Here is a 112,881-nt window from a genome sequence, read left to right on the forward strand (position 1 = left end):
TGCCGGTTGGCGTCTGCGTGGTGTGACCGGCGGGTTGATCGCAGGTGCCCTTTTCGTACTACCGGGTGCGTTTGTCATCGCCATTCTCGTGGGGCTTTATGCTGCGTTTGGCGACCTGCCAGTGGTGCAGGCTGGTTTTTTGGGTGTGAAAGCGACTGTGATTGTCATCGTTCTTCAGGCCCTTAGGAGCCTGTCGCGCAAAGCGCTGACCGATACGCAACACCGTGCGATCGCTGGGTTGGGTTTTCTTGCGATTTTCGCGCTGAACCTTCCCTTTCCGCTGATCATTCTGGCGGCAGCTATCTGGGGCTATGTCACGTTTAACGGCGAGGTCACCACCGCAGATGCACCCCCTGCCCCAAAGGTCAAAGGAATGCTCGGCACCGCCGCAATTTGGCTGGTTCTGTGGCTGGGGCCACTGTTGGCATTGACCTTGGCGGGACAAAAACTGTTGAGCGATCTGGGCTGGTTTTTTGCTCGCCTTGCCGTTGTCACGTTTGGCGGGGCCTATGCCGTTCTGGCCTATATGACCCAGACCGTGGTTGAAAAATATCAATGGGTCAGCACAGATCAGATGATCGACGCGCTGGGTCTGGCCGAAACGACTCCGGGGCCGTTGATTCTGGTGACACAGTTTGTCGCCATGTTGACCGGTCAAATCAACGGCGGGGCGCCGTTTGCGATTGCGGCTGGAGTGGTTGCCCTTTGGGCCACATTTGTACCGTGTTTTCTGTGGATTTTTTTGGCCGCCCCCTATCTGGACCAATTGGCGACCCGCCCAAGGTTGTCCGCCGCGCTGCATGGGATTACTGCCGCTGTGGTAGGTGTGATTCTTAACCTGTCAGTATGGTTCAGCCTGAACGTTCTGTTTCAGACTATTCCCCAACAGTCATGGGGTCCGGTGACCATCCCCAGGCCCGATCCAGCCAGCCTGGATCCTGCCGCTCTGATCCTGACACTATTGGCTGGGCTATTGATTTTTAAGTTTAAATTTGGGATGGCAACAACTCTGGCCATCATGGCCATGATTGGAACGGGAATTCACTTCCTTTGAACAATCCTCGCATACCCGGTCTTTCGTTTCCGTCGAAATCCCCTATGCTGAGAGTAACCACTTTTGAGGATGACACATGTCGCAAGACATCGATTATGGAAACTTGATGCACACCGCGATGCGCGGGCTCATCAAATCCGTTCTGAACAGCGTTGCTGATAATGGCCTGCCTGGGGCGCATCATTTCTTTATCACCTTCGATACGCGTCAGGATGGCGTGGAACTGGCGGATTGGCTGCGCGAGCGGTACCCCGAAGAAATGACAATTGTCATGCAGCACTGGTTCGAAAATCTAGAGGTCGGCGACGAAGGCTTTGCCATCACGCTGAACTTTGGAGACGCACCGGAACCGCTATACATCCCTTATGCGGCGATCAAAACCTTCGTCGACCCATCCGTCGAATTCGGCTTGCGGTTTGAAAGCCCCGATGATGAGGAAGAAGCCGACCCCATCGTCGAAGAATCAATCGAGGTTGAGGAAGGGGCAGATCAACAAGACGCCGAGGTCGTCTCGCTGGACAGTTTCCGCAAATAATTGCTCAATAGACTATTGTTTTTTAAGAAAAGTCTCGACCGAACGGGACTTTTCCCCATTGCGGAACCGCGAAAACGCCAGATCCAGACCGCCCTCAGCCAATGTACGGTCGTATTGCTGCAATTCGTAGTCGCCGGTTTCGCCGATAAACAGGGAAAATACGGTTAGAGTATCACCTTGGATCCGGCCCCAGACAAAGGGTTCGCCCTGCATCGGGTCAAGCGGTACTTCGTGTCCGAACACATTGCGTTTCATCGCAGCCGAAAAAACATCTGCCCGGTCGGACTGTTTGAAATCAATCGAGAATTTCTGTTCCTTGATGCGGCCATCCGCCTTGTAGGTCGTTGTCGTCCAACTGATGTTAAAACCGTTCTTCATCTCGTGAATCGACACGCTCATGTCGCGTGGCGTTTCGGTACCGTCATCATCGACAACACTTGCAGATCCAACATAGTCGCCGACAAAAGGCGAAATATCCGCCGCTTGGACAGGAACGCCAGATAATGCGATCAAAAACAGGAAGCCCAGCGAAAAGACTATATATTTCAAGAAATAAGTCTGAACCAATTTGCCCACCGGAGCCTCCAATTTGGTGATCCTATTATTGTAGCGGACACGTATGCACGCACAATGCGTTTCACAAGAAATTTCACCGTCCGTTCCACCTATACCTCTGGCACCCTTAAGTTTATGGTGCGCGCAACTGGCCGATTGCTCTGCAACTATGTTGCGGGTAAATGGCATACGAACGTATACACTACGGAGTGACAGATGTCTCAGACCCGCACCGAATCCGACAGCTTTGGCCCGTTGGAGGTTCCTTCTGACAAGTATTGGGGTGCCCAAACGCAGCGATCGATCATGAACTTCCCGATCGGTTGGGAAAAGCAACCCGTTGCCATCGTGCGCGCGCTGGGCGTGATCAAAAAAGCCTGTGCGATGGAAAACAAAGCCATAGGTAAGCTGGATGCAAAGATCGCGGATGCCATCATTCAGGCCGCTGGCGAAGTGATCGAAGGCAAGTTTGACGACAATTTTCCTCTGGTCGTCTGGCAGACCGGTTCGGGTACGCAGTCGAACATGAACTCGAACGAGGTGATCGCCAACCGCGCGATCGAAATCCTCGGCGGCGTTATTGGTTCGAAAGAGCCTGTTCACCCCAACGACCACTGCAACATGGGCCAATCGTCGAACGACACCTTCCCCACAGCCATGCATATCGCCACCGCGATGAGCGTGCGCGATGTGCTGTTGCCGGGTCTTGAAAAATTCGCTTCGGCGCTGGAAGCCAAAGCAAAAGAGTTTGCAGGCATCATCAAAATCGGCCGGACCCACACTCAGGACGCGACGCCACTGACGCTGGAACAGGAATTTGGCGGTTATGCGCACCAGATCCGTCAGGGTATCGCCCGTGTCCAAGCGTCGATGCCTGGAATTTATGAACTGGCGCAAGGTGGTACGGCTGTTGGTACTGGCCTGAACACCCATAACGGCTGGGATGAGGCCGTGGCCAAGAACATGGCAGACATCACCGGCCTGCCCTTCATCACCGCACCGAACAAGTTCGAGGCACTGGCCGCCCATGACGCCATGGTGTTCCTGTCGGGCGCTTTGGCGACCATCGCGGGCTCTTGCTACAAAATCGCCAACGACATCCGTCTGCTGGGTTCCGGCCCACGTTCTGGTCTGGGTGAGTTGATCTTGCCGGAAAACGAACCTGGCTCGTCAATCATGCCGGGTAAGGTGAACCCAACACAGGCCGAGGCGCTGACCCAAGTGGCCGCGCATGTCATGGGCAATGACGCAGCGATGAAGTTTGCCGGTTCGCAAGGTCACTTCCAGCTGAACGTCTATAACCCGATGATGTCCTACAACCTGCTGCAATCGATTCAACTGCTGGGCGACGCAACCGACAGCTTTACCGAGCGGATGCTGCTGGGCATCAAGGCTAACGAGCCGCGCATCGACAAGCTGATGAAGGAATCGCTGATGCTGGTGACCGCTCTAGCCCCGACGATTGGCTATGACAACGCCACAAAGGTTGCCAAAACCGCACACAAAAACGGCACCACCCTCAAGGAAGAGGCCATCGCGCTGGGCTTTGTGGATGAAGAGACCTTTGACGCCGTTGTCCGCCCCGAACATATGATCGGCCCGAAAGACTGATGGGTAAGCCGGTCAATCTGAACCGGTACAGAAAAGCAAAGGCTCGGGCCGAGAAAAAGGCCCGCGCCGACCAGAACGCTGTCAAATTCGGGCGCAGCAAGGTCGAAAAGGTCGAGGCCAAGTTCGAACAGGACAAACAGCGCCGCGACATGGACAATCACGAGTTGGATGAATGAGCGGTCGCCCGGTCAAACGCTCACTGACTTTAAAAGGTCATCGTACTTCGGTGTCCCTTGAGGATGAGTTCTGGCAAGCCTTTCGCGACATTTCGAAAGAAAAAGAAATGGCAATAAATGCGTTGGCGGCTGAGATTGACGTCGAACGTGACCCCGATATCGGTCTAGCTTCAGCCATTCGAGTTTATGTTCTGAATTGGTATCGCACCCGCGATTGATGCTTGTCAGCTTGTTTCCTTTGCATGTACCCTGATCCGGAACAAAAGGGGTACATCATATGAGCAAGACTGTAACCGGACCCGATGGACAACCGCGCTGCGCTTGGTGCCAAGCCGCCCCTGAGTTCTTTGAGTATCACGATCAAGAATGGGGCTATCCGGTCGCGGACGATCAGCGATTGTTCGAAAAGCTGTGCCTTGAAAGCTTTCAGTCCGGACTTAGTTGGCGAACAATACTGAACAAGCGCGAGAATTTTCGCAAAGCGTTTAATCAATTCGATTTTAACGCTGTAGCTGCATTTACTAATGCAGACATCGAGCGTCTCTTACAGAACGAAGGCATCATACGTCATCGCGGCAAGATCGAGGCCGTGATCAACAATGCCCGCTGCGCGCAGGACCTTATCGTGGCCGAGGGTTCTCTGGCCGCTTATGTGTGGCGATACGAGGCCGACAACCCGCCTGCGCCGCAAAATGCGTCAACCTCGGCCGAGTCCATTGCAATGTCGAAGGATTTGAAAAAACGCGGTTGGAAGTTTGTTGGTCCAACCACGGTATTTGCTTTCATGCAGGCCATGGGGTTGGTCAACGACCACGCAATCGGCTGTACCATGCGTGAAAAAGCGGCGCAGATGCGCCGCGAATTCATCAAGCCGGAATAGCGCCTCTTAGACCGAGGCGCGGAAGATCTTGTCAATATTGCCGCCCAGAGCCGTATTGAACTCAGCATCTGATTGCTGTTTGGACAGCCCTTCGGTCAACGCGCGCGAAAACGACGCAATCATCTTGCCGTTCTGGTTCAGCAGATCACAGGCTTGCTCGGTTGAATAACCACCAGACAAGGCCACTACGCGGACAACACGAGGGTGGTCGGCCAGTTCGTCGAACAGGTTGGCATTGGTGGGGATGGTCAGTTTCAGCATGATGTCCTGCCCCTCGTCCAGTTGATCGAGGTTCTTCAGGATTTCGGCCTTCAGAATATCCTCGGCCTCGGCCTTGGTGGCGGAATTGATGTTCACTTCGGGCTCGACAATCGGAACCATGCCTGCGGCAACAACCACGCGCGCGACGTCAAATTGCTGGGCAACTACGGCGGCAATTCCTTCGGCGTTGGCTTCATGGATCACCGAGCGTTCCTTGGTGCCGAACACGCCATCCACCTTGGCCAGTGTTTCCGCCAGGCCAGGAATCGGTTTCATCATCTGTACACCGTTGGCCTGATCTTCCAGACCCTTGTCGATCTTCAGGAACGGCACGATACCTTTCTGCGACCACAGGTAATCGGCGACTTTGCGGCCATCGATTTCCTCGCCCAGCGTGCGTTCGAACAGGATCGCGCCGATCACTTTGTCCTTGGTAAAGTCGTCAGCCAGAATAATGCGGGCGCGCATCTTCTGGATTTCACCGAACATTTCCTCGTCCGAGCTATAGTCCGAGGCCTCAACCCCATAAAGAGCCAGCGCCTTGGGCGTCGACCCGCCGCTTTGATCCAGGGCCGCAATGAAACCCGCGCCGTTGGACATCTGCTCGCGCTGTTCTGCTTTGGACATAAGACTTTCCCGTTTAACAATGATTCCGCATTTTGCACTCGCATACAGCAAGGCGGCGGGCGATGGTAGCGTGTTAGCGCTCAACCACGCGCAGCCAGATGCCATCTTTGGATCGCACCGTCAGATGCGCCACTGGCACTGGTGTGCAATCTTCAACTATTTCGAACCGAAAATTTTGCAACAACATCGACAACAGTAATGGCCCTTCGACCATAGCGAACCCGGCCCCGGTACACACGCGGGGACCGGCGGAAAACGGGATATATGCGTGGCGCTGGCAGGTTTTCCCGTTTTCGGTAGACCATCGAGTAGGATCGAAATCATCGGGTCGATCCCACAAACGCTCTTGCCGATGCAGGTGCCAGGGGCTGATGACGATCTGCGCGCCCTTGGGAATGTCCCGCCCCCGGAATTGTTCAGGGCACGTCGCCTCGCGCACCATCATCGGTACCGGAGGGTACAGGCGCAGCGCCTCGCGAAATACATCGCGGCTGAGCTTCAATCTGGACACTGCGCTAAAGCTGGGATCATTCAGAATATCCGCCTCAGCGCTTAGTTTTTCCTGCCATTCGGGGTAAAGCGCCATCAAATACAGCGTCCAGGCCAGCGCTGATGCACTGGTTTCATGCCCAGCCAGGAAAAAGATGGCGACCTGATCCACCATCTCCTGCGTGTCGAAACAATGACCGGTTTTCGGATCAGGTGTGGTCATGATCTTGGTTGCCAAGTCGTCCGGCGCTTGACCCGTGGCGATCAGATCGGCACGCTCTGCTATTAGACCCGAAATCAAAGCCCGGATATCCTGCGCGTTTCTGCGTGTATTGCGCGCATGCAACCGGGGCACCCACTTCGGTACCGGAATAAAGGCCGCCAGGTTCAACAAAGGCTGTTGCCGCTGATAGGCTCGGAACTTTTCGAACACCTGCGCGGCGACTTCATGTTCAATCGGAACTGAGAAGAGCGTTCGGAAAATCACGTCCGCCGCGGCGTGGCTGGTAACCTCCTCGCATTCAATCACCTGCCCCGCTTGCCCTTTCAACCGCGTGACACAGGCTTGCACGGCTTCCAGCATGGCTGGGAATGTGTCTTTCAACCGCCCGCCTTCAAAGGCCGGGTCGATGATGCGGCGCTGCCGTTTCCAGGTCTCACCATTGGTCAGAAAGACCGAGTCACCCAATAGCGGGCGCAACCCCTCGCTTATGCGACCAGATTTCGGGAAATCGTCGGGGCGCTGCTTAAGGACGGTTTCTACAAGCTCGGGCTGGTTGATCATGTAGGACCGAAAGAACGGCGTTTGGAACTCGGCCATCCAGGCCCGGTACAGGCGCTGTGGTTGGGCCGATAACAGGTCCTTGCGGAACAGTTTCAGATAGCGCCACAGAGAGACCTTATCCGGGCGGGATGTTGGTTTGGGCGGCTTCACGGAAGAACCGACCTGTATTTCGAAACCGGCTGGTCGATACGCGATTTTGACGGATCACGGCCTTGAAACCTTTGCGCCAGTGAAAGCGGCCCTGCGGTAACGCGGAAATAGTCATAATCGCCGGGGCGATCAAACGCGCAGAGATACTGAAAATGCAGCCGGAAAAACCGCCAGCGCAGCTCGTGCCAGCGTTCTGGCGACAGAGTTTGTGTAAAGGCCGCGGACAGCACCAGCGGCCAACGTTTTTGATCGGGGGCAACGCCACTGACGCCCACTGGGTCACATAGAGCAAAGGCACACCCATCCCCCGGGGCGGACACGTCAACCCAGGTGAGTTCACTTCGGGTCGACAGAAATTGCAGATCGGTGCGCAAATCCCTGGCGTCCGGCAGGAATGAGACCATAGGCACCACCTGCCCAAGGCTTAGAAAGGACAGGATCGGGCCGTCACTGGGAAGGTTTTGCGAACGGATCAGATCAGCCAGTACCATCACACCCAGATGCGCCCCCGATGAATGGCCAACGACCAGAACCTCATCCACATCCGTCTCAAGTGCGCGTTGAATATGTTTGGTAAATTCGGCCAGACGTGACCGTAACTCGGCTGGGGTGGTGCCATTCAACGCAGCCGAATAGGCATAGTCGTGCATCAGGTAATACGCAAACAAGCGATTATCGATCTTGCGAAACCAGAGCAGCAAAGCATAAGCGGTCGCTATTGCCGGCACCATGGCCACCCACCCAGCAACAGGCCATAGCAACGCCGCAAATATCCACAGCACGCCTAGCGACAGGGCCAATTGCGCAATCAGCATGCCGACAGGATACAACGCTGCAATCACTGGCCCTTTGCGCAAGCGCATAAGGCACCACATTGCCCCTGACCCAATGTAAATCCAGGCCGTGCGCACAAGCTGCAAGTAGGCCGCGGGGATCGAATTCGACATACTGTCGCGCACGATGTCCGACCAGACCAAGACCTCGATTTCTGCCTCGACGTCGACGCCATCCTGGCGCGAGCGGACATGCCAGCCGTACGGACCGTCACCTGATTTGGGCGCCAGTGAGATCTTGTAGCCTGAGATTTCCGCCTGCGCCCGACCTTCTTTTCGGTACAGCTCTCGGTATCGCCGAGGGTGAATCGGATCGTAGCCTGGTATGTAGAAAACCCGACGCCGTCTTACCTGAGACTGATTTGTGTGACTGCTCATGGCCTTACCTTCTGCGGCGCAGGTTAACGCAGCCTTGCCGCCAAGGTAAGTCAGATCATCCGAAATTGGCGAGTGCGGGGAAGGTTTCCAGCAGCCACCAGCTGAACTCGGTGAATAGGCCAGTGATCAGCATGATGCCGACGAACAGCAGCAGACCCCCCATGACCTTTTCAATCGTTCCCATGTAAGGCTTGATCCGGTTCATCACTGACATCGACCGGTTCAGGAACATCGCGGCCAGTAGGAACGGAATACCCAGACCTGCCGCATAAACACCCAGCAACAACGTACCCCGCGCCACCGAGGACTCGGACGCCGCCAGCGACAGGATCGCACCCAGTTGTGGTCCGATGCACGGAGTCCAGCCGAACGCAAAGGCCAGACCCAGGATATAGGCACCAAAGACCGAGCCGCCGGAATCTCCGGTTTCGATCCGCGCCTCACGATCAAGGAAAGGAATGCGGAAAACATTCAGGAAATGCAGACCAAAGACAATCACCACTGCACCGGAGAGTTTGGCGAAAAGCACCTGGTTCTGCAGCACGAATACCCCAAAGGCCGATGCTGTGAACCCCAATAGCAAGAACACCGTGGACAGACCCAGCACAAAGAACAGCGCCGACATCGTCGCCTTACGCCGGGCACGCGCCTCATCCTGCATCTCGTTGATGGTCACACCACTCATATACGCCAGATAAGGTGGCACGATGGGCAGAACGCAAGGCGACAAGAAGCTGATCAGCCCGCCCAGCATCGCGATGAACATGGCGGGTAGCAGGCCCGCGTCTATGATATCAATTCCGAACATAAATCAGCACATATGGTATCAACCCCGCCACGTCACGGGGCCATTCGGTCACATCCCCGTGCTTGGACGCTGGACACTGCGTCAACTTGGAAATATCTGCACATTATGTCTAGCCCCACTGAAACATTGGATGCGCTGGGTCTTTTGTGCCCTTTGCCCGTCCTGAAAGCCAGAAAACGCCTTAAATCTATGCCCTCGGGGGCAATTTTGCGCGTGTTGGCCGATGATCCTGCCGCCATCATCGATGTTCCGCATTTCTGCACCGAAAGTGGGCACCAGCTGGTGTCACAAGAGGATGCGGACGGACATCAGATCTACCTGATACAAAAATCAGGCTGAGGTGGAAACACGTCTGGTTCAAGAAAAAGGCGGGCTCAAAGCCCGCCTTTCTTATTTATTGCCCCAAGGACCACCACCCGCGCCGTTTCGGCTTGGGCGGTTCGCTGGGTTGCTCAGGCTCTTCGGCCACAACTTCCAGAACAGGCTCAGGCGTTTCTGCAACCGGCTCTTCCAGCGCTACTTCGACTTCAGCGGTCTGGACAGTCTCGGCAACCTCTTCCACAGCTTCTTCAGCTTCGACAGCTACTTCGGTAATCACTTCTGTCTCGGTTACCTCATTCGCTGTCGGCGCATCGGGTTCCGCTGAAACCGGTTCGGTCACCACCTCAGCAGCTTCGGGCTGTTCAACGGCTTGTTCCGGCGCAGGTTCTTCTGCAGTGGTTTCCTCGGCCTGCTTAGCGACTGCTTCCTCAGCTTTATCAGCGGGTGTTTCGTCGGTTGCTTCAACCGTTTCCGCGTCCTTCTTACGACGGCGCGGCGCACGGCGGCGCTTCGGTTTTTCAGCCTTTTCTTCCGCAGCAGGTTCTTCGGGTTGAGCCTCAGCAGATGCTTCATCCGTAGCTTCGGCTGCGGTCTCACCGTCCTCTGCACCAGTTTCAGGTGTATCCCCCGAGCCGTTGCTTTTCTTACGACGACGGCGGCGACGTTTGCGCTTGGGCTTAGTCTCTTCTTCGGCCTGAACCGCCGTTTCTTCTTCGACGGCTTCGTCCTCGTCCGCATCCACCAGATCCATCAGCGTTGCGTCCACGGATACAACCGGCGCTGTCGCCTCGGGCACGATACGGCTGGCGGTCTTAAACTTCTCCATCGAGAAATCGGGACTGACCAGATGCACGTCGCCTTCGATGCGAACTGACAAGCCATAACGTGCTTCGATCTGCGCAATATGTTCCCGCTTTTGGTTCATCAGGAAGTTAGAGATACTGACCGGGCAGCGCACCAGAACCTCGCGCGAGCGGCGGCGAGTGCCCTCCTCTTCGATCTGACGCAGGATGGTCAGCGCCATGTTGTCATCCGACCGGATCAACCCGGTGCCATGACAGGATGGGCACGGCTGTGTTGTCGCCTCCAGCATGCCAGGGCGCAGACGCTGTCGGCTCATCTCCATCAGGCCAAAGCCGGATATCCGACCCACCTGAATACGCGCGCGGTCTGTCTTGAGCTTGTCTTTCAGACGCTTTTCAACGGCCGAGTTGTTCTTACGCTCGTCCATGTCGATAAAGTCGATGACAATCAGACCAGCAAGATCGCGCAACCGAAGTTGCCGCGCCACTTCTTCAGCGGCCTCAAGATTGGTCTTAAGCGCGGTTTCCTCGATCGAGCCTTCCTTGGTTGCCCGGCCCGAGTTCACGTCAATCGCCACCAGCGCTTCGGTCACGCCGATCACGATATAACCGCCGGATTTCAACTGTACCGTCGGATTGAACATGCCGGTCAGATAGCTTTCGACCTGATAGCGTGCGAACAGCGGCAGGGCGTCTTCATACCGTTTCACGTTCTTCGCGTGGGACGGCATGATCATTTTCATGAAGTCCTTGGCGATGCGGTAACCGCCTTCACCCTCGACCAGAACCTCATCAATCTCACGATTATAGAGATCGCGGATCGACCGTTTGATCAGGTCGCCCTCTTCATAAATCTTGGCGGGCGCGATGGACTTCAGCGTCAGCTCGCGGATCTGCTCCCACATGCGCTGCAGATACTCATAGTCGCGTTTGATTTCGGACTTGGTGCGCTTGGCCCCCGCAGTCCGAATGATCAGGCCCGCACCAGTCGGCACGTCAATTTCAGCCGCGATTTCCTTTAGTTTCTTACGATCCGGGGCATTGGTGATCTTGCGGCTGATGCCACCGCCACGCGCGGTGTTGGGCATCAGAACGCAATAGCGACCCGCCAGCGACAGGTATGTGGTCAACGCGGCGCCCTTGTTGCCACGCTCTTCCTTGACGACTTGTACCAGCAGAACCTGGCGTACCTTGATCACTTCTTGAATCTTATAGCGACGCGGACGCGGCTTGCGCGGCGGACGGATGTCCTCGCTGTCGTCCTCATCAGCAACTGACTCAATGCTGTCATCTTTAGCCGATGCATCTGAACGAGGTTTTTCTTCGGCCTCGTCTTCGTCTTCGGCGTCGGTTTTGGTGGCTTCCGCAGCAGGCGCGTCGTCTGCGTTGTCGTCCGCAGCGCTTTCGGCTTCAGCTTCCCCTTCGGGAGAGGCATCTTTCGCCTTTACGTCTGCAGTTTCTTCTACAGGCTCCACAGATTCCTCTTCCGTGGCGGCTTCCTCAGCCTCGGCAGCAGGCTCCTCCGCGGTCGCAGGCTCTTCTGCCTCAGCGGCAGGTGCCTCAACTTCATCCGAGGCTTCTGCGTCATCGCTGGGTTCCTCAACCGGCGTCTCAGCGACATGATCCATTGGAGAGGTGCCTTCTGGAACAGACAGATCAGCCCCTTCTTCGCCCTCATCCAGATCAATCGTTTCCATGCCTGTTGGCTCAGACGAAACCTCGATGGATTCGACTGCGTCGTCAGATTTCACATCCGCCGCCTTGGTCCGCGACCGGGACCGGCGCTTTTTAGGCTTGGCTTCTTCCGCCTCGTCCCGCGCCTTCATCGCCTCGGCATAGGCGCGCTCTTCTTCCATCAGCGCTTCGCGGTCGGCGACCGGAATCTGATAGTAATCCGGGTGGATTTCCGAGAACGCGAGGAACCCATGCCGGTTCCCGCCGTAATCCACAAAGGCCGCCTGAAGGGACGGTTCTACTCGCGTAACTTTTGCTAGATAGATATTGCCAGCAAGCTGACGTTTGTTTTCGGACTCAAAATCGAACTCCTCGACCTTGTTTCCGTCGACCACCACAACGCGGGTTTCCTCCGCGTGGGTGGCATCGATAAGCATTTTCTTAGCCATTTGTCCTTGGTGCACCGCGCCAAACGCGTTGTCCTGGCCCGTCCGGGAGGACAGGCGCTTTTGGGGTGGTGTCTTGTCAGGGCGATATCGGACGGCGCGCGGCAGGGTCTGGCGCTGTGGCCCCCTGCCCGTACACTCGATCGTTGCGCGCGCGTCATCGCGGTTCTTCTCCGACAGGCGCGGAATGCCGCGTCCTGCCCATTTTTTCCTTTCGCCCGCTCAGGCGGGCTCAGGCGTTCAACTGCCCGGTTAAGGGCATAATCGGTCTGCTTTGCCTCGTGGGGATCATCACCATCCGCGGCAGAGCAGCGAAACTCAAAGCTTGGGGCTTAAGGGCGTAAATAGGCCCGGCCCGTCCCGCCACCATAAAGGCAGTCCTGTGGAAAAGACAATGGGCAAACTGCACGGTTCACTCCGAACACCGGACAGGATCGCTTCATCTGGCCAAAAATACTTGGGGGAGTGAATTGGCCCAAAGGGCCAAGAGAGGGGGCTGACCCCCTCTCTGGTGTTTACAGGTAATCCGAACGCTGCAGGCTGTATTTGGCCATTTTCTCGTTCAACGTCCGTCGCGGCAGGCATAGCTCTTCCATCACGGACGCAATCGAGCCCTTGTGACGGCGCATCGTGTTGTCGATCAGCATCCGTTCGAACGCCTCGACATATTCCTTTAGCGGCTTGCCCTCAGTCGTCATAACCGGCTGCATTTCTTCGTGATCCGACATCAGCAACGAGGCAATCGTCCCGGAACCCCGGCGAGATTGCAGCACGGCGCGTTCGGCGATGTTGATCAACTGGCGCACATTGCCTGGCCACGGGGCCTGCAGCAACTGCGCGGCCTCCTGCGCGCTGACCTGCGGTGCGTCACAGCCATATTCTTCAGCAAATTGCTCACTCAAGCGCGTGAACAGCGTCAGGATATCTTCTCCGCGCTGGCGCAAAGGCGGCATGGTGATCCGAAGCGCGGCCAGGCGATAAAACAGGTCCGGGCGCAGGACATCTTCGCTGGTCTTACCCGCCTCCTGCAGGTTCGAAATCGCAACGATCCGCGTCTCGGCCGGTGTACCCTGATCATTCATGACGCTCAGCAGTCGGGCCTGAAGCGTGTCACTGAGGGCTTCGACATCTTCCAGCACCAACGTCCCACCGCGCGCCTCTTCAATCGCGGGCAGTTGCGCGTCTTCGGGCATCATCGGACCAAATAGACGTTTCGACAGCGCCTCTTCTTCCAGCGCTGCGCACGAAACCAGAACGAATTTCTTGCCCGCCCGGCTGCCAACGGCATGCAGAGCATGCGCAACCAGGGTTTTACCCGTGCCGGTCTCACCGTCGATCAGAACATGGCCGTCCGCCTGCCCCAAATCCAGGATATCCTCTCGCAAGCGCTCCATCACCGGGCTGGCCCCGATCAGCTTGTTCATGATCTGAGTGCCGCCGGACAGCTCGCGCCGCAAGGCCCGGTTGTCCAATGTCAGACGGCGTGCATTGCTGGCGCGTTTTGCCAGTTCTGACATGCGGTCCGGGTTGAAAGGCTTTTCAAGAAAGTCGAACGCGCCCACGCGCATCGCCTCAACCGCCATCGGAACATCGCCGTGACCGGTGATCATGATGACCGGTAAGGTGCTATCAGCCCCCATCAGCTTTTTCAGCAATTGAATGCCATCCATTCCCGGCATCTTGATGTCCGAGATGACAATGCCCGGATAATCCGGTCCCAGTACCTTCAGCGCGTCCTCGGCGCTCGAGAACGTTTCAGTGTCATATCCCGACAGTGCCAGCCATTGGCTGATCGACTGGCGCATGTCCTGTTCGTCATCCACAATGGCGATTTTCATGGCCTGTGCCATAGTCATTCCTTTGTTATTCAGCGGCCTCCAGGCCGTCGCTTCCTAGTATCGGCAATTGCATCTCAAACACCGCGCCGCCGTGCTGGCCGTTGCGCGCAGTCAACCGTCCCCCATGGTCGTTCACGATACCCGACGAGATGGCAAGCCCCAACCCGACCCCATCGCCGGGCTGCTTGGTGGTGTAGAAGGGCTCGAACAGATTCTCGATATTCTCGATCCCGTGACCATTGTCGCGGACGGTCAGCACCGCCATGTCACCAGCTGCCAGGATGATTTCAACATCCGGCTCTGATACAGATTTGGTGGCGTCCAGCGCATTGCGCAAGAGGTTCACCATCACTTGTTCGATCCGCATCCGATCCCCCATCACTATAACGGGTTCTTCGGGCAGGATCTGCGTTATTTTAACGTGTCGCTGCCGCAGCTGAGGTTCCATCATTGACAGGCTGGAAGCCAGCGCTTCGCCAAGATTTACTGGTGAAAACGCATCCGCGCCCTTGCGCGCATAGGATTTAAGCTGTCGGGTGATCGCCCCCATCCGTTCGATCAAGCCGTCGATGCGACCAAAGCTGGCCAACGCCTCTTCGGGGCGGTTTCTGCGCAGCAACAGACGCGCGCCAGCCAGATAAGTTTTCATTGCAGCCAGCGGTTGATTCAGCTCGTGGCTGACAGCGGCCGACATCTCACCCAAGGCTGCAAGTTTCGAACTTTGCGCCAGCGTTTGCTCGGCAACTTCCAGTGTCTTTTCAACCCGTTCACGTTCAGCAATTTCCCGCTGTAGCCGCATGTTCAATGCGCGAAGCTCTGCCGACTCGCGCTGGAACAAGGCCATCCGCAACGTCGCTCGGCGGCTCAGCGCGTAAAAGGCCAGCGCCAGCAGAATCGCGAATCCCATAATCTCAAGCGCCAGAACGCTGTTCACCTTTTCCCGGATCGACGCATAGGTGGTGAATGACGTCATTTGCCAACCGCGGAATGGAATGCGCGTCTCCATGCGCATCACGGCCTCACCCTGCAGGTAGGCATCAGGCGGCAAGGCGGTCCAATCGGTCGTTGCCCGGATTGCGCGCTGGATTGCCCCTTCGGGCGGCTGACGCAGCATCGCCTCGCCTTCTTGCACGCCGCGCCACTGTGGTTCGGTCGACAAGATGATCGTGCCGGTACTATCTGCCACCATCACCGCGTCCGAAATCCCTGCCCAGGCCAGTTCGAATTTGTGCAAATCGACCTCAACCACGATGACGCCAAGGATTTCGGCGTTGGCTTCCATACGACGCGAATAGACAAAGCTATAGCCGCCGGATTCCTTCGGGATTACCGTAAAGATCGTGGCGTTCGAGCGTACAGCATCAATGAAATAAGGCAAACTCCTGTGTGCCTCACCCAAACGGTTGCGATCGGTGGAAGCGACCGAACGCCCATCCCCATCCAACAGCATCAGCGAGGCTGCTCCAATTTCTTCCACAAATGAGATCAGGCGCTGGGTCGACAGAGAATAATCGCTGGATTGAAGCGCCGAGATCAGCGTGGGATCCCGCGAAAGCAGCTGCGGCACAATCGCATTTCTGCGTAGTTCGCTTAGCAGGTTGCCGGAATACAGGGCTAGACGCAGCTCGGCGCGGTTGCGGGTGGACTCAGTAAATCTGTCCGTCAGTAGCCGGTTTGTGATCCAGATCGTCGCTACAGCGACCACCAGCAGGGTAATGACAGCCAATCGCAGGCGCCACCCAAGGGGCGCGCCGCGAAAAGGTTTTGTCAGAATGGACCAGCCAGAGCGAACATCAGAACTCATCCCGGGAAATTACGCGGGCTTGATCGCAACCTCAAGTCACGCAGGTGCGAGGACCCCCGACAATGCGCGGAACAATGCCGTTCCATCAGTGCCGCCGTGACCTTCATCCGCCGCCCGCTCGGGGTGCGGCATCATCCCCAACACCCGGCGGTTTTCCGACAGGATACCAGCAATATCGCTAACCGAGCCGTTTGGATTCTCGGTATAGGTGAACGCGATCCGATCCTGATCCCGCAACGCAGCCAGAGTGGTGTCATCCGCGAAATAATTGCCGTCGTGGTGTGCAATCGGAATACCGATCACGTCACCGGCGTTGTAACCTTGGGTAAAGGCGCTGTCGCTGGTTTCCACCTTCAGACCGACAGTTTTGCAGATGTATTTCAGACCCGCATTGCGCAGCAATGCACCCGGTAGAACGCCGGTTTCTGTCAGAATCTGGAAGCCATTACAGACACCCACGGCATAGCCACCGCGGTTGGTATGTTCGACAACCGCCTTGCAGATCGGCGATTGCGCGGCAATCGCGCCGCAACGCAGGTAGTCACCATAGGAAAACCCGCCGGGAACGCCCACGATGTCGATGCCCTCGGGCAGCGCGGCATCCTTGTGCCAGACCATGTCGACCTGAAACCCCACCTGTTCAAAAGCGACGGCAAGGTCCCGGTCACAATTGGACCCAGGGAATACGATAACAGCAGCGCGCATGGCGGGGCCTCCGGGGTAAAGGGTCAGACCAGTTCGATTTCGTAGCGTTCGATGACCGTGTTGGCCAACAGCTTTTCGCACATCTCGGTGATGTCGGCCTCGGTCGCACCTGCAGCCAGCTCAAGGTCGATCACCTTGCCTTGACGCACGCCTTCGACCTGATCGAAGCCCATAGCGCCCAATGCGTGCCGCACTGCTTCACCCTGCGGGTCAAGGACCCCATTCTTGAGCATCACATGCACCCGTGCTTTCATTCCTGCAACTCCAGCTAAGGGCCATGGTTCCGGGCCCGTTCCGTTGCGCGGGGGATAACGCGACAAACCGCGTTCGACAACCCTTGTCCGCACACAGTTTGCCGCAGGTGTGACGCTCAGCCACTGCCGGTTAATCCGGGGTAATGCGCATCAATGGCGTTAAACGTACCGGTCAGCACCATTTCGACGGCCACGGCCACAAGAATGATTGCCATAACGCGGGTGATCACGTTGATCATGGTTGGCCCAAAAAACCGCGAGATCGGGTCGGCGAACAGCAACCCCAGCCCGACGATGGCGCAGGCGATCAATACGGCTGAGCCTAATGTCACAATCTCGGCCCCATCCGACAGCGTATGAGCAAACACGATGGTCGTGGCAATCGTGCCGGGTCCGATGGTCAACGGTATTGCCAACGGCACGACGGCAATGTTGCTTTTCTTCTTTTCGCCCTCTGCAACCGCCCTTTGATCACCTTTTGGCGGGTCAGACGCGTTCAGCATCGACATGCCGACCCCCAGAATGATCAACCCGCCGGCAATGCGGAAGGACGGGATGTCGATGCCGAAGACCGCCAGAATCTCTTCGCCAACCAATACCGCGATCAAGGCCACGACAACCACTGTTCCGGTTACGACCAGTGCCACGCGCTTGCGTTCGGGACCCGAGTAGCCTTCGGTCATACTCAGAAAGATCGGGATACCGTAAAGCGGATTGAAGATCGCCAGTAACGCCGCGAGGAATTTCAGAAAAACCGCCTGATCGAACAATTCGGCCATTTCGTGACTATCCTTGATTGCACCTGCCCCGACAATGCGAAGGTGCGGACCGTCTGTCAAACCACCAGAGCAAAAGAAAAAAGCGCCGTCTTAGAAACGGCGCTTTTGACAGAATTTACATCCGAAAACCGGCTTAGTTTATCAGCGTGGGCTTGGTCACGTTGCTTTTAGGCAGAACGCCCAGACGTCGTGCGACCTCTGAATAGGCATCAGTCAGATTACCCAGATCGCGGCGGAACACGTCCTTGTCCAATTTCTGTCCGGTTTCGGTATCCCATAGGCGGCAGCTGTCCGGGCTGATCTCGTCCGCGATAATCAGACGCTGATAGTCGCCGTCATAAACGCGGCCAATCTCAATCTTGAAATCGACCAGACGGATGCCCACGGCCAGCATCACGCCGCTCAGGAAATCATTCACGCGCAGTGCAAGGCTCAGGATATCTTCCATGTCCTGCTGGCTGGCCCAGCCAAAGGCGGCAATGTGTTCCTCGGTTACCAGAGGATCACCCAGCGCATCATCCTTATAGCAGTATTCCACGATCGGGCGCGGTAACTGCGTTCCTTCGGCAATGCCAAGACGTTTCGACATCGTACCGGCGGCATAGTTGCGCACGATCACTTCCAGCGGCACGATCTCGCAGCTGCGCACTAACTGTTCGCGCATGTTGAGGCGGCGAATAAAGTGGGTCGGCACGCCGATCTGGGTCAGGCCGTTCATGAAGAACTCGCTCAGGCGGTTGTTCAGCACGCCCTTGCCGTCGATCACGTCCTTTTTCTCGGCGTTGAACGCGGTGGCATCATCCTTGAAATATTGCACGATGGTGCCCGGCTCTGGGCCTTCATACAGAATCTTAGCTTTACCTTCGTAGATTTTCTTGCGACGCGCCATAAGCGACCCTTCCAGTCTGGTAAGAGGGAATGAGTCCCCTCACGTTGGCGTCCTCATAGTGCAAGCCCCCCTTTCCCGCAAGTTCGCACACAAGAAAGACTTTGATACAACGCAAATCCCTTGCACGCGGCGTTCTGTATGGTCATATCAACATCAACGATATGTTACTCGAAGAGGTCCCCAACCTATGACGACGTTTGACGAACGCGAAAACGCATTTGAAGCCAAGTTTGCGCATGATGAAGAGATGCAGTTCAAGGCACAGGCCCGCTGCAACAAACTGCTTGGCCTATGGGCCGCGGAAAAGCTGGGCAAAACCGGTGACGAAGCGGAAGAATACGCCAAAGCCGTCGTGAAATCCGATTTTGAAGAAGCCGGTCACGAAGATGTTGTGCGCAAGGTTTCCGGCGATCTGGGTGCTTTGTCGTCTGACGATGAAATTCGCGCCAAGATGGCCGAGCTTCTGCCCGAAGCCAAGTCGCAGATTCTTAGCGAGACTGACTAAGGGCTTTTGCCCCACCTCATGATCTTCATGAGATTTATGAGTTTGCTTTGGCGTCCCGGTCATGAGACACGGGGCGCCTCTGTTATTATCAGGCCAATTGCGCCTTTTTCCGGATAACCCCAATGACAAATGCATTGACCGAACTTCTCAAGACCAAAGATGCCATTTTGGCAGACGGTGCAACTGGGACCAACCTGTTCAACATGGGTTTGCAATCGGGTGATGCGCCCGAATTGTGGAACGTGGACGCGCCGGGTAAGATCCGCGCGCTGTATCAAAGCTCGGTGGATGCGGGCAGTGATCTTTTCCTGACCAACACTTTCGGGGGCACGTCGGCCCGGCTAAAGCTGCATGATGCGCAAAACCGCGTGGCCGAGTTGAACCGGATCGGTGCCGAGTTGGGACGTGAGGTTGCTGACAAAGCCGGACGCCCGATCGTTGTGGCCGGATCGGTCGGCCCAACCGGCGAGATTCTGGTGCCCGTTGGCAGCCTGACCCATGCCGACGCCGTCGAAATGTTCCATGAACAGGCCGATGCGCTCAAGGCTGGTGGCGCCGATGTTGTGTGGCTGGAAACCATAAGCGCCCCTGAAGAATTCCGCGCCGCCGCTGAGGCGTTCGCCTTGGCCGATATGCCCTGGTGCGGCACCATGAGCTTTGACACCGCTGGGCGAACCATGATGGGTGTTACTTCGTCCGATCTGGCTCAACTGGTCGAAACCCTGCCCAACCCGCCGATTGCGTTTGGCGCCAACTGCGGCACCGGCGCGTCTGATATCCTGCGCACCGTTCTGGGCTTTGCCGCGCAAGGCACCGAGCGGCCCGTGATCTCGAAGGGCAATGCCGGTATTCCGAAATACGTGGATGGCCACATCCACTATGACGGGACGCCCGAGTTGATGGGTGAATACGCCGCCATGGCGCGCGATGCCGGAGCCACAATCATTGGCGGTTGCTGCGGCACCATGCCCGATCACCTGCGCAAGATGCGCGAAGCGTTGGACACAAAACCGCGCGGTTCGCGCCCGACACTGGATCAGATCACCGATGCCCTGGGGCCGTTTTCCTCGGCCTCGGATGGTACCGGCGACGAAGCCAACGCACCCGAGCGGCGCACGCGCCGTCGCCGCCGCGCCTGAACGGTTCAGCGCCCCTCGAATTTCGGGGGGCGTTTTTCCATGAAGGCGACGACACCTTCGGCAAAATCACGGCTGCGCCCGCATTCCCCTTGTAAATGTGCTTCGGCGGCCAATTGCTGTGGCAGCGTTTTCTCATACGTCCCGCGGATGGCCTGTTTGATCGCGCCAAAACCGGCTGTGGGACCATTCGCCAGATAGGCTGCACGTTTGCGCCAATGGGCATCGAATGTGTCGTCGGACACGGCTTCCCAGATCAGACCCCATTCATCAGCCTGCCGTGCGCTGATCTTGTCCGCGAATAAGGCGGCCCCCATCGCTTTGGCGAACCCCATCTGACGCGGCATGAACCACGTACCGCCCGCATCCGGCAACAACCCGATCCGGGCGAACGCCTGCAGGAAGTATGCGCTTTCAGTGGCGATCACCACATCAGCGCACAGCGCAAGGTTTGCCCCTGCCCCGGCTGCCGGTCCGTTCACAGCCGCAATGGTGGGCACCGGGCAATCATAGATCGTTTCCAGCATCGGTTCATATTCATCGCGCAGCGTGCGTTCTAAATCGACCTTGCCGGTGCTGGACGCATCACCCAGATCCTGTCCTGAACAAAAGGCGCTTCCCGCTCCGGTCAGAACGATCGCCCTTGCATGACGCGCCGCATGTTTCATTGCATGAGTGACTTCGGCCCGCATCTGCGCGGTCATCGCGTTCATCTTGTCGGGCCGGTTCAGGGTGACAACAGCCAAATCATCCGTGATGTCCAAAAGGATTGTTTCGTATTCCATGAACCTTCCCCCAATTCCAAACTTTTCGGAACCCTGACCGAAATGGAGGGGAAGGAAAAGATGAACGCGGGGTCAGTCTTCAAGAATCTGGCGCAAACGCTCTTTCTCAGCCTCGCTGAGCGTGTCCTTTTCACCCGTGACCTGAACCCGGGACCGTTTGCGCAGGAAACTCCAGCCCATGAGGGCTGCGATCAACAACATGATCGGGCCCGCAAGCCACAGCATCAGATTCGATCCCGAAGTGGTTGGCTTCAGCAAGACATATTCGCCGTAGCGATCGACAATGAAAGCGATTGCCTCGTCATCCGTGTCCCCGGCCACCAGTCGCTCACGCAACAACAGGCGCAAGTCACGGGCCAGTTCGGCGTTGCTTTCGTCGATGCTCTCGTTGCGGCAAACCAGACAGCGAAGGCCGGTGCTAAGGTCGCGCGCCCGCTGTTCCAGCGCTGGATCGTCCAGCACTTCGTCCGGCTGTACGGCAAACAGGGGCGACGCGATGAGGGACAGGATCAGGACCAGACGTTTCATTCCGCAGGTACTCCGCCCGATGGCGCCTTGCGCGCACCTGCCGCCACACGGAACCGGCGGTCCGACAGGCTGAGCAGCCCGCCCAGAGCCATCAGGATACACCCACCCCAGATCCAGTTGGCCAGCGGCTTGATATAGGTCCGCATGACCCAGCCACCATCCGCTTGCTGATCGCCGATTACCACGTAAAGATCCCCCAGGAACCGATAATCAATCGCAGCTTCGGTCGTGGGCATCCGTGCCACTGGGTAATCGCGCTTTTCAGGATGCAATGTTCCCATAGGCCGTCCATGCTTTTCGACCCGAACGTCAGCAGTGGTCGAGAAATAGTTTGGCCCTTCCACAAGCCGGACGTCTTCCAAAGTCAGAGTAAACTGCCCCACCTCGAACGGCTGACCTGGTTGTGCAACACGAATGTCTTCGACCTCCCACGCGGTCAACCCGGCGATGGCGAACATGGTCACGCCCATGCCTGTATGAGCAACGGCCTTGCCCCAATCCGCACCGGGCAAACGAAACAGACGTTTCAGATTGCCTTTGCGGCCCGTACGGCTCCACAAATCAACCGCCGCGCCAAAGGTGATCCACACGCCCAGGAACAGCCCAACCGGACCCAGCGCACTGCGCCCTGTTTGAATTGCCCAGACCAGCAATGCCAGCGCAACGGCCAGAACAAAGGCATAGCGCAGCGAATAGGCAGTTTTGCCAAGCTTGCCGCGCTTCCACGGCAACATCGCACCCACTGGCAATGCAATCCCTAACGCCACCATGAAGGGCGTAAATGCCGAATTGAAGAACGGCGCGCCGACCGAGAGTTTGCGGTCAAAGGCCATCTCAGCCACCATCGGCCACATTGTTCCGACGAATACGACGAAACAGCTGACGGCCAGCAGGATATTGTTCAACACCAGCGCGCTTTCTCGGCTAACCATACCAAAAACGCCTTTGGCCTCCATCGCCTGCGCCCGCGCGGCAAACAGGGTCAGCGCGCCGCCGATGAAGATCACGAGGATAATCAGGATGAACACGCCACGCTCGGGGTCATTGGCAAACGCATGGACCGAAGTCAGAAGGCCCGAACGCACAATGAAGGTACCAATCAGCGAAAAGCCAAAAGCAATGATTGCCAGCAGGATCGTCCAGCTTTTCAACGACTCGCGTTTTTCCACGACGATGGCCGAATGCAACAGCGCAGCGGCCAGCAGCCATGGCATAAACGACGCATTTTCGACCGGATCCCAGAACCAGAACCCGCCCCAGCCGAGCTCGTAATAGGCCCACCAGGACCCCAGCGCGATACCGATGGTCAGAAAAACCCAAGCCGCCAGCGTCCATGGGCGTACCCAGCGGCCCCACGCGGCGTCTACGCGCCCTTCGATCAGGGCGGCGACGGCAAAGCTGAACGCCATGCTCAGCCCCACATAGCCCAGATACAGAAACGGCGGATGAAAGGCCAAACCGGGGTCTTGCAGCAACGGGTTTAGATCGCGCCCGTCAAAGGGGGCCACGATCAGCCGGTCAAATGGGTTCGAGGTGAATAGGATAAACGCGAAAAACGCGACCCCAATTGCCCCTTGCACCGCCAATACCCGCGCCTTCAAAGTCGGCGGCAAACCGCCCCCAAAAAACGCGGCCATCGCGCCAAACAAGGACACGATAAGAACCCACAACAGCATCGAGCCTTCGTGGTTACCCCATGTTCCGCTGATCTTGTACAACATTGGTTTGGCCGAGTGACTGTTTTCAACCACGATCCTCAACGAGAAATCGGACGTCACAAAGGCCCAGACCAGCGCACCGAACGAAAAGGCAACCATCGTAAATTGAATGATTGCCGCCGGTTCAGCGAAATTCATCCAGCTAGGCCAGCGTTTCGCTGCGCCTATCAGTGGAACCACCGATTGCACGATGGCAACCAGAAAAGCGAGGATCAGGGCAAAGTGGCCAAGTTCGGTAATCATGGCCCGGGTATATTCCTGTTCCGGGGCAAGCACCAATCACTTTCGCCCCTTTGGGGCGAGCATAGTGTCGCGGTTTAGGCCACGCGATTGCGTCGCCAATCCTCAAGCGCCGGATTTGCATCAGGACGGCCTGCTTTTTCCGCCAACGCGGCGTCCGTTCCGGGATTTGCTGCGCCGACAGCGTCGCCGTGCATTACCTTCAGGGCTTGCAGGTTTTCTAAAACCTGAGGCGTGCGCTGCATCGTGGCAGTGATCTCTCGCTGCAGATCCTGCACCTTGGCCTGATGACGCGCGCCGAAATAGAAGGACACAATCACCCCCAGCAACCACCACAGGGGTTCCGGTACCAGGGCAATCCCCTGCATTCGGGCCGCAAACCACAGCGGATCAACCATCGCCGCGACAAACAAACCCAAAGTACCAAGTGCCATAGCCGGTCGCGGCAGACGGTTGAGCCCATCCATGAACCGGTCAAACGCGCCCTTATTCGGGCCCTCAAATTCATCTCCGAACTGAATCATCGCCTGCTGTCGCAAAGCCAGACCACGCTCTGCCCCGTTTTCAGCATTTTCCCAAAATATTTCAGCAGTTTCCCGCACGACATTACGGCCACCGCCAAACAAAAACGTCAACATGTCCGAGATCAAACCCATCCTGAAACCCTCGCTTGAAATTCCGCGTCACTCAGGTGGTAAATCGGCGAAACAAACTCCTCGGCCCGGCGAATCCACCCCCCCTTGCGACCCGCCCGTGTGCGGGCATATTTGCGTGACGCAGGCCGGTGATCTGCCAGACGGAAATAGTAGTTCCGCCGCGCCACACCGTACGCATCCCTGAGTGCGTCCGGATCGGGGTCAGCCGCATCCCGGCAGGCCTGCGCGGTTTTGGGACCAATTGCCCCATCAACCACGATTTCGAACCCCATATCGCGCAACAGACGTTGCAGGATTTTGACCGCGTGACTGCCAGCGTTGACATACATGTCAAAAACCGAAGCCCGCAATTCGTGCGGCAAGAGGTCCAACCGCGGTTGTTCAAAATAATGCTGCACGAAAATATCAATGGCCTGAGATTTGCTGAGCATCCGAACATCGGTGCGGTTGATTATCCCGTCACCTGAAAGATCAAGCCCGAGACGCCGCATCGTGTGAATGGTCACCCCGTATTTCGTCGCGCCACCGGGATCGTCCGAATCGTCCACAAAGCCACCTTCTCGCGCCACGATCTCAGTTGCAATCTGTCGCACCGTCTGCATCGCACCCTCCGCCTGCCGTTGACCAAACGCTGAGGCTAACCGGTTAATTTGGCGCAATGAAAAAGGGCGCTGCATGCGCAACGCCCATCAGTTCTTGCTTGTCAGCTAAGGTAAATCAACTTTCACCAGCCTCTTTGTAAACACCCTGTTCTTTCAGGGCGTCGACCACCTCTTTCGGCATGTACGTTTCGTCGTGTTTTGCAAGAATTTCTGTGGCTTCGAATACACCGTTCACGTAAGAACCCGTCCCTACCATGCCCTGGTTTTCCGCAAACAGATCCGGCAGAACCCCGGTAAACGCCACCGGCACACTTTCACCGCCATCGGTCACGACGAAACGCACCGTCTCGCCCTGCCCGCGAATGATCGAGCCTTCCTCGACCAGACCGCCGATACGAAACACTTCTGTCGGTTTCGGGGGTTCAGCAATCACCTGACTGGGAGAGCGGAAAAAGTTAATGCCATCGCGCATCGCAAACCCAATCAACCCCGTCGCCAAGACCAAAGCCACGACGGCCAGAAGAATGACTTGTACTCGACGACGTTTCTTGAGCGTTTTCATACCGTCCTCACGGGAATAGCGGGGCCATCATCAGCCCCCGGGTTTCATCTTCACCTAACATCAGGTTGGCGTTCTGCAAGGCTTGGCCGCTGCTACCTTTTGTCAGGTTATCCAATGCGCCGATCACGATGGCGCGGCGTTCGATCCGATCGCCGACAACACCGATATGGCAGAAATTCGAACCGCGCACATGGTGGGTCGAAGGTGTTTCGCCGAACGGCAACATCTGAATAAAGGGTTCATCTTCATAGGCTTTGGCAAGTGTCTCATAAACACTTGCCGAGTCCCCTTTGACGTAAGTCGTCGCAAGAATTCCCCGGTTAGCCGGGATCAGGTGCGGCGTGAACTGCACATGCACCGTACGCCCCGCCAGTGCCGAGAATTCCTGATCGAACTCACCCAGATGCCGGTGCGTACCGCCAACGGCATACGCATTGTAGCCTTCGCTGAGTTCCGCATGCAGCAGATTTTCCTTCAGCGACCGGCCTGCGCCGGAAACGGCGCATTTCAGATCCAGCACGATATCATCCAAATCGATAACACCTGCAGAAATCAACGGACGCAGCACATACTGACCCGTCGCTGCATTACACCCGGTTCCCGCGACCAACCGCGCATTACGGATGTCATCCCGGTAGAACTCGGTCAGGCCATAGACGGCCTCGTCCTGCTGTTGCAGCGCGGTGTGCGGGTTTCCGTACCATTTTTCGTATTCATTCGGGTCACGCAGACGGAAATCCGCGGACAGATCAACGATTTTGAGGTTTTGCGGCAGGTCACGAATGACCTCTTGGCTAGTTTTGTGTGGCAAGGCGCAGAAACACAGGTCGACCGTGGAAAAGTCGATCTCAGAGATTTTGCACAGGTCTGGCAAATCCATGTGACGCAGATGCGGAAAGACCTGTGCCATTGACATGCCGGCCTTCCGCTCGGCGGCCAAGGCAGTGATTTCCATATTCGGGTGCTCGGCGATCAGCCGCACCAGTTCGGCGCCGGTATAACCCGAAGCACCCAGAATTGCGATTTTATGGGTCATGTCAGACCTCTTGATCCAGTGTGTCACAAATCACGACCGCCGATGTGACGGTCTTCGAATAAAGGAGAGTGTGCAGCAGCGTCCTTGACCTAAGTCAGGCGGCCTCGAACGAAATTTGTCGTCGGAGGAACTGCGTCGCCCGGTCGCTGACAAAATCTGGCTTTCCTGTCGTCAAGAAGCCGCCCTTGCCTTCACCCTGCATGTTGGGGTGACGTTGAAGGTAATCCCTAAGGCTTTCAGCAACCAAGGCGCCCTGACTGTAAACCTGAACATCCGGGCCCAAGGCGGCCTGAAAGGTTTCCGCCATCAACGGGTAATGCGTGCAACCCAGAATGGCTGCTTGCGGTTCTGGCATTTTCCGTTTCAGCGCATCAACATGGCTGCGTACCAGTGCCTCGGCCAAGATCATGTCGCCGTCTTCGATGGCATCAACCACGCCGCCGCACGCTTGCGCCTCGACGTCTACGCCGATGGCTCGAAACGCCAGCTCTCGCTGGAAGGCTCGGCTAGACACCGTTGCGGGCGTGGCAAACAAAGCAACGTGCTTTACGGCAACCTCACGCGGAGGGCTGTTGTCGCCCCACTGCCGCTCAGTCAATGCCTCGATCAAGGGCACGAAGACGCCTAAGACACGCTTGCCAGCAGGCACACTCTCTTCCTGCATCCGACGCAGCGCGGCGGCGCTGGCGGTGTTACAGGCCAGAATCACCAGATCGCAGCCACGGTCCCACAAGTTGTAAACAGCGTGCCGTGTCAGATCATAGATATTCTCGGCGTCCCGCACGCCATAGGGCGCATGCGCGCTGTCCGCAAAGTACAGAAAATCCACGTCCGGCAGACGTTTCTGCGCGGCGTCAAGAACGGTTAAACCGCCCAAACCAGAATCAAAAATGCCTACTGCCATTAGCCTCTTTAGGCGCGATGCCGTTCCTCGAATTCATAGCCGTAATCATAAGATTTCAACGGCGTCGGGGACAGCTCATACGTGGCTTTGCGCAAGAAATCCATCATCTTGCGCGTATCCCTGGCCAATGGGTCCAGAACGTCGCGGCCGATGGGCTCTCCGATCACCACTTTGACAGGTGTATCCACGCGTTTTTTGAACTCTTTGATCAGCAGTCCCATGCGTAAAGTATTGTGCAAATGACTGGCGATCTGAAACAAGCGCGACGTGTGGCCGTCAAAGAAGACCGGCACTACAGTGGCGTTCGATTTGGCCACCATTCTTGCCGTGAACCCACGCCAGCCCGGATCCATCGGGTATGAAAAGGGTTTGAGCCCGGTGCTGACCGTACCACCCGGGAATATCCCGATGGCTCCGCCCTCGTCCAAATATTTCAACGCTGCTTTGCGCGTCTCAAGGTTCTGTCTCATCGCCTCTTTGGTTTCATCAAACGAAATCGGCAGGACGATCTTGTTCAGATCCTCGGCTTTGCGAAACACGTGATTGGCCAAAATTCGGAAATCGCCACGTGTCTGAGACAGGATGTGGCCCATCATCAACCCGTCCAGAATACCGTACGGATGATTGGCAATCAGAATCAGAGGCCCGGTCGTCGGAATATTCGTCAACGAACCGTCGACAATATCCAGCGACAGACCATAGCGACCCACCATGACCGACCAAAAGTCGCGCCCTTTGGCGACCTCTTTCTCATAACCGTCTGCGCGCTTGATCAGGCGCAAACGCCCAGTGGTGTTCTCCATCAGCTTGATCACCATCCGCCCCCCTTTGGTTGCGGCTGAATAGGCATAGGATATGTCACGAGCGATATGGCGGCGCGAGGGCATACGACTCTCCGAGAGTTTGCGGCCTGCAAGATAAGTATAAGCGGCAATTTTGCCTAGGTTTCGTGACAATCCCGTTACGGTTTATTCGGCGGCAGCGCGCAGCTCTGGCCCTCCGTTTCGTATGCTGGCCAGTAATTCCTCGCGCCGTTTGGCCGCCTTGGCCTCGTTGGCCTGCAACACCGGCCCGAACCCGCGAATGTCCAGCGGCAATTGCGCCAGCGCAATCACTGCGTCGCGGGTCTGAGGTGTAACAAGAGGTTTTATCTCATTGAGATCATTTTCATATTGCTTGATCAACGCGCGTTCCATCCGCCGTTCTGCACTGTAACCAAAAATATCCAGAGGTGTTCCCCGCAGTGACTTCAACCGCGTGAGCAGTTTCATCGGCTTCAAAATCCACTCACCGAAGGAACGTTTGCGCGGACGTCCGTCAGCACCAGTTCCGCCAAGGATGGGCGGGGCCAGGTGAAAGGTCATTTTGAAATCCCCGTCAAACTCGGCCACAGCTTTTTCGTGGCTGCCCAACATCAACCGGGCAACCTCGTATTCATCCTTGTATGACAACAACTTATGATAGCCTTTTGCCACGGCTTCGCGGATTGCTTCATCATCAAACATGTCCACCATTTTGCGATACCGTTTGGCCAACCGACCGCTTTGATACGCTGTCAGGTGCTGCGCACGATAGTCGATCTTTTGCTCCAAAGATCTTGGCATATCTGACACGTTAGGCTCTAAAATGCCTGCGACCTCTTGCGAGTGCAGAACCGCCCAACGCCCAATGTCAAAAGCACGCTTGTTGCGCTCGACGGCAGTTCCATTCAGTTCGATGGCCTGAATTACGGCATCATGGCTGATAGGCAACAAGCCCTTCTGCCAGGCCGCACCAAAAACCATCATGTTGGAATAGATCGAGTCGCCCATTACCGCGCGCGCCAGATCGGATGCGTCAAACAGTGAGACGTCATCCTTCAACCGCGCCTGCAAGGCCAGTTCGAGCCGGTCACCCGGAATACGGAAATCGGTATCGCGGGTGAAATCTCCGGTCACCGTCTCATGATTGTTGATCACGGCCCCGGTTTGACCCGCGCGCGTCAGACCCAGCGTCTTGGCCCCGGCAGAGACAACCAGATCGCCCCCGATCAGTGCATGTGCCTCACCTGTGGCAACACGAATGGCGCTGATATCCTCGGGCCGGTTTGCCAAGCGACAATGGATATGAACGGCACCACCTTTTTGAGCAAGGCCTGCCATCTCCATCATTCCGGCGCCTTTACCGTCGATCTGTGCCGCCTGTGCCAGGATCGCACCCAGTGTCACCACACCTGTGCCGCCAACACCAGTGATCACCACGTTATGTGTCCCTTTGATTTCAGGCAGCACTGGTTCAGGTAGATCCGGTAGATCGATATCGGTGGTTGCTTCCTTGCGGATTTTTGCGCCTTCCAAGGTTACGAACGACGGGCAAAACCCTTTGAGGCAAGAGAAATCCTTGTTGCAGCTTGATTGATCAATAGCCCGTTTACGACCGAACTCCGTCTCTTTCGGCACAATCGAGACGCAGTTCGATTGCACGCCGCAATCGCCGCATCCCTCGCAAATGTCGGTATTGATGAATACGCGCTTATCGGGGTCAGGAAACTCACCTCGTTTGCGCCGACGCCGTTTTTCGGCTGCGCAGGTTTGGATGTAGACGATGACCGAAACACCCTCGGTCTCGCGGAACTGTTCTTGTACCCGCATCAAATCCGCGCGCTCAAAGGTTTCCACACCAGCAGGCATCGCCTTGAAATTCACATCTTCCTTTTCATCATAGACTACGGCCACGTTCTGCACGCCCATAGCCTTGACCTCTGCAACAATCCGTTCCGCCGACAGTCCGCCCTCGTTTTCCTGGCCGCCGGTCATGGCAACCGCATCGTTGAACAGGATTTTGAAAGTGATGTTGGTGCCCGCAGCCAACGCCGCCCGGATCGCCTGCACACCGGAATGGTTATACGTCCCGTCACCAAGGTTCTGGAACACGTGCTTGGTGGTCGAAAATGGCGCTTCGCCGATCCAGTTTGCGCCCTCACCCCCCATCTGCGTGAACCCGGTGGTCTCGCGGTCCATCCATTGCACCATATAATGACAGCCAATACCCGCGTAGGCGCGACTGCCGTCGGGCAACCTGGTAGAACTGTTATGCGGACAGCCCGAACAGAAATACGGCAGACGAGTCGCGATTTCTTCGGCGTTGTCGGCTCGGCGGGCCTCGGACAGTTTGGCCAAACCGGCGCGGACGCCTTCTGTGTCGTGGCCCTCTTCGATCAGAATCTCACCCAGCTTCTCGGCGATCATATTCGGATCAAGCGCACCACGGGTCGGAAACAGTTCCTCGCGATGCAGAGTCCCGGCCCCACCCTTGTACCAGCCATAAACCCGGCGTCCGCGACGGTCGTCAAAGATGGCTTCTTTGACCTGAACCTCGATCAATTTTCGCTTTTCTTCAACGATAACAATCAGGTCCAGTCCCTCAGCCCAGTCGTGAAATCCAGTCATATCCAATGGGAAAGTCTGGCCGATTTTGTAGGTTGTGATCCCCAACCGTTCAGCCTCATCCGCGTCGATGTTCAGCAATGACATGGCATGGGACAGATCCAGCCAGTTCTTGCCGGCCGCGACAAACCCGATCTTGGCGCCGGGTTTGCCCCACACACGCTTGTCCATCTTGTTGGCGTGCGAGAACATCTCGGCCGCGAAACGTTTGTGGTCGATGATCCGCCCTTCTTGCAGGTGCGGCGTGTCGCCCAAACGTATGTTCAATCCGCCCTCGGGCATGTCGAACTCGGGCACGACAAGCTTCATCCGGTCAGCACTGCCATCAACGACCGACGTGACCTCAATCGTGTCCTTCATCGTCTTCAGGCCAACCCAAAGCCCCGAAAACCGGCTGAGCGCGAAACCGTAAACGCCATAGTCTAAAATCTCTTGCACACCCGCAGGGCTGACAATTGGCATGTACATATCAACCAAAGACCATTCCGACTGATGCAGAACGGTCGAGCTTTCGCCAGTATGGTCATCACCCATCGCCACCAGCACGCCGCCATGTTTGGCCGTACCCGCCATATTTGCGTGGCGCATCACGTCACCGGACCGGTCTACACCCGGCCCCTTGCCGTACCAGAGACCGAAAACACCATCGAACCGCCCATCCCCGCGCAGTCCAGCCTGCTGGCTGCCCCAAAGCGCTGTGGCGGCTAGGTCCTCGTTCAAACCGTACTGGAATGTGATGTCGCTTTCAGTCAGCTGTTTCTGTGCCCGCGTCATCTGTAGGTCCACCGCGCCCAGCGGTGAGCCGCGGTACCCGGTCACCAATCCAGCTGTATTCAGTCCTGCCTGCGTATCCCGGGACTTTTGCATCAGCATCAGGCGAACCAGCGCCTGCGTGCCGTTCAAAAGAATTGGATTCTTATCCAGATCGTAACGATCATTTAGCGATATTTGCGGCTGACTCATCAAACGCCTCCCCACGTCAGATCAGTGTGCTATATATTTCTACATTTTAGGTCATAAATTCTGACCTGCATAGGGTTTATCCCCTGAAACCTAAGGATTTCACCGTTTGAATGTAGAAGTTGCTACCTATTTCATATAGGCAGTTCGAAAGATAACGAAAGTTGCGGCGATGGATTGGGACAAGCTTAGAATATTTCACGCAGTTGCGGATGCAGGCAGCCTGACTCATGCGGGTGACAAGCTAAACTTGTCGCAATCGGCCGTCAGCCGACAGATCAGAGCGTTGGAAGAGTCGCTTGATTCGACGCTGTTCCACCGCCACGCGCGCGGGTTGATCCTGACAGAACAGGGCGAGTTGTTGTTTGACGCAACCTCGGCCATGACAAAACGTCTGGACGCTGCTGCTGCGCGCATTCGCGACAGCGAAGAAGAAGTGTTTGGCGTTCTGCGCGTCACAACTACGTACGGCTTTGGCACGCTTTGGCTGGCACCGCGCCTGCCGAAACTGTACGACCAGTTCCCCGATCTCAATATCGACCTGATGCTGGAAGAGCGCGTGCTAGACCTGCCCATGCGCGAGGCTGATGTCGCCATCCGCATGAAAGAGCCCAGCCAGGCCGATCTGGTCCGCAAACGCCTGATGACCGTGCAGATGCAGCTGTATGCGACGCAGGAATACATCGATACCCATGGCGGTATGCTGAAATCTTTGGACGAAATCAAAAATCACCGGCTGATCTGTCAGACACCTTCAGCACCGCAAGTTGGTGCGGGAGCTGCGATGGTGCGCCATCTGATGACGTACAATCCAGGATCCCTGCTGACCGTGAACAATTATTTTGGTGTGCTTCAGGGTGTGCTGCATAACTTGGGTATTGGCGTCCTGCCGGACTACGTTACCCAAGGGCTTCCCAATGTCGCGCCGATCCTGTCGGATATCGAAAGTGCGGATGTTCCCGTATACCTCGCCTATCCCGAGGAACTGCGCCATTCCAAGCGCGTCGCGGCCTTCCGTGACTTTGTTCAGGATGAGATCATAACGCAGCGCAAACAATTGAAGCAGATGGGAAAACTCTAGCTATGCACCACTGGCATAGCGGGGTTGATCAGCAATCATTCTGAAATCTCTTGATCGTTCACAAAGTGATCCCTAAATGAACTCTCGAAGGCGGTGATGCTGAAACGCTCATCATCTTCATACCTCCCTGTTGGACTACGGCCGAGCTTAGTGCTCGGCCTTTTTTTTGGCCATTCGGCAACGCGCGCTGTGTTCGGCTGGCAAAACATCTGGGAAACTCGGGCACTTAGACCTATGATCACGAAAAATTCACGAAGACTTGTGTTCGAGGACAGATTCGATGTTTCAGCCCCTTCGCCTTTTGTTGGCGATACTTTCCGTCATTTGCCTTTCAGGGCCGGTTCTTGCGCAGGATAGCGGATCGACCGGTTCCTCAACCACTATCAGCATTCCCGATGATCTGACGCCTGAACAGGTGGACGATCTGGTCGCGCGTATGTCTGACGATCAGGTCCGCGCTATTTTGCTTGAGCGTTTGGACGCGGTCGCTGAACAAAAGGCTGCCGAAGCAGAGGATCGCGAAGATCCCATCAAGGAAATCGGCGCAATTTGGGCGGCAATGGTGACGTCCTGGACGCAGGTCGTGGTCACGGTGCCGAATATATTCAGCGCTCAGGCCCATGCGGCCGAGAACTTTATAAGCACATTCGGATCAAGCGGCGCTCTTACGCTGATGGGTTTGATTCTGAGCGTTTTGATTGCAGGCTACATTGCGGAAAAGCTTTTCTACCTGCTCACCAACAGATGGCACAGTCAAGCAAGTGCGACCGAGGAAAGTGACCTTTGGGGTGCGGTAAGCTTCCTGTTTCGCCGCTTTTGCCGCGAGATTGCTGGGCTAGTTGTTTTTTATGTCGTGATCCGCGCCTTGGGACGCGGATTGTTGACGCCTGAACAACTGACCTACGCCGCACCTTTCGTCCTTTACCTGATCTGGGTTCCACGCCTTGGCGCGGCTGCCTCGCGGTTCATACTGGCCCCGAACCAACCCCAATATCGGCTGGTCAACATTGACGACCACTGGGCAAAATACCTGCACCGTAATCTGATCGGGCTGTTGATCCTGATCGGGTTGACGTTGTTCATTATCCATTTCAACGAATTAAACGGCATCACCGGGCGTGAAACCCGGATCGGGTTCTGGCTGAACGGTGCAATCCACATCTATATCGGAGTGATTGCCTGGAAAGCCCGTGAAGGCCTGTCCCAGATGATGCTGGGGACAGACCCGGACCACACCAAGTTCGACGAGGAAGTCGCTCATTATTACCCATATTTCGCCATCGGCGTATCTGCGGTGATCTGGCTACTTGTCGAGTTCCTGGCTGCCCAGCGCGACCCGATGTTGCGCGCCTTGTTGCTGCAGGGTGCACATTTCACCACCATGTTCTGGCTGCTGATTGCACCCGCGCTTGATACGCTGATACGTGGTTTGGTGCGCCATCTGCAGCCACCCATGCAGGGCGAAGGCCCGGTTGCCGAAAAGGCGTATAAATCGACCAAGCGCAGCTATATTCGCATTGGACGGGTATTGGCTGGCATTCTGGTCATCTTGATGATCGCCAACGCGTGGGACCTTGATCTTCGGGAAATCGCGGGCGGAGGTGATGAATCCGGCAGCAAGGTGATCCAGTTCTTTATCATTATCGCCGTTGGGTACATCCTTAATGAGCTTGTGTCGCTTTGGGTCAATCGCCGTCTGGCCAAAGAACAAGCAGCCGATCAAAGCCCGGATGAAGAGGCTGGCGAAGGTGGTGGCTCGGGCGGGTCACGATTGGCCACCGTCCTGCCCCTGCTGCGTGTGACCGCTCAGGTCGCTATCGCGGTCATCTTTGTGCTGCTGGCGCTTGGGGCGTTGGGGATCAACATCACCCCCCTGCTGGCCGGTGCTGGTGTCCTGGGTCTGGCCATTGGTTTTGGCGCACAAAAGCTGGTGGCCGATATCGTGGGCGGTATCTTCTTCCTGGTCGATGACGCCTTCCGTGTTGGAGAATACGTGGATGTCGGCGGCACCACCGGTACGGTCGAAAAAATCTCGATCCGTTCAATGCAACTGCGCCATCACCGCGGGCCGGTTCACACTATTCCCTACGGTGAGATTCAAAAGCTGACCAACTACAGCCGCGACTGGGTCATCATGAAGCTGAAATTCACCGTGCCCTTCGACACCGACCCCAACAAGGTCAAGAAGATCTTTAAGAAGATCGGTGCCGAGATGATGGAGGACGAAACCCATAAGGACGGCTTCCTGCAACCCTTCAAGTCGCAGGGCGTGTTTGATTTTGACGACGTTGGCATGATCATCCGCGGCAAATTCATGGCCAAGCCAGGCAAGCAGTTCACCCTGCGCAAGGAAATCTTCAACCGGGTGAAGGCCGCGTTCAAAGAAAATGGCATCGACTTTGCCCGCCGCGAGGTACGCGTTGCGATCCCCGGTCTGGATGACGCGGACAATCTGAGCGAAGAACAAAAGGCCGCTATTGGCGCAGCTGCCGGAGAGGCCGCCAACCAACAAGCGGAACAGCAAGGTCAGAAGCCGGGTTCCGAACACGGTGCTCCGAAATAGCACTTTGACACTGCAAACAGCACAAAGGCCGCCCTCGAGGCGGCCTTTTTTGATCGGATCGCCAAGCGAAACCCGCCAACCCCGGTCTTAACCCTTTCCACCGACGCGCCCTTGCCCTAAAAGGCGCGCAATCTCGGCCACCTTGAAAACAGGACAGACGATGCAAGAGCCCGCCATCACACCGGATCTGATTGCCGCCCACGGACTGAAGCCCGACGAATACGACATGATCCTTGAGATCATCGGTCGCGAGCCGACCTTTACCGAACTGGGCATCTTTTCCGCCATGTGGAATGAGCATTGCTCGTACAAATCCTCGAAAAAGTGGCTGCGCACCCTGCCTACTTCGGGCCCTCAGGTGATCTGTGGTCCGGGTGAAAATGCTGGGGTCGTTGATATCGGAGACGGACAAGCTGTTGTTTTCAAAATGGAAAGCCACAATCACCCGTCATACATCGAACCCTATCAGGGTGCTGCGACCGGTGTTGGCGGCATCCTGCGCGATGTTTTCACCATGGGCGCGCGGCCCATTGCGTCAATGAATGCCCTGTCCTTTGGCGAACCCGGCCATCACAAGACCCGTCAGCTGGTCAATGGCGTCGTCGAAGGCATTGGCGGTTACGGTAACTGCTTTGGTGTGCCCTGCGTCGGCGGCGAAGTGCGATTCCATCCCGCCTATAACGGCAACTGCCTTGTGAACGCCTTTGCCGCAGGTCTGGCCGACAGTGACAAGATTTTCTACTCGGCAGCGTCCGGTGTTGGCATGCCCGTCGTCTATCTGGGTGCCAAAACCGGTCGTGACGGCGTTGGCGGCGCAACCATGGCCTCGGCCGAGTTTGACGACACGATCGAAGAAAAACGCCCCACCGTTCAGGTTGGCGACCCCTTCACCGAAAAGCGCCTGATGGAGGCGACGCTGGAACTGATGCAGACCGGTGCCGTGATCTCAATCCAGGACATGGGTGCGGCGGGTCTGACCTGTTCCGCCGTTGAAATGGGCGACAAAGGTGGTCTGGGCGTGCGCCTCGATCTGGAGAACGTCCCTCAGCGCGAAGAGGATATGACAGCGTACGAGATGATGCTGTCTGAGTCTCAGGAACGCATGCTGATGGTCCTGAAGCCTGAGCTTGAGGCAGAAGCCCGCGCCGTGTTCGAGAAATGGGATCTGGATTTTGCCATTGTCGGCGAGACCATCGCCGAAGATCGCTTCCTGATTGTCCATAACGGCGAGGTTAAAGCCGATCTTGTGCTGTCGAAGCTGTCTTCCACCGCACCGGAATACGACCGCCCGTGGGAGCTTACGCCCGAAGCCGAAGAACTGGCCGAGGTCCCGCAGATCGACCCGATCGACGGCCTGCGCGCCCTCCTCGCTTCGCCGAACTATGCGGGCAAGCAATGGGTGTACGAACAATACGACACCATGGTCATGGCCGACACCGCGCGCACGCCGGGTCTGGGTGCGGGCATGGTTCGCGTGCATGGCACAGACAAGGCATTGGCCTTCACCAGCGATGTCACCCCCCGCTATGTGCGCGCCAACCCGGTTGAGGGTGGCAAGCAGGCCGTCGCCGAAGCGTACCGCAACCTGACTGCCGTTGGGGCAAAACCACTGGCCACCACCGACAACCTGAATTTCGGAAACCCCGAAAAGCCCGAGATCATGGGCCAGTTTGTTGGCGCAATTCAGGGTATCGGCGCTGCGGTCGCCGCGCTGGACATGCCCATCGTGTCGGGCAACGTGTCGCTGTATAATGAGACCGACGGTCAAGCGATCCTGCCTACCCCGACCATTGGCGCGGTTGGCCTGTTGGACCACACCGACGAAATCATCGGTAACGAGGTCCGCGAAGGCCACGTCGCGCTGGTCATCGGCGAAACAAATGGGCATCTGGGTCAGTCGGCTCTTCTGGCCGAAGTGTTCAACCGCGAAGACGGCGACGCGCCGCATGTCGATCTCGACGCCGAAAAGCGCAATGGTGAGTTTATCCGCGCCAATCGCGAGATGATCAAAGCCTGCACAGATCTGGGTGATGGTGGTCTGGCCCTTGCGGCTTTCGAACTGGCCGAAGCCGCAGGCGTTGGCGTTCACCTCGACGAAGCCTCGACCGAGTTTTTGTTTGGCGAAGATCAGGCCCGATATCTGGTTGCCTGCAACTTTGACCAGGCCGAGGCGTTGATGATCGCAGCAGGTCAGGCCGGTGTTCCACTGGTCTCGGTCGGTCGCTTTACTGGTGACGCCGTCAAGGTCGGCAATTCCGAGGCCCCTCTGGCCGAGTTGACGGACACGTTCCGCGACAGCTTTGCCGCCGCTGTGGCCTAATCATAGCTTGGAACTTATTCGCAAAACCTGTGCCCACACCGGCGCAGGTTTTGTCGTTTCAAGCCAACCATCACACCCTTGCACGCCCCGCCCCGGCGCTCTACATCTTGGGAAAGACCTTCAGGAGTTACCTACATGCCGATGAGCACCCACGAAATCGAACACTTGCTTCGCGAAGCCTTTCCGGATGCGGAAATTCAGGTCGGCGGGCATGACGGCGTGCATATGTCCGCCATGGTCGTGGACGAAAGCTTTCGCGGGAAAAACCGGGTGCAGCAACAACGCGCGGTCTATGCTGCGTTGAAAGGCAAAATGGACGGCCCGGATGGAGAATTACACGCGTTGGCGCTGACGACGAAAGTGCCTGAATGACGATCACGTTCTGGATTTACACGATTTGCGGTTTACTGGCATGTGCCGGTTTCGTGTTGATTCTGAAATCAACTTTCGGCAAATCCCGATACAAACAGAAACGCGGCGCAACACCCAGCCAGAACGCAAGCTTAGTTGCGTCTACAACAGACACGGGTAAAGGCGGTGGCGTTAGTGCAATGCCGATACCTCGAGATCCTCAGCAATATACTAAAGCAATGTCCCCGAAAAAATGAACGGTTGGCTATTCTGGATAGGTGTACTCGCAGCATTGATAGTTGCCGCCGCGCTGATCGAAGCCTATGTGAAACGCAATCGGAAACGTAAGCTCGCTGATATGCGTCCGGACCCGGACAAGATCAGCAAGGTTGGCGGCATAGAAAGATACGGGCTGGATCCGCTGGCCCTGGCGCAAGCCGAACACCGACGGTTGGAGGAAGAAGGATGGACCTCTGACCCGTCACAGAATGAAACGACCGCCCCGGATGCGGGTGAAAAGGACAAGCAAGATGAGCGACGTTAAGACCCAAATCGACGAAACCGTCAAAGCCAATGATGTTGTGCTGTACATGAAAGGCACGAAGGACATGCCGCAGTGCGGGTTTTCGTCCCGTGTGGCCGGTGTACTGAACTATATGGGTGTGGATTTCACTGACGTGAACGTTCTGGCCGATGAAGACGTGCGTCAGGGCATCAAGGATTATTCCGACTGGCCGACCGTGCCTCAGCTGTACGTCAAAGGCGAGTTCGTTGGTGGCTGCGATATCATCACCGAGATGACCCTTTCTGGCGAGTTGGACACGCTGTTTGACGACAACGGTGTCGGCTATAACAAAGAAGCAGCCGACAAGATCCGCGAAGCAAACGCTTGATCAGCGGCTGACGCAATTATCCAGAATGACCTGCTCACTGGCGGCATCCGATCCTGTCGCCAGAAAGCTCACCGTTGCGTCCCATCCTTTTGAGCGCAGGATGTACGTCCCTGTCCCTCCGTTGGATTCATAGCGTATGCCGGAACCGCTTTGGACCTGACGCAGAGTGACCAATTGGTTATCCACCATCATTGCTGCTGCACTCGACCCGTCCGGCGCGTTGAAATAGGCCACTTCCAATGGCACGCCGTTCTGGCATGTGAATGTCACTGGCAGAATGTCGATCTCAGCCCAAGCCAAGCCACCGGGCAAAGCAAATGCCACGGCGCAGGCGACCGTCTTTACAGAGTTCATCCCGCTGACTTCTCCTCGATCACGGATGCCAAGGCTTCGGCCCGCGCGGCTATTTCCGCCAGCGTGTCCGTCACTGACGGAGGTACCACGGCCACCTCGATACGCTCAGGCTCGGGCTGTGGCATGTTTCTGAGGGTTCGAAGCTCGGTCTCAACCTCGGCCAGCTTTGCCTTGAGCGCCTTGATCTTGTCATCGGTTCCGGCGGCCTTGTCGGCCAGCATCAGCCCGGCCATCAGCAGCATCCGTGATTCTGGCATGCGCCCGATCTGATCGGACAAAACTTGCGCCTCGTCATCCAGCAATTTGGCAGCCGAATGCAGGAACGCCTCTTCCCCCTCCTGGCACGAGACATCAAAGCCGCGGCCACCGATTTGAATAGTCAATTCGGGCATTATTCAACCTCTCCTTCTGCCAGTTTCGCCTTCGACAGCAACGGCTCTAACCGCGCCAGAACTGCGTGCGCTTCGGCAGCGTCGGTTGCTTGTGCGGCGCGCGTCGCCTCAAGTTCGGCCACTGTTGCGCGGTTAAGCAGATCAGCATCCGGCACGCCGTCTTCGGCGGCGGCGCGCAGTTCATCCACCGATTGCCGCAACTGTTCATTCGCCTTGCGCATGCGTTGCAGATCGTCATCCAGACGGGACATCGCCGCCCCGTGACTGGATCGCTCAGCGCGCAACATATCCAGCTCGGCGCTCAACTCGGCGACGCGTTCGCTGTCCGCCAGTTCAGACCGCAGGCGCGCGTTTTCGGCTTCGACACCCTGTGTCGCAGCCGCGGCGGCCTTGAGCTGAGCATTTTCGGCCTTTAGCGCCTCAACCTCATCCTGATTTTCCAGCGCGGCCTTAGCCGCGGCCAACTCGGCGCGGGCGGCCTCAACCGAGGCCAGTTTTGCCTGCGCCTCTGCCAATTGTTCGCGCAATGCTCCGTTTTCCGGGCTTTCAACGGGCGTGGTTCGCAGCCTTTCCATGTCCGATCGCATGGCGTCGACTTCTAGTTCGTGGCGCTCTTTCAGCGATTTCAGACGTTCTTCCAACTGCGCATTGGCGACACGTTCATCATCCAATGCCGTCCGCAGAGCGTCATCTGCACCACCGCTGACCGGAGACGTATCCCGCAGCGTATCGACGCCGGTCCCTATCCGATCCATTGCAGCAACAATACGGCGATGTAATTCTTCGATCTGGCTCATGCCCCTGCCACCTCTTAACCAAGGTTCCTTGTATCGCGGATAGTCCGAATCAATATCATCCACGTCTTGCCCTAGTCTAACCTAACGAGGCGGAAAATACCCACTGTTTGCTTTCAACAACTTGGGCAGCTTTCTTGAACCACTACCTCATCAGAAATCCCGGTTCTACTTGCACTTTGGAGGCTGGATGGTATTGAGCGCCACATCTGCCTGTAATCCAAAGGAACAACGCCCGTGGACCTGACTGCGCTGCGCAATGCAAACCCCGAACACTGGGACAAAGCTGCGGCCATCCGCACCCTGACCCTTGACGCCGTCGCCGCCGCCAATTCCGGCCATTCCGGTATGCCGATGGGCATGGCCGACGTTGCGACCGTGCTGTTCGAAAAGCACCTGAAATTCGACGCCTCGGCCCCGAATTGGCCTGACCGCGACCGGTTTATCCTGTCGGCGGGTCACGGTTCGATGCTGATCTATTCGCTGCTGTATTTGACCGGCCACGGCGACGTGACCCTTGAGGAAATCAAGAACTTCCGCCAGTTGGGTGCAAAGACAGCCGGTCACCCGGAGAACTTCCTGGTTGATGGCATCGAAACCACGACCGGCCCGCTGGGCCAAGGCATCTCGAACGCTGTGGGCTTTGCCATGGCCGAAGAAATCCAGCGCGCGCATTACGGCAAGAAGGTTGTGGATCACTATACCTATGTGATCGCCGGCGACGGCTGCCTGATGGAAGGCGTCAGCCAAGAGGCAATCACCTTGGCCGGTCGTCATGAGCTGAGCAAGCTGATCGTCTTCTGGGACAACAACAACATCACAATCGACGGCACCGTCGATATGGCTGATCGCACCGATCAGGTGCGCCGTTTCGCAGCCTCGGGCTGGCACGTGATCGAGATTGACGGGCATGATCCGCAAGCCATCGACACAGCCATCGTACAGGCGAAGAAGTCGAATAAACCGACCATGATTGCCTGCGAAAGCCACATCGCTTTGGGTCACGCAGCTCAGGATACCTCGAAAGGTCACGGTGCGCTGACCGATCAGGACCAACTGAAGGCTGCGAAAGAAGGCTATGGCTGGCCGCATGACGCGTTCCATGTACCCGCCGAAGTGAAATCCGCATGGGAGGCCATCGGTTCCCGCGGCGTCGCCGAGCGTACGGCTTGGGAAGAACGTTTCGCGCAGTTGTCCGAACGCAAGCAAGCCGAATTCAACCGCGCCTATGCGTTTGAAGCGCCCAAAAAACTGGCCGGTGCGATCCGCGCGTTCAAAAAGCAGATCTCGGAAGATCAGCCGAAACTGGCAACTCGGGCGTCGTCCGAAAAGGTTCTGAATGTCGTGAACCCGATCATGACCGAAACCGTGGGCGGTTCGGCTGACCTGACCGGGTCGAACAACACCAAATCAGCTGATATGGGTGTCTTCCTGCCGGAAAATCGTAAGGGTCGTTACATCCATTACGGAATCCGCGAACACGGTATGGCTGCAGCAATGAACGGTATGGCCCTGCACGGCGGCATTCGCCCTTATGGCGGCACGTTCATGGCATTCACCGACTATGCCCGCCCGTCCATGCGCCTGGCGGCGCTTATGAAAGTTCCCAGCGTCTTTGTAATGACCCACGACTCAATCGGTCTGGGCGAAGACGGCCCGACCCACCAGCCGGTCGAGCATCTGGCAATCTCGCGCGCGACCCCGAACACCTATGTGTTCCGCCCCGCAGATTCTGTGGAAACCGCCGAAGCGTGGGAACTAGCACTGACGTTCAAGGACAGCCCCTCCGTTCTGTCGCTGACCCGTCAGGGCGTTCCGACCGTACGCACGGAACACAAAGCCAAGAACCTGACCGCGCAAGGTGCATATGTGCTGGCTGATGCCGAAGGCAAACGTCAGGCCATCCTGATCGCAACGGGTTCCGAGGTTTCTTTGGCTATGGAAGCCAAAGCGATGCTTGAGGCTGAAGGCATTGGTACTCGCGTCGTGTCCATGCCCTGTATGGAGTTGTTCGCACAGCAGGACGAAGCCTATCGCAAGCGCGTTCTACCCGGTGGTCCGGTCCGCGTCGGTATCGAAGCCGCCGTTCGCGTCGGTGGCTGGGATCGCTGGCTATTGGGTGAGCGTGGCCGCGAAGCCAAGGCCGGCTTCATCGGTATGTCCAGCTTCGGCGCGTCCGCTCCAGCGAATGAGCTGTACAAGCATTTTGGCATCACTGCCGAGGCGACCGTTGCTAAGGTCAAGAAATTGCTGGGACTGTAATCCAGCACACGAAGAATAAGGCAAAGGGCGGCATCAACCGCCCTTTTTATTTTTATTTCAATGTGTTGCGGCCTTCTTTGATAGCAATGGCCCGATCACCTTGGTGGCTACAGGGATCAGAACAAAGCCCCACGCCAGACCAAACACACCATCCATTGTTGCTTTGGAAATCCATTCGACAGCCCCTACCCAGCCGTCTGACACGGAATGCCCAATCGCATATGCCCAGTCGTGGATGTGATGGCCCAGCCAGCCGAAGCCCAGAACTTCCATCCCATGAATGATGATCGACCCGCCGACCCACAGCATCGCCGCAGTCCCAACAATAGACAGGGTCTTCATCACACCGGGCATTGCCTTGACCAATCCACGCCCCAGCCCGCGCCCGACAGGTGTCGGGGCATTGTTTGCCAGAAACAATCCGACATCATCCATCTTCACGATCAACGCGACCGAGCCATAGACGGCCACCGTCACCCCGATGCCCACAACCGCCAGAGTCGCCGCCTGCATCCACAGATTCGGCGCCTCGATCGCGGCCAGTGCGATGGTCATGATTTCGGCGGACAGGATGAAATCCGTTTTGATCGCACCTTTGACTTTCTGCTCCTCTAGATGACCAGGGTCGCGCACGTTCATGTCTTCATCAATGGCATGGCTGCCATGTGGAAACAGAACATGAAATATCTTTTCAGCCCCCTCGAAGCATAAGTAAGACCCACCGATCATAAGCAGCGGCGTAATAAGCCAGGGCGCAAAATTGGCCAGCAAAAGGGCCACAGGCAGCAACAGCACGATCTTGTTGAATACCGATCCACGCGCAATCCGCCAGATGATTGGCAACTCGCGCGCAGGCGCAAAACCCTGAACGTATTTCGGAGTGACGGCTGCATCGTCAATAATCACCCCTGCCGTCTTGGCCCCGGCCTTTCCCGCCGCCGCCACCACGTCGTCCACCGACGCCGCTGCAACCTTGGCGATCCCCGCCACGTCATCCAAAAGAGCCAAAAGACCGCTCATCGCGCTACCTTTCCTGTCACCTGCCGCCTCAGGAACCTACCCAATCTTACAGCCAGTGCAAGCGTTAGCGCAATCGCACGAAGTTTGCGCTAACACATTAAAAATATGCCGCTTTTGCTCTTTTGAGATTCACCAATCGCGGCTATATGGCCTGCAAGGCAAGCGCATTTGGAGACGTCACATGACCATAAAGGTCGGCATCAATGGTTTTGGCCGCATCGGCCGCTGCACCCTGTCGCATATCGCTGCGTCAGGCCGGAACGATATCGAAGTCATCAAGGTCAACGCGACCGGGCCGCTGGAAACTTCGGCTCATCTGCTGAAATACGACAGCGTTCATGGACGGTTTCCGCGCGACATCGCCATCAATGGCAACACCATGGATCTGGGCCGCGGCCCGATGGAGATGTTCTCGACCTACGACATGAACGAGCTGGATTGGGAAGGCTGCGACGTCGTTCTGGAATGCACCGGCAAATTCAATGACGGCACCAAGGCGAAAACGCACCTCGAGCGTGGCGCCGGCAAGGTTCTGTTGTCCGCACCGGGCAAGAACGTCGACAAAACTATCGTGTTTGGTGTGAACCACAACACGCTGACCGCCAACGACAACATGGTCTCGAATGGGTCTTGCACCACGAACTGCCTTGCTCCGCTTGCCAAGGTTCTGGACGAAGGTGTCGGCATCGAAAACGGCATCATGACCACGATCCACGCCTATACTGGCGACCAGCCGACCCTGGATCGCCGTCACAGCGATCTGTATCGCGCCCGTGCCGCTGCCATGTCGATGATCCCGACATCGACCGGAGCTGCGAAAGCACTGGGTGAGGTTCTGCCGAACCTGAAAGGCCGTCTGGACGGTTCCGCCATCCGCGTACCTACCCCGAACGTGTCGGCGGTGGACCTGACTTTCCGCTCATCGCGCGAAGTGACTGTCGAAGAGGTCAATGAAATCGTTCGCGAAGCCGCGCTTGGCCCGATGCAGCGCGTTCTGGGTTATGAACCCGCGCCGCTGGTTTCGACCGATTTCAACCACACCGAAGAAAGCTCGATCTTTGCGCCGGAACAAACCCGCGTTGTAGACGGTCGCCTTGTCCGGGTTCTGGCCTGGTACGACAACGAATGGGGCTTCTCGGTTCGCATGGCCGATGTCGCCGTTGCCATGGGTCGGCTTAACTAAGACCGGTTTGAAATCTTGAACATTTTTGCCCGCTCAGGTTATCTGGGCGGGCATTTTCGTTCGGGGCCGCTATGACCAACCAAATCGCTATCTGGCTTGGCCTCTTGATCCTTGGAGGGTTGATTCTGGACTACGCCATCTTTGGACCCGAACATTTAGTTTTCCTCGGGAAAAAGCTTTACGCCTTTCTGGATTGGTTGGCTTTCTGGCGCTGACAGAGGTTTTGCTTGACTTTTCCGCTCATCTGGCTTTGTTAGCGCTAACTTTACTAAAGTCGAAATTCGGACGGAGCGGAACATGACACTCAAGCTGGCAATCAACGGATTTGGTCGGATCGGACGCGGAGTTCTGCGTGCAGTGATGGAATCGGGACGCACAGATGTAGAAATTGTTACCATCAACGATTTGGCCAAACCCGAGATGAACGCGCATCTGTTCGAGTTCGACAGCGTACATGGCCGTTATTCCAACAAGGTGACATTGACCGACGAAGGCCTGGACGTTGGCGCAGGCCCCATTCGTCTGTCCAGCGAGCGCGACCCCGAAGCGCTGGATTGGTCCGATATCGACGTAGTTCTGGAATGCACAGGCGTTTTCCGCACCCGCGAAGCGGCTGAACGTCACCTGAAAAACGGTGCCAAGAAAGTCCTGATCTCTGCACCTGCGCGGGGCGAAGGTGCCGTCAAAACAATCGTCTATGGTGTGAATGAGCATGAGCTGACAGCAGGGGATACCGTTGTTTCGAATGCTTCATGTACCACCAACTGCTTGTCGCCAGTTGCCGCCGCGCTGGATGCCGGGCTTGGCATCGTCCATGGCAACATGACCACGGTCCATGCGTATACCGCCAGCCAGCCAGTTCACGATGCCGCGGGTAAAGACCCCTATCTGTCGCGCGCTGCGGCTTTGTCGATGATCCCGACCACCACGGGTGCCGCAGCGGCTGTCGGTCTTGTCCTGCCGCAATTGGCAGGCAAGCTGACCGGTCAGGCCATCCGTGTTCCGACGCCCAACGTGTCTGTTGTCGATCTGGTGGCCGAAGTATCGCGCCCCACCAGCGAAGAAGAGGTCAACGCGCTGTTCGTCGAAGCCGCCGCCAAAATACCGGGCGTTCTGGCCGCCGAAAGCCGCCCATTGGTGTCGATGGATTTCAACCACGATTCCCATAGCTCGACCGTGTCATTGGCCGAGACCAAAGTCACCGACGGCACATTGGTGCGCGTTCTGGCCTGGTATGACAATGAGTGGGGCTTTTCGAACCGGATGCTGGACACAGCCGCCGCGATGGGCGCGTTAGCCTAACCTTTCGCGCAATGCAGTATGAACGCGGGGCGTCACGAATTTCGACACGTCCCCGTTCAGGCGCGCGATTTCCTTAACCAGTTTCGATGCGATAGCCTGATGCCGTGCTTCGGCCATTAGAAAGACGGTTTCGATTGAATCGTCCAAAGCACGGTTCATTCCGACCATCTGGAATTCATACTCGAAATCCGCAACGGCCCGCAGCCCGCGAACAATGATTTGTGCACCCACATCGCGGGCGCAATCGATCAGAAGGTTTTCGAACGGATGAGCGACAATTTCGGTTCCGGTTTGTTCAGACAAAAGTGCACATTCCGCCTCGATCATGGCCACGCGCTCTTCCAGAGAAAACAACGGTCCCTTATCGCGGTTGATCGCTACTCCAATCACTAGCTTGTCGACCAAAGCCGAGGCGCGCCGGATAATGTCAATATGGCCCAGAGTTATCGGGTCAAAGGTTCCGGGGTATAGACCAACCCGCATCACGCTCTCCTGCGTTCTGGAAATTCTGCGTCAGCAAACATAACTTTGCTGTCGGCGCAAGAGGTTGCTATCGCAACCAGCCCCGTCAGTGACCCATAATCATACCTTGAAGGGCATCCTTTTCCATCGCCAGCTCGGCCAATTGCGCCTTGACCACATCGCCCAGGGTCACAATGCCTATCAGCTTACCCTCTTCGACCACGGGCATGTGGCGAAAGCGGCCTTCAGTCATGCGGGCCATGATGTCTTGCACGGTGGCCTGTCGTGTGGTGGTGATCAGATCCTTTGTCATGTAAGAGCTGACCGGCTGCGTCAAACATCCGCTGCCACTGGCAGCCAATTCACGAACGATATCGCGTTCAGACAGAATGCCGGTTGCCGTCTGACCACCATCTTCGGAAACGATGACGGTACCAATGCGCTTTTCAGCAAGGATTTTCGCAGCCTCCGACACAGTCATCGAAGGCTCGACCGTCACGACGCTGTCTGTCGCCTTGGATTTTAGAATGCCCTGAACGAGCATGAAAGCACCTCCGGAATAATGAATTTATCCAAAGCGTTGCGCGATTGTGTCGACCTGTCAAGCGTTGGCATCGGCTTCAAGCCGCGCAACTTCGTCACGGATGCCTTGCGTTAAAGCCTCGGCAAAGCGGTTTAACCGTTCGTTGCGCTGATCGCCCTGATGCCGGACAAGATAGAAGCTTCGCGTCAAACCCACTTGATCCGTCAAGATTTTCCGCAGGTTTGGATGGAACGGCAAAGTAAAGTCATGGGCAACACAAACACCGGTACCCAACGAAACCTGTCGCAATTGAACCGAGACCGAATTCGATGCAAGTGCGACACGGTCAACGCCAATATCGTTGAGATAGTCCAGCTCTCGGTCAAAGATCATATCCGGGATGTAACCAATCAGGCGGTGCCCCTTAAGATCGTTGACTGAACCAATAGGCGCATGGCGATCCAGATAATCCTGCGTGGCCACCATATGCAGCTTATAATCGCTGATCTTCTTGACCAACAACCTTCCTGCTGTGGGCGCGCTGACAGTTACGGCCATGTCGGCCTCGCGCCGGGATAGGTTGATGATCCTTGGCAGCGCCAGGATCTGGATGTCCAGATCAGGGTTGGCATCACTGATTTTCGCACAAACCTGTGGCAACAGGTAATTGGCGCTGCCATCGGGCGCACCAATCCGTATCTGCCCACTAAGGGATTTGGTCGAGCCAGTGACCACACCAGCCGCCGCGCGCATCGCCTCTTCGGCCTGCAAACCGTGGTCCAACAGGCGTTCACCTGCGGCGGTCAGGATGTATCCCTGTTGCGACTTCGTAAACAACAGCGCATCCAATGTTGTCTCAAGCCGCGCAATGCGCCGCCCTACAGTTGCAGGATCAATCTTGAGGATACGGCCCGCCGATGACAGGCTTTCCTCGCGCGCGACGGCCAGGAAAACCCGCATATCATCCCAGTTCGGATTCATATTTTCCCTTTTGCATTTTTGCAAAGCAATTTTGAAACATTGCCTCTGTTCACCAAATTTTTGCAAGTCTATTTTGCCGACAGATCTACCCGGAAGGAATTTGTCATGCAGAACCTGACCCACTATATCAACGGCGAGAATGTAGAAGGTACATCTGGCCGTTTCGCCGACGTGTTCAACCCCGCCACCGGCGAGGTTCAGGCCCATTGCCCGATGGCCAGCGTTACCGAAACCGAAGCTGCGATTGCCGATGCCGCTGCTGCTCAGCCTAAATGGGGAGCAACGAACCCCCAGAAACGTGCTCGCGTGATGATGGCAATGGTTGGCTTGATGAACCGCGACATGGACAAACTTGCCGAAGCGCTGAGCCGCGAGCACGGCAAAACCATCCCCGATGCCAAGGGTGACATTCAGCGTGGCCTGGAAGTGATCGAGTACTGCATCGGCGCACCGCAGATGCTGAAGGGTGAGTTTACCGACAGCGCAGGTCCCGGCATTGACATGTATTCGATGCGCCAGCCTCTAGGTGTTGTCGCCTCGATCATGCCGTTCAACTTCCCAGCCATGATGCCTCTGTGGCATGTCGGCCCGGCTTTGGCCTGCGGCAACGCGGTGGTACTGAAACCGTCCGAGCGCGATCCTTCCGTGCCGCTGATGCTGGCAGAACTGTTCGTCGAAGCTGGCCTTCCCAAGGGCGTATTCCAAGTCGTGAACGGCGATAAGGAAGCGGTCGACACTCTGCTTGACAGCGAAATCATTCAAGGCGTCAGCTTTGTCGGTTCAACACCGATCGCGCAATATATCTATTCCCGCGCAACCGCAAACGGGAAGCGTGCACAATGCTTTGGCGGTGCGAAGAACCATATGATCATCATGCCGGATGCCGATCTGGATCAAGCCGCCGACGCTCTGGTCGGAGCTGGTTTCGGAGCAGCTGGCGAACGCTGCATGGCAATTTCGGTTGCTGTACCCGTAGGCGAAGAGACCGCCGACGCGTTGATCGAGAAACTGATTCCGCGTGTCGAGAAACTGAAGGTTGGCCCCTACACCGCCGGGGACGATGTTGATATGGGACCGGTTGTAACCGGTGCTGCCAAAGAGCGTATTCTTGGCCTGATTAACTCGGGTGTTGAACAAGGTGCAAAGCTGGTCGTCGACAACCGCGATTTCAGCTTGCAGGGATATGAAGACGGCTTCTTTGTTGGCCCGCACCTCTTCGACCATGTCACACCCGACATGGACATATACACCCAAGAAATCTTTGGCCCAGTTCTGTCCACCGTTCGCGCAGGTTCGTATGAAGAAGCGCTGAAGTTGGCGATGGACCATGAATATGGCAATGGTACCGCGATCTACACCCGCGATGGCGATACCGCGCGTGACTTTGCGAGCCGTGTCAACATCGGCATGGTCGGCGTCAACGTTCCGATCCCGGTTCCGCTGGCCTATCACACCTTTGGTGGTTGGAAAAAGTCCATGTTTGGTGACCTGAACCAGCACGGCCCAGACAGCTTCAAGTTCTACACCCGCACCAAAACCGTGACCTCGCGCTGGCCGTCGGGCATCAAAGAAGGTGGCGAGTTCAACTTCAAAGCGATGGACTGATCTGCATCCGCAAAAACGCCTATCACCAATACCGGCCCCCATCGGGCCGGTATTTTTTGGCGAAGTATTGCCACAGTGGATAAGAAAATCCCGGCTTCACGATAAATTCACAGCTCTGGCACTGGAAAAGCAACTAAAGCGACAATAGTTTGTTGCCAATTTCCTAGTTTCGAGCAGTACGAATACCGGAGGCCGCTTTGTCAAATCCGTACATGACCCGCCGCTCTGCCCTGTTGGGCGCAGCTTCTCTTTTGGCGACGCCCGCCTTGGTGCGCGCTCAAAGCTCTGATGCCTTCCCGGTGGATGAAGAGGCCATCAGCACGCAATTGCCAGTACGCCGCAATGTATCATCGTTCTCACAGCAGAACTGGCAGGATCACTTCGATGAGCTGGGCGTCGGCTGCCTGCTGGCCGATATCACTAGCCGAGCAGTGCATTACTGGGGACCGGACGGAACGTATAAGCTGTACCCCAGCTCAGTTCCGATGAGCGAAGAGCTTACCAAGCGCGGCTATACCGAGGTCAAGCGCAAGACTGAAAATCCAAGCTGGACTCCAACCGCGTCTATGCGTGAACGTGATCCATCCCTGCCCGTACGCATGGAAGGTGGCGATCCCGGCAACCCGTTGGGGACTCGCGCCATGTATCTGGGCTGGCCCGCTTATCTGGTGCATGGCACCCATGACACGCGCAAGATTGGCCGCCAAAGCTCGTCAGGGTGTATCGGCCTTTACAACCAGCACGTTGAGGAACTGTATCCTCTGGTCCAGGTTGGAACTCAGGTCAGACTGGTTTGACAAAAAAGCCCCGGCCACCAGGACCGGGGCTTTCTACTTAGCGGGGGTCGTTATTCCGGCAGGATCACCGCATCGATTACATGGATCACGCCATTGCTGGCTTCAATGTCGGCCTGCACAACTTTGGCATCATTGACCTTGACGCCTTTTTTGGCGTTCACGCTCAGCTGGTCGCCCTGCACCGTGCGAACCTTGGCGCGTTTGCCGGCAATATCACCTGACATCACCTTGGCCGGGACCACGTGATAGGTCAAGATCTCGACCAGTTGATCCTTATTTTCCGGCAATAGCAGCGTTTCAACCGTGCCTTCAGGCAACGCGGCAAAAGCTTCGTCTGTGGGTGCAAAAACGGTGAACGGTCCATCACCTTTTAACGTGTCAACCAGACCTGCGGCCTGCACAGCGGCGACCAGAGTGTTGAACGATCCGGCCGAAACGGCGGTGTCCACGATGTCGGCAGCTTGTGCCTTGACGGGCAGTGCAAGTGCAAGTGCGGCGGCGGCGCCCATGAATGTGCGGCGAAACATGGCTGTTATCTCCTCTCCAGCTTGTTATGAAAAGAGTTACGGAGGTTCAGCCAGCCCGGATCACTTTTCTTTGATTTGAACCCAGATACTCTGCGCGCGCCCGTCTTTGAGAAACGGCAATGCTTCAACCGCATCAGGACGATCCTGTTGCAGGAAGTACCCCGGCCAAAGCAATGAATACGCGCCAGATTGCAACAAAGCATGTAGGATGTACTGCTCTCCCCATCCGGGGCAATCATAGAAGAACCGCTTGGGGTACTCGAAGGGCAGAAAAACATCATGTACGTGAATCACCACACCCGGCTTTAGCGCGGGAATGATGCGGCAGAACAGATGTGCCACGTCGTTGCTCATCCGTACGACGTGGCTGGAATCGATGAACAGAACGTCACCTGCTTCAAGCTGATCGAACAGCGCCGGATCGACCTCTTCCAGCCGCTTCTGTTCAAAGTGATCGACGACATGCGCGATATCCGCCCGTGGATACGGATCAATCGCAATGATCTGCGTATCAAAACCGCCGTCGATGACGGCCTGCCGGGTGACGCGGGTTGAATTGCCGCAGCCGACCTCAATCACGCGTTTGGGTGCGAACCGCCGGACCATCAGGTACAAGGCGTCAGCATCCGGGCTGTCGTAATATCCATTGCCCTGGCGATAGCCGGTTTGATTGCGCGCAGGGTCTTTCAACGCCTCCAGTGCGGCAGCGTGCTGACCATATTCTGCAACCAGCTCGGTGATATCAAATCCCTCCATCCCCGGCGACAAGGCATAGGCCGGGCGGGTCAATCCGCCTGCCCTTTCAAACGCCTCAAGCCGCGCACGCTCGTCCAGTTCTGTGACCTTATCGACGAGCTTCACCCCCAACTCATCAAGGGCTGCATTGATCTGTGGGAATTTTCTGGGTTTCACGGACGGCTCCAATTTGCGGTTCGCGTGTTCCATACCCGTGCGGGCCGGGCTTGTGCAAGATGAGCCACCCCAAACGCTTGGCAAAACAGAAATTTCCGTATTCACTGGTCGGATTAGTAGTACGAGGGTCGCCATGCAGCAGGAATTCACGCTGGGCATAGAAGAAGAGTATCTGCTGGTCGATCGCGACAGCCTGCAACTTGCGCAAGCACCCACTGCCCTGATGGAGGCTTGCCAAGCGGATTTCGAAGGACAGGTCAGCCCCGAATTCCTGCAATGCCAGATCGAAGTCGGCACCCGGCCACATTCAACAGTCAAATCAGCCCGAGAAGACTTGAAACGCCTACGTTCATGCGTTGCGAGTCGGGCTGCAGAATACAACCTCGCGCCAATTGCCGTGTCCTGCCACCCGTTTGCCGACTGGAAGAAACAGCACCACACCCGCAAGGATCGCTATGACGCGCTGCAACATGCCCTTGGTGGCGTGGCCCGGCGCATGTTGATCTGCGGGATGCACGTTCATGTAGGTGTCGAAGACCCTGCCATGCGCGCTGACCTGATGCCTCAGCTGTCCTACTTCCTGCCGCATCTGTTGGCCCTGTCGACGTCGTCCCCCTACTGGAATGGAGAGGACACTGGCCTGTCATCTTATCGCCTGACCGTTTTTGACAACCTGCCGCGCACGGGTTTGCCGCCGGTTTTGGCCAGCTGGTCGGATTATGAACGCACTACCGGTATTCTGGTCGAACTTGGCGTGATCGAAGACACGACAAAAATCTGGTGGGATCTGCGCCCGTCACACCGATTTCCCACGCTGGAAACGCGCATCATGGATGTGCAGCCACGGTTAGAGCACACACTATCGTTGGCGGCCCTGGTCCAGGCGTTGACCCGCATGCTGTGCCGCCTGAAGGACCGCAATCTGCGCTGGCGGCATTACGATCAGTTCCTGATCAGCGAAAACCGTTGGCGCGCGCAGCGCTACGGCGTGGGCGAAGGTCTGATCGACTTTGGCGACCGTTCAATAAAACCCATGCCCGAGTTGATGGGTGAACTGATGGGAATGCTGGCTGAAGACGCCGAGGCACTAGGCACCATGACCGAGCTGGCGCGCCTGCAGCAAATCGCACAGACCGGCACGTCGGCCACCCGACAGCGCCGCGTCCATGCCGAAGCTGCAGCACGCGGCGATGATCCCGGCAAAGCCGTCGTGCAGCACCTGATCGAAGAATTTCATCACGATCTTTAATGCCGCTGCCGATTGCTGGCCGTGCAAAATTTCTGTAAGAATTCGGAAATAAACAGTCGTTCAATTCATTCGGCAGCGTGGGAGGCAAGCCTTGGATTTCGCACTGACAGAAGAGCAAACCGCAATCTTCGACATGGCGTATGATTTCGGGCAGGACAAGATCGCCCCGAACGCACGCCAGTGGGAGGCTGACGGAACCATACCCAAAGACCTTTGGCCGCAAATCGGCGAGTTGGGGTTCGGCGGGCTTTATGTCTCGGAAGACGGCGGCGGGTCCGGCCTTACCCGTCTGGACGCGACATTGGTGTTCGAAGCGCTGTCAATGGCTTGCCCTTCCGTCGCGGCCTTTCTGTCGATCCACAACATGTGCGCCAAAATGTTGGACAGTTTCGGAAGCGACGATCTGAAATCCCGCATCATGCCGGATGTGCTAAGCCTCAATACCATCCTCAGCTATTGCCTGACGGAACCCGGATCAGGCTCGGACGCAGCTGCACTGAAAACCCGCGCGGATCGCACGAATGAGGGCTATACGCTGAACGGCACCAAGGCCTTTATCTCGGGTGGTGGTTACTCTGATGCCTATGTCTGCATGGTGCGCACCGGCCAGGATGGGCCAAAGGGCATTTCAACGGTTTATGTCGAGGACGGCACGCCGGGCCTCAGCTTTGGCGCGCTGGAACAAAAGATGGGTTGGAAAAGCCAGCCGACAGCGCAGGTGCAATTCGATGACTGCCACATCCCGGCCGGAAATCTGGTGGGCACCGAAGGGGATGGGTTTAAATATGCGATGAAAGGTCTGGATGGCGGGCGGCTCAATATCGCCTCTTGTTCCCTGGGGGCTGCCCAGTCCGGGCTCAACATGACCTTGCAATACATGTCTGAACGCAAGGCATTCGGCCAATCGATCGACCAGTTTCAGGCGCTACAATTCCGGCTGGCGGATATGGAGATCGAACTGCAAGCCGCACGTACCTTCCTGCGGCAGGCCGCCTGGAAGCTGGATCAGGGCACGCCCGATGCCACCAAGTTTTGCGCCATGGCCAAGAAATTTGTGACCGAGACTGGATCGAAAGTTGTCGACCAATGCCTGCAATTGCACGGTGGCTATGGTTATCTGGCCGATTATGGCATCGAAAAACTGGTGCGTGATCTGCGGGTTCACCAGATTCTGGAAGGCACCAATGAAATCATGCGGGTCATCGTCGCCCGTCAAATGCTTGCCGAACACTGAGGAACTCATGCCAGACATCGACATCCGCATCACTGGTCGCGCCGGGCGCATCACCCTGACCCGACCAAAGGCCCTGAACGCGATGACCTATGATATGTGCATGGCCATCGACACGGCCCTGCGCAACTGGCGCGAAGATGATGCCGTGGATCTGGTCGTCATGGACGCCGAAGGCGACAAGGCCTTTTGTGCGGGCGGCGATATCGCCGACCTTTACGCGTCAGGCAGCAAGGGGGATTTCGATTTTGGACGTACCTTCTGGCGCGATGAATACCGGCTGAATGCGCTGATCTTCGAATACCCCAAACCGGTCATCAGCTTTCTTCAGGGTTTCACCATGGGCGGTGGCGTGGGCATTGGATGCCATGGCAGCCACCGGATCGTTGGGGAAAGCTCGAAGATTGCTCTGCCGGAATGTTCGATTGGGCTTTTGCCGGATGTGGGCAGCACATTGATGCTGGCGCTGGCCCCCGGTCGTCTAGGCGAATACCTAGGCACAACCGGTCATCGCATGGGCCCCGGAGACGCCGTCTTTGCCGGTTTTGCCGACCACTTCATCCCGATATCGGATTGGTCAGCCTTAATCGAGATGCTCGAGGCTTCGGGTGATGCCGAACTGATTGCAAAACATTCCACGCCGCCGCCCGAAAGCACGTTGGAACAACAGCACTCCGTTATCGAAGCCCTATTCGCCGGGGAAAGCCTGGGCGATGTCCTAAACGCATTGACCCATTCCAACGACGCAATGGCTGCGGACGCGCTGACGCTGATGGGCCGCAATTCGCCGCTGTCGATGGCTTGTACGATCGAAGCGTTGCATCGCCTACGGGGGCCCAGCCTGACGCTGCGCAAGGCGTTGGAACTGGAATACCGCTATACGTTCCGCGCGATGGAGCATGGCGACTTTCTGGAAGGAATTCGCGCCCAGATCATCGACAAGGACCGTAATCCACAATGGCGGTTTGCCGACCAATCCGTACCAGCGGTGGCGGTGTCGAAAATGCTGCAGCCACTGGGCAAAGACATGCTGACATTTGAGGAGGTTTGAGAGATGAAAATCGGGTTTATCGGTCTGGGCAACATGGGCAATCCAATGGCCGCCAATCTGGCAAAAGCCGGGCATGAGGTGACTGGTTTTGACATGGCCGAGGTCAGCGTCTCTGGTGTTGCCATGACCGGTTCGGGTGCCGAAGCTGCCGCAAACGCCGATATCGTCATCACCATGCTGCCAAACGGAAAAATCTTGCGCGCTGTCGGAGATGAGATCATCCCTGCAATGCAATCCGGGTCTGTGTGGATCGATTGTTCAACCGTCGATGTCGACAGCGCCCGCGCCGTCGCGGATCAGGCAAAACAGGCTGGAATTCTGGCGGTAGATGCCCCTGTTTCGGGTGGTATCGGCGGCGCAGCGGCTGGCACTTTGACTTTCATGGCAGGTGGCAGCGATGCCGCATTTGCGAAAGCCGCGCCGCTGTTCGATATCATGGGTCAAAAAGCCGTTCATTGCGGTGAATCCGGCGCCGGTCAGGCTGCCAAGATCTGCAATAACATGATCCTCGGTGTCACCATGATTGCCACGTGCGAAGCTTTTGCCCTGGCAGATAAACTGGGCCTGGACAGGCAAAAGATGTTTGATGTGGTCAGCACATCCTCGGGCTATAGCTGGACCATGAACGCCTATTGTCCCGCGCCCGGCGTGGGGCCGGAAAGCCCGGCAGACAACAATTACCAACCCGGTTTCGCCGCTGAATTGATGCTGAAAGACCTGCGTCTAAGCCAACAGGCCGCCGAAAGCTCGGATGCCGATACGCCGATGGGTCAGGCCGCAACCGCGCTTTATGAACAGTTCGTTGAGTCTGAGGGCGGATTGGGCATGGACTTCTCTGCCATGCTGCCGCGGTTCGAAAAGCGCGGTCGTAGTTAGGCGCGCTGCGTGGGCGGCTTCTTGCCCACGGGGTTGACCATACAGGAACCAACGGCCATTTGTCTTTAACTACGGCATGTTTGCAGAGGGAAGTTAGATGTCGCGAGTCTTAACTATTTCCACGTCAATCCTCGCGCTCGCGCTCGGCGCTGGGCTTGCCGACGCCGGGAACGGCAAAGGGAAAGCCGGGCATTGCCCTCCTGGACTGGCCAAGAAAGCCGTTCCGTGTATGCCGCCGGGTCAGGTTAAGAACCTCTATCGCACGGGCGACTACATCAACCGCGACTATCGCTGGATCAACGACCCGTATCGCTATGGGCTGAACCGTGGCAGCTACATCCGCGCAGGTGACTATGTCTATCGCGTCGATCCTGATACACGAAAAGTGCTGAACCTGATCGGTGCGGTGGCTGACATCCTCAACTGAGGATCAGCCCCCTATTCCGCAGCAACACGCGCGCCCTCAAGCATCTGCTTCAGATACCGCCCCGTATGGCTGCGTTCCACTGCAGCCACATCCTCGGGCGTGCCGGTCGCGACGATCTCACCACCACCATCGCCACCTTCGGGGCCGATATCAATGATGTGGTCGGCGGTTTTCACAACGTCCAGGTTGTGTTCGATCACCACAACCGTATTGCCTTGATCGACCAGTTCATGCAGCACTTCCAACAGCTTACGGACGTCTTCGAAATGAAGACCGGTGGTTGGCTCGTCCAGGATATACAAAGTCCGCCCGGTTGAACGCTTGGACAACTCCTTTGACAGCTTCACCCGCTGCGCCTCACCACCAGACAGCGTAGTCGCCTGCTGACCGACCTTGATATAGCCAAGCCCGACCCGTGCCAGCGCATCCATCTTGTCGCGGATCGAGGGCACGGCCTTAAAGAACTCCTGCGCATCTTCCACTGTCATATCAAGAACATCGGCGATGGACTTACCCTTGAACTTGATCTCGAGCGTTTCGCGGTTGTAGCGCGCGCCCTTGCAGGTTTCGCAGGTGACGTAAACATCGGGCAGAAAGTGCATCTCGATCTTAATGACGCCGTCACCTTGACAGGCCTCGCACCGGCCGCCCTTGACGTTAAAGCTGAACCGACCCGGCTTGTAACCACGCGCCTTGGCTTCGGGTAAACCGGCGAACCAATCACGGATCGGAGTGAAGGCCCCAGTGTAAGTTGCTGGATTCGAACGCGGAGTCCGCCCGATAGGCCGCTGGTCGATGTCGATGACTTTATCCAGATGTTCCAGTCCCTTGATCGTCTCACAGGGTGCCGGAGTTTGGCGCGCACCGTTCAGACGCATCGAAGCGGTTTTGAACAACGTCTCAATCGTCAATGTCGATTTGCCACCGCCCGACACTCCGGTCACGCAGACAAACTTACCCAGCGGGAAATCGGCGGTGACGTTCTTCAGGTTGTTGCCCGTTGCCTTAACCACCGAGACCTTTTTCTTATTCCCCTTGCGCCGTTCTGTTGGAACGGCAATTTCCCGTGTGCCTGCCAAATACTGACCGGTCATAGAGGCTGCATCTGAAGCGATCTGTTCAGGTGTTCCCTTACTGACCACCTGTCCGCCATGAACACCGGCTCCAGGTCCTATATCAAACACATAGTCGGCCTCACGGATTGCCTCTTCGTCATGTTCGACGACGATCACCGTGTTGCCCTGATCGCGCAGGTTCTTGAGCGTGCCCAGAAGGCGGTCGTTGTCCCGCTGGTGCAGCCCGATTGAGGGCTCGTCCAGCACGTACAGAACGCCGGTCAGGCCGGAACCGATCTGGCTGGCCAGACGAATCCGCTGGCTTTCGCCCCCGGACAGTGTTCCACTTGAACGGGACAACGTAAGGTATTCCAAACCCACGTTATTCAAGAAACCCAACCGCTCGCGAATCTCTTTCAGAATCGCCCGCGCGATTTCGTTCTTCTGAACGCTGAGATGGTTCGGAGCATCCTCGACCCAAGCCAGAGCCTCTTTGATCGACATCTGAACAACCTGCCCCACATGCAGACCTGCGATCTTGACGGCCAAAGCCTCGGGGCGCAGACGATAGCCGTGGCATGCGCCGCACGGCCGGTTGTTCTGGTAGCGTTCGAACTCTTCCCGAATCCAGGCGCTGTCGGTCTCGCGATAACGGCGCTCCATATTGGGAATCACGCCCTCGAAACTGCGAGTGACCTGATACACCCGACCGCCTTCGTCATAACGGAACTGGATTTCCTCATCGCCAGACCCGCGCAGAAACACCTGTTGTACCTTTGTGGGCAAATCTTTCCATGGGGTGTTCTTGTCGAATTCGTAATGGCGGGCAATCGCCTCGATCGTCTGCAGGAAATAGGGTGACTTGCCTTTGCGCCACGGGGCCAGTGCCCCGTCGTAAAGCTTCAGCGTCTGATCCGGCACCACAAGACGTTCGTCAAAAAACAGTTCGACCCCCAGGCCGTCACAATCCGGGCAGGCACCAAAAGGCGCATTGAATGAGAACAGGCGCGGTTCAATCTCGGGGATCGTGAAGCCGCTGACCGGGCAGGCAAAATTTTCACTGAAGGTAATCCGCTCAGGATCACCTTCGCGCGGCGCGGTTTCCAGAACCGCGATCCCGTCTGCCAGATCCAGAGCGGTCCGCAGGCTGTCGGCCAGACGCGTTTCCATCCCCTCGCGCACAACCAGTCGGTCGACCACGACATCGATATCGTGGCGGAACTTCTTGTCCAGCGTGGGCGGCTCATCGAGCTCATAGAACTCGCCATCAACTTTCACACGCTGAAAACCCTGTTTGCGCAGTTCGAGGAATTCCTTTTTGTACTCCCCCTTCCGGTCCCGCACAATGGGGGCCAGCAGATAGCCGCGCGTGCCCTCCTCCATCGTCATGATGCGGTCGACCATGTCCTGCACCTGCTGTGCCTCGATGGGCTGCCCAGTAGCCGGACTATAGGGTGTCCCCGCGCGCGCAAATAACAGACGCATATAGTCGTAAATCTCGGTCACCGTCCCAACGGTCGAACGCGGATTTTTCGACGTGGTCTTCTGTTCGATCGAAATTGCCGGGGAAAGGCCGCTGATATGATCCACATCGGGCTTTTCCATCATATCAAGGAACTGGCGCGCATAAGCCGACAGGCTTTCGACATAGCGACGCTGACCTTCGGCATAAATCGTATCAAAGGCCAAAGACGACTTGCCAGAACCCGACAACCCGGTGATCACCACCAGCTGATCGCGCGGAATATCCACGTCAATGCCCTTGAGGTTATGCTCGCGCGCGCCGCGCACCTCGATATTTTTCAGCTCAGCCATTTTGGCCCCCAACACACAAGTGTCCTAGAAATAGGCGAGCGGCTCCGAGTCTCCAATAGAAAAGTTAGAACAAAGTGTGAACAATCGGATTATTGCCGACATCTCCTGACAGTATGACCCCGATCCGATGCGTGCCCCGGAAGGGGTTGATTGAATATTCGGTATTTCAGGAAAATGGCGCGGTTGACGGGGCTCGAACCCGCGACCCCCGGCGTGACAGGCCGGTACTCTAACCAACTGAGCTACAACCGCGCATTTAGGGTCTATGTGCGATCCATTAACCCGGATCAAAGGCTGGCAGCGATGGCGCGGTTGACGGGGCTCGAACCCGCGACCCCCGGCGTGACAGGCCGGTACTCTAACCAACTGAGCTACAACCGCCCGCTGCCCGTTCGATGCTGAACGTTGGGGTGTATTATGGCCACGCCCCGGCATCGTCAAGCGGGGTTTTGAAGTTTTTTTAAAGAAGGCAGAAATTGTTTCCGGGCTTCGCGACGCACCTTCTTCGGAACCAGACCTTTCCGAAGCTACCGCAAGACCCCAAACACACTTTAACTAAAATGATTCTTAAATTTGTAAATGCCGAAATATCCAAGGATTTTTCTTTCAAACGATTCCAAAGAAACACACTCATAAGTTGTATGCTTTCTGAAAAACCCGAACATAATCCTCGATATATCTGTATCTAGCAAAACGACCTTTTGGGCGGCTTGAAACCCCCGCCATTATTCAGCCACATTGCGTGTGCAAGAGGCGACACTGCCCCCACAAAATCAAAAATACGTGTCGGCAAACTTGCGCAGGCAAGTCTCGAAGTGAAGTATCCCAGCGGATAACAAAATCTCGGCTTACGAGATCGGAAGGAAGCTTAACGCAATCAAAAGTCATGATTTGTGATGACCTATCGGTTGCGTTGTTAATGATGGAAATAGCGGAATGTCAGTTGCAAATCAGAATTACCCGGGCGCCAGCCCAACCGGTCATGAATATGTTGACGGATTGATTTGGGGGACCTCTTGGAACCTTGGCACAAATAACGGAGGACCGGCTGGCACGATTACCTATTCATTCGGGGACTCGTCGGTTCAGGGCTTCGTAGATTTTCTCCCCCATGAAAAACAGGCGTTCCGCCAAGCCCTGGCCGTGATCGAACAATACATCCCGATTGATTTTGTCGAGGTCAATTTCCTATCGCCTCAGGGGACGCCTTATTACGAAAACATCTCGTGGGGTCTAGTTACAACCCAATCCCTTGATGGCGGCCTCGGCGCACACCAAGTGCCCGGAAGCGATCCCATTCTGCAAGGGTTTGGTATCAACACCCTGTTTGGCTGGTTCGCATACGATACTCCTCTGTTCAGCCAATCCGCGCTGGCAAAGGGCGGCGAAGGATTTGCAACCATTGTGCATGAGATCATGCATGGCCTCGGCCTTGCACATCCGCATGACAATGGTGGACAATCAACCGTCTTCGATGGTGTGACACAGGCGTTCGATGACTATGGAACCGATGGTCAGAACCAAGCCGTCTACACGATCATGTCCTATAATTCTGGCTACCCGCAGGTTGTGCCACTGCCTTCGTTCAACTACGGCGGCGTAGCCTCGCCCATGGCACTGGACATCGCCGCTCTTCAAGCGATTTATGGAACCACGTCAAACAATACGGGCAACAACGTCTATTCTTTGAAAGGGTCCAATGCTCCCGGCACCTATTGGGAAGCGATCTGGGATACGGGTGGAACTGATACAATTTCAGCCAGTGGCCTTTGGAAAAGCGTGAGGATCAGCCTGAAGGCAGCTGATCTGGAAGGCCACGATGCTGGGGGAACGCCGTCGCACGCGGCCGGGGTCAGCGGTGGCTTCACGATCGCCAATGGTGTTGTCATTGAAAACGCTGCTGGTGGCCACGCCGGAGACTTCCTTTATGGCAACGACGTTGCAAACCTCATGGTCGGTAATGGTGGCAATGACCTGATTGCAGGCGGAAATGGCAACGACACCATTAAAGGCGGCCAAGGAAACGATTTCTTGATCGGTGGTCAAGGCAACGACACCCTGACCGGCGGCAACGGTTTGGACAATTTCATCATCAAAGACAGCGATGGCAACGACACCATCACAGGTGGCCTTGGGATTGATACCCTCTCGTTCAACGGCTCATCTGCTGCGACCGTGGATCTGTCGGTTACGACCGCTCAGGATACCGGATACGGCATGGATACGATCACCTTGGTCGAAAACGCCGTAGGAACTGCGCAGGACGATCAGCTTACTGGCGATGATCTGGCAAACACCTTTATTGGTAACGATGGAAACGACACGCTTGACGGCCAGAAAGGCGCGGATCTGCTTCAGGGTGGCGTTGGCAAAGATACGATTTCCGGTGGCAATGGTTGGGATACACTGCGTGGTGGCAACGGCTCTGATATCATTGACGGTGGTCTAGGCAATGATGCGATCTTCGGTGGCAAAGGGATCGACACGATCATCGGCGGCGCCGGCGTGGATACGATGACCGGCGGTATCGGAACGGATACGTTTGTTTTTAATGATATCACCGACAGCGGTACCAAAGGGTCTCTGGCCGACAAGATCACGGATTTCACCCAAGGCGAAGACAAGATCGATCTGAGCGGTATCGACGCCAGCACGGTTCTTGTTGGCGATGACGCTTTCGTCTTCAACGGCACGACCCCAATCGGATCGTCCGACGAAGGTGAGATCTATTTCGTCAAGCAGGACAACGCTGGCACGGCATTCGACCAGACCCTGGTTTACGTTGACACAGACAATGACAGTGATCCTGAGATGGTCATCAAGCTATCTGGTCTACACGACCTGACAGCGAACGACTTCATCCTGTAAGGCTGTATGCGAAATCAACAGGCAGCAGGTTTATGCTGCCTGTTTTTTTGTGTCCGCAGCATAGAAATTTTACCCTTTGGGTACCCTTGCAAGCCTGCGGAACACTCTGTATTAGGCGCGCTTATGGGTGATTAGCTCAGTGGTAGAGCGCTTCGTTCACATCGAAGATGTCAGGAGTTCAAATCTCTTATCACCCACCATTCCTCTCATTGGTAGGCACCATCCAAATTTCCTTGTCTTGACGGATACTTGCCAGATTTCTCCTGGGCTGCGTATCCTGTTTTGGACGGCCGCATAATTTTGTGGCGCCTTGGGATGGAGTAGGATCGTGGCCAGATTGAAGCGGGACATCGGCCTCGTTGGGCTAACCTTCATCTCGGTTGGTGGAATCATTGGCTCTGGGTGGCTATTTGGTCCGCTGCTGGCGGTGCAACATGCAGGGCCTGCTGCCATCTTTTCATGGATCATTGGCGCCGCGGCCATGTTCATTCTGGCAATCACCTTCGCCGAAATATCGGCCATGCTGCCGATCCCAGGGGGCATCGCGCGGGTGCCGCAGTTTTCACATGGCAATATCGTCTCGATGACGATGGGTTGGACCGCCTGGATCGGCTATAACACCACCGCCCCGATCGAGGTCGAGGCGATGCTGAAGTACCTGGCCCCCTACGCCCCTTGGCTCCACACAGCAGACACAGGTGACCTGTCTGGCGCGGGAATCACCGTGGCGCTGTTCTTCATGCTGCTGTTCGTCGCGGTTAACGCGTTAGGCGTCAAGTTCTTCACTCAGGTGAACGCGACGCTGACATGGGCCAAGATCGCAATTCCAATCGTATTGGCCGCCTTGTTGATCGGCAATCGGTTCGACACTCAGAACTTCACTCAACCAGATGGATTCGCACCCTATGGGCTGCAAGGCATCATGGCTGCTGTCTCGACCGGAGGCGTTATCTTCTCCTTCATCGGCTTTCGTCATGTGGTTGATATGGCCGGTGAGGTTCGAAACCCCAAATTCGCCATCCCTGCCGCACTGATTCTGTCCATCGTGCTTTGCGCGTTGATCTATGTGGGCTTGCAAATCGCCTTTATCGGTGCACTCGACTCGAAAATGCTGAGCAACGGTTGGGCCAGCTTGAGTTTCGGCGGTCAGGGCCCGTTGGACGGCGTCATCATATCGGTCGGGTTTGTCTGGTTCCTGAGCGTACTGAACATCGGGTCGGTCATCGGTCCGTTCGGCAATGGCCTTGTCTCAACCGGATCAAATGCGCGGATCGCTATGGCTTTGGCAAAAAACGGATTTTTACCGTCACGCCTGATGATGCTGTCGTCGTTCGGAGTGCCCCTTTGGGCACTGGCACTGAATTTCCTGATCGGTACCCTGTTCCTGCTGACGGTTCCCTTTACCACTGTCATCGCCTTGAACGGCGCCGCCATCGTGCTGTCTTTTGCGGTCGGCCCTATCGCCGTCGTGTGCCTGCGCCATCTGATGCCGGATCGCCCCAGATCCATCCGCATCCCCGCCGTGAAACTGGTTGCGGTCTCGGCCTTCGCCATCGCAACCCTTGTGGTTTATTGGAGCGGTTGGGACACGGTCTGGCGTCTGGGTGTCGCCCTTGCCATCGGGATGGCCCTGCTGCTGGTACGGTTCCGCAACAGGTTGGATGAGATGGACGTGACCGAAGCGCTATGGCTGCTCCCTTATCTGGTGGGTGTCGGCCTGATCTCATATCTCGGACAGTTCGGGGATGGCGCGCTGCAGCAAATCCCGTTTGGGTGGGATATTGCGCTGTGCGTGTTGTTTTCTGCTGTGATCTTTGGGTTGGCAGTACGTTCTGCCCTGCCCCAGGAAAAGTTCCAGGAATACATCGACGAAGAAGAGATTCTGGACCCGAAAAAACCCATCATTGGTTTGTAAAAAAGGCGGGGTCTCCCCCGCCTTTGATTTGCTCAATGCGCTGTTGCCGATGGGCTGGCACCTTCGGCCGCTTTGGCCGCTGCTGCGGCGGCCTCTTCTGCGGCTTCATCCCATTCGACAGGCTCAGGCTCGCGGATCAGCGCGTGTTTCAGAACTTCCGAGACATGTGTAACCGGGATGATTTCCAACCCTTCTTTCACGTTGTCCGGAATTTCCGCCAGATCCTTTTCGTTTTCTTCCGGGATCAGAACGGTCTTGATACCACCGCGCAGAGCCGCCAGCAGCTTTTCTTTCAAACCACCAATCGGCATCGCGTTACCACGCAGTGAAACCTCACCCGTCATCGCGATATCCTTGCGCACCGGAATACCGGTCAGCACAGACACGATCGAGGTCACCATCGCCAAACCGGCGCTTGGGCCATCCTTGGGCGTGGCACCATCCGGCACGTGGACGTGAATATCCAACGTGTCGAATTTCGGCGGCTTCACCCCGATCTGGGGCGAGATTGACCGCACATAGGACGAAGCCGCGTCAATGGATTCTTTCATCACATCGCCCAGCTTACCCGTGGTCTTCATCCGACCCTTACCCGGCAGTTTCAGCGCCTCGATATGCAGCAGGTCGCCACCTACGGATGTCCACGCCAGACCGGTGACCACACCGACCTGATCATCTTGTTCGGCCAGACCATAACGGAATTTCGGCACGCCCAGGAATTCATCCAGATTGTCAGGCGTAACAATGACTTCTTCCGCCTCATTCTTGATGATCTTGGTCAGCGATTTCCGCGCTACCTTGGCGATCTCACGCTCAAGGTTCCGCACGCCCGCTTCGCGAGTGTAAGTGCGGATCATCTTTTGCAGCGCCTCATCCGTCAGTTCAAACTCCTTGGCTTTCAGACCATGGTTTTTCACTTGTTTGCTGATCAGGTGCTGCTTGGCGATCTCGCTCTTTTCTTCTTCGGTGTAACCGGCCAGCGGGATAATCTCCATCCGGTCCAGCAGAGGCCCTGGCATGTTGTAACTGTTCGACGTGGTCAGGAACATCACATTGGACAGGTCATATTCGACCTCAAGGTAATGGTCCATGAACGTGCTGTTTTGCTCAGGATCCAACACCTCAAGCATGGCCGAGGCCGGATCGCCACGGAAGTCCTGACCCATCTTGTCGATCTCGTCGAGCAGGATGAGCGGGTTCGTAGTTTTTGCCTTTTTCAGCGCCTGGATGATCTTGCCGGGCATCGAGCCGATATAGGTCCGACGGTGGCCGCGAATCTCGGATTCGTCGCGCACGCCACCCAGCGAGATGCGAATGAACTCGCGCCCCGTTGCCCGTGCAACCGATTTACCCAAGCTGGTCTTACCAACACCCGGAGGACCGACAAGGCACAGGATCGGGCCCTTCAGCTTTTTCGAACGCTGTTGAACTGCCAGATATTCGACGATCCGTTCCTTGACCTTTTCCAGGCCATAGTGATCGGCATCCAGAATGTCCTGCGCCCGGCCCAAATCCTTTTTGACGCGGGATTTGGTGCCCCACGGCAGTGACAGAATCCAGTCCAGATAGTTACGAACAACGGTGGCCTCAGCCGACATTGGGCTCATGTTGCGCAGCTTTTTCAGCTCGCCTTCAGCCTTTTCACGCGCCTCTTGCGACAGCTTGGTCTCGTTGATCTTGGCTTCCAGCTCAGCGACTTCATTACTGCCGTCCTCGCCGTCGCCAAGCTCCTTCTGAATGGCCTTCATCTGTTCATTCAGATAATACTCGCGCTGCGTCTTCTCCATCTGGGATTTGACGCGCGTCTTGATCTTTTTCTCGACCTGCAGAACCGACATTTCGCCCTGCATCAGACCATAGACCTTCTCAAGCCGCTCGCTAACGCTGAGGGTTTCCAGCAGTTCCTGCTTTTGCTCGACCTCGATACCCAGATGACCTGACACAAGGTCGGCCAGCTTGGCAGGTTCGGCGGTTTCACCAACGGCGGTCAAGGCTTCTTCGGGGATGTTTTTGCGCACTTTTGAGTAGCGCTCGAACTCATCCGCAACGGTGCGCAGAAGCGCCTCGGTCGTGGTGACATCGCCCGGAATTTCGGTCAAATATTCGGCACGAGCCTCGAAAAACTCTTCATTTTCAAGGAACTCGGTGATCTGCACGCGTGCTTGACCTTCGACCAGCACCTTTACGGTACCATCGGGCAGCTTCAGCAACTGCAAAACATTGGCCAGAACACCCGAGCGGTAAATTCCGTCTTCTGCCGGGTCATCATCACCCGGATCAATCTGGCTAGACAGCAAAATCTGTTTGTCGTCCTGCATCACCTCTTCCAGTGCGCGGACGGATTTTTCCCGACCCACGAACAGCGGTACGATCATGTGCGGGAACACCACAATATCGCGCAGCGGAAGTACGGGGTATGAGGAATTAAGGGGCTCTTGCATGCTCAATCCTTATCGTTGGCAAGATGGCTCCGGTCCCTGTTCAGGCAACGCTCGGCCATCTCCTGTCTTGGACGTTAAAGGTGGGGCCTCATCGCCCTTTTTCAACCTTACCGCCATGTATCGCGATTCAGAATGGCCCGAGGTTTAGCGGACTGCAAGGCGTCCAACGAACATATCCACGGAATTTAACAAAACATGCCAACAAGGTTTAGAATGCGTGCGTTAGAACACCCTTTGAACTGCACGAGACAGAAAAAACCCGTGCCCGTCCTCATTTTTGCACTCCAAACCCGTCTTCGAGGAATGGCAAACAAATCCACCGAATTTACCAGTCACACCATATTCGGCCCGATCAAATCCGTCGCGATGACGGTTGAGAGGACGGCACAGCATTTCGACCGGCCCGGTATTTGCCATGAAGAAATCATGCCCCCAATCGGATTGGCAATTAGACGGGCGCGGCATGGCTGGATCACCCCGGCGCTCGATGATGGTGCAGTAGATATCTGCGGCGTTCAGCTCTTGCCCGACCGAGCATTGGATGTTTTCCGACGGAGTTTCAAAAGTCCAGACGTCGGCATAAGCCGACGTCACAATCGCAGATAGAACAAGTAAGAATCCAAATAGGCGAGGCATCGTAACCCCCAACGAAAAACAGAAAATTTCTTGGTTAATCAGTCTGTAGATTACCAAAAAATCAACGTTCTGTCATCAAGGGTTCAGCGCTACAGCGGTTCGATATCGCCTTGCGCGCTCTGTGCGTGAAACTCTGCCTGCCATGCCTCGAATGTTCCGGCTGCAATGGCATCTCGCATGCCCTGCATGATTTCCTGAAAGTAATGCAGGTTGTGCCAGGTCAACAGCATGCCCGAGATCATCTCCTTAGACCGGAACACGTGATGAAGGTAGGCCCGCGAATAGTTCGAACAGGCCGGGCAAGAGCATGCCTCATCCAGTGGTCGCGGATCATCGGCGTGACGGGCGTTCTTAATGTTCACAACGCCATAGCGAGTGAACACCTGGCCAGTGCGCCCCGAACGTGAAGGCAAGACGCAGTCCATCATGTCGATGCCACGCGCAACTGCGCCGACGATGTCGTCCGGCTTGCCGACCCCCATCAGATAACGCGGTTTATCGGTGGGCAAGAAGTCAGGCGCATAGTCGAGGCAATCGAACATCGCTTCCTGCCCCTCACCCACAGCCAGACCACCGACTGCGTAACCTTCGAAACCGATGGCTTTCAGGGCCTCAGCGCTTTCTTCGCGCAAGTCCTGTTCCAAACCGCCTTGCATAATGCCGAACAACGCGTGACCAGGGCGATCCCCGAAGGCTTCGCGTGAGCGTTCGGCCCAACGCATCGACAGGCGCATCGACTCGGCGATGCGGTTGCGGTCGGCAGGCAAGGCGGGGCATTCGTCGAAACACATGACAATGTCAGACCCCAGCAAGCGCTGAATCTCCATCGACCGTTCCGGCGTCAGCTCGTGTTTGGATCCATCGACATGGGATTTGAACGTCACGCCCTTTTCGGTCAGCATGCGCAGACCGGCCAGTGACATGACCTGAAACCCACCCGAGTCCGTCAGAATGGGTCGGTCCCAGTTCATGAATTTGTGCAACCCACCCAACCGGTCGATACGTTCCGCCGTGGGACGCAGCATCAGGTGATAGGTGTTGCCCAGCAGAATATCCGCCCCGGTCGCCCGCACACTTTCCGGCATCATCGCCTTGACCGTCGCTGCGGTGCCCACTGGCATAAAGGCCGGCGTGCGCACTTCACCCCGCGGCGTGTTAATCACACCGGTTCTGGCCTTGCCATCGGTGGCTTTCAGGTCAAATGAAAAACGCTCGGTCATGGGGGGGTGCCTCGGGGTCTCTGAACCGGGCAGCATTTGCCCGATCTGTCGGTCCAATGCAACCCGTCAGGGAAGCGAGGCGACGCGGTCTGTGAACAGATTCACCACCCCTGCCCCATCTACATCCCGACACACACGAACCGGAGGTCGCGAAGGATCGGGACGAGTCGCGCCAACTTCAGCCCCCTCGGTCGCCACGCGCAACCCTGTTTCGACCATATCGAACATTGGTTCATGGGTGCAGGCAATCACAGCCGTCGAGTCGTGTAACCCACATCCCTCTAGCCCGCCAACCTCTTTGTAGAACTTCAAATAGAACCGAGAGATATCGCGCAGGAACCCTCCCATATTCGGTGATCGGCCCGCCAACGCCTCGAAATCCGCGGTTTCATAAAGGGTTTTCAACGTCACATCCAAACCCACCAATACGGTCTGTGGTGGTGCGGCGAATACCTTATCTGCAGCCTGGGCGTCGTGATAGATGTTGGCTTCGGCGAATTGAGTGACGTTCCCGGGGCAGTAAACCGCGCCCCCCATGATCACCAACCGTTTGATATTTGTCGCAAACTGCGGATCCAAACGCATAGCAGCGGCGACATTCGTCAATGGACCAACTGCGCAAACGACTAACTCGTCCTTATGCTCACGCGCCATATCGACCAAAAACTCAGCTGCTGTCAGCGTATGATTGGCCCCAATCTCTGGAATCTCGGTCACATCGCCAAAACCTTCAGGCCCATGCACATGATCCGAGGGGTCATGACTACTTTGTCCCACTGCAAAGGCCGCACCTTCGGCCACTGGTACTTCCAACCCCAGTTTATCCAGCAAAAACCGCGCATTGCGGCTGGATTGGTGAATGTGTGTGTTACCGAAAACCGTCGTCAGACCGATCAGGTCAATCTCGGGCGCGGCGGCGGCATAAGCGATGGCCATGGCATCGTCGATGCCGGGGTCTGTATCAATGATCAGTTTCATAGCGCCCGATACCGCAAACAAGACGGGATGCAAAGCGGTCACATTCCTGAATTTCCACCCCGCATCCGCAGCTTCAAAGATTTGCATCTGCGACTGTTCACCCCATACCAGAGTTGAAATCGGGCGACTCAATCCCCACATGTATACCATAGTACACAATAAAAGAGGACAGATATGATCGAAGACCAGATTATTGGCTTGCTGACGTCCAATATCATTTACGTGCTGGCGGCGGTGCTGATCGTCGTTGTCATTTTCAAGGGCATTAAAATCGTCCCTCAATCGGAAAAATACGTGGTCGAACGGTTTGGCCGCCTGCATTCGGTGCTTGGCCCCGGCATCAATTTTATCGTTCCTTTTCTGGATGTTGCACGTCACAAGATATCTATTTTGGAACGCCAGCTGCCCAACGCGACCCAAGATGCGATTACCAAAGACAATGTTCTTGTGCAGATCGACACCTCGGTGTTTTATCGCATTCTCGAACCGGAAAAGACGGTGTATCGTATCCGTGATGTAGACGGTGCGATTGCGACAACTGTGGCCGGTATCGTACGGGCGGAAATCGGTAAAATGGACTTGGATGAGGTCCAATCGAACCGCGCACAACTGATCGAACGCATTCAGGAAAGCGTCGAAACCGCCGTGGACGACTGGGGTATCGAAGTGACCCGGGCCGAGATTCTGGACGTGAATTTGGATCAGGCCACCCGCGACGCGATGCTGCAGCAGCTGAACGCGGAACGCGCCCGCCGTGCGCAGGTAACCGAGGCCGAAGGTCAAAAGCGCTCGGTCGAGCTGCAGGCAGATGCCGAACTGTATGCCGCCGAGCAAACCGCCAAGGCGCGCCGCATTCAGGCCGAGGCTGAAGCTTATGCAACCGGCGTGGTCGCCAAGGCCATTCAGGATAACGGCATCGAAGCCGCGCAGTATCAGGTTGCCCTGAAACAGGTCGAGGCTCTGAACGCCCTGGGCAACGGCACCGGTTCGCAAACGATCGTTGTGCCCGCCAATGCGCTGGAGGCCTTTGGCGACGCCTTCAAGATGCTTAAAGGAGGAAAATAATGGCTGATCCCTTCTGGCTGACCTGGTGGCTATGGCTGGCCGGAGCGCTGGCCTTGGGTATCCTTGAGATCGTACTGCCCGGCTTTATCTTTCTGGGCTTTGCGATCGGGGCCGCTGTTACAGGGGTGTTGCTGGTTATCCCCGGTCTCACACCGTCTCTGCCAATCCTTCTGTTGATCTTTGCGGCACTGTCGCTGATCGCCTGGTTGGTGTTGCGCCGGGTGTATTCCCTGCCCCATGGTCAGGTGAAAACCTTCCGGCACGACATTAACGATTAAAAGTTTCTGGCGCCCCTTAGGGGGCGTCATTGCGCCTCTGGACGCTGCCGTTGGCTTTCCCTATATAATTGCTCAGGTAACAGACCCGAGGCACAAATGACTCATCCGAGTGAACACCTAGAAGGCACCCCACTGATTGCACCTTCGAGCGTTGAACACCCCCTATATGACAACGTGGTAGAAGCATGCCGCTCGGTCTTTGACCCTGAAATTCCAGTGAATATCTACGACCTTGGTCTGATCTACACGATTGACATCACTCAAGAAAACGCGGTGAAAATCATCATGACGCTAACCGCACCCGGCTGCCCGGTTGCCGGTGAAATGCCTGGTTGGATCGTCGAAGCGGTAGAGCCCGTCGCGGGCATCAAAGAGGTTGACGTCGAGCTAACATGGGAACCCCCCTGGGGCATGGAAATGATGTCCGACGAAGCGCGACTTGAGCTTGGCTTTATGTAAGCCGGGCAAATATCCCCCTGACATAAAAGCTTTATATTTCTGTCATCACCGCGTTGAAAAACCGTTACCAAAACCTGGTGATAGTTTCCACGTGTCCATGCTTGCACCCCACCAAGCGCTGGCCGGGCCTGTGCTTGCCCCCCCGTTAAAGACCCGGCTTAACGACCAGAACACTAGACCGCTCTTGCCCGAGAGCGGTCTTTTTCATGGCAAAGCACAACTTATTGCACGCCACATTTGGATTCAATTTCCGCCGCTCGTTCATCCAAGGCTTCTACATAATCGCCTGACAACATGGACAATCTCTTGTTTTCGGTTCCTGTTATTAGACCCAAAAGCGCCCCAGCGGGCAGAATTGATACCACACTTTCCACTTGCTGATCCTGCGCATGCTTTTTTTCGGCTGCAATAGCGCGCAAGTCGCCTTCGGCAGTTGCACAATTAACGGGATGCCTTTTTAACTTTGCCTCAGCCAAGGCCGCGCTTGAAAGTAACGGAGACATGGCAACAACTGACGCCAATGTAATGCTTTTGCAGGTAAATTTAATCTTGGTCATTTTGCTTCACCCTATATCTAACTGCCTGAAATTGCCCATGCTCAGCTAAGGTCAGCTTGTTTCAAAACGCAAGAACAATCCCCAAAGTCGCGAATTGTTAGGTAAGAATGGCTGCTATGCCTTGAGCCATTGCCTGGTCGGCACTAAATTGAAGGCTACGCGCGACAACGGAGATCACAATGTTCGGCATTCCCGGCAAACAGGCTGTGACCATGACGCCTAAGGCGGCAGAGCAGATTGCCCGCCTGATGGATACTGGCGGCCATGCGGGCCTGCGCATCGGCATCAAAAAAGGTGGCTGCGCTGGCATGGAATACACGATGGACTATGTCGATCAGCCAGAAACGAACGACGAAGTCGTAGAACAGGATGGCGCGCGGATCATGATTGCACCGATGGCGCAGATGTTCCTGTTTGGAACCGAGATCGACTATGAGGTCTCGCTGCTGGAATCCGGGTTCAAATTCCGCAATCCAAATGTCGTTGACGCTTGTGGGTGTGGCGAATCGATTAAGTTCGACGAAAAACTGTCTTCTCAAACTTAAGCCCCCCCGAAGTTAACGACCACCTACCTTCGACTGCGGTGAAGGCTGCCGTTTTGATGGCTGCGCTGGTACCGCAATTGTCAGCCCGAGCTGGCGATGCTATCCGGTTCCAGAATTTACGAATTTCAAGGAGATCGGGATATGCGGCGCAAGCTGGCGGCTGGGAATTGGAAGATGAACGGAACCACATCAGCGCTGAGCGAGTTGGACGCTCTGGCCCGCGCCTTTCCTTCGCCGACGATCGACATTCTGATCTGCCCGCCTGCAACGTTGCTGCACCGTGCCGCCGAAACTGTACGCGAGACCGGTATCGCCACTGGAGGACAGGACTGTCACGCTGCGCCCTCGGGCGCGCACACGGGTGATATCAGCGCGGATATGCTGGTCGATGCCGGAGCCAATGCCGTCATTCTGGGCCATTCCGAACGTCGCGAAGATCACGGTGAACAGAACGAAACCGTCCGCGCCAAGGCCCGCGCAGCCATGGATGCCGGGTTGAAGGCGATCATTTGCGTCGGCGAAAGTCTGGAACAGCGTGAGGCCGCCAATACACTGGATATCATCGGCGGCCAATTGTCGGGTTCGATCCCGGATCAGTCGACCGGTGAGAACCTGATCGTCGCTTATGAGCCGATCTGGGCCATCGGCACAGGTAAGGTGCCTACGCTGGAAGAAATCGGAGAGGTTCACGACTTTATCCGCAACCGTCTGGAGCGGCGCTTCGGCGAAGGAGTCGGGCGGTCCGTGCGCCTGTTGTATGGGGGTTCGGTCAAGCCCAACAATGCCGCCGATATCTTTGCCGTGTCGAATGTGGACGGCGCGCTTGTCGGTGGCGCCAGCCTGAAGGCGCAGGACTTCTCGGGCATTATTGTTGCGCTGCAAAAGGCCTGAGCGGTAGCTCAGGCCAGTTTCATTGTCACCAGACCTGTCACGATCAGAACCGCCGCGATGATACGCGCGACATTTACTGTTTCGCCCAACAGCATGATTCCGACAAGAAACGCCCCTACTGCGCCGATGCCGGTCCAGATAACATAGGCCGTGCCCAAGGGCAGTGTACGCATCGCCATGGCCAGCAAACCGAACGAGCCAACCATGGACACCCCCATGATGGCGGTCGGCCAAAGCCGCGTGAAACCCGCGGATTGCTTCATGGCGACGGCCCACACGATTTCAAGCAGGCCAGCGAACAACAGATAGATCCAGGACATAGGGACACCTCGAAACTCTTCGGGTCGTCCCGAATGATCACCCTAATGGGGAGGTCGTCCTCTGCCACCGATGTGGGAAGGTTGGCCACAACTTCAAGTGGCTGGCAAAGAAAAAGGCCGGGCAGATTGCGCTGCCCGGTCTGAACGAAGGGTTCTCTTCGCTAGTTCGTTATGATTTCCGGCCCCATGAAGGTATTGGGCAGGAAGGTCGATATCCACGGGATATACGTCACCATGATCAGGAAGACGAACAGGACGGCCAGGAACGGCAGCGCCGCCTTCACCACACCCATCATCGGCATGCCCGCCACGCCGGATGTCACGAACAGGTTCAAACCGACTGGGGGTGTGATCATCCCTATCTCCATGTTCACCACCATGATGATGCCCAGATGGATCGGGTCGATGCCCAGCTCAATCGCAATCGGAAAGACCAGTGGTGCAACGATGACCAGCAGGCCCGAAGGCTCCATGAACTGACCGCCAATCAGTAGGATCACGTTAACCACGATCAAGAAGGTTACCGGCCCCAGACCAGCCGAGAGCATGGCGCTGGCGATGTGCTGTGGCACCTGTTCGTCTGTCAGCACATGCTTCAGGATCAGCGCGTTGGCAATGACGAACAGCAGCGTGACGGTCAGCTTACCGGCCTCAAACAAGGTGTGTTTGGTGTCAGGGTGGAAGAAGGCCGTGATCAGTGCATAGGGTTTCTTGATCAGCGACAGGTTCGCCTGACCCTCTTCCGTGCTAAGTGGCCCCATATCCTTGTAGACAAAGCTAGCAATCAGGAACGCATAGACGGCAGCCACAGCCGCAGCTTCGGTTGGGGTAAAGATACCGCCATAGATCCCGCCAAGGATGATGACGATCAGGAACAGCCCCCAACCGGCTTCGCGTGCCGAGGTAAAGACCTCGCCCCACCCTTTCCATTCACCTTTCGGCAGGTTCTTGACCTTAGCCATGACATAGATGGTGATCATCAGCATCAGACCGGCCATCAGGCCCGGAATAACACCGGCAAGGAACATACGCCCAACCGAGACTTCAACGGCCGCGGCATACACAACCATCACGATTGACGGTGGGATCAGAATGCCCAGCGTACCCGCGTTACAGATCACACCGGCGGCAAATTCCTTGGAATAACCCACTTGGCGCATCCCTGCGATCACAATCGAGCCGATGGCCACAACAGTCGCCGGAGACGATCCGGACAGCGCCGCGAACAACATACAGGCAAACACGCCCGCGATTGCAAGACCGCCCGGCAAATGGCCCACACAGGCAATCGAAAACCGGATGATCCGCCGCGCTACACCGCCCGTCGTCATGAATGATGACGCGAGGATAAAGAACGGGATCGCCAGCAGTGTGAAATGCCCCTCAAACGCTTCGAACAACGTGCCAGCCACCGAAGCCAGCGAACTGTCGGAATACATAAGAAGGAACAGGGTCGAGCTTAGGCCCAGAGCCACCGCTATCGGAACCCCGATCAGCAGCAGGCCGATGACCATCGAGAAAAGGAATACAACGTCCATCAGTCATGCTCTCCTTGCTGAGCGCGCACTTCTTCGATCTCGTCCTCAACCTCATGGCTGGCGACAATGCGATCGGCCTCGCCCCGCCAAATCTGAATGGCGGCCTGCGTAAAGCGGATCACCAGCAGCAGCATCGACAACGGTAGGATGAAATACGGGACGACTTTAGGCAGTTTCTCGTAGGCCTCGTCGTAGTTGATCATCGCTTCCAGGAATCGCAGCGGCGCGACCATGGGGATATCGTCGACCTCGTAGAAACTCTGACTACGGGCGTCGAAATTGAAACCTGTCGGGAACCAACGGCCCGACGTGGGCGGCAGATCAGCGAATACAGCCCAATAGTCATACGCGCCTTTGAGCATCAGCAGCGAAAACACCAGACAGCACCCCACTGCAACTAACGCCAGAACGCGACGTGGCGCCGGGGCCAGCATATTCAGGATGGCATCCACACCAAGATGCGCGTGCTTTTTCACCGCATATGACGCCCCCAGCAGCACCAGCCAGCCAAAGGTGAACACCGTCAGCTCAAGCGCCCACAGAATGTTGGAATTGAACACGAACCGCGCGATCACATTGGCAAAGGTCACGGCCGTCATCAGGCCCAGCAACAACGCGATCAGGGTTTCTTCGATATGGTCGACCAGCCCGCCTTGGCCGGATTTCGCACCAGACATCTCTTTAGTCCCCGCAAATTTTTTGTGATGAGAGTAATAGCGGGCGGGCCTGTTATGTCGGCCCGCCCGGCCTGCGCGTCAGCAACTCCCCAGCCCCCTGACGCGCGGCCTCAACCAGGATCAGAACCCGGCGTTGATTGCCTGAGCAGCGTCGATCTTGTCCTGACCCACGTCGTCGGCGAACTTGTCCCAAACCGGTTTCATTGCATCGACCCAGGCCTGACGCTGTTCGGGGTTCAGATCACGAATGATTCCACCCGCGTCGGTGATCGAGGCTTTGGCCGCTTCGTTCACAGAAAAGGCTTCTTTGTTCCGGGTCTCGGTAACCTCTGCCAGAATGGTCAGAAACTGTTCACGCACTTCTGGATCAAGGCTGTCCAGCCAATCCACCGAGGTTACGACCAGATAGTCGATAATGCCGTGGTTGGTCTCGGTGATGCCGTCCTGTACCTCAAAGAACTTCTTGCCATAGATGTTCGACCAGGTGTTTTCCTGCCCGTCCACAACGCCCTGCTGCAGCGCGCCGTACACTTCCGAGAACGCCATTTTCTGCGGACTGCCGCCGATGGCCTCCATCTGTGCAACCAGCACGTCCGAGGACTGCACGCGGAACTTCAGGCCATCCGCATCTGACGGATCAACCAGCGGTTTGTTGGCCGACATCTGCTTCATGCCATTGTGCCAGAACGCCAGACCTTGCAGGCCACGGCGCTGCATGCTGTCTTTCATTGCCTGACCTTCCGCCGAGGCCTGGAATGCATCCACAGCGTCGATGTTTTTGAACATGAACGGCAGGTCAAACAGGCGGAACTGCTTAGTGAACTTCTCGAATTTCGACAGCGACGGTGCAGCCAATTGCACGTCGCCCTGCAGCATCGCCTCAAGCACCTTGTCGTCGTTATAAAGTGTTGAGTTCGGATAGACCTCAACGCACATCACGCCGTTCATCTCATCATTCACGCGCTGTTCCAGCAGCGATGCCGCGATGCCTTTGGGGTGCTTATCAGTGTTCGTCACATGCGCAAACTTCACAACGATTTCACCATCGTCGCAAGCCGCCATGCCAGTCGTCGCAATTGCGGACAGTGCAATCGCCGTTGCAGCGGTTGTCAGAAATTTCATCAGCCTTTTCCTCCCGGACTTCCTAGATACTCCAATTGGCGCTTGATCAGCGCCGGATGCCGGGAAGTGAACTGAATCAGCAGGTACGGCTCAACGATTTGTTACAACGCGCCACATTCGAATTTTTACCCTTTTAAATTAGTCTGTTAAATGGTGAGCTTTCGATTTACCTATAACGCAACATGACCCGCTGTGTGAAAATCCGCACACGCCTGACGATCGTTGTGCGGATTTTCGCACTTCTCTCGAATCACTTCGAAAGAATCAGGTCTCTCTTGGCTTGATCCAACCGCAGCCCGCGCCAGCGGGCTGCCCTGCCCAACGCCTTTAACCGCATGATAATGCGGTCAAAGGGGACGGGAGAACCTGCGACTACCTGCGGTAATCCTCTGGGCGAATCTGATATCTGGCCAGTTTGTCATAGAAGGTTTTACGCGGCAGCTTCAGCGCCTTTGCCGCCTCTGATGCCTTTCCGTTGTACCGCCCAAGCGCTGCAATCAGCAATGACCTCTCAACCCGCGCCATCTGTTCGCTCAGCCCCAAGTCGACGGCTTGTGAAACCTCTTCGGGCATCCCCAGAACAAACCGCATCGCCGCAGACATCAAGGATCGCGCGTTCCCTGGCCATTCTCTGACCATGAGCGTGGCGAGATGATCCGATGTTATCTCGGGTTCCGCAATGCCCGACTGTTCGGCGGCCTGAGCCACATAGTGGCGAAAGATCACCGGTATATCCTCAGGCCGTTCCGCCAAAGACGGAATGCGCACGCGCATCACATCCAAGCGATAGAACAGGTCCGCATGAAACCGCCCCTCAGCAGACAGTGCGGCCAAGTCCGCCGTTGTGCCCGCCAAAATACGCGCACCCACGCCCTGCTCGACCAACTCCAGCGCGGCATACTGAGTGGCCTCTGGCATAGCTGAAATCTCATCCAAAAACAGTGATCCCCCCGCGGCATCTTCGCAGACCTGGATCAGCGCCTCAGGCGTCAAACCCGATGACGGCTGTTTCACGAACGAGCCATGAACCTGCGGCGACATCAGATGAACGACCTCGGCCACTTTCGAAATCCCGCTGCCTGCGGGCCCGGTAACCAGCACCTCGGCCCCGGTGGGGGCGACAGTCCGAACACGCTCTCTCAACGCTTCGGCCTGTGCGGATAGACCGAACAGCAACCGCGCGGCCGGATCTCCGCGCATCAGTTCGTTCTTCAAGGCTCGCCGTTCCAAAACCTGAGCGCGAGCAGCAAAAGCCTTATTTAACACCTCAAGCAGGTCCGCAGCCGCACAGGGTTTTTCCAGAAAATCGAAAGCGCCCTGTCCCATGGCCCGCACTGCCATGGGAATATCCCCTTCGCCTGTCAACAGAACAACCGGCAGTTCCGGGTCGACCTCATTGGCGTAGTTCAAAAGGTGAAACCCGTCCCGCCCCGGCATGCGGATATCCGACACGATCACACCCGGAAAATCATCACGAATGTGGTCCTTGGCCGCAACAAACGACCCCGCCGTGACCGGATGGTATTCTGCTAATTCCAGCGTCTGCGCCAATGCCTCGCGAACGGCGGCGTCATCATCGACCAATAGAACCTTGCGCGTCATGCCACTTTATCTTCCCGGTAATATTCAAGCTCGACCGTAAACATCGCACCTGTTCCGGCGTTGGACCCCCGAATGTTACCGCCAAAACTCTGTACCAGACCATACGAGATCGAAAGGCCAAGACCCATCCCTTCGGACGAACCAACAGCCTTTGTCGTGTAGAACGGCTCGAACAGTTTTTCCGTGTTTTCAATGCCCGGCCCGATATCTCGCACAGTAACAGTCAGCTTCTTTCCGTTGTTGATTGCAACTCGAATAAGCCGATCATCCTGCTGGCTCATCGCGTCTGCGGCGTTGTTGATCAGGTTTACAAAGACCTGAACCAGCCGCACTTCCCCGCCCCACGCATATACCGGCGTTTCTGGGGGATGCCATTCCATCGTGACGCCCTCGGTACGCAGGCGCGCTTCGGTCAGCTCCACAGCCGTGTCAATCACCTGCACCAGATCGACCTTGCCCATTGGCTCACTTTCGTTGCGGGCAAAAGCGCGCAGGTTTTTGATGATCCGCGCCATCCGGGCGGCCATATCAGAAATGCGTGTCAGGTTTTCGCCAGCCTTTTCTGCGCGACCTCGCGACAGGAACGCAGCCCCATTGTCAGCAAATTGACGGATCGCCATCAGAGGTTGATTCAATTCATGACTGATGCCTGCCGACATCTGACCCAATGCGCTTAGTTTGCCGGCCTGAATAAGTTCCTCCTGTGCGTGTTTCAACGCGGCCTCAGCCTCTTGCCGCTCGTGAACCTCGCGGCGCAAAGCAGTGTTGACCGCCGTCAGAGCATGGGTGCGCTCGGCGACGCGAATCTCAAGTTCCGAATTGGCCTCGGCCAGGGTACGCCTGCGCTCGGTCGCCAGAAAAAGCAAGGCGCCAAAGGCCAGGCAGATCGCCGCAACTGTAGCCGCCTGCAATCCGGCCAGACGCCGTGCGGGCGCCACATCCATGACCACTTCGCCCGTCATACCGATCACCGGCAAATCCCGACTGAGATGTAAGGCGCGCTGCGGCAGGTATGGCCCCCACCCCAGCTGCCATAACTCGAACGAACCAAGGCGGGTTTCGGAAAACACCACCTTTTCGCCGCTCGGAGGGATCAATCCCAATTGCCCCTCGGTGCGTTGCCAAAATAACAGTTCGGATCGGTTGGAAATGAATACCAAGCCGGTGCGATCAACAAAATATACGGCTTCGGTGCTACCGCGCCAGGTCTGCTCGATACCCTCGACATCGGCGATGACGATCAAAGCGCCTAAGACTTTACCATTGGGTGCAAAGTCCGGCGCAGCGTAGGTGAAAATCCGGCTTCCCATCTTGGGCAGGACGCCGTGGGAACTACCTAATGCGCCTTGCATCGCACGTTCGAACGCAGGTTGACCCGAAACATTGCCGCCTACAACGTCATGCGCTGCCGCCAATACGCGCCCCGAAGCATCAGCATACAAAACATCGACAGCCGCAGTTTTGTCAGCAACCTCCAGCAACAAGGCACGGGCAACAGCCAAATCCACAGGATTGTTCAGGTTGCGCAATTCAGGGTGCCCTGACATTAGAACGGCGAGCTCCTGATACACCTGCAACTGAGTACTGAGCCGATCTGCAGCCAATTCCAGATCCGCTTCGGCCTTTTCACTCAGCTGCGACAGCGCCTGCCGATACCCATAAGACCACACCCCGGCGGACAACAGCCCGACGGCACACAGAAAACCCAAGATCAACCAAACCCTTTGCATGACTTAGGGTCTTGCATTCGACGGACCACATGGCAAGTCTGCCGAGCATGAAGACGGTGTTCCAATCCCCGGTCGAACCGGATTTTGTTCAAAATCCCTATCTGTTCTATGACGCCGTTTGTGCGCATGGGGACCTTGTATATTGGGAGGATTACCAGAAGGTCGCAGCAGTTTCGCACCGGGCTGTACAGGCCTTCCTGAAAGATCGCCGCTTTGGTCGGGAGGTTCCCACCGAACTGCAACGCCCTGGGCCCGACCACTTGGCGCCCTGGTTGATGGCCGAGGCGCATTCCCTGCTTGAGGCTGAGCCTCCCCGCCACACGCGGCTGCGCGCGCTGGTCATGCGCGCCTTTACGTCGCGTGCGATTGTCGCGTTGGAACCTTCCATCCAAGACCTCAGCCACAGCTTGATCGACCAATTCCCCGGCACGCCTTTCAACCTGCTGGACGCGTTTTGCACGCAGGTTCCCGTGATCACCATCTGCCGTCTTCTGGGTGTACCCGAAGAAATGTCGCCGGATCTGTTACGATGGTCGCATGCCATGGTGGCAATGTATCAGGCCAGCCGGACACGCCGGACCGAGGACAAAGCCGCAGACGCCGCGCGTGATTTTACACTTTTCCTCACTGACTATATCGAACAGCGCCGGACCGATCCCCAGGACGATCTGATCACCCGCTTGATCGCGGCCGAGGAAGAGGGTGAAAAGCTTTCGCACGATGAACTGGTCGCCACCTGCATATTGCTGCTGAATGCGGGGCATGAGGCGACGGTTCATTCATTGGGCAACGGTGTGAAAACGGTTCTGCAACTGGGATTTGATCCCCGAACTTGTGATCCGGACAGGTTGGTCGAGGAAATCCTGCGTTACGATCCGCCCCTTCATATGTTCACGCGCTATGCGTATGAAGATGTTGAGGTTTTCGGCCACGACTTCAAACGTGGAGAAGAGGTTGCCCTGCTACTGGGTGCCGCAAACCGTGACCCTTTGATCTGGAGCGATCCGGGGCGCTTTGACCCCTCGCGCCCGATTGTCACCAATACCAGTTTCGGTGGCGGTTTGCATTTCTGCGTCGGTGCCCCGCTGGCCCGGTTAGAGATGCGAATTGCGTTACAAGCGTTGTTCGACCGATGCCCAGAGCTGCGCTTGGTCGACGAACCGGAGTATTCGAACACCTATCATTTCCACGGGCTGACCCGGTTGATGGTTCAGCTCTAAGCGGCTTTAGCTTTCGATCAGCGCATTCAGCGGCAGCATTGTGGTGGATTTGATCTCTTCCATCGACAGCAAGGCGGTCACGTTATGCACGCGCACCTCGGAAATTAGGGTCTGATAGAAGACGTCATAGGCCCGCGCGTTTTTGACCCGCACCTTCAGGATATAATCAATGTCACCGGCCAGTCGGTGTGCCTCTTGCACTTCGGGCCGGTCACGCAGGGCCTTGAGGAACTTGCGCTGCCATTCTGCCTCATGTTCAGAGGTTCGGATCAGAACGAAGAATGTGGCCTCAAACCCCAGCGCTTCGGCGTCCAGCAAAACGGTCTGCTGACCGATGACTCCGGCCCCTTTCAGCTTGCGGATTCGATTCCAGACGGGGGTCTTGGAGCTGCCGACACGGGCGGCTATTTCATCCAGCGATTGGCTGGCATCGCGCTGTAGCTCGGCCAAAATTTTCCGATCCGTGTCATCTATCCGCACCGACATTCCAATTTTCCCTTTGTTTCGAAACCAGCGTCCCAATTGGCGATGCCATAAGAACATTTGTCCTTATTTGGTCGCCCATATGGCGCAATACCGGGAATATTTCCTATATTGCAGGTCAAGTCAAACCAAGCGGAACAGAACATGCAGTTTACGCATTCATATGATGGCACAGGGCACGTCGACTTTGTCGGCGCAGGTCCGGGCGATCCGGAATTGCTGACGCTCAAGGCGCTGAAAGCCTTCGCGCACGCTGACGTCGTACTGCATGACCGCCTGATAAGCGCCGAGGTTCTGGAACTGGCTGGCAAGACCGCCGTTCTGGTCGATGTTGGCAAGGCCGGGTTTGGTCCGTCATGGAAGCAGGAAGACATTGATGCCCTGCTTGTGGACTATGCACTGAAAGGTCAACGCGTGGTACGGTTGAAGTCCGGCGATCCGACCGTTTTCGGGCGCCTAGATGAAGAGATCGAAGCGGTTGAGGCCGCAGGTGTCACCTGGCAAATCGTGCCTGGCATCACTGCTGCGTCGGCAGCCGTCGCCGGGATTGGTCAAAGCCTGACCCGCCGTGGCCGCAACTCGTCCGTGCGCATCCTGACCGGCCATGACATGAAAGGATTTGCCGATCACGACTGGACCGCGCTGGCAAGTGCTGGTTCCGTTGCGGCGATCTATATGGGTAAGAAATCCGCCCGCTTCATTCAGGGCCGCCTGATCATGCACGGTGCCGACCGGGACACGCCGGTGACGCTGGTCGAAAATGCCTCGCGCCCCGATCAACGCATTCTGGCCACCAATCTGGACCAACTGCCCAATGACCTGGCCGCCGCTGAAATGGACGGCCCCGCCCTGACCTTTTATGGCCTCGCCCCGCGCCAAGCGGCCCAGGCCCTGACCGAATTCAAGAAGGAGCACGCCTGATGGCCCGCGCTTTTACCCCCAAAGTAGTGACCGCCAACGATCTGTTGGAAGGTGACGTCATTTACCTCACCGAGGACGACCGCTGGTCGCGTGATCTGCGCGAAGCGGAACTGATCACTGACGAAGCACATGCGCAGGTTCGCTTGCTGGATGCCCAACGCCAGGCCAACAAGATTGTCGGTGCCTATCTGGCGGATGCCGTCGCTGGCGCAACCGGCCCCGAACCCACCCATTTCCGCGAGGATTTCCGCCGTACCGGCCCGTCAAACTATGCCCACGGCAAGCAGGAAACAGCAACGCAGCCCCGGGCCTGACCTCTGGCCTAATCTCTCCCCTTCAAGGCCCCTTGGTATCGGGGCTGCAACTAAGGACAGCTAGACATGTATCGCTACTCCGAATTTGACCACGATTTTCTGGCAGAGCGTAACGCACAGTTCCGCGCCCAGGTCGAGCGCCGCATTGACGGTTCGCTGACCGAAGATGAATTCAAGCCCTTGCGCCTGATGAACGGCCTGTATCTGCAGTTGCACGCCTATATGCTGCGCGTCGCGATCCCTTACGGCACGCTGTCCAGTGCGCAAATGCGCCAACTGGCTCTGCTGGCCGAGAAATGGGACAAGGGCTATGGCCATTTCACCACCCGCCAGAACATTCAGTACAACTGGCCGAAACTGAACGACGTTCCGGATATGCTGGACGCGCTGGCCGAGGTTGGCATGCATGCCATCCAGACCTCGGGCAACACCATCCGCAACGTGACAGCCGACCATTTTGCCGGCGCCGCGGCTGATGAGGTCGCCGATCCACGCCCCTATGCCGAACTTCTGCGCCAGTGGTCCACCGACCACCCGGAATTCCAGTTCATGCCGCGTAAGTTCAAGATTGCCATCACCGGCTCGGAAGAGGACCGCGCCGTGATCAAGGCGCATGACATTGGCCTGCAACTGATCGAGCGTGACGGCGTTCTGGGTGCTCGCGTTATCGTGGGTGGTGGTCTGGGCCGCACGCCGATGATTGGCAAGGAACTATCCGAATTCGTCGCCTTTGACGACCTGTTGGCGTATCTCGAAGCCACCGTTTCTGTGTGGAACCAGATCGGTCGCCGCGACAACAAGTACAAGGCGCGCATCAAAATCACCGTGCATGAGCATGGTATCGACGCCATCCGCGCCAAGGTGAACGAACGCTTCCTGAAGGTTCGCCCGCAGTTCAAAGGCGCGGATATGAACCTGCTGGAAGAAATCAAAGGCCACTTTGCGCCTCCGGCCTTCCGTGAAGGTTCGGTTGCCTCGTTCGAGAGTGCCTACACCAATGATCCGGTTTTTCGGTCGTGGGTCGACACCAACATCGCGCCACACAAGAACGCAGACCATGCGATCGTCACGATCTCGATCAAAAAGCACGGCCAGACGCCGGGCGATGCAACTGCCGAGCAAATGCGCGTAATGGCCGATCTGGCCGAAGAGTTCGCCTATGACGAACTGCGCATCAGCCATGAGCAGAACGTGATCCTGCCGCACGTCCACAAGTCGGACCTGCCCGCGATCCACGCGAAGCTGAAAGAGTACGAGCTGGCGACCGCCAACATCGGCCTGATCAGCGACATCATCGCCTGCCCTGGCATGGACTACTGCGCCCTGGCGACAGCGCGCTCAATCCCTGTTGCCCAGGAAATCGCGACTCGCTTTGATGACCTCAAGCTTGAGCATGATATCGGCCACCTGAAGATCAAGATCTCGGGCTGCATCAACGCCTGTGGTCACCACCACGTTGGTCATATCGGTATTCTGGGTCTAGACCGTGCAGGCGTCGAAAACTACCAGATCACTCTGGGTGGTGACGGCACCGAGAACGCGGCCATCGGCGATCGCACGGGTCCCGGCTTTGCCTATGACGAAATCGTGCCTGCCGTGGAACGCATCGTTGACACGTATCTTGAGCAACGCGAAAGCGCAGAGGAAGAATTCCTGCAAACCTATCGCCGGGTAGGCATGGCACCATTCAAGGCTGCCCTCTACCCCGAGGCGCAGGCCAATGCCGCTTGACCTAATCCAGACGGAACTGGGTAAAGATCGTGCTGAACTGACCGAACAGGTCGAAGCACTGAACGCCCAGTTCCGCCATCACAGCGCTCATGATGTGATGCACGGCGCGATTGAAGAGATCGACGAGCTTGCTCTGGTCTCAAGCTTTGGGGCTGAATCGGTTGTGCTGCTGCATATGGCGGCTGTGGTGAACAAGGCCACACCGGTTTTGTTTGTGGATACGCAAATGCTGTTTACCGAAACGCTGGAATACCAGCAGGAGGTGAGCGAGCGTTTGGGCCTGTCGAATGTCCGCATCATTCGGGCCGAGGACGAAGACCTTGAGCGTGACGACCCATACGGTGCTTTGCGGCTGAACGACATGGATGCGTGCTGCAACCTGCGCAAGACATTCCCGCTGCAAAAGGCACTGGCGGGATTCGACGGCTGGATTACCGGGCGCAAACGGTTCCAGTCCGGCTCGCGGTCCGCCCTGGATTTCTTTGAGGTCGAGGACGGAACCGGTCGGATCAAGGTCAACCCGCTGGCCCATTGGGCGCCCGAAGATGTGCGCGCCTATATGGAAGAGAACAACCTGCCCCGGCATCCGCTGGTGGCCAAAGGATACCCTTCGATCGGTTGTGCGCCCTGCACCTCGCCGGTCAAAGAGGGCGAAGATCCCCGCGCCGGACGTTGGCGCGATCAGAACAAGGAAGAATGCGGCATCCATTTTGTCGATGGTAAGATGGTGCGCGCAGGAGAGAAAACATGAACGTAATCGTAACGGATACGGGGTTCGCCCCCGATGACTGGACCGATGGCTTTGTCACACTGGAAGATGCGGCCAATGACGTGGTCGCACTTGACGTGGCCTCGGATACGGACCCGGATGAGTTGTTTGACCGCCTAGGCAACGCCAAAATGGTGCGTGTGGATTTTCCATCCTCGGCCGATGGTCGCGGCTTCACCATTGCTCGCGTCCTGCGCCTGAAGGGCTACACCGGGCGCTTGCGTGCCAAGGGCCATGTGCTGGCCGACCAATATGCGATGGCCCGCCGCAGTGGCTTTGACGAGGTCGAGATTGATCACGCGCTTGCCAACCGCCAGACGGAAGATCAGTGGCTGGCCCGCGCTAACTGGAAAGATCACCACTATCAGGACCGCCTGCGCGGCTGAGATCGCAATCGCCAGCTTGTGACTAAAGGGGGCAAACTGTCCCCTTTTCCTGCCTTGAAACAACGTTTAAACGGAGATGCCGGTCACGCTGACCGACAGTGAAACCATGACAGAGATGAAGCCCGTGACCGAAGCAACCGCCGTGAAGGCCCCCGTTCTGCCGGACGCCCAGACCGTAACCGACGTCAAACACTGGACCGACAGCCTGTTCTCGTTCAAGGTGTCGCGCCCTGCCTCGCTGCGGTTCCGCTCGGGTGAGTTCGTTATGATCGGCCTGTTGGGCGACAACGGCAAGCCGCTGTTGCGCGCATATTCCATCGCCTCGCCATCTTGGGACGAAGAGTTGGAGTTCTACTCGATCAAGGTGCAGGACGGCCCGCTGACTTCGAAACTGCAGCACATCAAACCGGGTGACCAGATCATCCTGCGGCCCAAACCCGTTGGCACGCTGGTCCATGACGCCCTGCTGCCTGGCAAACGCCTGTGGTTCTTCGCCACTGGCACCGGCTTTGCGCCCTTCGCCTCGTTGCTGCGCGAGCCGCAGACCTATGAGGATTATGACGAGGTCATCATTACACACACTTGCCGCGAAGTGGCGGAACTGGAATACGGCCGTCAACTGATTGACAGCATCCGTCAGGACGAGATGCTGGCCGAATTGATGGGTGAAGGCTTTGCCGACAAGATTCGCTATTACCCCACCACGACCCGCGAAGAGAGCCCCAAGATGGGCCGCATCACCAACCTGCTGAAGGACGGGACCGTGTTTTCCGATCTGGGCATCGAAGGCGGCATCAACCCTGACACCGACCGTGCCATGGTCTGCGGTTCGCTGGCCTTCAACCTGGACATCAAGGCGATCCTGGAAGAGTTCGGCCTGCGCGAAGGCGCCAATTCCGAACCTAAGGAATTCGTGATCGAAAAGGCCTTTGTGGGCTGATCTTCTGTCGCGGGCCGCTGGAATTACCGTGGCTCGCGCATAAACCCGCTGCAAACCTGTGAATTTCAGCCATTTCCGCGCGGATGGCGCTTGAAACGGGCCGCGCAGCAGTCTAAATTTCGGGCTCGAAATTCTGCAATCATCAAAGGAATGAACCAATAGCTCGCAGACCTCACAACGCGCCGCCGCAGCGAGACACCGGCCCGCGCGTCAATGATAAGATCCGTGCCCCCGAAATTCGCCTGATTGGCGCCGAAGGTGAAAACGTCGGGGTGGTTCATCCCGCCAAAGCAATGCAAATGGCCGCCGATGTCGGACTTGATTTGGTTGAAATCTCGCCCAATGCGAACCCGCCTGTCTGCAAGATCATGGATTTCGGCAAGTTCAAGTACGAACAGCAGAAACGCGAAAGCGAAGCACGCAAAAAGCAAAAAATCATCGAGGTGAAAGAGGTCAAATTCCGACCCAACACCGACACGCATGATTATGATGTGAAAATGCGCAACGTGTTCAAGTTTCTTGAAAACGGCGACAAGGTCAAAGTCACCCTGCGTTTCCGTGGTCGTGAGATGGCGCACCAGAACCTGGGCCGTGAGTTGTTGGAACGCGTGGCCGAAGACGTCAAGGATCTGGGCAAGATCGAAAACATGCCCAAAATGGAGGGCCGTCAGATGATCATGATGATCGGGCCTCTGCCGCAGAAATAAAGTTCTGACAGAATGAATGATCAAAGCCCCCTTTTCATAAGGGGGCTTTTTTCATTTCAAGCGCGCTGTCCCATACCGCTAGATCACGGACGCAATAGCCTTGCTCAGCTTGCTGACCATCTCATCAATCTGCGCGTCTTCGATGATGAAGGGCGGTGCCAACAGGATGTGATCCCCCAGTTGCCCATCGCGTGTGCCAGACATGGGATAGCAGATCAGGCCTTCGGCCAGCGCGGCCTTTTTGATCTTGCCAGCCACCCCAAGCGCGGGGTCAAGCGGTGCCTTGGTGTCACGATCCGCCACCAGTTCAATGCCCCGGAACATTCCCCGACCCCGAATATCTCCGACATTCGGATGCTGGCCCAAAGCAGCCTCAAGTTTGGATTGGACCCTTTGACCCATGACCGCCACCCGAGCAGGCAGATCGCGTTGTGTCATTTCGCGGACAACTGCCAGGGCTGCCGCTGTCGCGACCGGATGGCCGATATAGGTGTGGCCGTGCTGAAAAAAACCAGACCCATTGCGGATCGCATCAAAAATCTGTGCGGTACACATCATCGCACCGATGGGTTGGTATCCAGCGCCCAACCCTTTGGCGATGCATAGAATATCCGGGGCAACCCCATCGTGATCACAGGCAAACAGATGCCCGGTCCGACCCATGCCGCACATCACCTCATCCAGGATCAACAACACACCATACTGGTCGCAGATTTCGCGGATGCGTTTGAAATACCCTTCAACCGCTGGCACCGCGCCCAAGGTTGCGCCAACAACCGGCTCGGCCATGAACGCCATCACGGTATCAGGACCCAGCCGCAGGATCTCGGCTTCAAGCTCATTGGCCACGCGCTGACCGTAGTCAAAGCTGCTCTCGCCGTCGGGTTTCTCCGCGTATTCATAGCAGGGCGCGATATGAGTCATCTCGATCAGCATCGGTGCGAACTGCGCCCGCCGCCACGCGTTGCCTCCGGCTGACAAAGCCCCCAGAGTGTTCCCGTGATAGCTCTGCCGCCTGGCAATTACATGTCGCCGCTCAGGCTGGCCAATTTCCAAATAGTACTGCCGCGCCAGCTTGATCGCAGCCTCGGTCGCCTCGGATCCACCCGACACGAAATACACCCGGTCCAAGTCACCCGGAGCATGCTCGACCAGCAAATCCGCCAACGTTTCGGCCGGTTCCGAGGTCATGAACCCGGTATGCGCAAAGGCGATCTGCTCGACCTGTTCCTGCACTGCCCCGATGACGGATGGGTTGGAATGCCCCAGACACGACACCGCAGCATCACCACAATCCAGATAGCGGCGGCCCTGCGCATCAATCAGGTAACACCCGTCCCCACCAGCCGCGATCGGCAGCTCTGATTTTGTATGGCGTGGAAATACGTGACTCATTTGACTGCCCTTTCCAGCTTGTCAACAAGCGCCGACACCGACGCGGCATTGTCTTGCCACAGGGTCCCGCTCTCATCCGTCAGGCTGTTTTCAAACCCGACGCGAACGTCCCCGCCCTGCCCAGCAGCGTATGCCAGACAGGCATGTTCATGCGCGCCAAAGGCACACACCATCCATGGCGACGACCCTTTGGGAAATCTGTCCAGGTCCTGCGGGGTAGATTGCTGGCCGGCCGTATAGCGCCCCAGAACAAAAATACACTCCGCCTGATTTTCACGCACAATTCCGGCCTTTTGCCATTGCGCCAGCAAATCGGCATCGTCAGCATCGTACAGAATATGCTGCACCCGCGTCCCCTGCGCGGCACACAGGCCGTAAACCCGATCGGCCAATTCAGGCGAGCGCGCAATCTCCCGTATGGAAATCGACGCCCAATCCGGGCACACCTGCTCCAGACACGCAAACTGGGCGACCACATCGAACACGCCTGCGGCCTCGGTCGTGATTTGCAGGTCCAGCCCGGGTACACTCTGACGCAGCGCGGCCATCGTTTCCCGGTATTGACCAGCGTCCAGAGAATGCTGCCCCTCCGCATCCCTGATATGCAGATGCAATCCGTTCGCGCCCGCCGCAAAACAGGCGCGTGCGGTCTGGATAATCTGATCAGTGGATACCGGCAATTCCGGGTGATCCGACGCCCCACGCCGCGCACCATTTGGGGCGACAAGAACATAGGGCCGACCAACAATTTGGATTTTTGATTGCGAGTCCGACATGCACATTCCTCGGCTAATACTTGCCCTATCTAATCTGCCAAAAATTGTTTTTTACTTGCTAATTGCATAACATTTGTTTTTTTACAGCTATGAACAGCACACCAACCCAGATTATCGACCATCTGCGTCAAGAGATTGAACAGATGCCAGCTGCCCTGCAAGCTGCTGCCAAATACATCATCGACTACCCCGGAGACTTCGGTCTTGATCCGATTCGTACCACAGCCACCCGGATCGGCGTCAGCTCGAATGTTCTGGTTCGATTGGCGCAACGCATGGGTTTCGATGGTTTCGAGGCCTTCCGCACCCCATTCCGCGATGCTCTGGTCACCGACAGGGAAAGCGATTTGGGACAAGATTGGTTGAGCGCCCTGCAGTCCGAGGATACCTTTGGCTCCTACCAAGCCAAACTGGCACAGAACGAACAGAACGTCGTCACACGGTCGCTGCGCCTCATGAAACCCGATAAAGTGCGCGAGGCCATCCAGTACATGACCAGGTCTCGCCGGTGTTTCGTGACGGCCACGCGTGCCAGCTATGCGCTGGCATATTATTTTTCCTATACAGGACGCATGGCGCATCCGGGCATTCAACTGGTGCCGCGCCATGTGGGATCCGCAACTGACGACCTATTGGATGCGGACCAACAGGATTGCCTGATCGCCATCACTGTTCATCCCTACTCGGCAGATACAATCCAATCGATGCGAATTGCGAAGCAACAGGGGCTGCGCCTGATCCTAATCTCGGACAGCGACGTGATTGCACCAGGTGTCGAGCCTGATGTTGCCTTCACCGTCAGCACCCGCGCCTTGCACCCGTTTTCCTGTTTCACAGGCGCAATGGCCGTTCTGGAATGCCTGCTGGGTCACCTGTTTGACGTCGGAGGTGACGCGGCCCACCGACGGCTGGAAGCCTATCAAAAAGCCCGCGAAGACACCGGCGCGTATTGGCAGCCCTCAAAACCTCCAAGACTACGCCGTACGTAAAAAGCCCCGACTTGCGGCCGGGGCTTCAAGGGTTTTCTACCATTCACATACAGGCTTCGACGGCCCGTTTTGTCATGACACCAACAAGATGCGCGCGGTATTCTTTGCTACCATGCAGATCACCGATCATGTTTGCCGGATTGATACGTAGATCCATCAGAGCATCGGCCCTGAACTCTTTGTTCAAAGCTTCCTCCGCTTCGGACCAACGGAAGACACCGTCTTCACTGGCGCCGGTCACAGCAACGCGCACCCCATCCGCAAAACGTGCAAGGTAGACACCTACCAGTGCAAACCGCGACGCAGGCTGCAGGAACTTCTGGTAGCTCGCCGCCTGTGGCACCGGGAACCGGACTGTGGTGATGATCTCACCTTCATCCAGTGCGGTCGAGAACATCCCTTCAAAGAAATCATCCGCCGCAATCTGGCGCGTATTGGTGATAATTGTCGCGCCCGACCCCAAAACGCCCGCCGGATAGCAAGCTGCTGGATCGTTATTGGCAACCGAACCGCCAATGGTGCCGCGATTGCGCACCGCGGGGTCACCAATCTGACCAGCCAACGCCGCCAGTGCAGGATAGCTGCCCGCCGCCTCTGCCGCGACGGTTGCATGTGTTGTCGCTCCCCCAATCGACACCGAGCCGTCGTCGTCAACACATACACCCTTCATCTCGGCTATCCCGCTCAGCGAGACCAGAGCGGAAGGTGCCGCCAGCCGTTGTTTTAGCGTCGGAATCAGTGTTTGCCCGCCTCCTAGGGCTTGGGCATCCTCAACCGCCAGAGCAGCAACCGCATCCGCAATGGTCGAGGGTTTCTCAAACTCGAAATTGTACATTTCGTCTTCCTTTCCGAAAGGCGCGGAACCGCCCTTCATCTGGCTGTAATTTTTTCGGAGAGCGCGAGGGGTGGCCCCTCGCACCCCAAACCACTCAGCTGTTCATCGCCGCCCAAACGCGCGATGGGCTCATTGGCATGTCGATGTGATCCACCGCCTTGCCACCCGAGTTCAGCGCATCCAGCACCGCGTTCACCACTGCGGGCGGCGAACCGATCGCGCCAGCCTCACCACAGCCTTTGACACCCAGCGGGTTGTGCGTGCAGGGCGTTTGGCTGGAGTGGTCGACCGCATAGAACGGAACATCATCGGCACGCGGCATGGCGTAATCCATGTAGGAGGCGCTCAGCAGCTGGCCGTTCTCGTCATATGCGCAGTTCTCTAACAGCGCTTGGCCAATGCCCTGACCGATACCACCGTGCACCTGGCCATCCACAATCATCGGGTTGACGATGTTGCCGAAATCGTCCGCGGCAGTGAACTTTTCGATGCTGACCTGTCCAGTTTCCGGGTCTACCTCAACCTCACAGGCATAGGCCCCTGCGGGGAAGGTAAAGTTGGCCGGATCATAGAACGCGGTTTCCTCCAATCCCGGTTCGACCTCCAACGGGTAATTGTGCGGAACATAAGCCGTGAGGGTCACATCTCCCCAAGCAACCGATTTATCAGTTCCCGCGACACTAAACTGACCGTCCTTCAGCTCGATATCGGCCTCGGACGCCTCAAGCAGGTGCGCCGCGATCCGCTTGGCTTTATCGATTACTTTCTCGGTTGCTTTGACCATGGCCGAGCCGCAAACCGCCAACGAACGAGAACCATAAGTGCCCATGCCGAATGGAATCTTGGAGGTATCGCCATGCACGATCTCAACCATCGACTCGTCAATGCCGATCATGTCAGCCACAACCTGCGGAAAGGCGGTTTCATGCCCTTGCCCATGGCTGTGCGCTCCTACCATTACGCTGATCGAGCCGGTGGCGTTCACCCGCACCGTCGCCGCATCATAAAGACCCGCACGAGCGCCAAGCATGCCAACGATGTTCGAAGGCGCGATACCGCAGGCTTCAATATAGCAGTTGATGCCCAAACCTCGCAGCTTGCCCTTCGCCTCACTTTCTGCTCGTCGCGCAGCAAACCCTGCCAGATCAGCTGCGGATTCAAGCTTGTCCATCGTCCCGTTATAGTCCCCGGTGTCATAGGTCAGCGCCACCGGCGTGTCATAGGGGAACTGGGTGACAAAGTTCTGACGGCGCAGGGCAATCGGATCGACGCCCAACTCGCGCGCGGCCTTGTCCACGACACGCTCCAGTTGGAATGTCGCCTCGGGCCGCCCTGCTCCTCGGTACGCATCCACCGGCACCGTATTGGTGAACATCGCCTTCACGTTCACCTGAATAACCGGCGTCTTGTAATTGCCCGCCATCAGCGTGCCGTGCAGCCATGTTGGAACCGAGCTTGAGAACGTCGACAGATAAGCGCCCAGATTGGCAAAGGTGTTGGTGCGCAGACCGACAAAGTTGTTATCTGCATCAAGCGCCAGCTCGATGGTGCTGACGTGATCGCGGCCATGGGCGTCCGACATAAAAGCCTCGGACCGGCTGGACGACCATTTGACCGCACGGTTGCAGGCCTTGGCGGCGAAGGTGCAGAACGCCTCTTCGGCATAATGGAAAATCTTGGTGCCAAAGCCGCCGCCGACATCCGGGGCCACAACGCGCACCTTATGTTCGGGCAAGCCCAGAACAAATGCACACATCAGCAATCGGATCACATGCGGGTTTTGTGACGTTGTGTACAGCGTGTATTCATCCGTGCCGCGCTTATATTCGGCTACGGCCACGCGCGGCTCCATCGGGTTCGCCACCAGACGGTTGTTCACAAGATCCAACGTGGTCACATGCGCCGCATTGGCGAAAACCTCGTTTACCTTGGCATCATCTGCCTCACCCAACTGCCAGTCATAGCAGATGTTGTTCTTCAGATCGTCATGAACCAGCGTCGCGCCATCCTGCGCGGCGGCTTTCATATCCATGACGGCAGGCAATTCCTCGATGTCGACGTCAATCGCCTCGGCGGCATCACGTGCCTGTTCAAGACTGTCAGCGACAACCGCCGCAATCGGGTCGCCCACATGGCGTACCTTGCCTTGCGCCAGAATGGGGTGCGGCGGCTCTTGCATAGGCGCGCCATGCTTGTCGGTGACTTCCCAGCCGCAGGGCATTCCCCCCACACCTTCGAAATCTTTACCGGTGAATACCTTGACCACGCCGGGCATACCCTCGGCGGCCGAGGTGTCGACGCTTTTGATCCGTCCATGCGCGATGTCGGAACGCAAAAAATGTACATAGGCCTGGCCGGCCACGTTAATATCGTCGGTATAATTGCCGTCTCCGGTCAGAAAGCGCACGTCTTCGCGGCGCTTGGAACTGGCTCCGATGCCACTGTCTTTGGGCATTGCTTGTTCTCCTCCCATTAACGGATGCTTATGCACCCTTTGTCATCCCACGGGCGTCTCGCTTACGCCCGCAGCGGCATCATTCGGCAGCGATGCTGCTGACGTCCTGGCCTGACGCGGCCATGATCGCCTTGACGATGTTGTGGTATCCGGTGCACCGGCACAGGTTGCCTTCCAGATACTTGCGGATTTCAGCTTCGGTCGGGCGCGGATTGTCTTTCAGCAACGCAGCCGTACTCATCACCATGCCTGGCGTACAGAAACCGCATTGCAACCCGTGATGATCCTGAAAGGCCTGTTGGATAGTGTTGAGCGAACCATCGTCGTTGGCCTGCCCTTCAATCGTGCCGACATCTGCGCCGTCAGCTTCTAGCGCCAGCATGTTGCAGGATTTGACCGCCTCGCCATTCACATGGACCACACACGCGCCGCATTGTGCAGTGTCGCATCCTACATGCGTTCCGGTCAGTGACAGATGATCGCGCAGAAAACTGGACAGCAATGTCCGGCCCTCGACATCACCGCTCACGGGTTTTCCGTTCACGGTCATTGAGACCTGTGTCATTCGCTCCTCCCAAAATGAAACTCCCTGGCCCGAGTTAAACACGGGAATTTTTGTTTGAGAACAAAAATATTTAGCGATTTGTCCAGGAGGTCATTTGGTTAGCCTTCATAAGTATTACGTTGTCTCAGAAAGGCAAATTATCGCCGCGATGCCCGCGGTTGCGGCCGCGTCGGAATCTCTTTAAGCAACCCACCCACGCCCATTGCGGCAATGTCTGTTCCGGTCGTGTTGATTCCGCAGGCGACACGGGACAGCACCCAATCGGCCCCGTTCAACGCTGGTGACCGCGCGCATCCCGGCAACCCGATCACCGGTCGCGATCCTAGCGAGCCAAGAAATAGCAGATTGCCCGGATCGACCGGCATGCCGAACCGATCCACTTGCCCACCTGCAGCCCGCACCGCCTGAGGGGCGACATCAGCCACATCCGAGGTGGCCGACCCGGTTAGGATCATCGCTACCTGGCCTTGTATCTCAGAGACAGCTTGCGCAATCGCATCCGTCTGGTGCGGGACGATGCGGACATCGGTCATCTCCATCCCCAGTGCCTCGACCCGGCCCCGGATTGCGGCAATGCCTTTTTCATTCGAAGGCCCGCCGGGAATGTCGGTCACCACCAGCCCGGCTTTTTTGTAAACTGGTGTGGCAAGGCGGATGGCACCCTTTGCCACTTGTGAGGCTTCAAGAACATCCGCTTTTGGAACGGCATAGGATATGACTTTGATCGTCGCGACCATACCTCCTGCGCCCATCTGCTGATGTTGCGGCACGGTGGCAACTGTGATCATTGGGTTGACCTGATTGAACGCCTCAAGCGCTTCGACTTTTAGAACCACAACACCCGGCCCGTCCGCTAACAGATTCACGCGCCCGGTGAACGGTTGGGTCACCCTTAGCGCGGCAGCTTTCGGATCGGGCGCCAGGGCATCGGCCAGCATCCCAGCGGCCTTGTCCTCATGACAATCTCCGGGCTCCAGCCGGGCGACCGTGACGGCCTCATACCCAGCGGCGGCCAGTTGTTCCTGATGCTCGGGCGTCAGAACGATCCCTTTGCGCAGCTTGGCGTTCTGGATCTGAACGGAATGCGCAAGGATGGCTCCGGCAGCTTGATCGACGGGAACGGGGCCGAACTTCACGCTTTGCCTCGCAGCACGGCTGTCATTTGCGCCAAAATGGCCACGGCGATTTCCGAAGGCCCCGCAGCCCCGATATCCAACCCGATGGGGCCATGAATGCGGGCGATCTGTGCGTCGGTAAAGCCGGCCTCTTTCATCCGTGCCACCCGCTTGGCATGAGTTCGGGTCGATCCCAGGGCGCCGATATAGAACACGCCCGCCTGCAAAGCTGATTCCAAGGCTGGATCGTCCAGCTTTGGGTCATGGGTCAACAGCACCACGGCCGTGCGCGCGTCCAAGCCCAGTTTGGCCACCGCCTCATCCGGCCAATCGGTCAAAATCTTCTCACCCGGAAATCGTGCGTCCGAGGCAAAGGCGTCGCGAGGATCGATGATAGCCGGGTCATACCCGGCGATCCGCGCCATCGGCACCAACGCCTGCGCGATATGTACTGCGCCAACAATGATAAGCCGCAGCGGGGGATTATGGACCGCGACGAATGTTTGGCCATCTTCCTCAAACCCCGAACGGTCCATACGCAACCGGTCTGCATAAGCGTTGCGGCGCAGGGCTCGATGACCGGTTTCGATGTTCACTTCGTATGCCACGGGGTCACGCCCGGCACGCGCCTTAACCAGCTCACGCAGCATAGGTTCGGGCAGCACGCTGCCCACCGGCTCGACCAGAACCCGGATAGTACCACCACAGGCCAGACCCACGGCAAAGGCGTCCTCGTCGCTGACGCCGAATTCCAACAGGCGCGCTTCGCCTTCGTCGATCGCCTCCAGCGCCTCGACCACAACTGCGCCTTCGACACAACCGCCCGAGACCGAGCCTTCGATCCGTCCATCCGCACCTATGACCAGTTGCGCACCCACGCGGCGCGGGGCACTGCCCCAGGTCTCCACCACTGTGGCCAGGGCTGTGGGCTGCCCTTCACTGAACCAGCGCAAGGCCGTTTCCGGGCTGTTGTCGAATCTGTCCATTAACACTCTCCGCCAGCGTTCTGACCCAACATAGGCAGGTTTCGCCATATGAAAAGGAAACCCGGTCATCAACTCTGTGCGTGAGTTCAAAGTTCGGAACCTTCGGCGCAATTTAGCCCGGATACCCGCCATAACCGCAAGGGATTGATTGTCACGGAGCCTGACTCTAGCTTACACGCGCGACTAGTGCATTCTAGTATGCGCATATTTTATTTTCGCAAGGGAGACAGAGACTTGAAACGCATTTTTACACTCGGAACAGCAATTGCCCTGTTGGCGTCAACCGCAGTTAGCGCGGACACATTCCTGCGTTATGGCGAAGTTGAAGGGTGGAAGGTCTTCATCGACCAGGAAAAGAAATCCTGCCTGATCGAGGCCGTAGATAGCGCTGAAAACGTGGTGCAGATGGGGCTGACCGAAGATCGTGGCGTAGGCTATGTGGGCGTATTCACCAAAGCCAAGACCGACATCAAGCGTGGCGAAAAAGAAGCCGTGGCGATTCTGCTGGGCGACAACGTTTATGTCGGCGAAGCCACCGGCATGAAGGGTAACATTACCAAGGGCTATTCTGGCGGCTATGTTCTGTCAGATGATCCCCAATTCGCTGAGGATATCGCAAAACAAAAGGTCATGGTCGTGTTCCCGGAAAAGGAATTCGCCTTCACCGTTGATTTGACCGGCACCTACAAGGCCATGGAAATGGCGCGTAAGTGCAACGAAGAACAGCTGGGCTAAGGGTCAGCCGGAAAGCGCGGTCATCAGCCGCGCTTTCTCACCCATATCATCAGGCTTTGAGATTGCGGCGGCTAGGTCTTCCAGTGACGCAATTGAATGACCGGCGCGGAAACTGTCCACATGCGGCAGCATGGCCACCACGCCCTGCGCCTTGGGCATGAACCCATCCCAACGCAACAGAGGATTAAGCCAGATCAGGCGGCGAGACGACAGATGAAGCCGTTCCACCTCTCGACCCAAGGCGTCGGGGTCACCGCGATCCAGCCCGTCTGAGATCAGCAAAACCACCGCCCCCTGCCCCATAACCCTGCGCGACCAATCGCGGTTGAACGCGTGCAGGCATTCTCCGATCCGGGTTCCGCCCTCCCAGTCTTGCGCTTCGGCACCAGCCGCAGCAAGTGCTGCATCCACATCGCGTTGTTGCAAATGACGGGTGATGTTGGTCAGGCGTGTGCCAAAGGTAAAGGCATGCACCTTGGCCCATCCCGCCCCCTTGGTGTTCGAAACAGAGTGCAGGAAGTGCAAGATAAGCCGGCTGTATTGGCTCATCGATCCCGAAATATCACACAGCACCACAAGGTTGGGCCAACGCGGCTTGGGCTTTAGGCGGGCGATATCGCGCAGTTCTCCGCCTTGACGCATGGCCGCTCGTAAGGTCCGCGCACGGTCAATCCGGTGCCCCAGATGGCTGGCTTGCCCACGGCGAGATTCGATCGGCTTTACGGGCAAAGCCAATCGCGCCAGCATGCGTTTGGCCTGCGCGATCTCGGCAGTACTCATCTGTTCGAAATCCAGGCTGCGCAACAATTCCTCGGTCGACGCGGTTTTTGAGGCGTCGATCTCCAGCTCTGTTTCGCCCTCGCCCTCATCAACGTCTGGCGGGTCACGTTCGACTCCGTCCAACAACGCCTCAGCCGCACGCTTTTCGGCGGCGTCGGCCTTGCGTTCCTCTTGCACGCCACGGATCGCGGGCAACATCAAGGACATCATATGTTCAAGATACCGCGGGTCGCGCCAATACAGACGAAAGACCTGCGCGAACACCATGCGATGTTCGGGGCGGTTCACGAAACAAGCGTGCAAAGTCCAGTAGAAATCCTGTTTCTCTGTAAATCCTGCTGCCTGAACGGCACGTATGGCATCAACCACCCGACCTGTCCCGATGGGCAAACCGGCCTTGCGTAAGGCTCGCGCAAAATGAGTGATGTTTTGCGCCAGCTTTGGATCGTCGGGGATATCAAGCGGCAGTTGTTCGGCCATCAGGCCAATTCCAAATCAGCTTTCGCCTGATCCAAAATCCGCTTAGCCTCGGACCCCTGCAGCTTTTGAATGTCGTCTTGGTATTTCAGGATCGCGCCCAGCGTGTCGCCGATCACTTCGGGGCTTAGGTTGATCACGTCCAGCGCCAGCAAGCATTTGGCCCAGTCTACCGTCTCGGCCACGCCGGGTTTCTTGAACAAATCCTCGGTGCGCAGACGTTGGACAAAAGCAACGACCTCACGGCTGAGCGCCTCGGCCGCTTCGGGGGCTCTGGTGTGAAGGATTTCGATCTCACGGTCGAAATCGGGATAGTCGACCCAGTGATATAAGCAACGCCGTTTCAGCGCGTCATGCACTTCGCGCGTGCGGTTTGAGGTCACGATCACGATCGGTGGCTCGGGCGCTTTGACAGTACCCAGTTCGGGAATGGTGACCTGAAAATCGCTGAGCGCTTCAAGCAAAAAGGCCTCAAAGGGTTCGTCGGTTCGGTCCAGTTCGTCAATCAGCAGGACCGGCGCACCATTTTCGTCCGGGCGCATGGCCTGCAGCAATGGGCGCTCGACAAGGTACTCATCCGAGAACAACTCAGACTGCAAGGTCCCGCGATCTGCCCCGCCCGCCGCCTCGGCCGTGCGGATTGCCACCATCTGTGCCGGGAAATTCCATTCGTACACAGCCGAGGACGCATCCAGCCCCTCATAACACTGCAGTCGGATCAGCCGCCGGTTCAGCCCGGCGGCCAGTGCCTTGGCAATCTCGGTTTTGCCAACTCCGGCTTCGCCCTCCAGAAACAAGGGGCGACCCAGTTTCAGCGAAAGGAACACAACCGTAGCCAACGCCCGCCCGCAGACATAGCCCTGCGCGCCCAGCATTTTTTGAACGGCGTCGATGGAATCCGGCTGTGTCATGTCAATCTTCTCCTTCGCCTCAACTGGTCATGGCTGTGTTCAAGCGTCAAGGCCATAACCTTTCCAGACATACGGTGATCTGAGTCGTTGACAAGGTCTTTTCCGGCGGCGGGCTCTGTGCTAGCCGGTGCGCCATGACCGATAGCATCACGATCCGCCGCCCCGACGACTGGCATCTGCACTTGCGCGACGGCGCTATGCTGCAGGCCGTCTTGCCCGAAACCGCGCGACATTTTGCCCGTGCCATCATCATGCCGAACTTGGTGCCGCCTGTCGTGCGCGGCGATCAGGCCGCCGCTTATCGCGACCGTATCCTGGCTGCCCTGCCCGATGGCATGAGCTTTGAGCCGCTGATGACGCTGTATCTGACCGAAGACACCGATGCCGACGATGTCGCCGCCGCGCATGCCAGCGGGTTGGTCAAAGCGGTCAAACTGTATCCGGCGGGCGCCACGACCAACTCAGCCTCGGGCGTGCAGGATTTCGACAATGTCCGCTCGGTGTTGGAAAAGATGGCCGAGATCGGACTGCCCTTGTGCGTCCATGGCGAGGTCACCGACCCTGAGGTCGACATCTTCGACCGTGAGGCCGTGTTCATCGACCGTATTCTGGATCCGATCCGCAAGGCGACACCCGGACTGCGCGTGGTGATGGAACACATCACCACCAAAGACGGTGTGGACTATGTGAAATCGAACAACGCTGATCTGGGCGCGACCATCACGGCGCACCACCTGATCATCAACCGCAACCACATTCTGGTCGGTGGGATCAAACCGCACTATTACTGCTTGCCTGTCGCCAAGCGAGAGGAACACCGACTGGCGCTGCTGGCCGCTGCAACCTCGGGCGATGCGCGGTATTTCCTGGGCACCGACAGCGCGCCGCATACGGATGCCAATAAGGAAATGGCCTGCGGTTGTGCCGGCTGTTTCACCGCGACAAACACAATGTCGCTGGTGGCCGAGATGTTCGAATCCCAAGGTGCGCTGGACAAGCTGGAAGGCTTCGTCTCGCTCAACGGGCCTGCGTTCTACCGCCTACCGGTGAACGAAGACACCATTACCCTGACCAAAGGCGCCCCCGTGGAATACCCGAACAAAATCGAGACCGAGGACGGCCCCGTGACGGTGTTTGAGCCGGGCTTCGCTTTGCACTGGCGCGTGGTTTAACCCGCCAGCATCCGTGCCAAATCGCGGGCGCGACCGCCGGTGCGCAGCATCGACCAGATCGCGTCCGCCTCTTCGCCACCGATCAGCTTGCCTGCCTTACCGCGCACGCGGTCTTCGCGATCAGACAGGGTCATCGGTGCCATCAGATCATGCGTTACCTCAAGCTGCGCACCGTCACGGCGCAGCAGGGTCAGATGCGCCTGCGTTTCCGTCAGGGTCTCATCCGCCTCAACCGCGATCCTGTCGCGTAAAGATATCAGTCGCGGGTCAGCACAGACCTTTTCCGAATAGCTGCCCGGCAAGGCCGTATCATGGCCAAGCGCCTGCATGGCGATCACGGTGCGATATGAAAACTTCGCCCCCAGCCCGGTCGTCGGAGACATCTGGTTACAAACGCTCATCCAGCGCGGGTGGGTCTTGATCTTGATCTCGGCCACTTCGGGTTCGGCGATATCCAGATCACGCGCGGCCTCAAGCGCGGCGTGTAGGCCGTGGCAACAGGCATGGAACTTATGGCTGACTGTTTCGAACAGCCATTCATCGCCCAACCCATCTAAAGCGGTTTGCGCATCCGCCTGGCCGCTATGGGTCGCACCAAACCCATACTGACCTTCCAAAGCGTTCATGTTCGGCGTGAAGCCTTTAGCGATCAGCAACGCTGCCTCGACCCCGGCCGAGGCCGCAAGCCCTGCATTATAGGGCTTTCCCATTGTTCCGAATTGCGTCTTGAGGCCAGCCGCGCGGGTGGCCGTCAACCCAAGCGTTTTTTGCATCTGATCCGCGTCGAAGCCAAGGATGCGCCCTGCCGCAACGGCCGCACCGAACGCGCCTGCCGTAGCGGTTTGGTGAAACCCCGCCTGATAGTGATCCCTTCCAAGCCACAGCCCTACACGGATCGAAACCTCCATCCCCACCAGCGCGGCTTCGAGGAAATCGACTAGGATGCGGTCATCCCATTCACTCAGCGCCAGCGCGGCGGGCAGAATCGCAACAGAAGGGTGACCGATATGGGCAAAGTGCGTGTCATCGTAATCCAACGCATGCGACACGGTGCCATTGACCAATGCCGCCCCACGCAACGGCGCCGCCTCACCGCCAAAAAGATGCGCCTGCGCGGCGCCCTCTTCGCCTAACACAAGGTCACGCACCGTTTTAGAGACACGCTCATAAACCCCGGCCCGACCTACAGCAATCCAGTCTAATACAGACAAAGACGTGACGACTCGCGTTTGCATTGTCGTCTCGACGGGTCCGGCAGCAAACCCTGCAAGTGATGTGGAAAAATCGCTCATGGGCGCAGTCTAGCGTGCGCCGTATGCGGGTAAAGACCTAGCCGTACAAATCCGCAGCACGGGTTTCGAACGCCTGCACGATCCGGTGCATGGCCTCGTTGAACACAACACCGATGATACCTTGCAGGATGGCGTTCTTGAATTCAAAATCCACATGGAAGGACACGTTGCAGCCCCCCTGAGGCGCGTCTGCGAACTGCCAATCGGATTTCATGTATTTGAACGGGCCGTCCAGATATTCCGTGTCGATCTTCATCTGATCAGGAAACAGCGTCACCCGGCTGCCAAACCTTTCACGGAAAACTTTGAACGAGATGATCAGGTCCGCCTCCATCACCTGCGCCTCACCCGCGGCATAGGTCCGGCGAATACGGGCCGCGGCACACCAGGGTAGAAATTCGGGATACTTCGCCACGTCCGCGATCAGGTCGTACATCTGCTGCGCCGTATACGGCAGGTGGCGGGTTTCCGAATGAGTAGGCATGGCGTCCAGTATTAACAGGTGACAATGGCGCGTGATTTCGTATGTTGCGCGCCAAAGATCAAGGGGGCAGCGATGAGCGACCGTGCATATGTGATAGATGAGATGATCTCGGCGAAGGCCATCGCCGCCCGGATCGAGGAGTTGTGTCGCGAAATCAGCACTGAATACAAAGACACCGACAAGCTGGTCGTGGTCGGCCTGTTGCGCGGTAGTTTCGTCTTTATTGCCGACCTAGTGCGCGAGCTGGACCTGCCGATCGAGGTGGATTTCCTTGAAGCTTCATCCTATGGCGATTCAATGGAAAGCAGCCGGGAAGTTCGCATTCTCAAGGACTTGCGCGGCGCTATCGAAGGGCGCGACGTTCTGGTCGTCGAGGATATCGTCGATACCGGTCACACACTGAACCACGTCACCCATTTGCTGCAAAGCCGTAAACCCGCGCGACTGAGATCTATCGCTCTGCTAGACAAACCCAGCCGGCGCGAGGTCGATTTCCGATCCGACTGGATCGGGTTCGAGATTCCGGATGAATTTGTTGTGGGTTATGGAATCGACTACGCGCAGCGCAATCGTAACCTGCCGTTCATCGGCAAGGTTCGCTTCACAGAGGATTGATCGGGCCCAGTACCTGTTGAATGGCGGCTACGAAAATCCCGGTACCGACCGGGATCAGCGCATCCGGGAAATCGTAGTCTGGGTTGTGCAGTTGTGGGTGGCCCACTCCTGAGCCCAGCCAGAACATAGCAGCTTTGGCGTCTTTGCCGAACTGCCCAAAATCTTCAGAGAACTTCTGCGGGTAAGCCGTCACTTCACAAGGTACATCCGCTTCAGAGCAAGATCGGCTTAGGATATCGACGGCGTCAGACGCGTTCACGCAGGCTTCGAAGACGTCTTCATAGGTGATCTCGTATCTAAGCCCTTGATCCAACGCCGCTTGCGCAACCAGCGCCTCGGCCTCTTCGATCAGACTTTGCATCCGCGCATCAGCGACGGTGCGCAATGTCACCCACAGCTCGGCCCGGCCCGGCGCCACGCCAAAGGTCGGTTCACCAAGATTGACATGCGTCACGGTCGTCAGCGCGAAATTGGCGTCCAGCGAACCGCCATTTCCCAGCCGTGCCATTTGCGGCATCAACGCGGCCAATGCCCCCGCGGGTGAGATCCCATCCTGCGGCGCCGCCGCGTGCGAGGTCTTACCCTTCAAAACAACCTTCATCCCGCGCGACGCACAGTTTGCCGGACCCTCACACAGCTGTACGTCCCCCAACGTCAGCCCTGGTAGATTGTGCAGGGAAAACAGGTAATCCGGCGCGATCTCCGAGAACTTAGGGTCGGCCCGGTAGGCGATAGCCCCTCGCCCGGTTTCCTCGGCAGGTTGGAAGATTAATACTACCCGTCCCTGCAGAGGACGGTTTTGATTTAAGTGATCTGCTACACCAAGAACCATCACCATATGGCCGTCATGCCCACACAGATGCCCCTTGCCCGAAATGCGTGAAGCATAGGCTGCTTCGGACTGCTCTTGAATGGGCAAACCATCAAGCTCGCATCGAATGGCAACTGTCGGTCCGGCCTGCCCGCTGTCGAACACACCCGCCACGCCGTGCCCACCGATTCCAGTCAAAACCTGATCTGCGCCACGGGCACGCAATTCGTCCGCGATCCGAGCGGCCGTCAACTCTTCCTGGCCCGAAAGTTCCGGGGATTGGTGCAGTTCGTGACGCAGGCGGGTAAGCTGCGCGCGTGTGTCAGGTGTCACCCTTGCTCCAACTTCTTCTGGCGTGCATCGCGCAGGCGGGCAAAATCGTCGCCCGCGTGGTAGGACGACCGAGTCAGAGGCGTTGCCGACACCATTAGGAAGCCCTTGCCAAAGGCTGCTTTCTCATAAGATGCGAACTCTTCCGGCGTGACAAAGCGGTCGACGCCATGGTGTTTCGGCGTGGGCTGCAGGTATTGGCCGATGGTCAGAAAATCGATGTCAGCGGCGCGCATGTCATCCATCACTTGCCGGACCTGCTGTTCGTCTTCCCCCAGACCGACCATGATGCCCGATTTAGTGAAAATCGAAGGGTCCATTTCTTTGACCCGCTGCAACAGGCGCAGCGAATGGAAATAGCGCGCACCGGGGCGCACTTCGGGATACAGCCCCGGGACGGTTTCAAGGTTGTGGTTGAACACGTCCGGCTTGGCTTCGACTACAACTTCCAGAACCGAGGGGTCACACTTCAGAAAATCTGGCGTAAGAATCTCGATCGTTGTCTTAGGCGAACGGTGCCGTACGGCGCGAATGGTCTGCGCGAAATGCTCCGCCCCACCGTCGGCCAGGTCATCGCGGTCCACAGACGTTATGACCACATGGTTCAGCCCCAGTTTCTGCACGGCGTGTGCCACGCGTCCGGGCTCAAACGCGTCCAGATCATCTGGGCGGCCGGTGGCAATGTTGCAGAATGTACAGCCGCGGGTACAGATCTCGCCCATGATCATCATGGTGGCGTGGCCCTGGCTCCAGCATTCGCCCACATTCGGACACCCGGCCTCTTCGCAGACCGTAACCAGATTGTTCTCGCGCATGATTTTGTGAGTTTCGGCATAGCCCTTACCACCGGGTGCCTTTACGCGAATCCACTTCGGCTTTTTCGGTTGCGCATTGTCCTGACGATGCGCCTTTTCGGGATGACGTTGTTCGGGGATCTTCAGATCACGCACGGTTTGCTTTCCTGACTTTGGGTCATTTTGCTTCGACATAATATAAACTGCAGCGGTTAGCTACGCCACCCATGCATAGCTGCCATAACAGCGCACTATGCAAATGCAGAAGATCACCCAGCAAATCCCGACAAAGTTTTATTGAAAACAGCACGCTTTGAGGACTTCACAAGAATTCGCGTTCGCAGCAACAATCACGTTGAAGCTAATTTAGAACTGTTTTAAATCTTCAGCAGTTCACAGATGAATCACAGGAAATTGAGCATGAAATCCGGTACTAAACTGCCTGACGTAACCTTTCACACCCGCGTCCGTGACGAGGCTGTCGAAGGCCCCAACCCGTTCCGTTGGGAAGACAAGACCACTGCAGATTACTTTGCCGGTAAACGGGTGATCCTGTTCTCGTTGCCCGGCGCATTCACCCCTACCTGTTCGACCTACCAACTGCCCGGTTTTGAAAACGGTTATGCCGAATTCAAGGAAAAAGGCATCGACGACATCTATTGCATGTCAGTGAATGACAGCTTTGTCATGAACAAATGGGCACAGGACCAAGGTCTGGAAAACGTCAAGGTCATTCCAGACGGATCTGGAGAGTTCACTCGCAAGATGGGCATGCTGGTCGACAAGGACAATCTGGGTTTTGGCATGCGCTCGTGGCGCTATGCCGCCATCGTCAATGACGGTGTGGTTGAGGCATGGTTCGAAGAGCCCGGCCTGATGGATAACTGCCCTGAAGACCCCTATGGCGTGTCGTCCCCGGACAACCTTAAAAAACACCTGAACGAAGCCAAAGAACCCGCACTGGCCTAAGCTTCGCGCTAAATCAAAGCAAAGGCCCGCCCATGGCGGGTCTTTTCATTTCAGGCGCGTGTTGCGGTGACGATGCCTTCTCCGACTTGGCGGATGACCTGAGCCAGACCGTCGAACCAATCCTCGCCCACAGTCGATGCACGCCGGACCAGACCAACCGTCCGCGCCGGTTGCGGCGTGCCAAAGCGCAGCAGTTTCAATCCGGGAACAGCGTCAGATTCCGCGCGCGCGGCCAGTTCGGGCATGAGAGTCAGACCAAACCCCTCAGCCACCAATCGTGACAACGTCGCAAGCGATGACGCACCCATATTGATCAGGCCGCTGCTTCGATCCCGACCGCAGACCTCAAGCGCCTGATCGGTCAGACAGTGACCGTCATCAAGCAACATCAGTTGCGCGGTCTGCAGGTCCAGCGGCCGTAATGCTTCGGGATTGGGGACCATGCCCTTCAAGCGCGCTGAACTGCCAGCCAACAGGAAGCGATCCTGAAACAGAGGCAGCTCAAACAACTCACTCCCACCGGCGGGCAAAGCCATGACGCCGGCGTCGATTTCCCCGGCGCGCAGCATGGTCAGCAAACGCTCTGTTCTGGCTTCGCGCACCTGCACGCGCAACGACACATCGGACGATCGCAACCCAGCCAGCACACCCGGCAGTAAATACGGCGCGATCGTTGGGATGATCCCGATCGCCAACGACCTGTGCCCCCCAGAGCGATCCTTGGCAAACTGATCTAACCTGTCCGCCGCTCCAAGAACCTGACGCGCATGATCCAGCACGTCGCGCCCTAGCGGGGTCAGCAGAATATCACGCGCCTGACGTTCGAAAAGCGGACCGCCCAAACTGTCCTCTAACGCCTTGATCTGCACGGACAAGGCGGGCTGAGACACGTGGCACACCTGGGCGGCCCGACCGAAATTGCGCTGTTCTGCGACTGCACTGAAGTATTTCAGCTGTCTAAGGGTAAAATTCATAACCTTTGATTATCACCCACCCACCCAAGTGCAACCAAAACATATCGCACCGTTATCCGATCATGCGATTGCGCTCGGACTGCCCTTCATAATGCCGCTTGAGCCGCTGCAACGCGATCCGCAACACGATCTTGCCCGAGCGCGCCGACCAGCCCATCCGCTTTTCCGCAAGCTCTAGCCCTTCGAGGTAGCAACAGCAGCGCAAAGCAACATCGCTGAGACCCGGACCCAGATCTGACAAAGCATGTTCAACCCGATCCCGTGCGTCCGACGCCCCGTGCCCAGCATGGGCTTCACTGTTGAAACCACCGCGCCCCCCTGCAGTCAGAAAATGGTCCCAATTCTGTGCGACCTGAGGACCAATCTGCGCCAGTTCGAAATCCTCACGCAGGCGTTCGCCCGCCGCCACAAGTGTTTCATCAAGAAAAGGCTTTCCGTCCCGATCTCGCCGACGTGCCAATGCGATCAGGGGGCTTTCCGCTGCACTATAACGAATCCGCCGAGGCCGGTCGGGTTTTGCAGTCACGCTCTGACAGGGCGCCATTTGCGCTTGGAACGGCGCTTGTGCATCTGCCATTCCAAATTCACTACGCTCACGCGCTTTGTTCTCGGCCTCGGCAATAAGGCGGCTCAGTGCCGAGCGGCCCGACGAAGAAATCCGATACCGCGAAATCCGTCCGGGATTGTCGCAGGAAATCCAGTCTTTCAGCGCCAGCGCCTGCGCAATCTTGCAATCCACAACCGCTGTTCGTGTGGCGCCGCTGTCTCCGGTGTCGCGGACCACCACGGCCTTGTCCATTTCCTCAGCCACCGCAAGCACTGACCCCGTTTCACACAAACGGCGCAAAATTCGCAGTGCCTCGCGGTAAAATTCTTCGTCCTTGGCGGCGGCGGTTTCCTCTTCGGTCACAGCCAAGGCCCCGAATTGGATCGGGCCCGTGCCATCGGCTGAATCCGAGAAATGCGTTTCCGCCAGAGATTGCAGCGCGGCATCCACCAAGGGATCGTCCCGTCGCATTTCGATGCGCCTGATTTGTCTGAGTATGGTCGAAGCATGGCACCCTGCGGATCGCGCAATATCGCGGATCGACTGTCCGGTCTCTGTGTGGGCAAGGTATCGTTGTGCCCCCTCAGGTACCCAGGCCGGGATGGTGAATGCCATGTTGTTTTCCATAGTTACTTGCCCTCGTCGACACAACAATCTGTTTTCAATCGCCCCCGATGAATTTGTTAACCAATTCTAACTAGAGTTGCTTTCGTTACTCGTTCGTTAACCCGCAGCGACAAGGACCAGATTTGATTCAAAAACATAAACACTCATGAAGTTAGAGTTCGGCGCGAACCCAATCAAGGCAACACCCGCTTGGGTTGTGTCACACATTCAGGGACATTCACTCACACAAGGGAACCCCGGAATGCAGGACCTGATGACCATGATTACCACGCTCCGCCGCCCTCGCCTGTTGGCACGGGCCGCGAAACACGGGGCGCAGGACTATGACCGGGATCGGCACCTGCAGCGCATCCTTGGCTATGGATCACTGCCCGGCACGGGCGCGGCACTGATGCGTCTGATGGAAATGGAGCGAGAGGTTAACACGCAGCGCGTAGATGAGGACGCAGCCTATTCGCTGGTCCGTCATTTGGACCTGCTGATCGCGTTGTTGGGCGAGGCGCAGCTGTTTCAGGCCAGCCGCGCCGCGCAATATCAGTGATCAGGTAAAGGCATCCGGCATGGATGCTTTTTTCTTGTCAATGTACTCGTTCAGAGCAGCATTGATTGCCGGGTCGAGTTGTGGCTGCTGGTAGTTGGCCAGCAGATGCTCGACCCGGGCAGAGGCCAGTTGACGCGTGTCACGCGCGCCTTCATCTTCCCAGGTTTCGAACGGTTTGTAGTCCAGCATTTCCGACTTCCAGAACGCGTCCTTGAAGTTCGCCTGCGTATGCGCACAACCCAGATAGTGGCCGCCCGGACCAACCTCGCGGATCGCATCCATCGCCTGCGCGTTCTCGTCGTAAGCCACGCCTTTGGCCAGACCGTGCAGCACGCCCAGCTGATCGGCATCCATGACGAACTTCTCGAAATCCGCAACCAGACCGCCTTCGAGCCAACCGCAGGAATGCAGCATGAAGTTCACGCCTGACATCAGGCCCATGTTCAGCGAGTTTGCTGTTTCGTAAGCAGCCTGCGCGTCGGGCAGTTTCGAGCCACAGAACGACCCGGCCGAGCGGAACGGCAGGTTCAGGCGACGCGCCAGCTGACCCGCACCATAGGTGACCATCGACGCCTCGGGCGTACCGAAGGTCGGCGCGCCCGAATTCATGTCAATCGATGACACGAAGGCCCCAAAGATCGCCGGGGCACCCGGACGGATGATCTGGCTATACGCGACACCGGCCAGAACTTCGGCCAGAACCTGCGTCAGCGTCCCTGCCACCGAAACCGGTGCCATCGCGCCACCCACGATAAAGGGAGAGATAATACAGGCCTGATTGTTAGCCGCGTAAACTTCAAGCGAACCCATCATCACGTCGTCGAAGGTCATCGGCGAGTTGATGTTGGTCAGCGAGGTCATCACTGTATTTTCCTGCACGAACTCTTTGCCGAACAGGATCTCGCACATCTCTACCGAATCCTGCGCCCGGCTGGGATCGGTGACCGAGCCCATGAACGGCTTGTCGGACAGGGTCATGTGCGCCATCAGCATGTCCAGGTGGCGTTTGTTCACCGGCACGTCGGTCGGTTCGCACACGGTTCCGCCCGAGTGGTGGAGCCACTTGGACATGTAGGCCAGTTTCACGAACTTGTTGAAATCGTCCATGGTCGCATAGCGACGGCCACCTTGCGCGTCGCGCACGAATGGAGGGCCGTAGACCGGCGCCAGCACCAGATTGCGCCCCCCGATGACAACCGATTTTTCGGGGTTGCGCGCGTGTTGTGTGAACTCGCTGGGGGCAGTTTTGATCAGCTCGCGCGCCAGACCGCGCGGGATGCGAACACGTTCCCCATCGACATCAGCCCCGGCATCTTTCCAGCGCTGCAACGCACCCGGATTGTCGACGAAATTGACGCCGACCTCAGCCAGAATGGTTTCCGCATTGGTTTCAATGATCTCCAACGCTTCTGCGTTGAGGACCTCGAAATTCGGAATGTTCCGTTCGATATATTTTGCAGTTTCGATTCGAACTGCGGTGCGCTCGGCCCTGCGGGCGGCACCACCACCGCCTCTGGCTCTGCGTCGGGTGTTTGCCTCTGCCATGAGATAATCCCGTTAGTCATGTTCACGTTGCAAATCGTGTTACCGGAACCGCAGATCACACCAGACGTGGATTACGGCGCTATAGGGGTAAAAGCGACATGATCGCCTATTCGATGTCGTTTGAACCCCTAATTCCTGACGCTCATGATAAAAGCATGGAACCGAAATCGCAAAATCCGTCTAACCGCTAGCTGAGTGAAAACTCCTTTACGCGACAGAATTTGGGTACGTCGCATTTCGCAAGATGGTTGTGAGAAATCTAAATTGACGGGCTGACAAACCTCAAAGGTTTTTACGCATCGCAACCGAAATCCCGGCCACTTCAGTTTCGATCCAGCCGAGATGCGCGTAAATCGCCCTCGTATCCTGCATCAAACGATGGGTGCGCAATTCCATATGGGTGCAGCCAGCCTCGCGCGCTTCGGCTTCGGCGCGTGACAGCAGTTTTCCAGCGACACCTTGCCCTTGGGCCGACGGTGACACGGCCAGATTGATAACCTTCATCACAGCACCCTGTTGCGCAAACACAATCACACCAGCCAACCCATCATCGCTGCGGGCCAGGACCACGTGACGTTCCGCAATATCTTGCGCCAAACCACTCGTCACATCAGGCAGATCATCAATAGAACTGCGCGCTTTGGCATAAGCCGCCCTGATGCAGTCTGTGACCGCCTCGACGTCATCCTGCGTTGCATCCGTGAAACGAATGACGGCCATTGATCCCATCTCCTTCCGCATCTGACTGAAATCGCCTTCATAACGCTTGCACATAACCGCCGCGCGACCTAAGAGCCAGTCATGAGCCAGACATCCCATGACCGCCTTCTGATCATCGACTTCGGCAGCCAGGTGACGCAGCTGATCGCACGCCGCCTGCGCGAGTTGAATGTCTATTGTGAAATCCACCCCTATCAAAACGTCACGATGGACTTTGTACGCGAAATGGCGCCAAAGGCCGTGATCTTCTCGGGCGGACCGGACAGCGTGACGCGCGAAGGGTCCCCCCGCGCCCCGCAAGAGATTTTTGACTATGGCGTGCCGATCCTTGGCATCTGCTATGGCCAGCAAGTCATGATGCATCAGCTTGGCGGCAAGGTCGAAAGCGGCCACGGCACTGCCGAGTTCGGTCGCGCCTTTGTCACTCCGAAAAACCAACTGGATATTCTGAACGGCTGGTTCGCGGATGGCGACGAACAAGTCTGGATGAGCCACGGAGACCACGTCAGCGACATCGCCCCCGGGTTCGAGGTCTTCGGCACCTCACCCAACGCGCCCTATGCGATCACGGCTGATACCGACCGGCACTTCTATGCCGTTCAGTTCCACCCCGAGGTTCACCACACGCCCAAAGGCGCGAAACTGTACGAAAACTTCGTAAAGCTGGCTGGCTTCAACGGCGATTGGACCATGGGTGCCTATCGCGAACAGATGATCGAAAAGATTCGCGAGCAAGTCGGCGACAAAAAAGTCATCTGCGGCCTGTCCGGCGGCGTCGACAGCTCGGTCGCGGCGATCCTGATCCATGAAGCGATTGGTGATCAGCTGACTTGCGTGTTTGTCGATCACGGCCTGTTGCGCAAGAACGAGGCCGAAGAAGTCGTCGGTATGTTCCGCGACAACTACAACATTCAGCTGATACACGCAGATGAAAGCGACCTGTTTTTGGGAGAGCTGGACGGCCAATCCGACCCGGAAACCAAACGCAAGATCATCGGAAAGCTGTTCATCGACGTGTTCCAGAAACACGCTGATACGATCGAAGGGGCCGAATTCCTGGCCCAGGGCACGCTCTATCCCGACGTGATCGAATCGGTTTCGTTCTCGGGCGGCCCCTCGGTCACGATCAAATCGCACCACAATGTCGGAGGCCTGCCTGAAAAGATGGGCCTGAAACTGGTCGAACCCCTGCGAGAGCTGTTCAAAGACGAGGTTCGCGCACTGGGCCGCGAACTTGGCTTGCCGCAGAGCTTCATCGGGCGCCACCCCTTCCCCGGGCCGGGTCTGGCGATTCGCTGCCCAGGCGAGATCACCCGTGAAAAACTGGAAATCCTGCGCGAGGCCGACGCCATCTATATCGACCAGATTCGCAAACACGGTCTGTATGATGA

109 protein-coding genes and 3 tRNA genes (2 of these 112 only partly in view) are annotated in these 112,881 nt (G+C 57.0%); 49 read left to right on the top strand and 63 right to left on the bottom strand.

The window, feature by feature from the left end; translation table 11 throughout:
• On the top strand, positions 1 to 1,054 hold the 3' portion of the coding sequence (gene chrA, locus ACR0LY_RS03720) for a chromate efflux transporter (RefSeq protein WP_170348628.1). 200 nt of this gene lie to the left of the window's left edge; 1,054 of the gene's 1,254 nt are visible here — the last part of the coding sequence; its start codon lies off the left edge, out of view; it ends in the stop codon at positions 1,052 to 1,054.
• Between the two features lie 76 nt (positions 1,055 to 1,130).
• The gene (locus ACR0LY_RS03725) at positions 1,131 to 1,589 is read left to right on the top strand and encodes an SspB family protein (RefSeq protein ID WP_170348627.1); all 459 of its coding nucleotides are present in this window, start codon (positions 1,131 to 1,133) and stop codon (positions 1,587 to 1,589) included.
• 12 nt (positions 1,590 to 1,601) lie between these two features.
• Here ACR0LY_RS03725 and ACR0LY_RS03730 read toward each other — a convergent pair whose 3' ends face one another.
• Entirely contained in the window at positions 1,602 to 2,129 is a 528-nt protein-coding gene (locus ACR0LY_RS03730; protein WP_438826480.1) for a PH domain-containing protein, read from the bottom strand.
• A 231-nt stretch (positions 2,130 to 2,360) separates the two neighbouring features.
• Between ACR0LY_RS03730 and fumC the strand changes: the two genes are divergently transcribed.
• The 4 genes from fumC to ACR0LY_RS03750 are packed head-to-tail and all read left to right on the top strand — an operon-like array spanning position 2,361 to position 4,811.
• Positions 2,361 to 3,755 carry a class II fumarate hydratase gene (fumC, locus tag ACR0LY_RS03735; protein ID WP_170348625.1) on the top strand — a complete coding sequence of 465 codons (1,395 nt, stop codon included), beginning with the start codon at positions 2,361 to 2,363 and terminating at the stop codon, positions 3,753 to 3,755.
• Positions 3,755 to 3,931, top strand: a complete 177-nt coding sequence (locus ACR0LY_RS03740) for a DUF4169 family protein (protein ID WP_170348624.1) — start codon at positions 3,755 to 3,757, stop codon at positions 3,929 to 3,931. The genes fumC and ACR0LY_RS03740 overlap by 1 nt, the downstream gene beginning before the upstream one ends.
• Entirely contained in the window at positions 3,928 to 4,149 is a 222-nt protein-coding gene (locus tag ACR0LY_RS03745) for a ribbon-helix-helix domain-containing protein (protein ID WP_170348623.1), read from the top strand. The genes ACR0LY_RS03740 and ACR0LY_RS03745 overlap by 4 nt, the downstream gene beginning before the upstream one ends.
• A 59-nt stretch (positions 4,150 to 4,208) precedes the next feature.
• Positions 4,209 to 4,811: a DNA-3-methyladenine glycosylase I gene (locus ACR0LY_RS03750; RefSeq protein WP_170348622.1), complete on the top strand. Its 603-nt coding sequence runs from the start codon at positions 4,209 to 4,211 to the stop codon at positions 4,809 to 4,811.
• Between the two features lie 6 nt (positions 4,812 to 4,817).
• On the opposite strand, the gene ACR0LY_RS03755 is transcribed toward ACR0LY_RS03750, so the two are convergent.
• The 4 genes from ACR0LY_RS03755 to ACR0LY_RS03770 form a co-directional block, all read right to left on the bottom strand.
• Complete coding sequence (locus ACR0LY_RS03755) at positions 4,818 to 5,699, bottom strand: fructose bisphosphate aldolase (protein WP_170348621.1); 882 nt, start codon at positions 5,697 to 5,699, stop codon at positions 4,818 to 4,820.
• A 73-nt stretch (positions 5,700 to 5,772) separates the two neighbouring features.
• Positions 5,773 to 7,122, bottom strand: a complete 1,350-nt coding sequence (locus ACR0LY_RS03760; RefSeq protein WP_170348620.1) for a cytochrome P450 — start codon at positions 7,120 to 7,122, stop codon at positions 5,773 to 5,775.
• Entirely contained in the window at positions 7,119 to 8,333 is a 1,215-nt protein-coding gene (locus ACR0LY_RS03765; protein ID WP_170348619.1) for a hypothetical protein, read from the bottom strand. The genes ACR0LY_RS03760 and ACR0LY_RS03765 overlap by 4 nt, the downstream gene beginning before the upstream one ends.
• A 55-nt stretch (positions 8,334 to 8,388) precedes the next feature.
• Positions 8,389 to 9,141: a cytochrome c biogenesis CcdA family protein gene (locus ACR0LY_RS03770; RefSeq protein WP_170348618.1), complete on the bottom strand. Its 753-nt coding sequence runs from the start codon at positions 9,139 to 9,141 to the stop codon at positions 8,389 to 8,391.
• Between the two features lie 105 nt (positions 9,142 to 9,246).
• On the opposite strand from ACR0LY_RS03770, the gene ACR0LY_RS03775 reads away from it, so the two are divergent.
• Positions 9,247 to 9,480: a sulfurtransferase TusA family protein gene (locus ACR0LY_RS03775; RefSeq protein WP_170348617.1), complete on the top strand. Its 234-nt coding sequence runs from the start codon at positions 9,247 to 9,249 to the stop codon at positions 9,478 to 9,480.
• 55 nt (positions 9,481 to 9,535) lie between these two features.
• On the opposite strand, the gene ACR0LY_RS03780 is transcribed toward ACR0LY_RS03775, so the two are convergent.
• The 7 genes from ACR0LY_RS03780 to purC all read right to left on the bottom strand — a co-directional run bounded on the left by ACR0LY_RS03780 (position 9,536) and on the right by purC (position 18,654).
• Positions 9,536 to 12,388 carry an Rne/Rng family ribonuclease gene (locus tag ACR0LY_RS03780; protein WP_170348616.1) on the bottom strand — a complete coding sequence of 951 codons (2,853 nt, stop codon included), beginning with the start codon at positions 12,386 to 12,388 and terminating at the stop codon, positions 9,536 to 9,538.
• A 512-nt stretch (positions 12,389 to 12,900) separates the two neighbouring features.
• Entirely contained in the window at positions 12,901 to 14,235 is a 1,335-nt protein-coding gene (locus ACR0LY_RS03785; protein ID WP_170348615.1) for a sigma-54-dependent transcriptional regulator, read from the bottom strand.
• 13 nt (positions 14,236 to 14,248) lie between these two features.
• Positions 14,249 to 16,027, bottom strand: a complete 1,779-nt coding sequence (locus ACR0LY_RS03790; protein WP_170348614.1) for a sensor histidine kinase — start codon at positions 16,025 to 16,027, stop codon at positions 14,249 to 14,251.
• A gap of 36 nt (positions 16,028 to 16,063) precedes the next feature.
• Positions 16,064 to 16,732 (bottom strand): phosphoribosylformylglycinamidine synthase subunit PurQ, encoded by a 669-nt coding sequence (purQ, locus tag ACR0LY_RS03795; protein WP_170348613.1) that lies wholly within the window; start codon positions 16,730 to 16,732, stop codon positions 16,064 to 16,066.
• Between the two features lie 23 nt (positions 16,733 to 16,755).
• Complete coding sequence (purS, locus tag ACR0LY_RS03800) at positions 16,756 to 16,986, bottom strand: phosphoribosylformylglycinamidine synthase subunit PurS (RefSeq protein ID WP_170348612.1); 231 nt, start codon at positions 16,984 to 16,986, stop codon at positions 16,756 to 16,758.
• A gap of 116 nt (positions 16,987 to 17,102) precedes the next feature.
• Positions 17,103 to 17,765: a MarC family protein gene (locus ACR0LY_RS03805; protein WP_170348611.1), complete on the bottom strand. Its 663-nt coding sequence runs from the start codon at positions 17,763 to 17,765 to the stop codon at positions 17,103 to 17,105.
• Positions 17,766 to 17,898: 133 nt separating this feature from the next.
• Complete coding sequence (gene purC / locus ACR0LY_RS03810) at positions 17,899 to 18,654, bottom strand: phosphoribosylaminoimidazolesuccinocarboxamide synthase (protein ID WP_170348610.1); 756 nt, start codon at positions 18,652 to 18,654, stop codon at positions 17,899 to 17,901.
• 187 nt (positions 18,655 to 18,841) lie between these two features.
• Here purC and ACR0LY_RS03815 point away from each other — a divergent pair, with 187 nt between their 5' ends.
• Both ACR0LY_RS03815 and bmt read left to right on the top strand, forming a co-directional pair.
• A complete protein-coding gene (locus tag ACR0LY_RS03815; RefSeq protein WP_170348609.1) occupies positions 18,842 to 19,159 on the top strand; it encodes a DUF1476 domain-containing protein in 318 nt (105 codons plus the stop codon).
• 122 nt (positions 19,160 to 19,281) lie between these two features.
• On the top strand, positions 19,282 to 20,298 hold the full coding sequence (gene bmt, locus ACR0LY_RS03820) for a betaine--homocysteine S-methyltransferase (protein WP_170348608.1): 1,017 nt from the start codon (positions 19,282 to 19,284) through the stop codon (positions 20,296 to 20,298).
• Between the two features lie 5 nt (positions 20,299 to 20,303).
• On the opposite strand, the gene ACR0LY_RS03825 is transcribed toward bmt, so the two are convergent.
• The 10 genes from ACR0LY_RS03825 to ACR0LY_RS03870 form a co-directional block, all read right to left on the bottom strand.
• Positions 20,304 to 21,080, bottom strand: a complete 777-nt coding sequence (locus ACR0LY_RS03825) for an enoyl-CoA hydratase-related protein (protein WP_170348607.1) — start codon at positions 21,078 to 21,080, stop codon at positions 20,304 to 20,306.
• A 72-nt stretch (positions 21,081 to 21,152) separates the two neighbouring features.
• Positions 21,153 to 21,608: a cytochrome c-type biogenesis protein gene (locus tag ACR0LY_RS03830; protein WP_170348606.1), complete on the bottom strand. Its 456-nt coding sequence runs from the start codon at positions 21,606 to 21,608 to the stop codon at positions 21,153 to 21,155.
• The gene (locus ACR0LY_RS03835; RefSeq protein ID WP_170348605.1) at positions 21,605 to 23,569 is read right to left on the bottom strand and encodes a heme lyase CcmF/NrfE family subunit; all 1,965 of its coding nucleotides are present in this window, start codon (positions 23,567 to 23,569) and stop codon (positions 21,605 to 21,607) included. The genes ACR0LY_RS03830 and ACR0LY_RS03835 overlap by 4 nt, the downstream gene beginning before the upstream one ends.
• A 74-nt stretch (positions 23,570 to 23,643) precedes the next feature.
• Positions 23,644 to 24,222, bottom strand: coding sequence for a holin family protein (locus ACR0LY_RS03840; protein ID WP_170348604.1), 579 nt, complete (start codon positions 24,220 to 24,222; stop codon positions 23,644 to 23,646).
• Positions 24,213 to 24,824: a holin-associated N-acetylmuramidase gene (locus ACR0LY_RS03845; RefSeq protein ID WP_170348603.1), complete on the bottom strand. Its 612-nt coding sequence runs from the start codon at positions 24,822 to 24,824 to the stop codon at positions 24,213 to 24,215. The genes ACR0LY_RS03840 and ACR0LY_RS03845 overlap by 10 nt, the downstream gene beginning before the upstream one ends.
• Before the next feature lie 115 nt (positions 24,825 to 24,939).
• Positions 24,940 to 25,386: a cytochrome c maturation protein CcmE gene (gene ccmE / locus ACR0LY_RS03850; RefSeq protein ID WP_170348602.1), complete on the bottom strand. Its 447-nt coding sequence runs from the start codon at positions 25,384 to 25,386 to the stop codon at positions 24,940 to 24,942.
• 7 nt (positions 25,387 to 25,393) lie between these two features.
• Positions 25,394 to 26,422 (bottom strand): N-acetyl-gamma-glutamyl-phosphate reductase, encoded by a 1,029-nt coding sequence (gene argC, locus ACR0LY_RS03855; protein ID WP_170348601.1) that lies wholly within the window; start codon positions 26,420 to 26,422, stop codon positions 25,394 to 25,396.
• A gap of 94 nt (positions 26,423 to 26,516) precedes the next feature.
• A complete protein-coding gene (locus tag ACR0LY_RS03860; protein ID WP_170348600.1) occupies positions 26,517 to 27,326 on the bottom strand; it encodes a glutamate racemase in 810 nt (269 codons plus the stop codon).
• Positions 27,327 to 27,334: 8 nt separating this feature from the next.
• Positions 27,335 to 28,213: a lysophospholipid acyltransferase family protein gene (locus ACR0LY_RS03865; RefSeq protein WP_170348599.1), complete on the bottom strand. Its 879-nt coding sequence runs from the start codon at positions 28,211 to 28,213 to the stop codon at positions 27,335 to 27,337.
• A gap of 81 nt (positions 28,214 to 28,294) precedes the next feature.
• The gene (locus ACR0LY_RS03870; RefSeq protein ID WP_170348598.1) at positions 28,295 to 31,714 is read right to left on the bottom strand and encodes an indolepyruvate ferredoxin oxidoreductase family protein; all 3,420 of its coding nucleotides are present in this window, start codon (positions 31,712 to 31,714) and stop codon (positions 28,295 to 28,297) included.
• Positions 31,715 to 31,883: 169 nt separating this feature from the next.
• Between ACR0LY_RS03870 and ACR0LY_RS03875 the strand changes: the two genes are divergently transcribed.
• The 6 genes from ACR0LY_RS03875 to grxD all read left to right on the top strand — a co-directional run bounded on the left by ACR0LY_RS03875 (position 31,884) and on the right by grxD (position 38,919).
• A complete protein-coding gene (locus ACR0LY_RS03875) occupies positions 31,884 to 32,792 on the top strand; it encodes a LysR family transcriptional regulator (protein ID WP_170348597.1) in 909 nt (302 codons plus the stop codon).
• A 280-nt stretch (positions 32,793 to 33,072) separates the two neighbouring features.
• Positions 33,073 to 35,355: a mechanosensitive ion channel family protein gene (locus ACR0LY_RS03880; protein ID WP_170348596.1), complete on the top strand. Its 2,283-nt coding sequence runs from the start codon at positions 33,073 to 33,075 to the stop codon at positions 35,353 to 35,355.
• A gap of 160 nt (positions 35,356 to 35,515) precedes the next feature.
• Positions 35,516 to 37,675: a phosphoribosylformylglycinamidine synthase subunit PurL gene (gene purL / locus ACR0LY_RS03885; protein ID WP_170348595.1), complete on the top strand. Its 2,160-nt coding sequence runs from the start codon at positions 35,516 to 35,518 to the stop codon at positions 37,673 to 37,675.
• Positions 37,676 to 37,810: 135 nt separating this feature from the next.
• On the top strand, positions 37,811 to 38,047 hold the full coding sequence (locus tag ACR0LY_RS03890; protein ID WP_170348594.1) for a BolA/IbaG family iron-sulfur metabolism protein: 237 nt from the start codon (positions 37,811 to 37,813) through the stop codon (positions 38,045 to 38,047).
• A 232-nt stretch (positions 38,048 to 38,279) separates the two neighbouring features.
• Positions 38,280 to 38,570 carry a hypothetical protein gene (locus tag ACR0LY_RS03895; protein WP_170348593.1) on the top strand — a complete coding sequence of 97 codons (291 nt, stop codon included), beginning with the start codon at positions 38,280 to 38,282 and terminating at the stop codon, positions 38,568 to 38,570.
• Complete coding sequence (gene grxD, locus ACR0LY_RS03900) at positions 38,557 to 38,919, top strand: Grx4 family monothiol glutaredoxin (RefSeq protein WP_170348592.1); 363 nt, start codon at positions 38,557 to 38,559, stop codon at positions 38,917 to 38,919. The genes ACR0LY_RS03895 and grxD overlap by 14 nt, the downstream gene beginning before the upstream one ends.
• Here grxD and ACR0LY_RS03905 read toward each other — a convergent pair whose 3' ends face one another.
• From ACR0LY_RS03905 to ACR0LY_RS03915, 3 genes are read right to left on the bottom strand one after another with little or no spacing between them, the layout of a single operon-like run.
• Positions 38,920 to 39,273: an MliC family protein gene (locus ACR0LY_RS03905; RefSeq protein ID WP_170348591.1), complete on the bottom strand. Its 354-nt coding sequence runs from the start codon at positions 39,271 to 39,273 to the stop codon at positions 38,920 to 38,922. It lies immediately after the preceding gene.
• Positions 39,270 to 39,665, bottom strand: coding sequence for a cell division protein ZapA (locus tag ACR0LY_RS03910; protein ID WP_170348590.1), 396 nt, complete (start codon positions 39,663 to 39,665; stop codon positions 39,270 to 39,272). Before ACR0LY_RS03910 ends, ACR0LY_RS03905 begins: the two co-directional genes overlap by 4 nt.
• A complete protein-coding gene (locus tag ACR0LY_RS03915) occupies positions 39,665 to 40,462 on the bottom strand; it encodes a hypothetical protein (RefSeq protein WP_170348589.1) in 798 nt (265 codons plus the stop codon). Before ACR0LY_RS03915 ends, ACR0LY_RS03910 begins: the two co-directional genes overlap by 1 nt.
• Before the next feature lie 234 nt (positions 40,463 to 40,696).
• Between ACR0LY_RS03915 and tkt the strand changes: the two genes are divergently transcribed.
• A complete protein-coding gene (gene tkt, locus ACR0LY_RS03920; protein WP_170348588.1) occupies positions 40,697 to 42,721 on the top strand; it encodes a transketolase in 2,025 nt (674 codons plus the stop codon).
• 57 nt (positions 42,722 to 42,778) lie between these two features.
• On the opposite strand, the gene ACR0LY_RS03925 is transcribed toward tkt, so the two are convergent.
• Positions 42,779 to 43,741 carry a DUF808 domain-containing protein gene (locus ACR0LY_RS03925; protein ID WP_170348587.1) on the bottom strand — a complete coding sequence of 321 codons (963 nt, stop codon included), beginning with the start codon at positions 43,739 to 43,741 and terminating at the stop codon, positions 42,779 to 42,781.
• 181 nt (positions 43,742 to 43,922) lie between these two features.
• Between ACR0LY_RS03925 and gap (ACR0LY_RS03930) the strand changes: the two genes are divergently transcribed.
• The 3 genes from gap (ACR0LY_RS03930) to gap (ACR0LY_RS03940) all read left to right on the top strand — a co-directional run bounded on the left by gap (ACR0LY_RS03930) (position 43,923) and on the right by gap (ACR0LY_RS03940) (position 46,226).
• Entirely contained in the window at positions 43,923 to 44,924 is a 1,002-nt protein-coding gene (gene gap / locus ACR0LY_RS03930; RefSeq protein WP_170348586.1) for a type I glyceraldehyde-3-phosphate dehydrogenase, read from the top strand.
• Positions 44,925 to 44,995: 71 nt separating this feature from the next.
• Positions 44,996 to 45,139 carry a hypothetical protein gene (locus ACR0LY_RS03935; protein WP_170348585.1) on the top strand — a complete coding sequence of 48 codons (144 nt, stop codon included), beginning with the start codon at positions 44,996 to 44,998 and terminating at the stop codon, positions 45,137 to 45,139.
• Positions 45,140 to 45,221: 82 nt separating this feature from the next.
• A complete protein-coding gene (gap, locus tag ACR0LY_RS03940) occupies positions 45,222 to 46,226 on the top strand; it encodes a type I glyceraldehyde-3-phosphate dehydrogenase (RefSeq protein ID WP_170348584.1) in 1,005 nt (334 codons plus the stop codon).
• Here gap (ACR0LY_RS03940) and coaD read toward each other — a convergent pair.
• The 3 genes from coaD to ACR0LY_RS03955 form a co-directional block, all read right to left on the bottom strand.
• Positions 46,218 to 46,709, bottom strand: a complete 492-nt coding sequence (gene coaD / locus ACR0LY_RS03945) for a pantetheine-phosphate adenylyltransferase (protein WP_170348583.1) — start codon at positions 46,707 to 46,709, stop codon at positions 46,218 to 46,220. The two genes, gap (ACR0LY_RS03940) and coaD, sit on opposite strands and share 9 nt — an antisense overlap.
• A gap of 85 nt (positions 46,710 to 46,794) precedes the next feature.
• A complete protein-coding gene (locus ACR0LY_RS03950; RefSeq protein ID WP_170348582.1) occupies positions 46,795 to 47,232 on the bottom strand; it encodes a CBS domain-containing protein in 438 nt (145 codons plus the stop codon).
• Positions 47,233 to 47,289: 57 nt separating this feature from the next.
• Positions 47,290 to 48,192, bottom strand: a complete 903-nt coding sequence (locus ACR0LY_RS03955; RefSeq protein WP_170348581.1) for a LysR family transcriptional regulator — start codon at positions 48,190 to 48,192, stop codon at positions 47,290 to 47,292.
• A 105-nt stretch (positions 48,193 to 48,297) separates the two neighbouring features.
• Between ACR0LY_RS03955 and ACR0LY_RS03960 the strand changes: the two genes are divergently transcribed.
• Both ACR0LY_RS03960 and ACR0LY_RS03965 read left to right on the top strand, forming a co-directional pair.
• A complete protein-coding gene (locus ACR0LY_RS03960) occupies positions 48,298 to 49,797 on the top strand; it encodes a CoA-acylating methylmalonate-semialdehyde dehydrogenase (protein WP_170348580.1) in 1,500 nt (499 codons plus the stop codon).
• 212 nt (positions 49,798 to 50,009) lie between these two features.
• Positions 50,010 to 50,594, top strand: coding sequence for a L,D-transpeptidase (locus ACR0LY_RS03965; RefSeq protein WP_170349399.1), 585 nt, complete (start codon positions 50,010 to 50,012; stop codon positions 50,592 to 50,594).
• A 50-nt stretch (positions 50,595 to 50,644) separates the two neighbouring features.
• Here the strand turns inward: ACR0LY_RS03965 and ACR0LY_RS03970 are convergent, their stop codons facing one another.
• Together ACR0LY_RS03970 and ACR0LY_RS03975 are read right to left on the bottom strand one after the other, a co-directional pair.
• On the bottom strand, positions 50,645 to 51,121 hold the full coding sequence (locus tag ACR0LY_RS03970; protein WP_170348579.1) for a fasciclin domain-containing protein: 477 nt from the start codon (positions 51,119 to 51,121) through the stop codon (positions 50,645 to 50,647).
• Positions 51,122 to 51,181: 60 nt separating this feature from the next.
• Positions 51,182 to 52,033, bottom strand: coding sequence for a class I SAM-dependent methyltransferase (locus ACR0LY_RS03975; protein ID WP_170348578.1), 852 nt, complete (start codon positions 52,031 to 52,033; stop codon positions 51,182 to 51,184).
• 133 nt (positions 52,034 to 52,166) lie between these two features.
• Between ACR0LY_RS03975 and ACR0LY_RS03980 the strand changes: the two genes are divergently transcribed.
• The 5 genes from ACR0LY_RS03980 (at position 52,167) to ACR0LY_RS04000 (ending at position 56,867) form a co-directional block, all read left to right on the top strand.
• The gene (locus ACR0LY_RS03980; protein ID WP_170348577.1) at positions 52,167 to 53,282 is read left to right on the top strand and encodes a carboxylate-amine ligase; all 1,116 of its coding nucleotides are present in this window, start codon (positions 52,167 to 52,169) and stop codon (positions 53,280 to 53,282) included.
• 91 nt (positions 53,283 to 53,373) lie between these two features.
• Positions 53,374 to 54,516, top strand: coding sequence for an acyl-CoA dehydrogenase family protein (locus ACR0LY_RS03985; protein WP_170358277.1), 1,143 nt, complete (start codon positions 53,374 to 53,376; stop codon positions 54,514 to 54,516).
• 7 nt (positions 54,517 to 54,523) lie between these two features.
• Positions 54,524 to 55,564, top strand: a complete 1,041-nt coding sequence (locus ACR0LY_RS03990) for an enoyl-CoA hydratase/isomerase family protein (protein ID WP_170348575.1) — start codon at positions 54,524 to 54,526, stop codon at positions 55,562 to 55,564.
• 3 nt (positions 55,565 to 55,567) lie between these two features.
• Positions 55,568 to 56,440 (top strand): 3-hydroxyisobutyrate dehydrogenase, encoded by an 873-nt coding sequence (gene mmsB, locus ACR0LY_RS03995; protein WP_170348574.1) that lies wholly within the window; start codon positions 55,568 to 55,570, stop codon positions 56,438 to 56,440.
• Positions 56,441 to 56,537: 97 nt separating this feature from the next.
• Positions 56,538 to 56,867 (top strand): hypothetical protein, encoded by a 330-nt coding sequence (locus ACR0LY_RS04000; RefSeq protein ID WP_170348573.1) that lies wholly within the window; start codon positions 56,538 to 56,540, stop codon positions 56,865 to 56,867.
• Between the two features lie 11 nt (positions 56,868 to 56,878).
• Here the strand turns inward: ACR0LY_RS04000 and uvrA are convergent, their stop codons facing one another.
• From uvrA to ACR0LY_RS04015, 3 genes are all read right to left on the bottom strand, one after another.
• Entirely contained in the window at positions 56,879 to 59,737 is a 2,859-nt protein-coding gene (uvrA, locus tag ACR0LY_RS04005) for an excinuclease ABC subunit UvrA (RefSeq protein WP_170348572.1), read from the bottom strand.
• A gap of 175 nt (positions 59,738 to 59,912) precedes the next feature.
• A tRNA-Asp gene (locus ACR0LY_RS04010) sits at positions 59,913 to 59,989 on the bottom strand.
• 52 nt (positions 59,990 to 60,041) lie between these two features.
• Positions 60,042 to 60,118: transfer RNA gene (locus ACR0LY_RS04015), tRNA-Asp, on the bottom strand.
• Positions 60,119 to 60,673: 555 nt separating this feature from the next.
• Here ACR0LY_RS04015 and ACR0LY_RS04020 point away from each other — a divergent pair.
• The 3 genes from ACR0LY_RS04020 to ACR0LY_RS04030 all read left to right on the top strand — a co-directional run bounded on the left by ACR0LY_RS04020 (position 60,674) and on the right by ACR0LY_RS04030 (position 64,520).
• Entirely contained in the window at positions 60,674 to 62,605 is a 1,932-nt protein-coding gene (locus tag ACR0LY_RS04020) for a M10 family metallopeptidase (protein ID WP_170348571.1), read from the top strand.
• 125 nt (positions 62,606 to 62,730) lie between these two features.
• Positions 62,731 to 62,805 (top strand) — tRNA-Val (locus ACR0LY_RS04025).
• Between the two features lie 128 nt (positions 62,806 to 62,933).
• Positions 62,934 to 64,520 carry an APC family permease gene (locus tag ACR0LY_RS04030; RefSeq protein WP_170348570.1) on the top strand — a complete coding sequence of 529 codons (1,587 nt, stop codon included), beginning with the start codon at positions 62,934 to 62,936 and terminating at the stop codon, positions 64,518 to 64,520.
• Positions 64,521 to 64,552: 32 nt separating this feature from the next.
• Here ACR0LY_RS04030 and lon read toward each other — a convergent pair whose 3' ends face one another.
• From lon to ACR0LY_RS04050, 4 genes are all read right to left on the bottom strand, one after another.
• Positions 64,553 to 66,961, bottom strand: coding sequence for an endopeptidase La (lon, locus tag ACR0LY_RS04035; protein ID WP_170348569.1), 2,409 nt, complete (start codon positions 66,959 to 66,961; stop codon positions 64,553 to 64,555).
• Between the two features lie 222 nt (positions 66,962 to 67,183).
• Positions 67,184 to 67,597: a DUF6636 domain-containing protein gene (locus ACR0LY_RS04040; protein WP_170348568.1), complete on the bottom strand. Its 414-nt coding sequence runs from the start codon at positions 67,595 to 67,597 to the stop codon at positions 67,184 to 67,186.
• Between the two features lie 89 nt (positions 67,598 to 67,686).
• Positions 67,687 to 68,817 carry a tRNA guanosine(34) transglycosylase Tgt gene (tgt, locus tag ACR0LY_RS04045; RefSeq protein ID WP_170348567.1) on the bottom strand — a complete coding sequence of 377 codons (1,131 nt, stop codon included), beginning with the start codon at positions 68,815 to 68,817 and terminating at the stop codon, positions 67,687 to 67,689.
• Between the two features lie 66 nt (positions 68,818 to 68,883).
• Positions 68,884 to 69,795, bottom strand: coding sequence for a nucleoside hydrolase (locus ACR0LY_RS04050; protein ID WP_170349397.1), 912 nt, complete (start codon positions 69,793 to 69,795; stop codon positions 68,884 to 68,886).
• Positions 69,796 to 69,969: 174 nt separating this feature from the next.
• Between ACR0LY_RS04050 and ACR0LY_RS04055 the strand changes: the two genes are divergently transcribed.
• The 3 genes from ACR0LY_RS04055 (at position 69,970) to ACR0LY_RS04065 (ending at position 71,597) form a co-directional block, all read left to right on the top strand.
• Entirely contained in the window at positions 69,970 to 70,860 is an 891-nt protein-coding gene (locus ACR0LY_RS04055) for an SPFH domain-containing protein (protein ID WP_170348566.1), read from the top strand.
• Positions 70,860 to 71,138, top strand: a complete 279-nt coding sequence (locus ACR0LY_RS04060) for an NfeD family protein (RefSeq protein WP_170348565.1) — start codon at positions 70,860 to 70,862, stop codon at positions 71,136 to 71,138. The genes ACR0LY_RS04055 and ACR0LY_RS04060 overlap by 1 nt, the downstream gene beginning before the upstream one ends.
• A 96-nt stretch (positions 71,139 to 71,234) precedes the next feature.
• Positions 71,235 to 71,597 (top strand): SUF system Fe-S cluster assembly protein, encoded by a 363-nt coding sequence (locus ACR0LY_RS04065; RefSeq protein WP_170348564.1) that lies wholly within the window; start codon positions 71,235 to 71,237, stop codon positions 71,595 to 71,597.
• Between the two features lie 221 nt (positions 71,598 to 71,818).
• Here the strand turns inward: ACR0LY_RS04065 and ACR0LY_RS04070 are convergent, their stop codons facing one another.
• Positions 71,819 to 72,154, bottom strand: coding sequence for a hypothetical protein (locus ACR0LY_RS04070; RefSeq protein ID WP_170348563.1), 336 nt, complete (start codon positions 72,152 to 72,154; stop codon positions 71,819 to 71,821).
• A 179-nt stretch (positions 72,155 to 72,333) separates the two neighbouring features.
• Here ACR0LY_RS04070 and ACR0LY_RS04075 point away from each other — a divergent pair, with 179 nt between their 5' ends.
• Positions 72,334 to 72,699, top strand: coding sequence for a HesB/IscA family protein (locus tag ACR0LY_RS04075; protein ID WP_170348562.1), 366 nt, complete (start codon positions 72,334 to 72,336; stop codon positions 72,697 to 72,699).
• A gap of 141 nt (positions 72,700 to 72,840) precedes the next feature.
• Entirely contained in the window at positions 72,841 to 73,590 is a 750-nt protein-coding gene (tpiA, locus tag ACR0LY_RS04080) for a triose-phosphate isomerase (RefSeq protein ID WP_170348561.1), read from the top strand.
• Between the two features lie 8 nt (positions 73,591 to 73,598).
• Here the strand turns inward: tpiA and ACR0LY_RS04085 are convergent, their stop codons facing one another.
• From ACR0LY_RS04085 to ACR0LY_RS04110, 6 genes are all read right to left on the bottom strand, one after another.
• Positions 73,599 to 73,910: a DMT family transporter gene (locus ACR0LY_RS04085; protein WP_170348560.1), complete on the bottom strand. Its 312-nt coding sequence runs from the start codon at positions 73,908 to 73,910 to the stop codon at positions 73,599 to 73,601.
• A gap of 161 nt (positions 73,911 to 74,071) precedes the next feature.
• Positions 74,072 to 75,448 (bottom strand): TRAP transporter large permease, encoded by a 1,377-nt coding sequence (locus ACR0LY_RS04090; protein WP_170348559.1) that lies wholly within the window; start codon positions 75,446 to 75,448, stop codon positions 74,072 to 74,074.
• Positions 75,448 to 76,125 (bottom strand): TRAP transporter small permease, encoded by a 678-nt coding sequence (locus ACR0LY_RS04095; RefSeq protein WP_170348558.1) that lies wholly within the window; start codon positions 76,123 to 76,125, stop codon positions 75,448 to 75,450. The genes ACR0LY_RS04090 and ACR0LY_RS04095 overlap by 1 nt, the downstream gene beginning before the upstream one ends.
• A 120-nt stretch (positions 76,126 to 76,245) precedes the next feature.
• Entirely contained in the window at positions 76,246 to 77,247 is a 1,002-nt protein-coding gene (locus ACR0LY_RS04100; RefSeq protein ID WP_302476798.1) for a DctP family TRAP transporter solute-binding subunit, read from the bottom strand.
• Positions 77,248 to 77,619: 372 nt separating this feature from the next.
• Positions 77,620 to 78,849 (bottom strand): sigma-54-dependent transcriptional regulator, encoded by a 1,230-nt coding sequence (locus ACR0LY_RS04105; protein WP_170348557.1) that lies wholly within the window; start codon positions 78,847 to 78,849, stop codon positions 77,620 to 77,622.
• Complete coding sequence (locus ACR0LY_RS04110) at positions 78,846 to 80,579, bottom strand: sensor histidine kinase (RefSeq protein ID WP_170348556.1); 1,734 nt, start codon at positions 80,577 to 80,579, stop codon at positions 78,846 to 78,848. The genes ACR0LY_RS04105 and ACR0LY_RS04110 overlap by 4 nt, the downstream gene beginning before the upstream one ends.
• A 47-nt stretch (positions 80,580 to 80,626) precedes the next feature.
• On the opposite strand from ACR0LY_RS04110, the gene ACR0LY_RS04115 reads away from it, so the two are divergent.
• Positions 80,627 to 81,799, top strand: coding sequence for a cytochrome P450 (locus tag ACR0LY_RS04115; RefSeq protein ID WP_170349393.1), 1,173 nt, complete (start codon positions 80,627 to 80,629; stop codon positions 81,797 to 81,799).
• A 6-nt stretch (positions 81,800 to 81,805) separates the two neighbouring features.
• Here ACR0LY_RS04115 and ACR0LY_RS04120 read toward each other — a convergent pair whose 3' ends face one another.
• Complete coding sequence (locus ACR0LY_RS04120; protein WP_170348555.1) at positions 81,806 to 82,285, bottom strand: Lrp/AsnC family transcriptional regulator; 480 nt, start codon at positions 82,283 to 82,285, stop codon at positions 81,806 to 81,808.
• Positions 82,286 to 82,426: 141 nt separating this feature from the next.
• On the opposite strand from ACR0LY_RS04120, the gene cobA reads away from it, so the two are divergent.
• The 7 genes from cobA (at position 82,427) to infC (ending at position 88,050) form a co-directional block, all read left to right on the top strand.
• Positions 82,427 to 83,203 carry a uroporphyrinogen-III C-methyltransferase gene (gene cobA, locus ACR0LY_RS04125; protein ID WP_170348554.1) on the top strand — a complete coding sequence of 259 codons (777 nt, stop codon included), beginning with the start codon at positions 82,427 to 82,429 and terminating at the stop codon, positions 83,201 to 83,203.
• Positions 83,203 to 83,517, top strand: coding sequence for a DUF2849 domain-containing protein (locus tag ACR0LY_RS04130; RefSeq protein ID WP_170348553.1), 315 nt, complete (start codon positions 83,203 to 83,205; stop codon positions 83,515 to 83,517). Before cobA ends, ACR0LY_RS04130 begins: the two co-directional genes overlap by 1 nt.
• Before the next feature lie 66 nt (positions 83,518 to 83,583).
• A complete protein-coding gene (locus tag ACR0LY_RS04135; protein WP_170348552.1) occupies positions 83,584 to 85,248 on the top strand; it encodes a nitrite/sulfite reductase in 1,665 nt (554 codons plus the stop codon).
• On the top strand, positions 85,238 to 85,999 hold the full coding sequence (locus ACR0LY_RS04140; RefSeq protein ID WP_170348551.1) for a phosphoadenylyl-sulfate reductase: 762 nt from the start codon (positions 85,238 to 85,240) through the stop codon (positions 85,997 to 85,999). The genes ACR0LY_RS04135 and ACR0LY_RS04140 overlap by 11 nt, the downstream gene beginning before the upstream one ends.
• Positions 85,996 to 86,403, top strand: a complete 408-nt coding sequence (locus ACR0LY_RS04145) for a DUF934 domain-containing protein (protein ID WP_170348550.1) — start codon at positions 85,996 to 85,998, stop codon at positions 86,401 to 86,403. Before ACR0LY_RS04140 ends, ACR0LY_RS04145 begins: the two co-directional genes overlap by 4 nt.
• A gap of 106 nt (positions 86,404 to 86,509) precedes the next feature.
• The gene (locus ACR0LY_RS04150; protein WP_170349391.1) at positions 86,510 to 87,343 is read left to right on the top strand and encodes a ferredoxin--NADP reductase; all 834 of its coding nucleotides are present in this window, start codon (positions 86,510 to 86,512) and stop codon (positions 87,341 to 87,343) included.
• A 245-nt stretch (positions 87,344 to 87,588) separates the two neighbouring features.
• Positions 87,589 to 88,050: a translation initiation factor IF-3 gene (gene infC / locus ACR0LY_RS04155; protein WP_238528775.1), complete on the top strand. Its 462-nt coding sequence runs from the start codon at positions 87,589 to 87,591 to the stop codon at positions 88,048 to 88,050.
• Between the two features lie 78 nt (positions 88,051 to 88,128).
• On the opposite strand, the gene ACR0LY_RS04160 is transcribed toward infC, so the two are convergent.
• Together ACR0LY_RS04160 and ACR0LY_RS04165 are read right to left on the bottom strand one after the other, a co-directional pair.
• Positions 88,129 to 89,445, bottom strand: coding sequence for an aspartate aminotransferase family protein (locus tag ACR0LY_RS04160; RefSeq protein ID WP_170348549.1), 1,317 nt, complete (start codon positions 89,443 to 89,445; stop codon positions 88,129 to 88,131).
• Complete coding sequence (locus ACR0LY_RS04165; RefSeq protein WP_170348548.1) at positions 89,442 to 90,221, bottom strand: beta-keto acid cleavage family enzyme; 780 nt, start codon at positions 90,219 to 90,221, stop codon at positions 89,442 to 89,444. The genes ACR0LY_RS04160 and ACR0LY_RS04165 overlap by 4 nt, the downstream gene beginning before the upstream one ends.
• 89 nt (positions 90,222 to 90,310) lie before the next feature.
• On the opposite strand from ACR0LY_RS04165, the gene ACR0LY_RS04170 reads away from it, so the two are divergent.
• Positions 90,311 to 91,210, top strand: a complete 900-nt coding sequence (locus tag ACR0LY_RS04170) for a MurR/RpiR family transcriptional regulator (protein WP_170348547.1) — start codon at positions 90,311 to 90,313, stop codon at positions 91,208 to 91,210.
• A 43-nt stretch (positions 91,211 to 91,253) separates the two neighbouring features.
• On the opposite strand, the gene ACR0LY_RS04175 is transcribed toward ACR0LY_RS04170, so the two are convergent.
• The 5 genes from ACR0LY_RS04175 to ACR0LY_RS04195 form a co-directional block, all read right to left on the bottom strand.
• Positions 91,254 to 92,045 (bottom strand): FAD binding domain-containing protein, encoded by a 792-nt coding sequence (locus tag ACR0LY_RS04175; protein WP_170348546.1) that lies wholly within the window; start codon positions 92,043 to 92,045, stop codon positions 91,254 to 91,256.
• Positions 92,046 to 92,139: 94 nt separating this feature from the next.
• A complete protein-coding gene (locus ACR0LY_RS04180; protein ID WP_170348545.1) occupies positions 92,140 to 94,500 on the bottom strand; it encodes a xanthine dehydrogenase family protein molybdopterin-binding subunit in 2,361 nt (786 codons plus the stop codon).
• 79 nt (positions 94,501 to 94,579) lie between these two features.
• Entirely contained in the window at positions 94,580 to 95,065 is a 486-nt protein-coding gene (locus ACR0LY_RS04185) for a (2Fe-2S)-binding protein (RefSeq protein ID WP_170348544.1), read from the bottom strand.
• A gap of 137 nt (positions 95,066 to 95,202) precedes the next feature.
• Positions 95,203 to 96,201, bottom strand: coding sequence for a molybdopterin-binding protein (locus ACR0LY_RS04190; RefSeq protein WP_170348543.1), 999 nt, complete (start codon positions 96,199 to 96,201; stop codon positions 95,203 to 95,205).
• A complete protein-coding gene (locus tag ACR0LY_RS04195) occupies positions 96,198 to 97,166 on the bottom strand; it encodes an XdhC family protein (RefSeq protein WP_170348542.1) in 969 nt (322 codons plus the stop codon). Before ACR0LY_RS04195 ends, ACR0LY_RS04190 begins: the two co-directional genes overlap by 4 nt.
• A 234-nt stretch (positions 97,167 to 97,400) precedes the next feature.
• Here ACR0LY_RS04195 and ACR0LY_RS04200 point away from each other — a divergent pair, with 234 nt between their 5' ends.
• Positions 97,401 to 97,901 carry a hypothetical protein gene (locus ACR0LY_RS04200; protein WP_170348541.1) on the top strand — a complete coding sequence of 167 codons (501 nt, stop codon included), beginning with the start codon at positions 97,401 to 97,403 and terminating at the stop codon, positions 97,899 to 97,901.
• Positions 97,902 to 97,904: 3 nt separating this feature from the next.
• Here the strand turns inward: ACR0LY_RS04200 and ACR0LY_RS04205 are convergent, their stop codons facing one another.
• The gene (locus ACR0LY_RS04205; protein WP_170348540.1) at positions 97,905 to 99,161 is read right to left on the bottom strand and encodes a vWA domain-containing protein; all 1,257 of its coding nucleotides are present in this window, start codon (positions 99,159 to 99,161) and stop codon (positions 97,905 to 97,907) included.
• On the bottom strand, positions 99,161 to 100,069 hold the full coding sequence (locus tag ACR0LY_RS04210; RefSeq protein ID WP_170348539.1) for an AAA family ATPase: 909 nt from the start codon (positions 100,067 to 100,069) through the stop codon (positions 99,161 to 99,163). Before ACR0LY_RS04210 ends, ACR0LY_RS04205 begins: the two co-directional genes overlap by 1 nt.
• Before the next feature lie 134 nt (positions 100,070 to 100,203).
• Here ACR0LY_RS04210 and pyrC point away from each other — a divergent pair, with 134 nt between their 5' ends.
• Positions 100,204 to 101,241, top strand: coding sequence for a dihydroorotase (pyrC, locus tag ACR0LY_RS04215; RefSeq protein ID WP_170348538.1), 1,038 nt, complete (start codon positions 100,204 to 100,206; stop codon positions 101,239 to 101,241).
• Here pyrC and ACR0LY_RS04220 read toward each other — a convergent pair.
• Together ACR0LY_RS04220 and ACR0LY_RS04225 are read right to left on the bottom strand one after the other, a co-directional pair.
• Positions 101,238 to 102,533, bottom strand: a complete 1,296-nt coding sequence (locus ACR0LY_RS04220; protein ID WP_170348537.1) for an MmgE/PrpD family protein — start codon at positions 102,531 to 102,533, stop codon at positions 101,238 to 101,240. The two genes, pyrC and ACR0LY_RS04220, sit on opposite strands and share 4 nt — an antisense overlap.
• A gap of 37 nt (positions 102,534 to 102,570) precedes the next feature.
• On the bottom strand, positions 102,571 to 103,017 hold the full coding sequence (locus tag ACR0LY_RS04225) for a type II toxin-antitoxin system RatA family toxin (protein ID WP_170348536.1): 447 nt from the start codon (positions 103,015 to 103,017) through the stop codon (positions 102,571 to 102,573).
• 72 nt (positions 103,018 to 103,089) lie between these two features.
• Here ACR0LY_RS04225 and hpt point away from each other — a divergent pair, with 72 nt between their 5' ends.
• Positions 103,090 to 103,632, top strand: coding sequence for a hypoxanthine phosphoribosyltransferase (hpt, locus tag ACR0LY_RS04230; protein ID WP_170348535.1), 543 nt, complete (start codon positions 103,090 to 103,092; stop codon positions 103,630 to 103,632).
• Here hpt and ACR0LY_RS04235 read toward each other — a convergent pair.
• Both ACR0LY_RS04235 and lipA read right to left on the bottom strand, forming a co-directional pair.
• Complete coding sequence (locus ACR0LY_RS04235) at positions 103,619 to 104,776, bottom strand: amidohydrolase (protein ID WP_170348534.1); 1,158 nt, start codon at positions 104,774 to 104,776, stop codon at positions 103,619 to 103,621. The genes hpt and ACR0LY_RS04235 overlap by 14 nt on opposite strands.
• Entirely contained in the window at positions 104,773 to 105,723 is a 951-nt protein-coding gene (lipA, locus tag ACR0LY_RS04240) for a lipoyl synthase (protein WP_170348533.1), read from the bottom strand. The genes ACR0LY_RS04235 and lipA overlap by 4 nt, the downstream gene beginning before the upstream one ends.
• 264 nt (positions 105,724 to 105,987) lie before the next feature.
• Here lipA and ACR0LY_RS04245 point away from each other — a divergent pair, with 264 nt between their 5' ends.
• Positions 105,988 to 106,536, top strand: coding sequence for a peroxiredoxin (locus tag ACR0LY_RS04245; protein WP_170348532.1), 549 nt, complete (start codon positions 105,988 to 105,990; stop codon positions 106,534 to 106,536).
• A gap of 50 nt (positions 106,537 to 106,586) precedes the next feature.
• On the opposite strand, the gene ACR0LY_RS04250 is transcribed toward ACR0LY_RS04245, so the two are convergent.
• Positions 106,587 to 107,510: a hydrogen peroxide-inducible genes activator gene (locus ACR0LY_RS04250; RefSeq protein WP_170348531.1), complete on the bottom strand. Its 924-nt coding sequence runs from the start codon at positions 107,508 to 107,510 to the stop codon at positions 106,587 to 106,589.
• 52 nt (positions 107,511 to 107,562) lie between these two features.
• The gene (locus ACR0LY_RS04255; RefSeq protein ID WP_170348530.1) at positions 107,563 to 108,684 is read right to left on the bottom strand and encodes a DUF6456 domain-containing protein; all 1,122 of its coding nucleotides are present in this window, start codon (positions 108,682 to 108,684) and stop codon (positions 107,563 to 107,565) included.
• Between the two features lie 241 nt (positions 108,685 to 108,925).
• On the opposite strand from ACR0LY_RS04255, the gene ACR0LY_RS04260 reads away from it, so the two are divergent.
• The gene (locus ACR0LY_RS04260) at positions 108,926 to 109,225 is read left to right on the top strand and encodes a DUF6477 family protein (RefSeq protein WP_170348529.1); all 300 of its coding nucleotides are present in this window, start codon (positions 108,926 to 108,928) and stop codon (positions 109,223 to 109,225) included.
• Here the strand turns inward: ACR0LY_RS04260 and ACR0LY_RS04265 are convergent, their stop codons facing one another.
• On the bottom strand, positions 109,226 to 110,770 hold the full coding sequence (locus tag ACR0LY_RS04265) for a trimethylamine methyltransferase family protein (RefSeq protein ID WP_170348528.1): 1,545 nt from the start codon (positions 110,768 to 110,770) through the stop codon (positions 109,226 to 109,228).
• A gap of 282 nt (positions 110,771 to 111,052) precedes the next feature.
• Positions 111,053 to 111,490, bottom strand: a complete 438-nt coding sequence (locus ACR0LY_RS04270; protein WP_170348527.1) for a GNAT family N-acetyltransferase — start codon at positions 111,488 to 111,490, stop codon at positions 111,053 to 111,055.
• Between the two features lie 81 nt (positions 111,491 to 111,571).
• Here ACR0LY_RS04270 and guaA point away from each other — a divergent pair, with 81 nt between their 5' ends.
• Positions 111,572 to 112,881, top strand: partial view of a glutamine-hydrolyzing GMP synthase gene (gene guaA, locus ACR0LY_RS04275; protein ID WP_170348526.1) — the 5' portion only. It continues 250 nt past the right edge of the window; only the first 1,310 of its 1,560 coding nucleotides appear in the window; the start codon lies at positions 111,572 to 111,574; the stop codon falls past the right edge of the window.

The organism is Ruegeria sp. BC5, assembly GCF_056539205.1.

What these genes read in the sequence shown, in the direction of transcription:
- ACR0LY_RS04225 (WP_170348536.1), bottom strand. Translation starts at nt 103,017, where the DNA reads ATGCCTACTCATTCGGAAACCCGCCACCTGCCGTATACGGCGCAGCAG.
- ACR0LY_RS04050 (WP_170349397.1), bottom strand. Translation starts at nt 69,795, where the DNA reads ATGAAACTGATCATTGATACAGACCCCGGCATCGACGATGCCATGGCC.
- ACR0LY_RS03860 (WP_170348600.1), bottom strand. Translation starts at nt 27,326, where the DNA reads ATGGCAGTAGGCATTTTTGATTCTGGTTTGGGCGGTTTAACCGTTCTT.
- ACR0LY_RS04195 (WP_170348542.1), bottom strand. Translation starts at nt 97,166, where the DNA reads ATGGACAGATTCGACAACAGCCCGGAAACGGCCTTGCGCTGGTTCAGT.
- purL (WP_170348595.1), top strand. Translation starts at nt 35,516, where the DNA reads ATGCAAGAGCCCGCCATCACACCGGATCTGATTGCCGCCCACGGACTG.
- ACR0LY_RS03870 (WP_170348598.1), bottom strand. Translation starts at nt 31,714, where the DNA reads ATGAGTCAGCCGCAAATATCGCTAAATGATCGTTACGATCTGGATAAG.
- ACR0LY_RS03880 (WP_170348596.1), top strand. Translation starts at nt 33,073, where the DNA reads ATGTTTCAGCCCCTTCGCCTTTTGTTGGCGATACTTTCCGTCATTTGC.
- ACR0LY_RS03740 (WP_170348624.1), top strand. Translation starts at nt 3,755, where the DNA reads ATGGGTAAGCCGGTCAATCTGAACCGGTACAGAAAAGCAAAGGCTCGG.
- ACR0LY_RS04140 (WP_170348551.1), top strand. Translation starts at nt 85,238, where the DNA reads ATGCCGCTTGACCTAATCCAGACGGAACTGGGTAAAGATCGTGCTGAA.
- ACR0LY_RS03950 (WP_170348582.1), bottom strand. Translation starts at nt 47,232, where the DNA reads ATGCTCGTTCAGGGCATTCTAAAATCCAAGGCGACAGACAGCGTCGTG.
- ACR0LY_RS03890 (WP_170348594.1), top strand. Translation starts at nt 37,811, where the DNA reads ATGCCGATGAGCACCCACGAAATCGAACACTTGCTTCGCGAAGCCTTT.
- ACR0LY_RS03775 (WP_170348617.1), top strand. Translation starts at nt 9,247, where the DNA reads ATGTCTAGCCCCACTGAAACATTGGATGCGCTGGGTCTTTTGTGCCCT.
- ACR0LY_RS04160 (WP_170348549.1), bottom strand. Translation starts at nt 89,445, where the DNA reads ATGAGTCACGTATTTCCACGCCATACAAAATCAGAGCTGCCGATCGCG.
- ACR0LY_RS04100 (WP_302476798.1), bottom strand. Translation starts at nt 77,247, where the DNA reads ATGAAATTTCTGACAACCGCTGCAACGGCGATTGCACTGTCCGCAATT.
- ACR0LY_RS04205 (WP_170348540.1), bottom strand. Translation starts at nt 99,161, where the DNA reads ATGGCCGAACAACTGCCGCTTGATATCCCCGACGATCCAAAGCTGGCG.
- ACR0LY_RS04170 (WP_170348547.1), top strand. Translation starts at nt 90,311, where the DNA reads ATGAACAGCACACCAACCCAGATTATCGACCATCTGCGTCAAGAGATT.
- ACR0LY_RS03980 (WP_170348577.1), top strand. Translation starts at nt 52,167, where the DNA reads ATGCAGCAGGAATTCACGCTGGGCATAGAAGAAGAGTATCTGCTGGTC.
- ACR0LY_RS03915 (WP_170348589.1), bottom strand. Translation starts at nt 40,462, where the DNA reads ATGAGCCAGATCGAAGAATTACATCGCCGTATTGTTGCTGCAATGGAT.
- tpiA (WP_170348561.1), top strand. Translation starts at nt 72,841, where the DNA reads ATGCGGCGCAAGCTGGCGGCTGGGAATTGGAAGATGAACGGAACCACA.
- pyrC (WP_170348538.1), top strand. Translation starts at nt 100,204, where the DNA reads ATGACCGATAGCATCACGATCCGCCGCCCCGACGACTGGCATCTGCAC.
- ACR0LY_RS04070 (WP_170348563.1), bottom strand. Translation starts at nt 72,154, where the DNA reads ATGACCAAGATTAAATTTACCTGCAAAAGCATTACATTGGCGTCAGTT.
- gap (WP_170348586.1), top strand. Translation starts at nt 43,923, where the DNA reads ATGACCATAAAGGTCGGCATCAATGGTTTTGGCCGCATCGGCCGCTGC.
- ACR0LY_RS03935 (WP_170348585.1), top strand. Translation starts at nt 44,996, where the DNA reads ATGACCAACCAAATCGCTATCTGGCTTGGCCTCTTGATCCTTGGAGGG.
- ACR0LY_RS04265 (WP_170348528.1), bottom strand. Translation starts at nt 110,770, where the DNA reads ATGGCAGAGGCAAACACCCGACGCAGAGCCAGAGGCGGTGGTGGTGCC.
- ACR0LY_RS04105 (WP_170348557.1), bottom strand. Translation starts at nt 78,849, where the DNA reads ATGACGCGCAAGGTTCTATTGGTCGATGATGACGCCGCCGTTCGCGAG.
- ACR0LY_RS04095 (WP_170348558.1), bottom strand. Translation starts at nt 76,125, where the DNA reads ATGTCTGGTGCGAAATCCGGCCAAGGCGGGCTGGTCGACCATATCGAA.
- ACR0LY_RS03965 (WP_170349399.1), top strand. Translation starts at nt 50,010, where the DNA reads ATGACCCGCCGCTCTGCCCTGTTGGGCGCAGCTTCTCTTTTGGCGACG.
- coaD (WP_170348583.1), bottom strand. Translation starts at nt 46,709, where the DNA reads ATGCGGGTTGGTCTATACCCCGGAACCTTTGACCCGATAACTCTGGGC.
- ACR0LY_RS03835 (WP_170348605.1), bottom strand. Translation starts at nt 23,569, where the DNA reads ATGATTACCGAACTTGGCCACTTTGCCCTGATCCTCGCTTTTCTGGTT.
- cobA (WP_170348554.1), top strand. Translation starts at nt 82,427, where the DNA reads ATGCAGTTTACGCATTCATATGATGGCACAGGGCACGTCGACTTTGTC.
- ACR0LY_RS03955 (WP_170348581.1), bottom strand. Translation starts at nt 48,192, where the DNA reads ATGAATCCGAACTGGGATGATATGCGGGTTTTCCTGGCCGTCGCGCGC.
- ACR0LY_RS03830 (WP_170348606.1), bottom strand. Translation starts at nt 21,608, where the DNA reads ATGAAACGTCTGGTCCTGATCCTGTCCCTCATCGCGTCGCCCCTGTTT.
- ACR0LY_RS03790 (WP_170348614.1), bottom strand. Translation starts at nt 16,027, where the DNA reads ATGAGTTCTGATGTTCGCTCTGGCTGGTCCATTCTGACAAAACCTTTT.
- ACR0LY_RS03865 (WP_170348599.1), bottom strand. Translation starts at nt 28,213, where the DNA reads ATGCCCTCGCGCCGCCATATCGCTCGTGACATATCCTATGCCTATTCA.
- ACR0LY_RS04055 (WP_170348566.1), top strand. Translation starts at nt 69,970, where the DNA reads ATGATCGAAGACCAGATTATTGGCTTGCTGACGTCCAATATCATTTAC.
- mmsB (WP_170348574.1), top strand. Translation starts at nt 55,568, where the DNA reads ATGAAAATCGGGTTTATCGGTCTGGGCAACATGGGCAATCCAATGGCC.
- bmt (WP_170348608.1), top strand. Translation starts at nt 19,282, where the DNA reads ATGACAAATGCATTGACCGAACTTCTCAAGACCAAAGATGCCATTTTG.
- ACR0LY_RS03825 (WP_170348607.1), bottom strand. Translation starts at nt 21,080, where the DNA reads ATGGAATACGAAACAATCCTTTTGGACATCACGGATGATTTGGCTGTT.
- ACR0LY_RS04115 (WP_170349393.1), top strand. Translation starts at nt 80,627, where the DNA reads ATGAAGACGGTGTTCCAATCCCCGGTCGAACCGGATTTTGTTCAAAAT.
- grxD (WP_170348592.1), top strand. Translation starts at nt 38,557, where the DNA reads ATGAGCGACGTTAAGACCCAAATCGACGAAACCGTCAAAGCCAATGAT.
- ACR0LY_RS03780 (WP_170348616.1), bottom strand. Translation starts at nt 12,388, where the DNA reads ATGGCTAAGAAAATGCTTATCGATGCCACCCACGCGGAGGAAACCCGC.
- ACR0LY_RS03725 (WP_170348627.1), top strand. Translation starts at nt 1,131, where the DNA reads ATGTCGCAAGACATCGATTATGGAAACTTGATGCACACCGCGATGCGC.
- tgt (WP_170348567.1), bottom strand. Translation starts at nt 68,817, where the DNA reads ATGACCGAGCGTTTTTCATTTGACCTGAAAGCCACCGATGGCAAGGCC.
- ACR0LY_RS04075 (WP_170348562.1), top strand. Translation starts at nt 72,334, where the DNA reads ATGTTCGGCATTCCCGGCAAACAGGCTGTGACCATGACGCCTAAGGCG.
- ACR0LY_RS04060 (WP_170348565.1), top strand. Translation starts at nt 70,860, where the DNA reads ATGGCTGATCCCTTCTGGCTGACCTGGTGGCTATGGCTGGCCGGAGCG.
- ACR0LY_RS03875 (WP_170348597.1), top strand. Translation starts at nt 31,884, where the DNA reads ATGGATTGGGACAAGCTTAGAATATTTCACGCAGTTGCGGATGCAGGC.
- ACR0LY_RS03925 (WP_170348587.1), bottom strand. Translation starts at nt 43,741, where the DNA reads ATGAGCGGTCTTTTGGCTCTTTTGGATGACGTGGCGGGGATCGCCAAG.
- ACR0LY_RS03910 (WP_170348590.1), bottom strand. Translation starts at nt 39,665, where the DNA reads ATGCCCGAATTGACTATTCAAATCGGTGGCCGCGGCTTTGATGTCTCG.
- ACR0LY_RS03785 (WP_170348615.1), bottom strand. Translation starts at nt 14,235, where the DNA reads ATGGCACAGGCCATGAAAATCGCCATTGTGGATGACGAACAGGACATG.
- gap (WP_170348584.1), top strand. Translation starts at nt 45,222, where the DNA reads ATGACACTCAAGCTGGCAATCAACGGATTTGGTCGGATCGGACGCGGA.
- ACR0LY_RS04130 (WP_170348553.1), top strand. Translation starts at nt 83,203, where the DNA reads ATGGCCCGCGCTTTTACCCCCAAAGTAGTGACCGCCAACGATCTGTTG.
- ACR0LY_RS03755 (WP_170348621.1), bottom strand. Translation starts at nt 5,699, where the DNA reads ATGTCCAAAGCAGAACAGCGCGAGCAGATGTCCAACGGCGCGGGTTTC.
- ACR0LY_RS04250 (WP_170348531.1), bottom strand. Translation starts at nt 107,510, where the DNA reads ATGAATTTTACCCTTAGACAGCTGAAATACTTCAGTGCAGTCGCAGAA.
- ACR0LY_RS03840 (WP_170348604.1), bottom strand. Translation starts at nt 24,222, where the DNA reads ATGGGTTTGATCTCGGACATGTTGACGTTTTTGTTTGGCGGTGGCCGT.
- argC (WP_170348601.1), bottom strand. Translation starts at nt 26,422, where the DNA reads ATGACCCATAAAATCGCAATTCTGGGTGCTTCGGGTTATACCGGCGCC.
- ACR0LY_RS04065 (WP_170348564.1), top strand. Translation starts at nt 71,235, where the DNA reads ATGACTCATCCGAGTGAACACCTAGAAGGCACCCCACTGATTGCACCT.
- ACR0LY_RS03750 (WP_170348622.1), top strand. Translation starts at nt 4,209, where the DNA reads ATGAGCAAGACTGTAACCGGACCCGATGGACAACCGCGCTGCGCTTGG.
- ccmE (WP_170348602.1), bottom strand. Translation starts at nt 25,386, where the DNA reads ATGAAAACGCTCAAGAAACGTCGTCGAGTACAAGTCATTCTTCTGGCC.
- purS (WP_170348612.1), bottom strand. Translation starts at nt 16,986, where the DNA reads ATGAAAGCACGGGTGCATGTGATGCTCAAGAATGGGGTCCTTGACCCG.
- ACR0LY_RS03895 (WP_170348593.1), top strand. Translation starts at nt 38,280, where the DNA reads ATGAACGGTTGGCTATTCTGGATAGGTGTACTCGCAGCATTGATAGTT.
- ACR0LY_RS03970 (WP_170348579.1), bottom strand. Translation starts at nt 51,121, where the DNA reads ATGTTTCGCCGCACATTCATGGGCGCCGCCGCCGCACTTGCACTTGCA.
- ACR0LY_RS04220 (WP_170348537.1), bottom strand. Translation starts at nt 102,533, where the DNA reads ATGAGCGATTTTTCCACATCACTTGCAGGGTTTGCTGCCGGACCCGTC.
- ACR0LY_RS04260 (WP_170348529.1), top strand. Translation starts at nt 108,926, where the DNA reads ATGCAGGACCTGATGACCATGATTACCACGCTCCGCCGCCCTCGCCTG.
- ACR0LY_RS04135 (WP_170348552.1), top strand. Translation starts at nt 83,584, where the DNA reads ATGTATCGCTACTCCGAATTTGACCACGATTTTCTGGCAGAGCGTAAC.
- ACR0LY_RS03765 (WP_170348619.1), bottom strand. Translation starts at nt 8,333, where the DNA reads ATGAGCAGTCACACAAATCAGTCTCAGGTAAGACGGCGTCGGGTTTTC.
- ACR0LY_RS03805 (WP_170348611.1), bottom strand. Translation starts at nt 17,765, where the DNA reads ATGGCCGAATTGTTCGATCAGGCGGTTTTTCTGAAATTCCTCGCGGCG.
- ACR0LY_RS04175 (WP_170348546.1), bottom strand. Translation starts at nt 92,045, where the DNA reads ATGTACAATTTCGAGTTTGAGAAACCCTCGACCATTGCGGATGCGGTT.
- ACR0LY_RS04120 (WP_170348555.1), bottom strand. Translation starts at nt 82,285, where the DNA reads ATGTCGGTGCGGATAGATGACACGGATCGGAAAATTTTGGCCGAGCTA.
- purQ (WP_170348613.1), bottom strand. Translation starts at nt 16,732, where the DNA reads ATGCGCGCTGCTGTTATCGTATTCCCTGGGTCCAATTGTGACCGGGAC.
- ACR0LY_RS04000 (WP_170348573.1), top strand. Translation starts at nt 56,538, where the DNA reads ATGTCGCGAGTCTTAACTATTTCCACGTCAATCCTCGCGCTCGCGCTC.
- fumC (WP_170348625.1), top strand. Translation starts at nt 2,361, where the DNA reads ATGTCTCAGACCCGCACCGAATCCGACAGCTTTGGCCCGTTGGAGGTT.
- ACR0LY_RS04210 (WP_170348539.1), bottom strand. Translation starts at nt 100,069, where the DNA reads ATGACACAGCCGGATTCCATCGACGCCGTTCAAAAAATGCTGGGCGCG.
- ACR0LY_RS03990 (WP_170348575.1), top strand. Translation starts at nt 54,524, where the DNA reads ATGCCAGACATCGACATCCGCATCACTGGTCGCGCCGGGCGCATCACC.
- ACR0LY_RS04245 (WP_170348532.1), top strand. Translation starts at nt 105,988, where the DNA reads ATGAAATCCGGTACTAAACTGCCTGACGTAACCTTTCACACCCGCGTC.
- ACR0LY_RS03770 (WP_170348618.1), bottom strand. Translation starts at nt 9,141, where the DNA reads ATGTTCGGAATTGATATCATAGACGCGGGCCTGCTACCCGCCATGTTC.
- ACR0LY_RS04150 (WP_170349391.1), top strand. Translation starts at nt 86,510, where the DNA reads ATGACAGAGATGAAGCCCGTGACCGAAGCAACCGCCGTGAAGGCCCCC.
- ACR0LY_RS03905 (WP_170348591.1), bottom strand. Translation starts at nt 39,273, where the DNA reads ATGAACTCTGTAAAGACGGTCGCCTGCGCCGTGGCATTTGCTTTGCCC.
- ACR0LY_RS03745 (WP_170348623.1), top strand. Translation starts at nt 3,928, where the DNA reads ATGAGCGGTCGCCCGGTCAAACGCTCACTGACTTTAAAAGGTCATCGT.
- ACR0LY_RS03815 (WP_170348609.1), top strand. Translation starts at nt 18,842, where the DNA reads ATGACGACGTTTGACGAACGCGAAAACGCATTTGAAGCCAAGTTTGCG.
- ACR0LY_RS04110 (WP_170348556.1), bottom strand. Translation starts at nt 80,579, where the DNA reads ATGCAAAGGGTTTGGTTGATCTTGGGTTTTCTGTGTGCCGTCGGGCTG.
- ACR0LY_RS04090 (WP_170348559.1), bottom strand. Translation starts at nt 75,448, where the DNA reads ATGGACGTTGTATTCCTTTTCTCGATGGTCATCGGCCTGCTGCTGATC.
- ACR0LY_RS04085 (WP_170348560.1), bottom strand. Translation starts at nt 73,910, where the DNA reads ATGTCCTGGATCTATCTGTTGTTCGCTGGCCTGCTTGAAATCGTGTGG.
- ACR0LY_RS04255 (WP_170348530.1), bottom strand. Translation starts at nt 108,684, where the DNA reads ATGGAAAACAACATGGCATTCACCATCCCGGCCTGGGTACCTGAGGGG.
- purC (WP_170348610.1), bottom strand. Translation starts at nt 18,654, where the DNA reads ATGGCGCGTCGCAAGAAAATCTACGAAGGTAAAGCTAAGATTCTGTAT.
- ACR0LY_RS03845 (WP_170348603.1), bottom strand. Translation starts at nt 24,824, where the DNA reads ATGCAGACGGTGCGACAGATTGCAACTGAGATCGTGGCGCGAGAAGGT.
- ACR0LY_RS04145 (WP_170348550.1), top strand. Translation starts at nt 85,996, where the DNA reads ATGAACGTAATCGTAACGGATACGGGGTTCGCCCCCGATGACTGGACC.
- ACR0LY_RS04180 (WP_170348545.1), bottom strand. Translation starts at nt 94,500, where the DNA reads ATGCCCAAAGACAGTGGCATCGGAGCCAGTTCCAAGCGCCGCGAAGAC.
- ACR0LY_RS04020 (WP_170348571.1), top strand. Translation starts at nt 60,674, where the DNA reads ATGTCAGTTGCAAATCAGAATTACCCGGGCGCCAGCCCAACCGGTCAT.
- hpt (WP_170348535.1), top strand. Translation starts at nt 103,090, where the DNA reads ATGAGCGACCGTGCATATGTGATAGATGAGATGATCTCGGCGAAGGCC.
- uvrA (WP_170348572.1), bottom strand. Translation starts at nt 59,737, where the DNA reads ATGGCTGAGCTGAAAAATATCGAGGTGCGCGGCGCGCGCGAGCATAAC.
- ACR0LY_RS04270 (WP_170348527.1), bottom strand. Translation starts at nt 111,490, where the DNA reads ATGGCCGTCATTCGTTTCACGGATGCAACGCAGGATGACGTCGAGGCG.
- ACR0LY_RS04040 (WP_170348568.1), bottom strand. Translation starts at nt 67,597, where the DNA reads ATGCCTCGCCTATTTGGATTCTTACTTGTTCTATCTGCGATTGTGACG.
- ACR0LY_RS04185 (WP_170348544.1), bottom strand. Translation starts at nt 95,065, where the DNA reads ATGACACAGGTCTCAATGACCGTGAACGGAAAACCCGTGAGCGGTGAT.
- lon (WP_170348569.1), bottom strand. Translation starts at nt 66,961, where the DNA reads ATGCAAGAGCCCCTTAATTCCTCATACCCCGTACTTCCGCTGCGCGAT.
- ACR0LY_RS04165 (WP_170348548.1), bottom strand. Translation starts at nt 90,221, where the DNA reads ATGTCGGACTCGCAATCAAAAATCCAAATTGTTGGTCGGCCCTATGTT.
- ACR0LY_RS03960 (WP_170348580.1), top strand. Translation starts at nt 48,298, where the DNA reads ATGCAGAACCTGACCCACTATATCAACGGCGAGAATGTAGAAGGTACA.